108 protein-coding genes and 9 pseudogenes (1 of these 117 cut by a window edge) are annotated in these 111,850 nt (G+C 69.7%); 42 read left to right on the forward strand and 75 right to left on the reverse strand.

Translation table 11 applies throughout. The annotated features are described in order from the left end of the window. Positions 1-172: 172 nt before the first annotated feature. Positions 173-1,114, reverse strand: coding sequence for a LysR family transcriptional regulator (locus tag ACZ4AA_RS21345; RefSeq protein WP_467604402.1), 942 nt, complete (start codon positions 1,112-1,114; stop codon positions 173-175). 109 nt (positions 1,115-1,223) lie between these two features. On the opposite strand from ACZ4AA_RS21345, the gene ACZ4AA_RS21350 reads away from it, so the two are divergent. Both ACZ4AA_RS21350 and ACZ4AA_RS21355 read left to right on the forward strand, forming a co-directional pair. Next, positions 1,224-2,141: an NAD(P)H-binding protein gene (locus ACZ4AA_RS21350; protein ID WP_467604407.1), complete on the forward strand. Its 918-nt coding sequence runs from the start codon at positions 1,224-1,226 to the stop codon at positions 2,139-2,141. Further along, complete coding sequence (locus ACZ4AA_RS21355) at positions 2,131-2,496, forward strand: darcynin family protein (protein ID WP_467604411.1); 366 nt, start codon at positions 2,131-2,133, stop codon at positions 2,494-2,496. The genes ACZ4AA_RS21350 and ACZ4AA_RS21355 overlap by 11 nt, the downstream gene beginning before the upstream one ends. Positions 2,497-2,583: 87 nt before the next feature. On the opposite strand, the gene ACZ4AA_RS21360 is transcribed toward ACZ4AA_RS21355, so the two are convergent. The 5 genes from ACZ4AA_RS21360 to ACZ4AA_RS21380 all read right to left on the reverse strand — a co-directional run bounded on the left by ACZ4AA_RS21360 (position 2,584) and on the right by ACZ4AA_RS21380 (position 7,388). Beyond that, positions 2,584-2,715, reverse strand: coding sequence for a hypothetical protein (locus tag ACZ4AA_RS21360; RefSeq protein ID WP_467604415.1), 132 nt, complete (start codon positions 2,713-2,715; stop codon positions 2,584-2,586). Positions 2,716-2,719: 4 nt separating this feature from the next. Further along, positions 2,720-4,390, reverse strand: a complete 1,671-nt coding sequence (locus ACZ4AA_RS21365) for a hypothetical protein (RefSeq protein ID WP_467604420.1) — start codon at positions 4,388-4,390, stop codon at positions 2,720-2,722. A 270-nt stretch (positions 4,391-4,660) separates the two neighbouring features. Then, positions 4,661-5,059 carry a YunG family protein gene (locus ACZ4AA_RS21370; protein WP_467604424.1) on the reverse strand — a complete coding sequence of 133 codons (399 nt, stop codon included), beginning with the start codon at positions 5,057-5,059 and terminating at the stop codon, positions 4,661-4,663. A gap of 147 nt (positions 5,060-5,206) precedes the next feature. Further along, positions 5,207-6,325 carry a fatty acid desaturase family protein gene (locus tag ACZ4AA_RS21375; protein WP_467604427.1) on the reverse strand — a complete coding sequence of 373 codons (1,119 nt, stop codon included), beginning with the start codon at positions 6,323-6,325 and terminating at the stop codon, positions 5,207-5,209. 7 nt (positions 6,326-6,332) lie between these two features. Then, positions 6,333-7,388 (reverse strand): ferredoxin reductase, encoded by a 1,056-nt coding sequence (locus ACZ4AA_RS21380; RefSeq protein WP_467604432.1) that lies wholly within the window; start codon positions 7,386-7,388, stop codon positions 6,333-6,335. Positions 7,389-7,475: 87 nt separating this feature from the next. On the opposite strand from ACZ4AA_RS21380, the gene ACZ4AA_RS21385 reads away from it, so the two are divergent. Next, positions 7,476-8,615 (forward strand): PucR family transcriptional regulator, encoded by a 1,140-nt coding sequence (locus ACZ4AA_RS21385; RefSeq protein WP_467604436.1) that lies wholly within the window; start codon positions 7,476-7,478, stop codon positions 8,613-8,615. 168 nt (positions 8,616-8,783) lie between these two features. On the opposite strand, the gene ACZ4AA_RS21390 is transcribed toward ACZ4AA_RS21385, so the two are convergent. From ACZ4AA_RS21390 to ACZ4AA_RS21400, 3 genes are all read right to left on the reverse strand, one after another. Continuing rightward, a complete protein-coding gene (locus tag ACZ4AA_RS21390) occupies positions 8,784-9,074 on the reverse strand; it encodes a hypothetical protein (protein WP_467604439.1) in 291 nt (96 codons plus the stop codon). Between the two features lie 351 nt (positions 9,075-9,425). Continuing rightward, the gene (locus tag ACZ4AA_RS21395; RefSeq protein WP_467604443.1) at positions 9,426-9,842 is read right to left on the reverse strand and encodes a hypothetical protein; all 417 of its coding nucleotides are present in this window, start codon (positions 9,840-9,842) and stop codon (positions 9,426-9,428) included. A 186-nt stretch (positions 9,843-10,028) separates the two neighbouring features. Further along, the gene (locus ACZ4AA_RS21400; RefSeq protein ID WP_467604446.1) at positions 10,029-10,667 is read right to left on the reverse strand and encodes a TMEM175 family protein; all 639 of its coding nucleotides are present in this window, start codon (positions 10,665-10,667) and stop codon (positions 10,029-10,031) included. 159 nt (positions 10,668-10,826) lie between these two features. Here ACZ4AA_RS21400 and ACZ4AA_RS21405 point away from each other — a divergent pair, with 159 nt between their 5' ends. Then, entirely contained in the window at positions 10,827-12,254 is a 1,428-nt protein-coding gene (locus ACZ4AA_RS21405) for an alpha/beta hydrolase family protein (RefSeq protein WP_467604448.1), read from the forward strand. A gap of 186 nt (positions 12,255-12,440) precedes the next feature. Here ACZ4AA_RS21405 and ACZ4AA_RS21410 read toward each other — a convergent pair whose 3' ends face one another. Beyond that, positions 12,441-12,734: a DUF1330 domain-containing protein gene (locus tag ACZ4AA_RS21410; RefSeq protein ID WP_467604453.1), complete on the reverse strand. Its 294-nt coding sequence runs from the start codon at positions 12,732-12,734 to the stop codon at positions 12,441-12,443. A gap of 188 nt (positions 12,735-12,922) precedes the next feature. Between ACZ4AA_RS21410 and ACZ4AA_RS21415 the strand changes: the two genes are divergently transcribed. Continuing rightward, positions 12,923-13,825: a LysR family transcriptional regulator gene (locus tag ACZ4AA_RS21415; RefSeq protein ID WP_467604457.1), complete on the forward strand. Its 903-nt coding sequence runs from the start codon at positions 12,923-12,925 to the stop codon at positions 13,823-13,825. A 204-nt stretch (positions 13,826-14,029) separates the two neighbouring features. On the opposite strand, the gene ACZ4AA_RS21420 is transcribed toward ACZ4AA_RS21415, so the two are convergent. Beyond that, a complete protein-coding gene (locus tag ACZ4AA_RS21420) occupies positions 14,030-14,632 on the reverse strand; it encodes a DUF6000 family protein (protein WP_467604461.1) in 603 nt (200 codons plus the stop codon). A 435-nt stretch (positions 14,633-15,067) separates the two neighbouring features. Between ACZ4AA_RS21420 and ACZ4AA_RS21425 the strand changes: the two genes are divergently transcribed. Next, complete coding sequence (locus ACZ4AA_RS21425; protein WP_467604467.1) at positions 15,068-15,721, forward strand: uridine kinase family protein; 654 nt, start codon at positions 15,068-15,070, stop codon at positions 15,719-15,721. Between the two features lie 309 nt (positions 15,722-16,030). Here the strand turns inward: ACZ4AA_RS21425 and ACZ4AA_RS21430 are convergent, their stop codons facing one another. Further along, positions 16,031-16,156 (reverse strand): hypothetical protein, encoded by a 126-nt coding sequence (locus tag ACZ4AA_RS21430; protein WP_467604473.1) that lies wholly within the window; start codon positions 16,154-16,156, stop codon positions 16,031-16,033. Positions 16,157-16,162: 6 nt separating this feature from the next. On the opposite strand from ACZ4AA_RS21430, the gene ACZ4AA_RS21435 reads away from it, so the two are divergent. Beyond that, positions 16,163-16,636, forward strand: a complete 474-nt coding sequence (locus tag ACZ4AA_RS21435) for a VOC family protein (RefSeq protein ID WP_467604477.1) — start codon at positions 16,163-16,165, stop codon at positions 16,634-16,636. A 222-nt stretch (positions 16,637-16,858) separates the two neighbouring features. On the opposite strand, the gene ACZ4AA_RS21440 is transcribed toward ACZ4AA_RS21435, so the two are convergent. From ACZ4AA_RS21440 to ACZ4AA_RS21455, 4 genes are all read right to left on the reverse strand, one after another. Beyond that, positions 16,859-17,074: a DUF6243 family protein gene (locus tag ACZ4AA_RS21440; RefSeq protein WP_467604481.1), complete on the reverse strand. Its 216-nt coding sequence runs from the start codon at positions 17,072-17,074 to the stop codon at positions 16,859-16,861. A gap of 327 nt (positions 17,075-17,401) precedes the next feature. Further along, positions 17,402-17,809, reverse strand: coding sequence for a contact-dependent growth inhibition system immunity protein (locus tag ACZ4AA_RS21445; RefSeq protein WP_467604484.1), 408 nt, complete (start codon positions 17,807-17,809; stop codon positions 17,402-17,404). A 305-nt stretch (positions 17,810-18,114) separates the two neighbouring features. Next, complete coding sequence (locus ACZ4AA_RS21450; RefSeq protein ID WP_467604488.1) at positions 18,115-18,519, reverse strand: hypothetical protein; 405 nt, start codon at positions 18,517-18,519, stop codon at positions 18,115-18,117. A gap of 378 nt (positions 18,520-18,897) precedes the next feature. Continuing rightward, entirely contained in the window at positions 18,898-19,344 is a 447-nt protein-coding gene (locus ACZ4AA_RS21455) for a MarR family winged helix-turn-helix transcriptional regulator (RefSeq protein ID WP_467604492.1), read from the reverse strand. A 109-nt stretch (positions 19,345-19,453) separates the two neighbouring features. Between ACZ4AA_RS21455 and ACZ4AA_RS21460 the strand changes: the two genes are divergently transcribed. Continuing rightward, positions 19,454-20,383: an alpha/beta hydrolase gene (locus ACZ4AA_RS21460; RefSeq protein WP_467604495.1), complete on the forward strand. Its 930-nt coding sequence runs from the start codon at positions 19,454-19,456 to the stop codon at positions 20,381-20,383. Between the two features lie 172 nt (positions 20,384-20,555). On the opposite strand, the gene ACZ4AA_RS21465 is transcribed toward ACZ4AA_RS21460, so the two are convergent. After that, on the reverse strand, positions 20,556-21,365 hold the full coding sequence (locus ACZ4AA_RS21465) for a hypothetical protein (protein ID WP_467604500.1): 810 nt from the start codon (positions 21,363-21,365) through the stop codon (positions 20,556-20,558). Between the two features lie 322 nt (positions 21,366-21,687). Here ACZ4AA_RS21465 and ACZ4AA_RS21470 point away from each other — a divergent pair, with 322 nt between their 5' ends. Further along, positions 21,688-22,050: a hypothetical protein gene (locus ACZ4AA_RS21470; protein ID WP_467604504.1), complete on the forward strand. Its 363-nt coding sequence runs from the start codon at positions 21,688-21,690 to the stop codon at positions 22,048-22,050. Between the two features lie 133 nt (positions 22,051-22,183). Here ACZ4AA_RS21470 and ACZ4AA_RS21475 read toward each other — a convergent pair whose 3' ends face one another. The 7 genes and pseudogenes from ACZ4AA_RS21475 to ACZ4AA_RS21505 all read right to left on the reverse strand — a co-directional run bounded on the left by ACZ4AA_RS21475 (position 22,184) and on the right by ACZ4AA_RS21505 (position 29,340). Next, on the reverse strand, positions 22,184-22,966 hold the full coding sequence (locus ACZ4AA_RS21475; protein ID WP_467604508.1) for a hypothetical protein: 783 nt from the start codon (positions 22,964-22,966) through the stop codon (positions 22,184-22,186). Between the two features lie 252 nt (positions 22,967-23,218). Next, a complete protein-coding gene (locus ACZ4AA_RS21480; protein WP_467604511.1) occupies positions 23,219-23,743 on the reverse strand; it encodes a hypothetical protein in 525 nt (174 codons plus the stop codon). A gap of 1,143 nt (positions 23,744-24,886) precedes the next feature. Continuing rightward, positions 24,887-25,183, reverse strand: a complete 297-nt coding sequence (locus tag ACZ4AA_RS21485) for a hypothetical protein (RefSeq protein WP_467604513.1) — start codon at positions 25,181-25,183, stop codon at positions 24,887-24,889. A 255-nt stretch (positions 25,184-25,438) separates the two neighbouring features. Beyond that, positions 25,439-25,573 (reverse strand): annotated as a pseudogene (locus ACZ4AA_RS21490) (IS630 family transposase); the annotation flags it as partial. 4 nt (positions 25,574-25,577) lie between these two features. Continuing rightward, a complete protein-coding gene (locus ACZ4AA_RS21495) occupies positions 25,578-26,930 on the reverse strand; it encodes a tetratricopeptide repeat protein (protein ID WP_467605218.1) in 1,353 nt (450 codons plus the stop codon). A 2-nt stretch (positions 26,931-26,932) separates the two neighbouring features. Continuing rightward, positions 26,933-27,664, reverse strand: coding sequence for a class F sortase (locus ACZ4AA_RS21500; RefSeq protein ID WP_467604516.1), 732 nt, complete (start codon positions 27,662-27,664; stop codon positions 26,933-26,935). Then, entirely contained in the window at positions 27,661-29,340 is a 1,680-nt protein-coding gene (locus ACZ4AA_RS21505; RefSeq protein ID WP_467604518.1) for a DUF4331 domain-containing protein, read from the reverse strand. Before ACZ4AA_RS21505 ends, ACZ4AA_RS21500 begins: the two co-directional genes overlap by 4 nt. Positions 29,341-29,772: 432 nt before the next feature. On the opposite strand from ACZ4AA_RS21505, the gene ACZ4AA_RS21510 reads away from it, so the two are divergent. Beyond that, on the forward strand, positions 29,773-31,482 hold the full coding sequence (locus tag ACZ4AA_RS21510; RefSeq protein WP_467604521.1) for a nickel/cobalt transporter: 1,710 nt from the start codon (positions 29,773-29,775) through the stop codon (positions 31,480-31,482). Between the two features lie 15 nt (positions 31,483-31,497). Continuing rightward, entirely contained in the window at positions 31,498-31,821 is a 324-nt protein-coding gene (locus ACZ4AA_RS21515) for a hypothetical protein (protein ID WP_467604524.1), read from the forward strand. Positions 31,822-32,000: 179 nt separating this feature from the next. Here the strand turns inward: ACZ4AA_RS21515 and ACZ4AA_RS21520 are convergent, their stop codons facing one another. Beyond that, the gene (locus ACZ4AA_RS21520) at positions 32,001-33,038 is read right to left on the reverse strand and encodes an SPFH domain-containing protein (RefSeq protein WP_467604529.1); all 1,038 of its coding nucleotides are present in this window, start codon (positions 33,036-33,038) and stop codon (positions 32,001-32,003) included. A gap of 4 nt (positions 33,039-33,042) precedes the next feature. Beyond that, complete coding sequence (locus ACZ4AA_RS21525; protein WP_467604533.1) at positions 33,043-33,474, reverse strand: NfeD family protein; 432 nt, start codon at positions 33,472-33,474, stop codon at positions 33,043-33,045. A 1,425-nt stretch (positions 33,475-34,899) separates the two neighbouring features. Between ACZ4AA_RS21525 and ACZ4AA_RS21530 the strand changes: the two genes are divergently transcribed. Further along, positions 34,900-35,703, forward strand: coding sequence for a TspO/MBR family protein (locus ACZ4AA_RS21530; RefSeq protein ID WP_467604537.1), 804 nt, complete (start codon positions 34,900-34,902; stop codon positions 35,701-35,703). Here the strand turns inward: ACZ4AA_RS21530 and ACZ4AA_RS21535 are convergent. Next, a complete protein-coding gene (locus tag ACZ4AA_RS21535; protein WP_467605221.1) occupies positions 35,590-35,844 on the reverse strand; it encodes a hypothetical protein in 255 nt (84 codons plus the stop codon). The genes ACZ4AA_RS21530 and ACZ4AA_RS21535 overlap by 114 nt on opposite strands. Between ACZ4AA_RS21535 and ACZ4AA_RS21540 the strand changes: the two genes are divergently transcribed. Then, positions 35,785-35,970, forward strand: a complete 186-nt coding sequence (locus ACZ4AA_RS21540) for a hypothetical protein (RefSeq protein ID WP_467605256.1) — start codon at positions 35,785-35,787, stop codon at positions 35,968-35,970. The two genes, ACZ4AA_RS21535 and ACZ4AA_RS21540, sit on opposite strands and share 60 nt — an antisense overlap. Before the next feature lie 41 nt (positions 35,971-36,011). Here ACZ4AA_RS21540 and ACZ4AA_RS21545 read toward each other — a convergent pair whose 3' ends face one another. Further along, on the reverse strand, positions 36,012-36,857 hold the full coding sequence (locus ACZ4AA_RS21545; protein ID WP_467604540.1) for a SigB/SigF/SigG family RNA polymerase sigma factor: 846 nt from the start codon (positions 36,855-36,857) through the stop codon (positions 36,012-36,014). A gap of 617 nt (positions 36,858-37,474) precedes the next feature. Between ACZ4AA_RS21545 and ACZ4AA_RS21550 the strand changes: the two genes are divergently transcribed. Next, positions 37,475-39,103 (forward strand): phytoene desaturase family protein, encoded by a 1,629-nt coding sequence (locus tag ACZ4AA_RS21550; RefSeq protein ID WP_467604543.1) that lies wholly within the window; start codon positions 37,475-37,477, stop codon positions 39,101-39,103. A 40-nt stretch (positions 39,104-39,143) separates the two neighbouring features. On the opposite strand, the pseudogene ACZ4AA_RS21555 reads toward ACZ4AA_RS21550, so the two are convergent. The 21 genes and pseudogenes from ACZ4AA_RS21555 to ACZ4AA_RS21655 all read right to left on the reverse strand — a co-directional run. After that, a pseudogene (locus tag ACZ4AA_RS21555) lies at positions 39,144-39,388 on the reverse strand (glutathione-dependent formaldehyde dehydrogenase); the annotation flags it as partial. A gap of 752 nt (positions 39,389-40,140) precedes the next feature. Continuing rightward, positions 40,141-41,250 (reverse strand): annotated as a pseudogene (tal, locus tag ACZ4AA_RS21560) (transaldolase); the annotation flags it as partial. A gap of 118 nt (positions 41,251-41,368) precedes the next feature. Continuing rightward, complete coding sequence (locus tag ACZ4AA_RS21565; RefSeq protein ID WP_467604546.1) at positions 41,369-41,884, reverse strand: actin depolymerization factor/cofilin- and gelsolin-like domain-containing protein; 516 nt, start codon at positions 41,882-41,884, stop codon at positions 41,369-41,371. Between the two features lie 357 nt (positions 41,885-42,241). Further along, complete coding sequence (dps, locus tag ACZ4AA_RS21570) at positions 42,242-42,826, reverse strand: DNA starvation/stationary phase protection protein Dps (protein ID WP_467604549.1); 585 nt, start codon at positions 42,824-42,826, stop codon at positions 42,242-42,244. Positions 42,827-42,933: 107 nt separating this feature from the next. Continuing rightward, complete coding sequence (locus ACZ4AA_RS21575; protein ID WP_467604551.1) at positions 42,934-43,638, reverse strand: glycosyltransferase family 2 protein; 705 nt, start codon at positions 43,636-43,638, stop codon at positions 42,934-42,936. Further along, the gene (locus ACZ4AA_RS21580; RefSeq protein ID WP_467604554.1) at positions 43,638-44,252 is read right to left on the reverse strand and encodes an SAM-dependent methyltransferase; all 615 of its coding nucleotides are present in this window, start codon (positions 44,250-44,252) and stop codon (positions 43,638-43,640) included. Before ACZ4AA_RS21580 ends, ACZ4AA_RS21575 begins: the two co-directional genes overlap by 1 nt. Further along, a complete protein-coding gene (locus ACZ4AA_RS21585) occupies positions 44,249-45,019 on the reverse strand; it encodes a PIG-L deacetylase family protein (RefSeq protein ID WP_467604557.1) in 771 nt (256 codons plus the stop codon). The genes ACZ4AA_RS21580 and ACZ4AA_RS21585 overlap by 4 nt, the downstream gene beginning before the upstream one ends. Then, positions 45,016-46,017 carry an acyl-CoA dehydrogenase gene (locus ACZ4AA_RS21590; protein ID WP_467604560.1) on the reverse strand — a complete coding sequence of 334 codons (1,002 nt, stop codon included), beginning with the start codon at positions 46,015-46,017 and terminating at the stop codon, positions 45,016-45,018. The genes ACZ4AA_RS21585 and ACZ4AA_RS21590 overlap by 4 nt, the downstream gene beginning before the upstream one ends. A gap of 168 nt (positions 46,018-46,185) precedes the next feature. Then, complete coding sequence (locus tag ACZ4AA_RS21595; protein WP_467604563.1) at positions 46,186-46,440, reverse strand: DUF6479 family protein; 255 nt, start codon at positions 46,438-46,440, stop codon at positions 46,186-46,188. 191 nt (positions 46,441-46,631) lie between these two features. Then, entirely contained in the window at positions 46,632-47,240 is a 609-nt protein-coding gene (locus ACZ4AA_RS21600; RefSeq protein WP_467604566.1) for an alkaline shock response membrane anchor protein AmaP, read from the reverse strand. A gap of 35 nt (positions 47,241-47,275) precedes the next feature. Beyond that, on the reverse strand, positions 47,276-47,950 hold the full coding sequence (locus tag ACZ4AA_RS21605) for a DUF6286 domain-containing protein (protein ID WP_467604569.1): 675 nt from the start codon (positions 47,948-47,950) through the stop codon (positions 47,276-47,278). A gap of 56 nt (positions 47,951-48,006) precedes the next feature. Beyond that, entirely contained in the window at positions 48,007-48,408 is a 402-nt protein-coding gene (locus tag ACZ4AA_RS21610; protein ID WP_467604572.1) for an Asp23/Gls24 family envelope stress response protein, read from the reverse strand. Continuing rightward, positions 48,405-48,572: a hypothetical protein gene (locus ACZ4AA_RS21615; protein ID WP_467604574.1), complete on the reverse strand. Its 168-nt coding sequence runs from the start codon at positions 48,570-48,572 to the stop codon at positions 48,405-48,407. Before ACZ4AA_RS21615 ends, ACZ4AA_RS21610 begins: the two co-directional genes overlap by 4 nt. 81 nt (positions 48,573-48,653) lie before the next feature. Then, positions 48,654-49,142, reverse strand: a complete 489-nt coding sequence (locus ACZ4AA_RS21620; protein WP_467604578.1) for an Asp23/Gls24 family envelope stress response protein — start codon at positions 49,140-49,142, stop codon at positions 48,654-48,656. Between the two features lie 199 nt (positions 49,143-49,341). Next, positions 49,342-49,926 carry a PRC-barrel domain-containing protein gene (locus ACZ4AA_RS21625; protein WP_467604581.1) on the reverse strand — a complete coding sequence of 195 codons (585 nt, stop codon included), beginning with the start codon at positions 49,924-49,926 and terminating at the stop codon, positions 49,342-49,344. Positions 49,927-50,400: 474 nt separating this feature from the next. Further along, entirely contained in the window at positions 50,401-50,667 is a 267-nt protein-coding gene (locus ACZ4AA_RS21630) for a DUF4235 domain-containing protein (RefSeq protein WP_467604585.1), read from the reverse strand. Positions 50,668-50,671: 4 nt separating this feature from the next. After that, positions 50,672-51,115 carry a DUF3618 domain-containing protein gene (locus tag ACZ4AA_RS21635; protein WP_467604590.1) on the reverse strand — a complete coding sequence of 148 codons (444 nt, stop codon included), beginning with the start codon at positions 51,113-51,115 and terminating at the stop codon, positions 50,672-50,674. Next, positions 51,112-51,483 carry a phage holin family protein gene (locus ACZ4AA_RS21640; RefSeq protein WP_467605227.1) on the reverse strand — a complete coding sequence of 124 codons (372 nt, stop codon included), beginning with the start codon at positions 51,481-51,483 and terminating at the stop codon, positions 51,112-51,114. The genes ACZ4AA_RS21635 and ACZ4AA_RS21640 overlap by 4 nt, the downstream gene beginning before the upstream one ends. Positions 51,484-51,750: 267 nt before the next feature. Beyond that, positions 51,751-52,056 (reverse strand): annotated as a pseudogene (locus ACZ4AA_RS21645) (YihY/virulence factor BrkB family protein); the annotation flags it as partial. Between the two features lie 111 nt (positions 52,057-52,167). Then, positions 52,168-53,145 carry a threonine ammonia-lyase gene (locus ACZ4AA_RS21650; protein ID WP_467604594.1) on the reverse strand — a complete coding sequence of 326 codons (978 nt, stop codon included), beginning with the start codon at positions 53,143-53,145 and terminating at the stop codon, positions 52,168-52,170. 109 nt (positions 53,146-53,254) lie between these two features. Further along, the gene (locus ACZ4AA_RS21655) at positions 53,255-54,028 is read right to left on the reverse strand and encodes a response regulator (RefSeq protein ID WP_467604598.1); all 774 of its coding nucleotides are present in this window, start codon (positions 54,026-54,028) and stop codon (positions 53,255-53,257) included. 128 nt (positions 54,029-54,156) lie between these two features. Between ACZ4AA_RS21655 and ACZ4AA_RS21660 the strand changes: the two genes are divergently transcribed. Both ACZ4AA_RS21660 and ACZ4AA_RS21665 read left to right on the forward strand, forming a co-directional pair. Further along, complete coding sequence (locus tag ACZ4AA_RS21660; RefSeq protein WP_467604604.1) at positions 54,157-55,749, forward strand: sensor histidine kinase; 1,593 nt, start codon at positions 54,157-54,159, stop codon at positions 55,747-55,749. Then, entirely contained in the window at positions 55,746-56,939 is a 1,194-nt protein-coding gene (locus tag ACZ4AA_RS21665; RefSeq protein WP_467604608.1) for a PP2C family protein-serine/threonine phosphatase, read from the forward strand. The genes ACZ4AA_RS21660 and ACZ4AA_RS21665 overlap by 4 nt, the downstream gene beginning before the upstream one ends. 292 nt (positions 56,940-57,231) lie before the next feature. Here the strand turns inward: ACZ4AA_RS21665 and ACZ4AA_RS21670 are convergent, their stop codons facing one another. The 3 genes and pseudogenes from ACZ4AA_RS21670 to ACZ4AA_RS21680 all read right to left on the reverse strand — a co-directional run bounded on the left by ACZ4AA_RS21670 (position 57,232) and on the right by ACZ4AA_RS21680 (position 60,333). Continuing rightward, on the reverse strand, positions 57,232-57,909 hold the full coding sequence (locus tag ACZ4AA_RS21670; protein ID WP_467605232.1) for an alkyl sulfatase C-terminal domain-containing protein: 678 nt from the start codon (positions 57,907-57,909) through the stop codon (positions 57,232-57,234). Next, positions 57,878-59,207, reverse strand: a pseudogene (locus tag ACZ4AA_RS21675) (chloride channel protein); the annotation flags it as partial. The gene ACZ4AA_RS21670 and the pseudogene ACZ4AA_RS21675, both read right to left, overlap by 32 nt. A 175-nt stretch (positions 59,208-59,382) precedes the next feature. Beyond that, positions 59,383-60,333: a DUF389 domain-containing protein gene (locus tag ACZ4AA_RS21680; RefSeq protein WP_467604612.1), complete on the reverse strand. Its 951-nt coding sequence runs from the start codon at positions 60,331-60,333 to the stop codon at positions 59,383-59,385. 208 nt (positions 60,334-60,541) lie between these two features. Here ACZ4AA_RS21680 and ACZ4AA_RS21685 point away from each other — a divergent pair, with 208 nt between their 5' ends. From ACZ4AA_RS21685 to ACZ4AA_RS21695, 3 genes are read left to right on the forward strand one after another with little or no spacing between them, the layout of a single operon-like run. Then, positions 60,542-62,362: a glycoside hydrolase family 15 protein gene (locus ACZ4AA_RS21685; protein ID WP_467604614.1), complete on the forward strand. Its 1,821-nt coding sequence runs from the start codon at positions 60,542-60,544 to the stop codon at positions 62,360-62,362. Positions 62,363-62,382: 20 nt separating this feature from the next. Further along, positions 62,383-63,324: a cyclase family protein gene (locus ACZ4AA_RS21690; RefSeq protein WP_467604616.1), complete on the forward strand. Its 942-nt coding sequence runs from the start codon at positions 62,383-62,385 to the stop codon at positions 63,322-63,324. A 54-nt stretch (positions 63,325-63,378) separates the two neighbouring features. Then, positions 63,379-64,959 carry a GMC oxidoreductase gene (locus ACZ4AA_RS21695; protein WP_467604619.1) on the forward strand — a complete coding sequence of 527 codons (1,581 nt, stop codon included), beginning with the start codon at positions 63,379-63,381 and terminating at the stop codon, positions 64,957-64,959. Between the two features lie 110 nt (positions 64,960-65,069). On the opposite strand, the gene ACZ4AA_RS21700 is transcribed toward ACZ4AA_RS21695, so the two are convergent. The 7 genes from ACZ4AA_RS21700 to ACZ4AA_RS21730 form a co-directional block, all read right to left on the reverse strand. Continuing rightward, positions 65,070-66,836 carry a cation:proton antiporter gene (locus tag ACZ4AA_RS21700; RefSeq protein ID WP_467604621.1) on the reverse strand — a complete coding sequence of 589 codons (1,767 nt, stop codon included), beginning with the start codon at positions 66,834-66,836 and terminating at the stop codon, positions 65,070-65,072. A gap of 158 nt (positions 66,837-66,994) precedes the next feature. Beyond that, complete coding sequence (locus tag ACZ4AA_RS21705; protein ID WP_467605236.1) at positions 66,995-67,789, reverse strand: SDR family oxidoreductase; 795 nt, start codon at positions 67,787-67,789, stop codon at positions 66,995-66,997. A gap of 751 nt (positions 67,790-68,540) precedes the next feature. Continuing rightward, complete coding sequence (locus ACZ4AA_RS21710) at positions 68,541-68,966, reverse strand: hypothetical protein (RefSeq protein WP_467604624.1); 426 nt, start codon at positions 68,964-68,966, stop codon at positions 68,541-68,543. Positions 68,967-69,290: 324 nt separating this feature from the next. Further along, positions 69,291-69,461 carry a hypothetical protein gene (locus tag ACZ4AA_RS21715; protein ID WP_467604626.1) on the reverse strand — a complete coding sequence of 57 codons (171 nt, stop codon included), beginning with the start codon at positions 69,459-69,461 and terminating at the stop codon, positions 69,291-69,293. 320 nt (positions 69,462-69,781) lie between these two features. Next, positions 69,782-71,380 (reverse strand): TROVE domain-containing protein, encoded by a 1,599-nt coding sequence (locus ACZ4AA_RS21720; protein WP_467604629.1) that lies wholly within the window; start codon positions 71,378-71,380, stop codon positions 69,782-69,784. 323 nt (positions 71,381-71,703) lie between these two features. Continuing rightward, positions 71,704-72,105 carry a hypothetical protein gene (locus ACZ4AA_RS21725; protein WP_467604632.1) on the reverse strand — a complete coding sequence of 134 codons (402 nt, stop codon included), beginning with the start codon at positions 72,103-72,105 and terminating at the stop codon, positions 71,704-71,706. Positions 72,106-72,239: 134 nt separating this feature from the next. Next, positions 72,240-72,806 (reverse strand): thioredoxin family protein, encoded by a 567-nt coding sequence (locus tag ACZ4AA_RS21730; protein ID WP_467604635.1) that lies wholly within the window; start codon positions 72,804-72,806, stop codon positions 72,240-72,242. Between the two features lie 526 nt (positions 72,807-73,332). Between ACZ4AA_RS21730 and ACZ4AA_RS21735 the strand changes: the two genes are divergently transcribed. After that, positions 73,333-73,779 (forward strand): hypothetical protein, encoded by a 447-nt coding sequence (locus ACZ4AA_RS21735; RefSeq protein ID WP_467604638.1) that lies wholly within the window; start codon positions 73,333-73,335, stop codon positions 73,777-73,779. Between the two features lie 767 nt (positions 73,780-74,546). Further along, positions 74,547-74,764 (forward strand): annotated as a pseudogene (locus ACZ4AA_RS21740) (hypothetical protein); the annotation flags it as partial. On the opposite strand, the gene ACZ4AA_RS21745 reads toward ACZ4AA_RS21740, so the two are convergent. From ACZ4AA_RS21745 to ACZ4AA_RS21755, 3 genes and pseudogenes are all read right to left on the reverse strand, one after another. Beyond that, complete coding sequence (locus ACZ4AA_RS21745; RefSeq protein ID WP_467604640.1) at positions 74,756-75,238, reverse strand: hypothetical protein; 483 nt, start codon at positions 75,236-75,238, stop codon at positions 74,756-74,758. The pseudogene ACZ4AA_RS21740 and the gene ACZ4AA_RS21745 overlap by 9 nt on opposite strands. A gap of 54 nt (positions 75,239-75,292) precedes the next feature. Next, the gene (locus ACZ4AA_RS21750; RefSeq protein ID WP_467604644.1) at positions 75,293-75,958 is read right to left on the reverse strand and encodes a nitroreductase; all 666 of its coding nucleotides are present in this window, start codon (positions 75,956-75,958) and stop codon (positions 75,293-75,295) included. A gap of 18 nt (positions 75,959-75,976) precedes the next feature. Next, positions 75,977-76,712: pseudogene (locus tag ACZ4AA_RS21755) on the reverse strand (serine hydrolase domain-containing protein). Between the two features lie 374 nt (positions 76,713-77,086). On the opposite strand from ACZ4AA_RS21755, the gene ACZ4AA_RS21760 reads away from it, so the two are divergent. Together ACZ4AA_RS21760 and ACZ4AA_RS21765 are read left to right on the forward strand one after the other, a co-directional pair. Beyond that, positions 77,087-77,410: an ArsR/SmtB family transcription factor gene (locus ACZ4AA_RS21760; protein ID WP_467604646.1), complete on the forward strand. Its 324-nt coding sequence runs from the start codon at positions 77,087-77,089 to the stop codon at positions 77,408-77,410. Continuing rightward, positions 77,376-77,762 carry a VOC family protein gene (locus ACZ4AA_RS21765; RefSeq protein WP_467604649.1) on the forward strand — a complete coding sequence of 129 codons (387 nt, stop codon included), beginning with the start codon at positions 77,376-77,378 and terminating at the stop codon, positions 77,760-77,762. Before ACZ4AA_RS21760 ends, ACZ4AA_RS21765 begins: the two co-directional genes overlap by 35 nt. A gap of 208 nt (positions 77,763-77,970) precedes the next feature. Here ACZ4AA_RS21765 and ACZ4AA_RS21770 read toward each other — a convergent pair whose 3' ends face one another. Together ACZ4AA_RS21770 and lepB are read right to left on the reverse strand one after the other, a co-directional pair. Continuing rightward, positions 77,971-78,477 carry a hypothetical protein gene (locus ACZ4AA_RS21770; RefSeq protein ID WP_467604651.1) on the reverse strand — a complete coding sequence of 169 codons (507 nt, stop codon included), beginning with the start codon at positions 78,475-78,477 and terminating at the stop codon, positions 77,971-77,973. Between the two features lie 106 nt (positions 78,478-78,583). Then, a pseudogene (gene lepB, locus ACZ4AA_RS21775) lies at positions 78,584-79,285 on the reverse strand (signal peptidase I); the annotation flags it as partial. A 676-nt stretch (positions 79,286-79,961) separates the two neighbouring features. Between lepB and ACZ4AA_RS21780 the strand changes: the two are divergent. Next, positions 79,962-80,147, forward strand: coding sequence for a hypothetical protein (locus ACZ4AA_RS21780; RefSeq protein ID WP_467604654.1), 186 nt, complete (start codon positions 79,962-79,964; stop codon positions 80,145-80,147). 214 nt (positions 80,148-80,361) lie between these two features. Here ACZ4AA_RS21780 and ACZ4AA_RS21785 read toward each other — a convergent pair whose 3' ends face one another. The 3 genes from ACZ4AA_RS21785 to ACZ4AA_RS21795 all read right to left on the reverse strand — a co-directional run bounded on the left by ACZ4AA_RS21785 (position 80,362) and on the right by ACZ4AA_RS21795 (position 84,298). Further along, on the reverse strand, positions 80,362-81,630 hold the full coding sequence (locus tag ACZ4AA_RS21785; protein ID WP_467605239.1) for an MFS transporter: 1,269 nt from the start codon (positions 81,628-81,630) through the stop codon (positions 80,362-80,364). A gap of 17 nt (positions 81,631-81,647) precedes the next feature. Continuing rightward, positions 81,648-82,187: an ArsR/SmtB family transcription factor gene (locus ACZ4AA_RS21790; RefSeq protein ID WP_467604658.1), complete on the reverse strand. Its 540-nt coding sequence runs from the start codon at positions 82,185-82,187 to the stop codon at positions 81,648-81,650. Between the two features lie 1,466 nt (positions 82,188-83,653). Next, positions 83,654-84,298 (reverse strand): TetR/AcrR family transcriptional regulator, encoded by a 645-nt coding sequence (locus tag ACZ4AA_RS21795; protein WP_467604661.1) that lies wholly within the window; start codon positions 84,296-84,298, stop codon positions 83,654-83,656. A gap of 168 nt (positions 84,299-84,466) precedes the next feature. On the opposite strand from ACZ4AA_RS21795, the gene ACZ4AA_RS21800 reads away from it, so the two are divergent. From ACZ4AA_RS21800 to ACZ4AA_RS21810, 3 genes and pseudogenes are all read left to right on the forward strand, one after another. Continuing rightward, positions 84,467-85,429, forward strand: a complete 963-nt coding sequence (locus ACZ4AA_RS21800) for a zinc-dependent alcohol dehydrogenase family protein (protein ID WP_467604665.1) — start codon at positions 84,467-84,469, stop codon at positions 85,427-85,429. A 341-nt stretch (positions 85,430-85,770) separates the two neighbouring features. Beyond that, the gene (locus ACZ4AA_RS21805) at positions 85,771-86,223 is read left to right on the forward strand and encodes a hypothetical protein (protein WP_467604668.1); all 453 of its coding nucleotides are present in this window, start codon (positions 85,771-85,773) and stop codon (positions 86,221-86,223) included. Positions 86,224-86,292: 69 nt separating this feature from the next. Then, positions 86,293-87,541: pseudogene (locus ACZ4AA_RS21810) on the forward strand (IS701 family transposase); the annotation flags it as partial. A gap of 52 nt (positions 87,542-87,593) precedes the next feature. Here ACZ4AA_RS21810 and ACZ4AA_RS21815 read toward each other — a convergent pair. Next, a complete protein-coding gene (locus ACZ4AA_RS21815; RefSeq protein ID WP_467604671.1) occupies positions 87,594-88,010 on the reverse strand; it encodes a DUF6234 family protein in 417 nt (138 codons plus the stop codon). Positions 88,011-88,131: 121 nt separating this feature from the next. Here ACZ4AA_RS21815 and ACZ4AA_RS21820 point away from each other — a divergent pair, with 121 nt between their 5' ends. Next, the gene (locus ACZ4AA_RS21820; RefSeq protein ID WP_467604676.1) at positions 88,132-88,524 is read left to right on the forward strand and encodes a DUF6176 family protein; all 393 of its coding nucleotides are present in this window, start codon (positions 88,132-88,134) and stop codon (positions 88,522-88,524) included. A 281-nt stretch (positions 88,525-88,805) separates the two neighbouring features. On the opposite strand, the gene ACZ4AA_RS21825 is transcribed toward ACZ4AA_RS21820, so the two are convergent. Together ACZ4AA_RS21825 and ACZ4AA_RS21830 are read right to left on the reverse strand one after the other, a co-directional pair. Continuing rightward, the gene (locus tag ACZ4AA_RS21825) at positions 88,806-89,201 is read right to left on the reverse strand and encodes a hypothetical protein (protein ID WP_467604679.1); all 396 of its coding nucleotides are present in this window, start codon (positions 89,199-89,201) and stop codon (positions 88,806-88,808) included. A gap of 48 nt (positions 89,202-89,249) precedes the next feature. After that, on the reverse strand, positions 89,250-89,399 hold the full coding sequence (locus tag ACZ4AA_RS21830) for a hypothetical protein (protein WP_467604681.1): 150 nt from the start codon (positions 89,397-89,399) through the stop codon (positions 89,250-89,252). A gap of 256 nt (positions 89,400-89,655) precedes the next feature. Between ACZ4AA_RS21830 and ACZ4AA_RS21835 the strand changes: the two genes are divergently transcribed. Continuing rightward, the gene (locus ACZ4AA_RS21835) at positions 89,656-90,309 is read left to right on the forward strand and encodes a hypothetical protein (protein ID WP_467604684.1); all 654 of its coding nucleotides are present in this window, start codon (positions 89,656-89,658) and stop codon (positions 90,307-90,309) included. A 356-nt stretch (positions 90,310-90,665) separates the two neighbouring features. On the opposite strand, the gene ACZ4AA_RS21840 is transcribed toward ACZ4AA_RS21835, so the two are convergent. From ACZ4AA_RS21840 to ACZ4AA_RS21855, 4 genes are all read right to left on the reverse strand, one after another. Beyond that, the gene (locus ACZ4AA_RS21840; protein WP_467604690.1) at positions 90,666-91,319 is read right to left on the reverse strand and encodes a hypothetical protein; all 654 of its coding nucleotides are present in this window, start codon (positions 91,317-91,319) and stop codon (positions 90,666-90,668) included. Between the two features lie 396 nt (positions 91,320-91,715). Continuing rightward, positions 91,716-93,779: a S9 family peptidase gene (locus ACZ4AA_RS21845; protein ID WP_467604693.1), complete on the reverse strand. Its 2,064-nt coding sequence runs from the start codon at positions 93,777-93,779 to the stop codon at positions 91,716-91,718. Between the two features lie 449 nt (positions 93,780-94,228). Further along, a complete protein-coding gene (gene lysA, locus ACZ4AA_RS21850; RefSeq protein ID WP_467604696.1) occupies positions 94,229-95,617 on the reverse strand; it encodes a diaminopimelate decarboxylase in 1,389 nt (462 codons plus the stop codon). 4 nt (positions 95,618-95,621) lie between these two features. After that, positions 95,622-96,161 carry a helix-turn-helix domain-containing protein gene (locus tag ACZ4AA_RS21855; protein WP_467604699.1) on the reverse strand — a complete coding sequence of 180 codons (540 nt, stop codon included), beginning with the start codon at positions 96,159-96,161 and terminating at the stop codon, positions 95,622-95,624. Positions 96,162-96,640: 479 nt separating this feature from the next. Here ACZ4AA_RS21855 and ACZ4AA_RS21860 point away from each other — a divergent pair, with 479 nt between their 5' ends. The 12 genes from ACZ4AA_RS21860 to ACZ4AA_RS21915 all read left to right on the forward strand — a co-directional run bounded on the left by ACZ4AA_RS21860 (position 96,641) and on the right by ACZ4AA_RS21915 (position 110,444). Further along, on the forward strand, positions 96,641-97,657 hold the full coding sequence (locus tag ACZ4AA_RS21860; protein WP_467604703.1) for a MurR/RpiR family transcriptional regulator: 1,017 nt from the start codon (positions 96,641-96,643) through the stop codon (positions 97,655-97,657). A 122-nt stretch (positions 97,658-97,779) separates the two neighbouring features. Continuing rightward, complete coding sequence (locus ACZ4AA_RS21865; RefSeq protein ID WP_467604706.1) at positions 97,780-99,171, forward strand: M20/M25/M40 family metallo-hydrolase; 1,392 nt, start codon at positions 97,780-97,782, stop codon at positions 99,169-99,171. A 294-nt stretch (positions 99,172-99,465) separates the two neighbouring features. Then, positions 99,466-101,310, forward strand: coding sequence for an ABC transporter substrate-binding protein (locus tag ACZ4AA_RS21870; protein WP_467604710.1), 1,845 nt, complete (start codon positions 99,466-99,468; stop codon positions 101,308-101,310). A 3-nt stretch (positions 101,311-101,313) separates the two neighbouring features. Further along, positions 101,314-102,369: an ABC transporter permease gene (locus ACZ4AA_RS21875; RefSeq protein ID WP_467604713.1), complete on the forward strand. Its 1,056-nt coding sequence runs from the start codon at positions 101,314-101,316 to the stop codon at positions 102,367-102,369. Next, the gene (locus ACZ4AA_RS21880) at positions 102,366-103,319 is read left to right on the forward strand and encodes an ABC transporter permease (protein ID WP_467604718.1); all 954 of its coding nucleotides are present in this window, start codon (positions 102,366-102,368) and stop codon (positions 103,317-103,319) included. Before ACZ4AA_RS21875 ends, ACZ4AA_RS21880 begins: the two co-directional genes overlap by 4 nt. Before the next feature lie 5 nt (positions 103,320-103,324). After that, a complete protein-coding gene (locus ACZ4AA_RS21885; protein WP_467604723.1) occupies positions 103,325-104,365 on the forward strand; it encodes an ABC transporter ATP-binding protein in 1,041 nt (346 codons plus the stop codon). Then, positions 104,362-105,393, forward strand: a complete 1,032-nt coding sequence (locus tag ACZ4AA_RS21890) for an ABC transporter ATP-binding protein (RefSeq protein WP_467604727.1) — start codon at positions 104,362-104,364, stop codon at positions 105,391-105,393. Before ACZ4AA_RS21885 ends, ACZ4AA_RS21890 begins: the two co-directional genes overlap by 4 nt. Further along, entirely contained in the window at positions 105,390-106,244 is an 855-nt protein-coding gene (locus tag ACZ4AA_RS21895) for a hypothetical protein (RefSeq protein ID WP_467604731.1), read from the forward strand. The genes ACZ4AA_RS21890 and ACZ4AA_RS21895 overlap by 4 nt, the downstream gene beginning before the upstream one ends. A gap of 29 nt (positions 106,245-106,273) precedes the next feature. Further along, the gene (menC, locus tag ACZ4AA_RS21900; protein ID WP_467604735.1) at positions 106,274-107,428 is read left to right on the forward strand and encodes an o-succinylbenzoate synthase; all 1,155 of its coding nucleotides are present in this window, start codon (positions 106,274-106,276) and stop codon (positions 107,426-107,428) included. After that, a complete protein-coding gene (locus tag ACZ4AA_RS21905) occupies positions 107,425-108,264 on the forward strand; it encodes a M55 family metallopeptidase (protein ID WP_467604738.1) in 840 nt (279 codons plus the stop codon). The genes menC and ACZ4AA_RS21905 overlap by 4 nt, the downstream gene beginning before the upstream one ends. Further along, positions 108,257-109,423 (forward strand): M20/M25/M40 family metallo-hydrolase, encoded by a 1,167-nt coding sequence (locus tag ACZ4AA_RS21910; RefSeq protein WP_467604743.1) that lies wholly within the window; start codon positions 108,257-108,259, stop codon positions 109,421-109,423. The genes ACZ4AA_RS21905 and ACZ4AA_RS21910 overlap by 8 nt, the downstream gene beginning before the upstream one ends. A gap of 91 nt (positions 109,424-109,514) precedes the next feature. Continuing rightward, positions 109,515-110,444, forward strand: coding sequence for a S66 peptidase family protein (locus tag ACZ4AA_RS21915; RefSeq protein ID WP_467604748.1), 930 nt, complete (start codon positions 109,515-109,517; stop codon positions 110,442-110,444). A gap of 454 nt (positions 110,445-110,898) precedes the next feature. Here ACZ4AA_RS21915 and ACZ4AA_RS21920 read toward each other — a convergent pair whose 3' ends face one another. Continuing rightward, complete coding sequence (locus ACZ4AA_RS21920) at positions 110,899-111,081, reverse strand: hypothetical protein (protein WP_467605260.1); 183 nt, start codon at positions 111,079-111,081, stop codon at positions 110,899-110,901. A gap of 283 nt (positions 111,082-111,364) precedes the next feature. On the opposite strand from ACZ4AA_RS21920, the gene ACZ4AA_RS21925 reads away from it, so the two are divergent. Further along, positions 111,365-111,850 carry the 5' portion of a rod shape-determining protein gene (locus ACZ4AA_RS21925; protein ID WP_467604752.1) on the forward strand. It continues 531 nt past the right edge of the window, so only the first 486 of its 1,017 coding nucleotides appear in the window; it begins with the start codon at positions 111,365-111,367; its stop codon lies beyond the right edge, outside the window.

Below are 111,850 nucleotides of genomic sequence, written 5' to 3' on the forward strand. Positions count from 1 at the left end.
ACCCATCCACCGAACCCGCACCCGATGGAACATCACCCCACTACACTCAAAATCAGGCCCCTGACCAGCAGGAATAGCAAAACGCTGCTGGAGTATTAGGCTGCGACCCTAGCAGTCAATCTCGACAAGGGATCCGTTCCGCCCGGATGTGCACGGAACCTCGCCATGGCTACTACTGCCGGGCTGGGCGGAGCACCCGGCGCACGGCGCCACGCAGCCACTGGTGGGCCCCGTCGGCGGTGTGGCGCGGGTGCCAGGCCATGCCGATCGTCAATGGTGGCAACGGCAGCGGGATTTCCAGCAGGCGCAGTCCCAGCGCGTGTGCCGCGTCGCTGAGTGGTGATGGGGGCTCGCCCGGCAGCGCGGTCGGCACCATGCAGACCATGTCACCGACCGCGGCCAGAGTCATCGCTGCCAGATGTCCGGGCAGGACGGCACTCACCTGTCGGCTGAGCCCTCGCTCGGCCAAGGCCGCGTCCAGCGGGCCGGTGAAGCGTCCCCGGCGGCTGACCACCACGTGCTCGGCCGCGGCCAGCCGGGCAGCCGTCAAGGTTCCTTCGGCGAGCGGGTGCCCGGCCCTGACGGCGGCCGCCATCCGCAGCGTGACCAGCTCTTCGACCCGGGTCTCCGGGTCGACGTGGTCGATGGCTCCGATCTCCAGATCGATCCGGCCCTCGCGCAGTGCGGGGCCCGCCTCCCACTCCTCGGCCAGCACCCGCAGCGAGACACCCGGTGCCCGGCGCCGGGCCAGCCCGAGCAGTCCCGGCGCCAGTGCCGCGCCGACCAGGTCCGCGGCCTGGACGGTGAAGGTGCGCTTCAGCGCCGCGGGGTCGATCCCGCCGCTCGGGGTGAGCAAGGCCTCCAGCCGGCGCACCACCGCGGCGGCCTCGTCCCGCAGTTCCTCGGCGCGGGGTGTGGGCACCATCGCCTGTCCGGCCCGCACCAGCAGCGGATCCTGGAGCACTCGGCGCAGCCGGGCCAGAGTGCGGCTCATCGCCGCGGGGGAGGTCCGCAGCCGCGCGGCGGCACGGGTGACGCTCTGCTCGCTCAGCAGGGCGTCGAGGGCGACGGCAAGGTTGGCGTCGAGATTCGGGACTGGGCTGCTCACCGGCATTATTCCGTTTCGGGCAATGATTGGATGCTGAAGTTCCCATTGTGGCAATGCGGTTGGCGTCCGCACGATGAAGGGGCCGCACAGATCCGACACAGACACCGAGGTTTTCATGATCGTCATTACCGCACCCACCGGGAACATCGGCCGGCGGCTGCTGTCCCTGCTGGTCGAGGCCGCACCCGCACACGGAGAGGAACTGCGCGTCGTGGTCCGCGATCCTGCCCGGCTTCCCGAGGCCGTACGTGAGCGGGTCGAGGTGGTCACGGGCTCGCACGGCGACGCCGCGACCGTCGAGCGCGCCTTCACCGGGGCCGACGCCGTCTTCTGGCTGGTGCCGCCGGATGCCTCGGTCACGCCCGACGAGGCGTACAGCGGCTTCACCCGCCCGGCCGTGCGGGCGTTCGCCGCTCATGGCGTCGGCCATGTCGTCGGCGTCTCGGCGCTCGGCCGCGGCACCCCGCACGCCGCCCGGGCCGGGCTGGTCACCGCCTCCCTGGCCATGGACGATCTGATCGCCGACTCCGGCGTGGCCTACCGGGCCCTGGCCAACCCATCGTTCTTCGAGAACCTGCTGGAGGAGGCCGACTCGATCCGCGACGACGGCGTCTTCACCGACACGGTCGCTGCGGACCGTCCGGCCCCGCTGGTGGCCGTCGCCGACATCGCCGCGACGGCGGCCGGCCTGCTGCTGGACCGCTCCTGGAGCGGCGTCGACAGCGTTCCGGTACTCGGCCCACAGGACCTGTCGCCCGACGACCTGGCCCGCATCATGACCCAGGAGCTGGGCCGTCCGGTCCGCTACCGGCGCCAGCCGCTCGAGGAGCTGCGGTCCACCCTGCTCGGCTACGGCCTCAGCGAGGCGTTCGTCGAGGGCATGGTCGACATGAAGCGCGCCAAGGACCAGGGCCTGGACTCCGGCATCGACCGCTCGCCGCAGGCGAGCCCGGCCACCGGATTCGCGCAGTGGTGTGCGCAGACGCTCAAGCCCGCCGTTCTCGCCACACCGGAGGCAGCCGATGTCCGTTGACCGAACCGAGCCGCCGGTCACCGCGTTCATGCTGGTGAAGACCACGCCCGAGTGGCTGGCTATGACCGTGGCCGAACGCGTCCAGGCCTTCACCACCCAGGTCGTCCCGGTGATCGAGGCCCGCACCCGCGGTGTCCGCTCCCGCTTCTACGACACGGAGTTCTACTCGGCGCGGGTCACCGACGTCTGGGTCTGGGAGGCGGACGACCACGCCGCCTACCGGCTGCTGATCGACGCGCTGCGCGAAACCCCCTTCTGGGACCGCTACTTCGACGTCGTCGACCTGCTCGTGGGTACCGAGAACGGCTACGCCCACACCTACGGCCTGGACCCGGTGACCACCATCGCCACCTGACGCTCCTACACAAGTCCAGGGTCAGGCAGCGTGAGCAGGGGGCCGTTTCCCGCGGGAAGCGGCCCCCTTCGTCCGAGGCGGCGCTGGTCAGGTGAGGTTCAGCGGAGTGATGCCGGTACCCGCGTGCGGCTCGGATTCCAGCGACACGCCCGTGAGCGGCTCTGCCGCCTTCACCGCGTGCCAGGCGATCGCAGCGGCGCGGGCGACCGGCCAGTCCACGTTCTCAGTTTCTGCGGCGCCGTGCGACGACGGACACGGTGCCGCCCGTCATCAGGGCGACCGCGGCCGCCGCGGCCGCGTACCAGGGCAGCGCGCCGGTGCCCGTGTCGGCCATCGAGCCCTGCCCCGTACCGCCCGAAGCCGAGGTGCCGGAGCCGGCCGAGGCGGAGCCGGAGGTGCCGCCGGATCCGGAGCCGCTCCCAGAGGAGGAACCGGAGCCGGAGGAGGAGCCTGAGCCGTGGCCCTGGGAGCCCCCGGCGGTGACCGTGATCGCCGCGGTGTTGTCCTTGGTGTTGCTGTCCTGGTTCGGCAGCGTCACCTTGATGGAACCGGGTGCGAGGTCGGCCGGCTTGTCGATGCGGAGGTCGAACACGAACGGCGTGAGCTGTCCGGCGTCGAAGTACGAGTCGTCCGGGTCCTGGTAACAGGTGTAATGCCTGCCGCCAGGCTTGCCCCAGTGCCTGTCGTTGTCCGAGGGGTTCTGGTCGTCGTCCGAGCTGCAGAGGTGCGGGACCTTCACCGCCGTCGTGCCGGGTGGGATCGTCACGTGGGCCTCGGAGGAGGGGCCGTCCATGGGGCCTTCGCCGCGGTCGTACTGCTCGATGGAGGCGGGCCCGTTGTTCCGGACGCCCAGCTTCGCCTCGACCACCTGGCCGGCCGTGCCGTGGACGGTGGTCCCCAGCGCTTCGAGGTCGAAGGGGTTGTTCGTGTAGACCCAGCCGGTCCCGTAGTTCAGCTTGAACGGCTGGGGGCCGTCGGCCCGGGGAGTGACTTCCAACGCCCGCCCGGTGCCACGGTGGACGTCGGTCAGATTCAGGTTCTTGTAGTCGTATCCGTCGGTCGTGCCGTACACGGCCACGGACCACCATTCGACCCTCGCGGTGCTGCCGACCTTCGCCGAGAAGTCGTCGAGGTCGTAGGAGCCACCCGCTGTGACCGGGGTCTCGACGTAGCAGCGAGCCCCAACGCCGGCGCCGGCGTGCCCTATGCGGCCGTACTCGCAGTTGCTGAACTCCTTGCCGAACGACAGCCCCTGGCCGACGCGCATGGCGATGTAGACGCCGTTCAAGGGCCGGGAACTGAAGTTCGTGAAGCCGAGTTCGGGACGCACTGTCTCGCCGGTCTTCAGGCTGATGCCGCTGAGGGTGCTCCGGTCGAGGAGCGGGCCCATGTCCGGCACCTCCGCCTTGAGCGTCGTCCCGCCGAGCGTTGTGTCACCGGCTTCGGCGGAGATCCGGACGTCGCCCGTGAAACCGGGACGCGCGGTCGAGAGGGCCTGGAATCGCAGGGTAAGGCCATGCATGACGTCGCCTGGCTGAAGTGGTTTGCCGTAGTTCAGCTTCTCGCCGTCGCACACGTACAGGAACTGCTGCTTCTCGACGCAGTCGGCAGGGGGCTCCAGGCTCATCTGGCCTTTGACGGCCGTGGCGTCGACTGTCACCGTGAAGTCCGTCAACTGCTGCGACCCGGTGTTGCGAGCGTGCAGGTAGGCGATGGCGGTGTGACCTTGATACGGCTCCACCTGTAGCGGGTTGCCACCCTCGGAGACCGTGAACTCCAGTGTCTGCGCGGTCTCCGCGGCCTGGCCGAGGGAGGGCGTGCCCAGGGCCAGCAGGCCCGTCGCGAAGGCGGTGGCACTGGCCCGGAGGGCCTTACGGGGCAGAGGTCTCGGCACGGGTGCTCCTTCGGCGGACTTACATTGAGGCGGACCGGTAATCCGATCGCCCACTCAGATCGCCGAGCGCGGGCAAAGGTTGTATGAACTCGATGTGTCACGCGGTGCGTGCCCCGCCCTTCCTCTGCCTCAGGCAAATCACCGCGAAAGCGGAGCAAAGCGAATCGCTGTCAGGACAACAGCTGTAGCTGAGGCGACATCGTGGTGAACGACGGCCACCGTGCGGCCAGAGCGTGCTGCCGCTGAGCCGGCCGAGCTGATCGAGGCCGTTCAGATCGCCGGCTCCGGAAGACTCCCGAGGTGCGCGACGACGCGCTCGCGCAGCAGCAGGTACTCCTCCCAGCGGCGCAGCGGCCCCGGCGGGCGTTCCACGACACAGGCCGCGATGACGCGTTGGCCCCGCTGGAACTGCTCACGCGTCAGGTCGAGTTCCACGCCGGTGGACAGCCGGTTCCACCAGTGGAAGCCGCGCTGGTTCCCGTCGAGGTGCACCTCTCCGCGCATAAGGTCGCCACCGAAGACGTCATGGACGATCAGGGCAGTGATGTCGCAATGCCCCCAAGCCGGATTGCCCGACTGCCACTCGGGCTGATCGTCGGGCGAGCAGGTATCGGCGGCCCAGCTCGCTCGCAAGGCACGGTCCAGGTCGAGCAGGTTCCACGGGATCATGCTGCCAGCATCCCAGCCTCCACCGACATCACAGCCGGTGGAGGGTCACCGAGCCCGGTCGTGGCAAACCAGCACGAACATCGTCCGCGTCGGAGCCCACCGAGCCCGGCAGTGCCGCCTGTTGGAGCTCTGAACCCGTACCGGGAATCAGGCCGCGACGAGTTCCCGCTCGCGGTCCGGCGTCTTGACCTTGGGCTTGTTGTTCGGCAGCGAGAGCCGGAAGACCTTGTGCCACGCGGAGAACACCTGCTTGGGCAGCGGCCCGGTGACGTACTCCAGCTCGTACTTCTCGAAGAGCGCGCGCACCTTCACCGCGACCTCGGCGTACCGGTTGCTCGGCAGGTCCGGGAAGAGATGGTGCTCGATCTGGTGCGACAGGTTGCCGGTCATGAAGTGCATGGCCTTGCTGCCGCTGATGTTCGCCGAGCCCATCATCTGGCGCAGGTACCACTGGCCGCGCGTCTCACCCCTGATCGACCGGCGCTCGAAGACCTGCACGCCCTCGGGGAAGTGCCCGCACATGATCACCGAGTGGGTCCAGATGTTGCGGACCAGGTTCGCGGTGAACGTGGCGGCGAGCGTGGGGAGGAACGAGGGGCCCGACAGCAGCGGGTGGATCACGTAGTCCTTGAGCACCTGCTTGCGGATCTTGCGGCCCACGGCCCTGGCCCGCTCGCGGAACTCCGGGCTCTTGCGGCGGCGCTTGTGCAGGTTCTTGCCGAGCTCCAGGTCGTACGCCGCGATGCCGTACTCGAAGAAGCAGGCGTTGAGGAAGTTCCACAGTGGCTGGCCGAGGTGGAAGGGGTGCCACTTCTGGTCCTCGTCGACGCGCATGATGCCGTAGCCGAGGTCGTTGTCCTTGCCGATCACGTTGGTGTACGTGTGGTGCAGCTCGTTGTGCGAGTGCTTCCACTGCTCGGACGGCGAGACGTGATCCCACTCCCAGGTGGTGGAGTGGATCTTCGGGTCCCGCATCCAGTCCCACTGGCCGTGCAGGATGTTGTGGCCGATCTCCATGTTGTCCATGATCTTGGCCACGGACAGACCGGCGGTCCCGAGCACCCACGCAGGCGGGAAGAGCGAGAACAGCAGCACTCCCCTGCTGACCAGTTCGAGCTTGCGCTGCGCCGAGATGACCTTGCGGATGTAGGCGGCGTCCTTCTCGCCGCGGGCGGCGATCACCTCGTCGCGGATCGCGTCCAGTTCGCGGCCGAGCTCCTCGATCTGCTCCGCGGTCAGGTGGGCGGTGGGGTCGATGGCGGTCAAGGTGCTCCTACCGTTCGATGTCGCAGGGGCCCGCCGCGGCGGACACGCAGGTCTGGATGAGGACGCCCGGCTCGGCCTCGGTGATCTCGCCGGTGCGCAGGTCGCGGACGGCGCCCGCCTTGAGCGGGGTGACGCAGCCGAAGCAGATGCCCATGCGGCACCCGGAGGGCATGAGGACGCCGGCCGCCTCGCCGATGTCCAGCAACGGCGTGGCGCCGTCCGCGTCGACGCTCTTGCCGGTGACGCTGAACGTGACCTCGCCGCCGTCGCCGGCCACGACCATGCCGGGGCGGAAGCGTTCGGTGTGCAGGCGCTCGGGTACGCCGTGCTCGCTCCAGTGCTTCTCGGCGGCGTCGAGCAGGCCCGCGGGCCCGCAGGCCCAGGTCTCGCGCTCGGTCCAGTCGGGCACGAGTTCGCCGAGACGGGTGATGTCGAGCATGCCGTCGGTGTCGGTGTGCACCTCGGTGAGCCGCAGCTTCTTGTCCGCGGCCAGGCCGTGGAGTTCGTCGCGGAAGATGACGTCCTGCGGCCGCGGCGCACAGTGGACCATGACGACGTCATCCAGCTCGCTGTCGCGCAGCATGCCCATCACGGGCGTGATGCCGCTGCCGGCCGTCAGGTAGAGCACCTTGGCGGGCCTGGCCTGCGGCAGTACGAAGTCACCGGTCGGATGGTCGAGCTGGACCAGCGTGCCCGGTCTCGCCCCGCGGACCAGGTGGTTGCTGACCTTGCCGTCCGGGATCGCCTTCACGGTGATCGTGACGCGGCCGTCGTGACGGTTCGTCGGCGAGGTGATGGAGTAGGCACGCCACAGGCGCACGCCGTCGACGTCGACCCCGATCCGCACGTACTGACCGGCTGTGTGGCCGCGCCAGCCCCGTCCCGGCCTGATCACGATGGTCGCGGCGTCACCCGTCTCGGGGTGCACGGCCTCGATGCGCCCCCGCAGGTCGGCGCCCGCGCGCAGCGGGCTGACCAGGTCGAGGTAGTCCGACGGCAGCAGCGGCGTCGTGACCATCTCCAGCAGCTTCCACGCCCTGCTGCGGAGGGCTGTACTCGTCATGGCCCCAGCTTGCTGCGTCTCAGGGCGTAAAGTCCTGACCGTAGGACGTGAATCTGATCGACGGAATTGTTCGCAGGGAATAAGAACGTGAGCCATGTAACCCGGAGGGCCAGCGAGCTGGCCCTGGACGAGACGACGGTCACCGTACTTCGGGCCGCGCTGAAGACCACCGCCGACGAGGTCGTCCAGGCGATCATCGACGAGGTCCCTTCCTACGCCAACGCCCTTTCGGGCAGCATGGGCGGCACCATCCGCCGAGCCGTCCGCACCGCCCTCGGGCACTACCTGGACCTCGCGAGCGGGGAGGCGGCAGGCGGCGACGGGGGTGACGCGGCCTACGAGCTGGGCCGCGGCGAGGTGCGCGACGGCCGTTCGATGGACGCCCTGCTCAGCGCCTACCGTGTCGGCGCCCGCGTCGCCTGGCGATGCCTGGCGGCGGGTGCCGTACCTGCGGGTCTGCCCGCCGCCGAGGTCGCCAAGTTCGCCGAGCTGACCTTCGCCTACATCGACGAGCTCTCCGCCGCGAGCGCCGCGGGCCACGCCGACGAACTGGCCGCCCGGGGCAGGGATCACGAGCGGCACCTGGAACACCTGGCCCGCGACCTCCTCGCCGGCGCGAGCCCGGACGTGCTGCTGACCTCTGTCCAACGGGCCGGGTGGCAGCCTCCGGTTTCACTGACCGCGGTCCTGCTGCCCGCCGCCCAGGCCCGGCCCGCCTACCGCGCGCTCGACCCGAGCACCCTCGTCCTCGACGATCTGCCGGACGCCACCGGTGTGCTGCTCGTCCCCGATGCCGACCGGTCACATCTCCTGCGGCAGCTGACCGGCCGCACCGCCGTGGTAGGCCCGGCCCGGCCATGGACCCGTGCGTCCGCCTCGTACGCACGAGCCGTACGCGCGCGCTCCCTCTCCTCCGATATTCGCGACACCGAGGACCACCTGCCCGAGCTGGTGCTGAGCGCCGACGTGGACGCGTTCGCGGACCTGCGTGCCCGGGCCCTCGCACCGCTGCGGGCCTTGCCCGTCACGACCGCACGGCGGCTGGAGGAGACATTGCGGGAGTGGCTGCTGCACCAGGGCAGGCGGGACGAGGTGGCGGCGGCGTTGTTCGTCCATCCCCAGACGGTCCGGTACCGGATGACGCAGCTGCGCGAGCTGTTTCCGGATCTCGCATCGCCGCACCGGGTCCTCGAACTGACACTGGCGGTCGGTCTTCGCGGCAGCTGACGCGCAGGTCGACCTTCCAGTCCACGACTGCGTCCGCCGATATTGGCGCTGTACGTGCAGACCGGTGGGCCCGCGAGGTATGCGCTGGTCAGGGTTTCCACGTGCGGAGGTGGGACGCGATCCGGTCGGTGCTGCCAACGCGGCTGGACGACTCATGTCAAGCCGCGTTCACCGTCCCGCGGAAGCCACCACCTCGCCGGCCATGACCTGGGGAGGGTTGGGGAGCAGTGCCGCAAGGTTGTCCCGCACGAAATCCGCGGCCCTCGAGATCGATTCCTCGGCACCGGCCTGGTCCTGGAAGACGCTCGTCGAGACCATCACTCCATCCCCGGCATCGATCCAGTAGTAGGCCACGAAGCCGGAGACCTGGCGCATGAGTGCCACGAACCCCTCGTTCACGAGACGTGCCGCCTCGGCCGAATCGGTCACCCCTTCGTACCGCCGGACTGCTGCGTACATCGCCAAGCTCCTCACGGCGTTCCGGGTTCGTGCTCCGTCGAGACGTCGTACCCCTGCGACGGCTGCCTGGCTCATCAGGCGGCCGGCAGTCACCTGAACGGTCGCCTTGGATGATCCGAACGGCGGCCACCGGCCCCCACACACGGCCCTGCGCATGTCTGCCACGAGACGGCGTCGACGTGGAGTGGGCCAGCCTCGCGCGGTGACTGCCCGCAGTCCGGAAGTTCCGCATTCTGCGGTACGCCCACGACTCGCGGGGAAGGCCTCCCGGATCGTGTGCGTCGGACCTGGTCTCTCGACCACATCCGGGGCATCGGTGGCAGGCGCCGTCATGTCGCGTCGACGTGACGCTCAGGCCGTGTCGCGCTTCACGGCCGACGGCGAGGGGGGTTGTTCGTCGCGGCTCTCCGAGGTGAAGGCGTCGCGGCGAGCGAGGGTCACCGACAGGGGCAGACCAAGCCGCTCGGCCGCGTGTCGCCGGACACGCACCTGCGCTCGGCTCCGAGGCCGGAAGGAGGGGAGCCGCGAGCATCCGCAGCCAGGGCGGTGATCGTAGGTCAGCCCCTCCGCGAGCACGGTCGCAACGACGGACCATGCCTTCGTGTCGCGTCGCCGGGGCGCGGCGAAGTCGTAGCCGGCGAAGACGAGCTGTTCACGGCAGCCAGGACAGATACGCTTCCGGATCGGCCACGCGCTGCCCTTGAAGGCGAGCCGGCACGCGACGCACACGTAGTGCCGGAAGGCGCCGTTGAACGCGTGATAGCACATGGTCCGACAGGGTACGCATCGTCCGCGAGCGAACCAGACCCGTACGACGAACGCGCCGACGACGTCGTACGCGAACCCATCGGCACCGCCCCGCCGGAACTCCCGCACCGACCGCACGAGGCGAACCGACAGCCACGAACGCCATGCCCTGTCCGGCTGCCAAGCGCCAAGGTCGGCTGCTCCGGCTCAACGTCGGCCGGCCGCGCGCAGGCGCCTGCCGCGTCTCCCCGTCGCGACCTTGAGGGGGATCAGCACCATCCACCACCACTTCGCGCTCGTCGGGGACACGAAGGCAAGCGGCACCGCGATGGCGAAGACCACCACCGTCGACGCCAGATCGACCACATCGTTGCGGGCGACGGAGTCGGGCAGCGCCTCGCTGCTGAGCCACGGGCGTTTCCACAACACGACCGCCAGCGCGAGTTGAGAGGCTCCCACGGCCGCGACGGCGCCGGAGTAGGCGGCCACCGACTGCGGCCGATCCCCGTACCCGGCCAGCAGGGTGGTGGGGAACGGCATCAGGGCGACCAGCCCCAGGCTCAGCAGCCCGAGCCGGATGACCGTCCCGTCCACTTCCCGCGTGAGGCGGAACATCTCGTGGTGACCCCGCCAGAACGCCGCGATGACCAGAAAGCTGATGGCGTAAGCGAACAGATTGGGCGTCACATCCCCCAGCGCGAGCTCGAACCCGGCGGGGTCCAGCCCCGCAGGCAGCGTGATGTCCAGGGTCAGCAGCGTCATCGCGATCGCGAAAACACCGTCCGACAGCGCCAGGAGCCGCGCCGCGCTCCCCTCGTCGTCCCTCGCTCGCTGATGGCGGTCCACAACTCCCCACCCTAGGAGCAAGCATCCGGAAAAACCCAGATTGCCCCTCTTCTCCCTCGCGGCGCGGGAAGCCGTTCCGGCGCTCCCAGGGGTCCGTTCGAAGTACCGTCGGGAGCGGCGGCCCGGTCGGCGGCAAGACCTGCTCCTACGTTCGATCTCATGACGAACGCGTACACAGACCATGCGCAGACGCTCACCCGACGGGGCGCGCTCGCCGGGCTCGCGGCAGGGGCGGGCACCGTCGCGCTGTCCGCGGCGTCAGCCGCACCGGCGAGCTCGGCACCGGTGTCCACGACAGCGCGCGACGCCCATCGTCCGGCCCCGGCTCCCGCAGGCGACGCGTCGCCGACGCCCGGTGCCATGCAGCTGTTCGCGGACCCGGGGCTCAACTTCAACGCGCTGCTCGCGCTCGGGGGTGCCGGGTTCGGCGCGGCCGAGGTCGGGGAGGTGCTGACCGCCGTCAACGCCATCAACGCCGCCGGGCCGAGCGAGCAGACCTATACCGCGGAGTTCCGCCGCTGGGGCGACCGGCTGACGGCCACCGCCTCGCCCCACGAGCAGACACACCGCGCTCACTCGCTGCGCGCCGCCCAGTACTACGGGCAGGCGCTGTTCTTCGTGCTCGGCTCGAAGACCCCGGGCGACGAGAAGAAGGCCTATCTGGCGGGGCGCCGGTCCTGGGACACCTTCGCTCGGCTGTGCACGCCGGCGGCGATCACCGACCAGGTCCCGTACCAGGGCCGGACCTCGATTCCTGTCTGGTTCTTCCGCCCCGACGACTCGGGCAGGCCCCGGCCGACCGTCATCCTCACGAACGGGAGCGACGGCCCGAACGTCGACATGTGGACCTACGGGGTCTCCGCCGCGCTCGCCCGCGGCTGGAACGCGCTCGTCTACGACGGCCCGGGCCAGGGCCAGTTGCTCTTCGTCGACCAACTCGTCTTCAGCCCACGCTGGGAGCAGGTGGTCTCGCCGCTCGTGGACTGGCTGGAACGCCGCAGGGACGTCGACGCCCGCCGGATCGCGCTGACCGGCCTGTCCATGGGCGGTGACCTCGCACCACGCGCCGCGGCCTTCGAGCACCGGATCGCGGCTCTGGCCGCGCTGCCGGGCTGCCTCTCCCCGTGGCTGGGCTTCCCGGCGGAGCTCCGGGACATCGTGACGCCGGACAAGGCCGAGACCAATCGGATCTGGAACGAGGAGATCGCCCCCGGGCTGACGCCGTCCGAGCAGTTCGTCCTCAAGAAGCGCATCGAGCCCTTCTCGATCCCGGCGATGCTCGCCGCCCGGCAGGGCCGTCTCTTCACCGACTTCTGGACACCGGCCCAGCGGATCATGGCACTCGACATCACCCGGATCGTGGGCCGCATCAAGTGCCCCACCCTGGTCCTCGACTACGACGACGAGACCTTCTACCCGGGCCAACCGCACGCGTTCTTCGAACTGCTGCGTACCCGCAAGGAGTTCCGCCTGATGCGGGCGGCCACCGGCGCCCAACTGCACTGCTCGCCGATGGCGCCGCAACAGCACTGCGAGGTGGTCTTCGACTGGCTGGAGGACACCCTGGGCCGGGGCCACCGCGGCTAGCCGATCGAGTCAGGCCTCCCCCCGGAACGACCGCTGTGCAGGGTCAGCGATCGCATCGCGGGCCGCGCGGGGGCCTGACACCAACTATGCACCAACTGCCCGCTTCGGTCGGCCCATAGAGCGCTTCCGCACGGCGGCGCGCTTCGCCGCCAGGTGACGGACACTCAACGATGACCGGCCCGCCGGTCAGTCGGTGCCTTCGATGATGCGGAAGTCGCGCTCGACGCCGTCGGGGAGGGCCACCAGCGCCTTCTGGTATGCCTCGCTCTCGTATGCCGCGACGGCCCGTTCAAAGCTGTCGAACTCGATCAGAACGACGCGTTGCGTGATTCCGGCCTCGTGGGCGACGACTCGACCGCCACGGGACAGGAGGCGCCCGCCCCCAGCCTGGACAGCCGGACGGGCCAGCTTGTCGTAGGCGGTCAGCCTCTCAGGATCGGAAATGGCGGGGTAGACACTGACCCAGTAGCCCTTAGCCATGGAAACCTCCGGTGTTGGACCGGACACGTCCGACTTCGCATGGACACATCGATCGATCGATCCCGGCGACGGGTACTGCGGTCAGTTGAATCGTCATACGCGCAGATTAGAGCTGGATGCGCGATCGAGGGAAAGACCGATACGGGATAGTCTCAGAACGGATCGTTATCAATCCGCAGGGAGGGCCCGTGGCGCCGGATACGGTGAGCCTGCGGTACTTCCTGGTGCTGGCGCAGGAGTTGAACTTCACCCGCGCCGCCGCACGGATCGGTATCGCACAGCCCGCACTCAGCGCCCGGATACGCCGATTGGAAGCGGAACTCGGTACGGCCCTGCTGGTCCGCAACACGCGTAGCGTCGTATTGACCACGGCCGGTGCGGCTTTGGCGGAGTCCGCGCCGCCCGCGCTGGCGGCGCTGGACCGGGCGTGGGACACCGCCCGGAGCGCGGCCGCCGGTGAACTGGGCACGCTGCGCATCGGATACAGCCTCAGCGCCGGGGCCGAGACGGCACCGGCCCTGGTGGACCGGCTGATTCGCGACAACAGCGGACTTGAGGTCGGCGCGGTCCCGATGGCGACACCGGAGATCTCCCCCGCGGTCGCCGACGGCCGCATAGATGCCGGGATCACCCGCGGTGAACAACCGGGCCGTGACGTGCGCCGGTTCCTGCTGCGGCGTGCTCGCATCGGGGTCCAGCTGGCGCAGGCCCATCCGCTGGCCGAACACCGGGAGATCGAGATCGCCGACGCGGCCGCGTATCCGCTGCGACTCCCGGACCGTGCGGCCAACCCCGTGATCCACGATCAGCTGTCCGCACTGTTCCGAGACACCCGACCACACCCCCGATTCCACACGCCCGCAGTCTCTTTCGACATGTCTCAGGGCGACCTGCGCGACGGGGTCACCCTCGCCCCGGCCGGAGAAGCCGCGGCCACGGCACAACCGGCCGGTCTCACCTGGCGACCGCTGCGAGGTGCGCCCAGCCTGACGATCCACCTGGTCCTCCCCCGCGAGCAGTCGCCACTACACCGCCGCATCCGTGCCGTCGCCAAATCCCTGGCGCACGAGCTGCATTGGCTGCCGGACTGACGCGCAAGAGGTCAAGTGGGACGGACACCTGCGGTGGCGAGGCCGAAGACCTTGCGCCCGGCGGACTTCCAGGATGCTCAGGCGCCAGATGTTCGGGCGGGCAGGCGTCCAACTTCTCCGCGAGCGCGTCCTCCTGGCATACCGGAGGGTCACCGCGTCAAGGGCGACGAGCCAGAGTCCTCGGCGCGGACAAGACCAAGGGGGTCAGACGTCGGCGCATTCGTCGATGACGGCGCAGGCGAGGCGAATGCCGCCCAGGTAGGTGGAGACGCCGTCATCGCCGTGCGTGTGGGGCGCGTCCTGGAACCACCGCCGCCACAGGCCGCCCTCCTGGAGGAAGGGACCGGCCCGGTCGCTGTGCAGGACGGAGTCGGTGTACGCCAGGGCGCCCATGGCCGTCGGCTGGTCGTAGGCGAGATCGGGCCGACGCAGATAGCGATCCAGGTAAGCGGCGAGCAGGTCCGCGTCCCGAGCGGTGCCGAAACTCGCCAACGCCACGCAGTAGGCCCCACCCGCGCAGCAGACCTCGCTCTCCAGCAGCAGTGCTCCAAGACGCGCCCGGAAGTGGTCACGGCGCGAGACGGCGGCGAACCACGCCGCGGTGCGCCGCTCGCGCCAACTGCCCTCGAAGAGGACGGTGAGCTCGGCGTCGGTGACAGCCGCCGCATCACGCGCCAGAGCATGAACGAACGGCTCGTACTCCTCGCGCGACATGCGAAGTACCGCTCCGCCAAGCTTCAGGTAGCGGCGCTCCGGAAGGCAATAGCGGCGGTACAGAGCCTGTATCTCGGGGTCGTGGCGGATCACCACCCCATCCTCTCGCGACGAGCCCGCAGCTGAGGGCGTGGGGCGGAATTCGCCCGCAGTGTCCCCGAGACGGGTGGGACGCGTCCGAAGCCCCAGGGTCGGGTGACTAGGGTCTCGACAGCACGCAGCGTCACTGCTCCACAGAAGACGAGCCGGAGCCCGATCCTGGGCAGCAGCCGTCGCTTCAGGTGCATGACCACTCGTTTCCCCGGCGTCGACGTCCCGCCCGCGCCCAGGGGCCGTTACGTCACGCTGAAGGGCCGCGGCATCACCGAGACCGGTGCGCAGGTCGGCCGGAGATCGCGGCCCCGGGCTCCGCTGAACCGGACCTCGTTTCCCTGCTTGCCATGAGCGATCACCCCGCCGTACATTCCCTGCACCCGGCTTGTCCGGCCGCTTCGTATATCCCCTTTGAGCACCTGAGGAGCGCCCGGTATGACGGGTGTAATGGCGGTCGCAGGCGGCACCGCATCCGGCAAGTCCACCCTTGCCGAAGCCCTGTCGCTGGAGTACCCCGAGAGCGTGGCACTGGTCCACCTGGACGACTACTACGTGCCCGCCCACGACCCCCTGAGGGGTGCGTGGACGGTCAGCGCCGACGGGCACCCCGTCCTCGACTGGAACCATCCGGAGTCGATCGACGAGACAGCGGTGACGCACGCCATCGACGCGGCGCTGCTGCGCCCCGGCGTGCTGCTGGTGGTGGTCGAGGGCCTGTTCGCGCTGTCACTGCCGTCCGTGGTCCGACGGGCCGCGTGGCGGGTGTACGTCGACACCCCCGACGACATACGCCTGGCCCGCAAGATCCTCCGGAAGATCGAGATGCAGCGCCAGGACCCCCGACTGTCCCTGCGCAACTATCTACAGACCGGCAGGGACCGCCACACAGCCCACGTCGCGCCCTCCCGGGCAGCGGCCGATCTGGTCGTGGACGGGACCGCGAGCGAGGCGGAGATGCTGGCGGTCGTCATGCCGCTGATCGGGCCGACCCTCGCGCCACCGACCGTGGCGCCCTCGCGGGCACGAGGGGTCTTCGGTGTCACCCGTACCCCCTGGGTCCCGGCGTTGCCCCTGGCAAGACTTCCGTGAAGCCGGGATACGCCACCATGATCCTGTGACGCTCCGTGATGATATTCGCCGCGCTGGGAACGACGCGACGACCCGCACGAGGCCTTCCTCGGCCCCGCGGCCTGCCCCATCGCCGACCGATACGTTCCACGGCTTTGCTACGACCTCTTGGAGCGTGATCCCGGTGGTCGACCGGCACTACGCGGACGATCGGGCTGCGAGGATGGCGTCATGGAGCAGACGGTGAGCCGGAGGGAAGCCTCGGACGCGGTGAGCGACCTGGGATGGCGCTACCTGCTGGGCACGCTACGAACATCGGTCCCGGTCCGGTCACTGGCCGAGGGAGCCGAGATGGCCGCCGGCGCGGTGGCCGCGTGCGGCGACTCCGCAGATCAGCACCTTCGCGCTGATCTGCGACCCGGGCGGGTGGTACTCACGCTTCAGTCGCTGGGCCATGCCGCAGTGACCACTCACGACATCGCTCTGGCGCAACGGATCTCCGGTGTCGTGCGGGAGGCCGGGTCGCGGACGCAGCCCGAGATCAACGCGGAAGCACCACGGTCGGTCCAACTCCTGGAGATCGCGATCGACACCCTCGACGCTGTGGCGATCCGGCCGTTCTGGAAGGCGGTGCTGGGGTACGCCGACGAGGCGGGAGCCGACGGTCCCACGGATCCGCTGATCGACCCGGTCGGAGAAGGCCCGGCCATCTGGTTCCAGCAGATGGACCAGGCACGCCCGGAACGCAACCGCATCCACCTCGACATCTGCGTCCCCCACGACGAGGCACCCCGCCGCATCGACGCCGCGTTGGCCGCCGACGGCCGACTGGTGTCCGCCACCCGAGCACCAGCGTTCTGGGTACTGGCCGACGCCGACGGCAACGAAGCCTGCATCACCACCTGGCAAGGCAGAGACGAACAAAACCCGCTCTGAACACTCCGGCCACAGCCATACGTCGCTGTCGGCCGACCTGGGCGGTCAACGAAAACGCGGGCAGCCGGCCGAAAAAAGCGGAGCCGGACCGGCCAGAGCCGGACCGGCCAGAGCCGGACCGGCCAGGCACCGTACGACGGAAGAACCCCCTACGACACCAGGGCCCAGACCACGTCCCGCGGCCCGGACCCCGTCCCGTTCTCGCCCTACGACGGCGGTGCGTCAGCTCCGCGCGGTGTCGTCGCCCGCCTGCTCGGCGTCCTCAGGCGCGCCCACCTTCTCGCGCATCTTGCGCACCAGCTCCGCCTTCTGGTCGGCCGCACTCTGGCGGTCGAAGTTGCGGTGCGGACCGTGGTTCTGCCGTTCGGCGCGGGACAGCCTCTTGCGCTGGCCACCGCCCATGCCCACGGGGTTGTTGATGTTCTTGCTCACGGTCACGGGTTCTCCCGGTAATGATGTGAAGTGATCTACGGATTCATCGGTGAGGGTCATGCGGGCGACGTCGAAAGGCGTCAGCAGGGGCCATCACGCTCTCACTCGTAAATCGGCGCCTGGAAGAACATGACGACGACGTTACCCGGTTCCTTCGGCCCCCCACACCAACCTGTTCGCTGCCCCGGCGTCGGACGGGCTCTGGCGTGCGCCCGGTTCAGCCCTTTCCTTCCGGCAATCTCGGCACCGCCGGTGCCCCCTGGTGGTAGTCGCCCGCCACGGGCAGGCCCGGATGGGCGCTACCGGGCCGCCACGCCAGGCACCTGCAACGCGTCAGGAGTTCTGGACGGCACCTACGAACCGCTCGACCTCGCTGCGCAGATCTGGCGAGAGGTCCGAGAGGTCACTGACGATGAAGGTCAGTTGCCTTGCTAGGTCCGGATACGTACTCCAGACAGCCGAGGACCTGGTCAGAACTGCGCACAGCAGGTCCCCCTCGTACATGTCACCTTCTGCCAGCGAGCTGTCTCGAAGCACCTCCACCGCGAGCGGAAGAAGCACCGCCAGCCCGATGTCCTGCCGGATCAGCAGACGCAGGTCTTCAACGGTCAGAGTCCCGACCGGCCTGCTCCGCAGGGCATGCGCCGTCGCGATGAGACGGGTGGCGTCAGGGGCGGGCGCCGGCCAGCGATCACGTTCAAGCTCCTCAAGGGACCGACGACGGTCGATGGAGACAGTCACCAGACGATTCTCTCGTGGCCGCGAGATCTGACACACGCGGCCCCAGAGGTCACTTCACCCAAAATGCACCGCTGTCGACTGACTCGTGTCTCGCAAGGCCGGCCCGTGTTGGTCGGTCGGACGGTGCCACCCTCGGTCCACCCGGTGTCAGCCGTGATGGGGGACGCAGGGGTCCGGGCGGCCGTGGTGGGAGTGCCGGTCGACTCTGGTGGGGTCGGTTGCCGTGTGGCGAGTGGGGTCGCCGCCTCCGGTGACGAGGGCGACATTGGTGACTCGCGGGCGGGCGTTGCAGGAGACGTCGACCTTCAAGGTGATGGCCGGTAGCTGTGCCCCGCGGGCAGGACGTCGCTACGGGTGCAGGTGAGGGTCGTCCGGATGCAGCGCCACCCCCGGCCTTCGATCCTTTCGGCCCTGAGCCCCACAGGGAGGAGGTCATGGACGGTGACCTTCGTGCCGTCGATCGGGCCGGCCGCGGTGATGGTGGCCGTGGTGATGGTGTAGACGCCGTCCCCGCCCTGGGTGAAGGTGTCGCGGTGCCGCTTGGCAATGGCCAGGGAAGGGCGGGCAGGCGGGACGACCGTGAAGGTGAGGCCGGTGTCGCCGGCGGTGTCGGTCGCATCGAGCGTGCCGGTCGTCTCGGTCGCGTCGGGCGTGTTGGCATCCGCGCCTTCGGGTCTGGACAGGTCGGTTGTTGTGAAGGCACCGGCCACCGGAGCACTTCGGTGGCCGGCCCCGGTGATGTCGGCATGTTGAGCCGTCGCGGTCCACGCCGTGGCCAAGGCGATCGCCAGGACCCCCAGACCTGACGTCATGACCATCCCCGTCCCGCGGCGCGGTCGATCCATCCCGCCCTGGTTTCCCGTGTCGCGGCCCGCTCCAGACCGCCCTCTGTCATGCCCGAACCATCGTCACCGTGTGCGAACGGTCCGCGGGGGTGCCTGTCTGCGCCGAGCACCGGCCGTCGATGCGGCGCCACGGACTCGCGCGTGGCCACAGTGTCGTCCCGCGAGCCGGACGTGGGGCCTTGCGGGGCCAAGCGGTGTCACTCGACTCGGGGAGGCAGGCTGTCCTTCGCGGGGCGTCTCCCGTCATTCCGGTCGGCCGTGGGTGCCCGCCTCGAGGGTGGCGCGAAGGCCGGCCAGGGTTGCGCCGATGCGGGCCAGGTCGTCGGGGGGAACCGTCGCGGTCAGTGAGGTGAGCTCGCTCTCGACGATGGGGCGGGAAGCGGACAACCGCTCCTGACCCTCGGATGTGAGGCGCAGGACGGACGAGCGGCGGTCCTGGGGGTGTGCGACCCGCAGGCACCAGCCCGCGGCCACCAATCGGTCGACCGCCTTGCTGACCGCCCCCACGGTGATCGCCAGTTCGCCGACGATGTCCAGAACACGGCACCCGGGCACGCGGTCGATGATCTCCAGGAACTCGAACTGTCCCAGCCCCAGCCCTTGTTCGGCGCGCAGCCGGGCGCTCACCGCGTTGTAGAGCCGGGTCTCGACGCGGACCAGGTCGATGAAGATCGGGGTGATGTGGCTCACATTGGCCTTTCAGTAGATTCCAGGGAATCATCTTCCTTGGAATCCGGTTGAGGCGGGCAGGTGGATTCCCAGGAATCCATCCTCGCACCCCGACCCATGGAGGCCCCACATGTCCCGACAGCAGCGCGACGCCCTGGACGCCCTACTCCGTTCCGCCCCTCGCAGCGAGGAGCCGCCCACTCCCGAGGAGCAGCGCAGCGGTTTCGCGGCGGCCCTCACCCGCCCTGCGCCGGAGGACGTGGTCACCCGCAGGACCGTCCTGGGCGGGCGGCCTGCCTTGGAACTGGAGCCCGCCGGAGCCTCCGGCCGCGGCCGGCTGCTCTACCTGCACGGCGGGGGCTACGTCGTCGGCTCACCGGACACCCACGCGGGGCTGGTCGGTGAACTGGCCCGCCGCGCCGGGCTGCGCGCGACGTCGGTGGACTACCGACTGGCACCCGAGCACCAGTTCCCCGCCGCCCTCGACGACGGGCTCGCGGCCTACCGCGAGCTGCTGGAGTCGGGCACCGACCCACGGGACCTCGTCCTGGCCGGTGACTCCGCCGGAGGCGGCCTGAGCATCGCCACGCTGCTCGCCGCCCGGGAGGCCGGGCTGCCTCAACCGGCCGCCGTCGCCCTCTTCTCCCCCTGGGTCGACCTCACCCTGGCCGGGGAAAGCATCCGTTCCAAGGAGAGCGCTGATCCCATTTTCGACGCGGCCGACGTGCGCGCCTGCGCCGATCTCTACGTCGGTGCGGGCGACCGTGCGCAGTCCGGGGCCAGCCCGGTGTTCGCCGACCTCAGCGGACTGCCGCCGCTCCTCGTGCAGGTCGGGGCGAACGAGGTGCTCCTCGACGACGCAGTCCGACTGGCCGGCCGCGCGGGCGCCGACGACGTCGAGGTCACGCTCGAAGTCGGCCCCGGCCTCCCCCACGTCTTCCAGCACCACTACGGCCGCCTCGACGAGGCGGACGCCGCACTCGACCGCGCCGCCCTCTTCCTCACCGCCCACCTGAACGCCGCCCGCCCCGGCACCCACCACTTCGAACCGGCCCACTGACACCGACCCGACAGCCTCCCCGTGATGTCGGCGACGGTCACAAGAGCACCGCCGCCGACTTCGCGGGTTCAGCTTCAGCAGCTTCCCGACTCCTCCCCATACGGCCGGCGCAGCGCTGAGTCAGCTCTTGCCGTTCCCCGCAGCGGCGGAGCTCTTCTCCTGGCGTCCTGGGTCAGTGGATGGCAAGGACCCACAGGAAGGCGGCCAGCGCCCGCACCAGGTGTTCCGTCTCCTCCATCTGTTCCACCATGGCGACCGGTACGTGGGACAACTCCCAGGAGGCCCGGTCCGAGGACTCGTGCGGCTCCCTCGCCTCCCACAGGCGTCCGGTCTCCTCGGTGCTCGCCTCAAGTCGGGCGCACGCGTCGGCCGCAGAACCGAGGACCTTCACCAGGGGGCCCTCGTCCTGCCGCGCACCGTCCCCCCTCGCATCCTCCGGCCGGGCGCCGAGCAGTCTGCCCACCGCGCCGGACAACGCGGTGGTCACCACGGCCAGCCGCGACGCCCGCTCCAGCCAACTCGGTTCCGGGTGACCGGAAACGGCGGGCGTAGCGAGCGATCGTTCCAGGTCTTGCCCGAGGCGTCCGACGACGGACCGTTCCTGATCGGTGGGTCGCCAAGTCTCCGACTCCCGCATCTCGTCCGCCAGCCCCATGGCCTGGCGGACCTGCGCGAGAGCGGCCGGCCAGTCGCCGAGGTCCCAGTCCGGCGTCGCCCGCGACTCCCGCACGCGGTATCCGAGCGTCAGCCGCACCTCGGCGGGACGCGGCCGCGGGAGGTCCGCCTCGATATGGGACCGCAGTACGTGCCTGATCCCGGCCACCGATGCCGCGCTGCCGACGCCGATCCCGGTCCTACGGGCCGCATCGGGCACGGGCCCCGCGTCCAACGGCTCGGCTCCCTGGGCGCAGTAGCTCAGGGCGTCGGCCAGAACGACCTGGTCGACCAGAATCCCCGCGTCGTAGGCCGCCCTCCAGAACAACAGACCGAGCGTGTTGTGCCTGCTACTCCCCCAAGGCCACTTCACCCGCACGCCGGGGTCCGCTGGGAACCGCGGGGACACCCCGGGTCCCAGGCCGCCATCGCGCTCGTCGTACCAGGTGACCAGCAAGCGTGCCTGGTGACGGGCACGCTCCCACGCACCGCAACCGTAGGCGACCTGATGCTCCCGCTCCCACCCATTCCTGTCCACGGCGCGAACCGTACCGGTCGGGGCGGGGCGGGACTCCCGGAGGCTGCATCCACCCTCGCGCGCGGGCTTTGTCTGTCGTGGATGACGCCTGCGCGACCAAAATCTACGTGCCGTGGTCATGGTAGGTCGCAGCTACTCGGACATCCCCGTCGGTCAGCCCGCCGAGCGGATCGACAACCGAGTGTCTCGCGTGCTCTTCAACGACGCCGGCGTTCCGGCCTTCGGCGAACAGCCCGTCTCCGCCTGGTCCGACGACGGGGCGACGATGAGCGCATCGATCACCGAGAACGGAGGATTCTGGACGGTCACGCCCGCGGCCCGCTACAAGGGCCACGGTCTGACCGATCAGCAGATCGCACGGATGGTGGCCGGCTCTACGCCGCACTCAGGTGCCGCACCGACCGAACGCGCCACGCTGGAACGGCCGGCCGGACCACCGCCTGAACTGCCCTGTCGTACCGGTGGAGCCACGTAAAGCTGGTGCGCCGACGCCCGAAGAACCGCGCGAGGAAGCGCGTTGCCTGGCCAGGGTCACCAGGCGACGCGCTTCTGCGCGGCCGCGCACCGTCATGACGCTTCTCCGAGGGGAAGCGGCCCGGGCGCGTCGGCTACCGCACGGCGACGTAGTCCCCGGTCGACGACTTCGCGCCTGAGGTGGAGTTCCCGTAGTACGTCCAACGCCACGTTCCCGGACCGGTGGCCTTCACTGTGGTCTTGAGCGCCCCCGTGCTGCTCGCAGTCGCCTTCTTGACCGTCGTGTACGAGGAGGCGCCCGACGCTTTGAACTGGAGGCTCACTGTGCGGCCCGCGTACCCCTGGTACGTGTGGGTGTCCCAGTTCGCCCGTGTGACCCGCCCGGTCACAGTGATCGTCTTCCCTGCCGCGACCGGTTCAGGCGAGGCGTTGACCGTGACGCGTGTAGCCCGCTTGACCTGCAACGGCAGGTTCGTGTCGTCGGTGTCGTAGGCGTCACCGGCGAGAAAGACCCGCGCGGCGGTCTTCCAGGTGCCGGCGTCCTCGTTCCCGAAGTCGATGTGCCGCGGGTCGATGTACAGCCATTCCTTGAAGTCGCAGACTCCGTTCGCCTTGTCAACGACCTTGCAGTCGCTGGTGATGACGGAGCTGTACAGCCTGTCCCCCGTTTCGAGGTGCCCCCGGTAGGGAAGCACCGTCGGCCCGAAGTCGTATCTGAGCCTGGTCGTCATCCGGAAGGACGCCGGCACTTCGACCTCTTCGGTGACCCCGATGACGATCGGCTTCCCGCCGTTCACCGCGACCCGGGTGAAGGAGACCCCGCCCTCCGCCGCCCCGGCCGGCAGCGCCGCCACCCCTGTGAGCACGACCGCCGCTCCACAGGCCACCACCGCACTCCACATCGACTTCTGTCTCATCCTCGCCTTCCTCATCTACGAACCCGTCCTCTCCCACGCACCTCGAAAGGGCCCTGGGCCCACCGGCCAGCGGATCTTCCTCAGCGGCCAACTGTGGGACAGGGGAGGGCTGTACGCGGTTGTATCCGGTGGCGCAACGATTTGATCAACGCAGCGGCGCCCCCGTACTGGCCGAGGTTTCTCCGATCGACATTGCCTCGTCGGTCAGGTCCTCTGACCGGCAGGTTCAGCGGTCGGCAGAGCAGAGCAAACTCACCCCGGCGTCGCGATCCGCGGCGAGGAATAGAGGAACTGGCCCTTGCCCAGAGATTGTTTCTCGACCCTGCCGTACCAGAGGAGTACGCCGTGGCGCCGCTCCCAGAAGACCATGTACACGCCCTTGACGATCCGCTCCGGTACGAGGTAGAGCCCCCAGATAACGGCCCGGGGATCCCAGAACATGCCGAAAACCAGGGACCCCAGCGCGACGTAGACGACGAAGGGCGGGGCGAAACCGCGGCGCATGGACTCATGCGGGGTGGAGATTGTCGCGGCGGGGTCGGTCATGGGGAAGGCGCTCTCGAAATCGCGCCTCTCGCCGCCCAGCCAGTGCGACCGGACCGAAACCGCCGGCAGGCCGTTGAGCGCGCTGGCCCCCAAGATGCACACAAGAATCAGCGCCTCGCTGCTTTCTGCCTCCGGCAGCCCGCGCACGCCGAAGACCACAGGGGCAGTCACGGCTATGGCGACCGCCACCTCAACGATCGTCGCCAATTGATGGTGAACGTAGCGGACCACGGCTCTCCCCCTCCGCCCCGCCGGCCCGGGACGGACGCAGGACTCACTATGGACGACGTGAGCCCCTCGGGAAACCGCCCGCCCCCCTCGGCCCTGTACCGGCATGCATCATTGACCGCCCGTTCGCACGGCATTGGCGGAACCGTGACTTCAACTCCATACTCCTGGGCCGCGGATAACTTCCGGGCCTCAAGATGAACGCCAGCCCAGGCCAGGGCTGTTCACGACGAGGCCATGACCGCAGGGCACAGGCATCCCAACTGTGTTGATTGGGCGATGGACTGCATGCAGGGTCGTTCACCTGCGTTCATGGACGTCTTGGTCTCGTGCCGTTGTGCCAAAGGAAGGACCAGAAAGGAACACTCTTGGCGGGCGAGCTTGATGGAGGAAATGAGCAGAATCACGACCAGCCCAGCGAGAGCCGGAATGGCCGCTGCGCGGTGCCGATGGCAGGTTGTGCCATGCATGTCCGCAGTCGCTTTGCAGTACGTCTCGCGGCGGCGAGCGTCAGCAACGGCGAACACGGAAAGACGTCAGTGGTGCCAAAGCGGCCCAGAACGGCGATCAGGGGCATCTTGACCAACACAACCGTACCGATGGACAGCAGGTACGCGGGGCCCGGGCGCCCGACGGCCTGGAAGCATGCGGCGACCAGGGGCGCGACGCCCGCGACGGCCAGGCCGAGGGTAGTGGTAAGCAGCGCCCGTGCGGCGGTGGTTGTGGTCTCGGAGTCGCTCTGGAAAAGTCCGACCAGGGTCCGCGCCAGGAAGGCCAGGGCAACCGCGGTGACCAGCCCGTACCTCTCGATGCCGACGGTGTCATTCTCCTTCCGCTGGAAGAACCGGGCGTACTTGTCGAACTACGCAGCGGTCGGCCTCGATGACAGCAGCGGCACCCCGTCGCCGGGGGCGGTCCCCACAACGTCGGCGCGGGCACTGCCGATCGCAGGGTTCTTCCGAGTGCCCTTCACCGGGAGCGCGACCTCGGTGGCATAGAAAGTGAGGGTGCTGATCCCGTCCAGGGCGTCGACAGTGGCCCGCTCGGCGGCAACCCCTCCGGTCAGCTCATGGTGGAGGTCGTCGCCCTTGAACGGACACAGCTCTGACCTGCTGGTTGATGGGGGACGGTTCGTTAGGTGGTTCCTCAGCGGCTTCCGTCTCCGGGAGGTGAGTCGTCGGGGTGGACGCCGGTGTAGGCGGAGGCGTCCTTTTCACCGCTGGGGCGGCGGGACTGTCCGCGGCGCCCGGTGTCGTGCATACCTCTCGACTTGCCCTGGCCCTCGGCACGTGCGGTCAGGCTGTCTGTAGGCGTGCCCTCTCCGGATGCTTCTTTCTCCTTCTTGGTAGGCACCTTGCGGGGCCTGTCGGGCTCCGGGGCGTACTTGTCGGGGTGGAAGGAGCGGTGGGGGCTGGGATTCGACTGCTGTGACTCGTCGTTCACGGACGGGCCCCAGCGCAACTCGCGCTCTCCCTCGGATGCACGTGACTGCGGTCCCTGTGGGGGCTGCTTCGCTGACTTCGCCATGGCGGGACCTCTCGCTTCGGGGCTGTGTGTGGCTCGTCCGAGGGCGGCAAACACCACGGACACCACAAAGGGCCGAGTATCCCATCAAACATACGTAAAACATGACAACGAGTCCCCTCCCTTTGTCGGTATCGCGGCAGGCTTCATTTCTGCAGCCAGAACAGGTGGCGGGGAGATGCGGCGCTGGGAGCGTCCGCGCACCCGGATGACAGGTGTGTGTCCGCGCCTGGCCCGGGTTCGGGAGGTGGGCGGCGTCATCGAGAAACCGGCTTCGTCTTCGAAGCACAGCCGGGCCCCGAGCGCCGCACTTTCACCGCTGGTCGGACAGGGTGGCCAGAGCGCTTCGGGCCTTGGGGGCGAGGAGGGGGCTGAAGTGGGGGTTGATGGCCAGCGCCTTGGTGAAGTCGTCGCGAGCGGCGTTCTGGTCGCCGAGGGCTTGCTCGATGACTGCCCGGTGGTAGCGGAAGAGGGCGTTGCGCGTGCCCTGGGCGAGTGCTTGGTCGGATTCGGTGAGGGCCTCACGGTCATGCCCGTTGACGTGCAGTGCCCAGGCCAGGGCGTCGTGGGTGTCCATGAACGGCCGGGTTTTCAGGCCTTGCCGGGCAATGTCCAGTGCCCTTTCGGGGTCACCGTGGTCGGCTTCGAACAGGGCCGCGTCGGAGTCGGGGGCGACTCCGTTGACGGTGAAGAGCTTCTGCTCGGCGCGGAAGACCTGGTACTGCTGGGCGGCTTCCTGGTCTCGGCCGAGGGACTGGTAGAGCTCGCCGAGTTGCAGGACGTATTCGGGCTGGGGAAGCCGTTGTACGGCACGGGTGAGGTCGGCGAGTGCCGCATCGGTGTGTCCGAGGGCGGCTTCGGCCCGCGCCCTGGCCTGGAGCAGGGGGGTGTAGCCGTCGGCGGTGGCCAGGCCCGCTTCGGCTTCCCTCAGTTCGGTGGCCGGGTCGCCGTTGTTGAAGGCGAGTTCGCCGAGGTAATAGTGCGCGAAGGCCGCGTCGGCGGGGCCGGCGGCGTCATTGAGGGCCCGGCGCATTTCGGTTCGGGCGGTGGCGATGTGGCCGCTCAGTTCGGCGACGTAGGAGGCCCGGGAGAGGGACGGTGATCCGGGGCGGAGGTCGACCATCCGCTGGACGGCGTCGGCCGCCTCGGAGTAGCGGCCGAGCTGGGTGTAGGCGTCGGCGAGGGTTCCGTACAGGGAGGAGTTGTACGGGTTGACGGCGACGGCTTTGCGGGACCAGTCCAGGGCCTGGGTGAAGTGGTGGCGGGCGGCCTCCAGTGCGGCCATGCCGCCCATCGCGGTGAAGTTGTCGCCGGTGCCGAGGGCCAGCGAGCGCTTGAGGACCGCTTCGGCCTTGGGGTAGTACGCCGGGTCGGCGGTGCTCTTGGCCTGCTGGACGTAGTCGAGTCCGAGGGTGGCCAGCGCGACCTCATCCCGTGGTGTCGCTTTCACCTTGGCCTGGAGCCGGGTGATGTCCGCGGCGAGCGGGTCGCCTCCGGCTCGCAGGCTCCCCGCCTCGACGGGCGCGGCGGCGCTGGTGCCGGTGGGCGCCGCGGGCCAGGGAGACAGGCCCAGCCCTCCGGCGAGGAACATCGCCACACCGAGGACGCCGGCCACGGCGGCGGACAGCAGAAGACGTCGGCGCTTCGGGCGTCGGCGGAAGGCCATGGTCAATTCCCGCTCCGTGATGGGGTGTTCGGGGACGATGGGGACGGGTGCGGTCGGCCGGGGTGGGCCTGTGTGGCGTAGGCGACCACGTTGTCGCGGTAGCCGCCCGCCGCCGGGTCGTAGGTGCCGCCGCAGGTGATCAATCGCAGTTCGGGGGGACCGGTGGTCGCGTAGACCTCGCTGTCGGGGAAGTCGTCCTTCGCGTACTGCCGGAGTGCCCGGACGGTGAAGTCGGCGTGGGTGTGGTCGGCCCGGTCGATGGATATGGAGTCGCCCGGGCGCAGTGCCGCTATGCCGTAGAAGGCCGCCGGACCGGTCAGAGAATCGACGTGTCCGACCACGATCGCGGCGCCCGCGTCACCGGGGCGTGGGCCGTCGCTCCACCACCCGACCTGGCTGGGGTCTTCCGGGGCGGCGAGGTGGCCGTCCGACTGGACGTGGAGATCGGTCAGCGGGCGGTCCACGCCGATGCCGGGTATCCGGATCCGCACGGGTCGGGCTGCCTGCGTGGTCGGCTCGGCGGTGGGCCGGGTGCCGGGAGCTTCGGCCGCGGGCAGGGCCCCTATGTCTATGGGGGCCGGTGTGCGGGTGTGTTCGGTGATGAGCGCGGTGGCGCCGGCCGCGGTCAGGCTCAGGCCGACGACGACAGCGGCCGCGGTGAGTCGGCGGATGCCGCGAGGCCGCCCGCCCTCCGGTGCGGAGGGCGGGCGGCCGGGTGCGGTGGGGGCGGTCACGTCCGGTCTGTCCGCCGGCGGCGCAGGGCCAGGACTCCGGCCCCGGCCAGCAGGACGCCGCCGCCGACGGCGGTCGCCGCGACGACGGGGAAGTTGCCGCCGAAGGCCGTGCCGCCGAAGCCCGCTCCGACGCCGCCGTCGGGGCTGAGGGAGCCGGCCTGGTTGACCGCGGCGGTGCTGGGCAGTGCCACGTAGGGGAACGATGCGCCGGGCGTGCTGTACGGGGCGTTGACGCCGTCTCCGGCCGCGAGGGCCTGCACGATCTTGCCGCTCTGCGCGGCACCTTCCAGGGCCTGGAGCTCGATGTCGAGGACGTCGTCGGTGAGCCGGCGCCCGTTGGGGAACCCGGCCAGGTCCTGGCCGAGGACGCCGAGGCGGTTGGGCTTGGCCGTGGGCGCCACGGACATGTTCAGCCGCAGCTCCTCGCTCGGGGTGAACGCCTTCTTGTCGACGTCGGCGTTCAGGAGCTGGGAGTTGAGGTCCGCCTTGATCGGTCCGCAGGCCTTGCAGATCCCGGAGAGGAAGATCTCCACGAGGTCGTTCCGTGGGGTCGCGGGGGCCGGCACGCCGTAGATGCTCTGGACGACCTTGGGCAGGATCGGGTCCTTGACCGCGTCGACGACCGGGGTGACCGTGTGGTCCTGGTCGGGGCTGATCGTGTTGAAGGCGTCCTTGTACTTCAGCGGGACGACCACCTCGTTGACCAGTGGGTTGCCGAGGCGGGAGACCTGGTGCCATCCGGATCCGGCACCCGAACCGTCCCTGCCCGGCGCCTTCCCGTCGTTCACGGCGTCCGCGTTGCCGTTCGAGGAGGTGCCTTGCGCACCCTTGCTCCCCGACGAGCTGACCTCCGCTCCCTGGCGGTCGGTGGTGGACCATACGCCGATCACCGGGTTGCGGGTCGGGTTGCCGCCCAGCGCGAGGTCCTTCTTGGGCACCTGGATGGTGATGGTGTTGACGTTGTAGCCCGCGAGCGTGTTGTGCCCCGTCTCCGACAGGTTCCCCCCGTAGAGGAGGTCGAAGACCCTCAGGTCCGCGAAGAACGGGTCGGACGCCTGCCCGGCGTAGGTCTGCCCGCCGCCCGGGAGCTGCAAGGTGGCCTGCTTGCGCAGCGAGGCGTAGTTCGGCGTCGAGGCCTTGCCGACGTTGGAGGGCGCGGCCGGGGCGTCCTTGAGCAGGGTCCTGGTACCGCGGGCGTCGGTGACCGTCAGGTCGTAGGTCTGGCGGAAGTTCAGGGTCGGGTCGTCCAGTTTGTTGACGACGCCGGTGTTGTACAGGAACTGGTGGGCGGCATCACGGACGTGGTCGGTGAACGACCACGTATAGGTGGTGTCGGCCTTGCCGTCACCGTCACTGTCGATCTTGATGTTGTAGTGGGCGTCGTTGGCGAACGGGTAGAAGTTCGGGCCGCCGTTGGGTTCCTCGAACGGGATCCAGTTCGCCACCATCGTCACCGTGTCCGGTTTGTCCGGGCTGGTGAAGGCGTAGACGTCGGTGTTGTCCGCCTTCGGGTCACCGGCGATGAGCGGCGCCTCGCGGTGACTGGAGGCCGAACTGACGCCTGGCGTCAGACTCGTGAGGGCGGCGGCGGACACCAGGGCGAGAACGCCGGTGGTGGCGAGCGCACGTTCGGCCGAGCGGGCGGGGAACCTCCGGCGCGTGCGGGAGCAATCCATGGGCCATCCGTTTCGGGTGGGGCCCGCCCCTCCGGGGACGGGAGGGCGGGTTGACGGCGGTGAACACTCGAAGTCCCGGACGGACCCGCCGCGGCCCCGCCCGTCAGGGACGCGGGACTCACCGCAATGCATCCGCGATGCGACTTAAGTTACGAACAAGTCACCACGGGCATCTCGGGCCTGCAACGCCGGACCGCCGAACGGGCGCCCCCGTCCGCCGCACCCCGGAGGCGGGGCGCCGCACCGATCTCCGGACCCGGAAGTCCCTTGATGGGCCGTCTCGGTGGCGGCGGCGGGCCAGGCGGGTGAGCAGGCCGGCCGATCGACCTCCGCGCGACGCAGCGGGGTATCAGTGCGGTCACCAGGGCGGGCGACGCCTTCGGATGCCGTTAGGCGTCCCTCCTACAGCAACCGGCGCGGAGGCGTCCTCCCATGAGTCATGGCCACCTCGGTAGGCGCGCGGCAGCGGTGGCCGGCGTCGCGCTGTTCCTGTCCGGGGCGGCGGCGGCTCTCGCGCAGGCCCATCCCCTCGGCAACTTCTCCATCAATCACTACACCGGGTTCACGGTCCACCCCGGCCGGGTGGATGTGCTCGCAGTGACCGACAGCGCCGAGATTCCGACGCTGCAAGCGGCCCCCTCCGTCGACACCGACCACGACGGCGGTCAGAGCGCGTCCGAACGCGCCGCATGGGCCGCGGCACGCTGCGCCGACACGGCCATCCGACTGTCCGTCACCACGCCGCGGCGCCTGGCTTGGACGGTGGATTCAGCCGTCTTCGCCTACCGGCCGGGCCAGGCGGGGCTGCGCACCAGCCGTCTGGAGTGCCGCCTCCACGCAGCGCTGGACCTGGCGGGCGGGCCGGTGACACTGAAGGTGTCCAGTGGCGTGGACGCGTCCCGCGTCGGCTGGAACGAGATCACTGCCAAGGGCGTCGGCACCCACCTGAGGCAGTCCACCGCGGCGACCTCCTCGGTCACCGACGAGCTGCGCGACTACCCTCGTGACCTGCTGTCCACTCCGCGGGGGGACACCGTGGCCCGCTTCACCGCGGTCGCGGGCGAGGGCGCGTCCGGCGCCGCGGACCCGACGGCCGGACCGGGTTCCGGCGGCCTCACCGGCCGGTTCGAGGCACTGTCCCGGCAGCTGACCTCGCTGGCCGGCGCCGAGCGCCTCACGGTCACGGTCGGCTTGCTGGCCGTGCTGCTCTCGATCGTGCTGGGCGCCGGCCACGCGCTGCTGCCGGGCCATGGCAAAACCGTCATGGCCGCCTATCTGGCCGGGCGGCGCGGCAGGACCCGCGACGCCGTGACGGTCGGCACCACGGTGACCATCACGCACACGGCCGGGGTGCTCGTGATCGGGTTGTGCCTCACCACGTTCTCCTCGCTGGCCGGCGACGCCGTGCTCAACTGGCTCGGCGTCGTCAGCGGCGCGCTCGTGGCCGTGGTCGGAGGGGTCCTGCTGGCCGACGGCGTACGGCGCTCACGCCGAGGGCGCCAGTCAGCGGCCGACAGCGCAGGCGACCGCTCCTTGCCGTTGGCCCCGGCCCTGGTCGGCGCCGGAAGCCCCAGTTCTGGAAGCAACGAGCCCGGCGCCTCCGCGAGCCTGACCGCCCCGGAGCACGGACACGCCCACGACCACACCCACGGCGACCACCAGCCACACGAGCGCCACCATGACCACAGCCACACCCGCCATCACACCCACCCCCACGACCACGCCCACGCCCACGCCCACGGCAAGCCGCACCGCCACGGCCTGTTCGGGCATCACCACGCCCACCCGGCGGGCGACGGCGAAGCGCCACCCTTCTCCACCCGCGGCCTGATCGGTCTCGGCGTCGCCGGAGGCCTCGTCCCGAGCCCTTCCGCGCTCGTCGTCCTCCTCGGTGCGATCGCTCTGGGCCGGACCGTCTTCGGAATCGCCCTCGTACTGGCCTACGGCCTCGGCATGGCGGCCACGCTCACCGCCGTCGGACTGCTCCTGGTCCGCCTCGGCGACCGGGCCAGCCGCCTGACCGACCACCCGCTGCTCACCCGGGTACGCCGCATCGCCCCCTACACCGCGCTGTTCACCGCTGCTCTCGTTCTCGTCGTCGGCCTCGGCATGATGGCGCGCAGCCTGCAAACCGTCCTGTAACACCCGGGAGGTCCCATGGCTCGCCGACTGATCGCCCCTGTCACCGCCCTGCTCGGCGCCATCGCTCTCGGCGGATGCGGCGCCTCGGCCGAAGGCAGACTGGACACGCAGGCCAACGACCCCACCCCCGTATGCCGAGTTCACCAGAATCAGACGCCTGGCAGCAGATACACCGCAGGCACCAAGGCCGACACCCGAGCCGTCCTGCAGATGCTGCGCTACTACACGGTCAACGGAGCCAAAACCTTCTGCGACGGCAAGCCACCCACAAGCACGGACCGGAGCTGGACAGATCTCTACACCGCGCTCAGTGGCAGAACCAGCGCGGCGAAACGGTAGCGGTTCCAGCATGGGTCAGTAAGAACTCCAGGCCGTGCCGCCCATACGAGGCAAACGGCCGGCCCCGGCTCCGGCCTGGGCACCAACGCTGGGTCATGGACCCCCCAGATGATTGCCCACGGTCAGGCGATCGAAGGCTTTCGGTGCGCGAGATGCGCTGTCCGATACGCCGCCCGCCTTCAGTCAGGCGGGTGAGACAGGGGTGCATCGGGGTTGGCACCCTCAGCCTTGGCTGCGTCGGCAAGGGCCGCAGCGGCGGCTTCTTCCGCCTGAGCCTTGTCGTTGGCGGCCTGAGCGATCATGTCGTCCGAGGGCTTCTCGCGCGTGGCCGGCGACTGGGGCAGCACCTCACTGAAGGCGCGGGACACGCCCTGGAGTGCGGAGGTGATCTCGCTGGGGATCACCCAGAAATTGTTGCCCGAGCCCTGCGCGAGTTGGGGCAGCGTCTGAAGGTACTGGTAGGCGAGCAGCTTGGGGTCGGGATCGTTGCGATGCACGGCCTGGAACACCTCGTCGATGGCCCGCGACTGTCCCTCGGCCTGAAGGATCGCGGCGGTCCGGTTGCCTTCCGCACGCAGGACAGCAGCCTGCTTGTCGCCTTCGGCGGTGAGGATCTGCGATTGGCGCTGCCCCTCGGCCCCGAGAATCGCGGCCCGCTTGTCCCGCTCGGCTCGCATCTGCTTCTGCATGGCGTCCTTGATGGACTGCGGAGGGTCGATGGCCTTGATCTCCACCCGGTTGACCCTCAGCCCCCATTTTCCGGTGGCCTCGTCCAACACGCCACGAAGCTGGCTGTTGATGGTGTCCCGTGAGGTGAGCGTCTTCTCCAGGTCCATGGACCCGACGACATTGCGCAAGGTGGTGACGGTGAGCTGCTCGACCGCCTGAAGGAAATTCGCGATCTCGTAGAAAGCCGCTCGTGGGTCGGTGACCTGGAAATACAGAACGGTGTCGATCTCGACGACCAGATTGTCTTCGGTGATCACAGGCTGCGGCTTGAAGGAAACGACCTGTTCGCGCAGGTCGATCACCGGTCGAACACGGTCGATGTATGGAATGACCAGGCTGAGGCCGGGATTCAGGGTCCGGTGGTAGCGGCCGAGCCGCTCGACATTGCGAGCGCGCGCCTGGGGCACGATCCGGACCGCCCGCACCACCGTGAAAACCGCGATCAGCGCCACGATCAGGCCGCCGATCAACAACGCCGTTGTTTCCATGGTCTCAGTCCCGGGGGTAGACAATAGCGGTGGCGCCGCTGATCTCCATGACGTCGACCATCTTTCCTGGAGGAATCACCAACGTCTCGTCGTAGGCACGGGCCGTCCACTCCTCACCACCGATGCGGACCCTGCCACCCAGACCCGTCACCTCCGAGACGACCAGCGCACCCTTGCCGATCAGTGCGTCTACGCCGAACCTCTCCGCTTGGGGCTGGAGAACGTGGCGTAGCGCAATGGGGCGCACAAACAGCACGCTGACTGTAGCCACGACGGTGAACACCAAGAACTGCAACGGCAGCGGAAGTCCGACCGCTGCGGACCCCGCCGTGACCAAGGCGGCCACACTCAGCATTCCGAGCGCAGCAGTGACGGTGAAGATCTCGGCGGCAGCCAACATGGCCGCGATGATCAACCAGATCAGCCATGGATCCATTGCGTGCCTCTTTTGGCCGGTGCGGTGCGGAAGGGCCTGACTCCCACCCGCATCCCGATACGGGCCGGCCGGTCACTCCTGGAGAAGGAAACTCCGCCGAACCGTCGGAGGCGATATGCACCCCGAGCAAGCCACTTCTCCTCCTGTGTCAATTTTACCCGTTGGGGTAGACCTGCGAACTCCTCGGCGCGGGCGCAGGTGGGTGCGAAGATCCCAGACGCAGCCCCAGTACCGGCGCGGCCAGGGCCAGCGGGATCAGGGGGTGCACCGACGGCTGAGACCCAGCATCGGGTACCCGATCTTCACCATGTCGCTCTGCTCCTCGTGATCCCGGACGCCGCTCTGGGACGTGGGAAGGGCTCCATCCGGACGCCGTCTCGTCGCGGCCCGACAGGGTGGGAACCGCGGCCGAAAGCGGCGCTGGGCCGCGCGGACGACGGATTGCCGTCATCCGTCCAGGGCTGCCCTTCCAGCGTCACCCGCCGGAGCGCCTGCGGCAGGCGTTGCGTCAGCTGGGCGGTTCGTCGGGTACGGCGTGCTCCGGCAGTGTGCCGCCGGAGTGCGCGCTCGCGCGACCACGGCCCGCGTCGTCCGCGTCGGAATTCTCCGTACCCGGGATCTCCGGTTCAGGGTTTCCTGGATCGGAACCCTCGTCGCGCGCCGACTGACTTCGTACCGTGACCGCGTCCCAGGGGTCGGCGTCCGGCCTGCTGATCAGGCAGATCCCTCGGTATCGGCTTCTGCGCTCTGTAGTTTCCTGGGCCTTCGGGTAGGCGCTCGTTCACGGTGTTCTCGCTTCCTCGCACAGGGCGTGGTGTGACGCGCAAGTACCCCTGTGGCCGGCGTTGATGCCGGTGATCGCCGCACTTCCGCGGCCTCGGACGGCGATCGCCTTCGTCAGCCGGCGCGCAGCAGCCGAACGGCCGGTATACATCTTGGGGAGGGCGTCGAAGACCCTTGCCGATGATCATGCCTTTGCCGCCGTCCTCGTGCGCCACGACTTCATGACAGTCATCGACCTCGCCCCGTCACAGCCGGTGCCCCGTGATGACGAGCGTTGGTTTGCGTTACGAAGTGGCAGGTCTGGGAACCCCGAGACTCATGACAGATTCCGAAGAAGAAGAGAGCGCCGGGACACCCCACGCGCGTGGTTCTCAGCCGAGCACGCGGCCAGGTTCTCGCCAAGCGCAGACGATCATCGGACCGACGCCGCCCGTCGCTCAGACCACCGGCCCGCCGCGACCGAGCGATATTGCGGCTGATGATGACAATGCCCCGGAGCCACCCCGTGTTGCCGATGAGAAGACTTCCGAAGGCTGACAGCAACGAGTATCGGGGTGCGGTTGGGCGCCGGGCCCCGGCCTTGACGGATCGAGTGTCGAAGTCTCCGGGCCGAACTGGATGAGGGCGAGGACTCAGCAGGATATGAGGCTTCTGAGCGAGAAGCAGGCTCCCTCTCCCAGCCTGGTGCCTTACGTGGTCACTGCGACGGCGGTGTCCGTGGCCGCGGTGGCCGGAGCCGCAGCCGTGGACCCGGACAGCGCCTGGTACCGGCGGCTGGACAAGCCCGCCTTCCAGCCTCCCCCGTGGGCGTTCGGCGCTGTGTGGACGCCTTTGTACGCCTCGATCGCCTGGGCGGGCGGGCACGCTCTGCAACAGGCGACAGGCAGACGCCGCCGTGCGCTGGCGGCCGCCTTGGGGGCGAACCTGGTTCTCAACACCGCGTGGAACTGGCTGTTCTTCGGCGCTCAGAGCCCGAAGGCGGGTCTTGCCGGCACACTCTTGATCGACCTGAGCAACATCGTTCTCATCCGTCGTACGGCAGATGTCGACCGGGCAGGAGCCTGGGCTCTGCTTCCCTTCGCAGGCTGGTGCGGATTTGCCACCGCCCTGAATGCGGCCATCGTCAGACGCAACCCCGCCTCATTCCCGGCCAGAACCAACCGCCACCTGCGGTACGCGTCCGCCTCGATCAGTTCATCGGGCACCACGGTCCCAAGAACGATGACCACAGGCGCGGGATCGTGCACGTGGACCAGGTCGCCGATCAAGGCGGCCGGATTCTGCTCGCGTAAGCCGGGCGCGTCCTCCACCGTGAGGACCGGCACGCCGTTCTCAAGTCTGTGGGACAGTACAGCCCACTCCGTCCCGAAGCTCCGTTTCACGTGCGGGTGCAGACACTGGGCGTGCTCGGTGCTGGTGGTCCCGGATCGCCTCTTCCAGGGCTAGGCGAAGTCCCAGATTGAGTTCGCCGCTGGTCACCCAGGCGGTGAGCAGTTCGGCGACTCGGCCCAGCGTGATACCCGTGCGATGAGAGACCTCGGACAGGACAGTTCCAGCCTGATCGGCGTCGAACCGTCCCAGAGCCATGACCACGCCCGTCGCCTGCTCGACCACGGCCTGCCGCGCCCCATCACGCTGCGGCTGCGCCGCCTGCGGCATCCGCTCATTCTCCGTGCGGGCCGTGGGCTGCTCGCCGTGGCCGTGCGTCAGTAGCTGACTCATCGGCTCTCCCTCCTTCACTTCCGGGCCGACGGTCACCGCGCCAGGGCCCCTTGGCGTACGCGGGCGCAGCTGCTGGAGATGAGGCGGGAGACGTGCATCTGCGAGATGCCGAGCTTTTCGGCGATGCGGCCTTGCGTCATGTCCTCGAAGAAGCGCATGTAGAGGATGGTCCGCTCCCGTTCGGGGAGCCGGCGGAGCTCTTTGGCGGCCGCCTGTCGGTCGACGACGGTGTCGAAGGAGGAGTCGGTGCCGCCCAGGGTGTCGCCGAGGCTGTATCCGTCGTCGCCCGCGCCTACTTCCACATCGAGGGAGAGGGCGCTGAAGCCTTCCATGGCCTCCATCCCGGCACTCACCTCGTCCTCGGTGAGGCGGGCATGGCCGGCGATCTCAGCGATCGTCGGCTCGGCCGGGCCGGGCTGCTGGCGCAGTTCACGGCGGGCGACCCGCACACGGTTGCGTAGTTCCTGGACACGGCGCGGAACCCGCACGGCCCACATCCGGTCCCTGAAGTGGCGTTTCACCTCGCCGGTGATCGTCGGGACGGCGTAGCTCTCGAAGGCGCCGCGGGCCGGGTCGAACCGGTCGATGGCCTTGATGAGCCCGAGGGCAGCGACCTGGCGCAGGTCCTCGGTGGCTTCACCTCGGTCGCGGAAGCGGCCGGCGATCCGGTGCGCCATGGGCAGCCAGAGACTGACCAGCTCATCGCGCACCGCGTCCCGCTCGGGCCCGTCCTCCAGTTCCACCAGCCGGATGAACAGAGCGCCGGATTCGGGTGAGTCGTCAAAGCCTCGGTCCGCGCCAACGGTAGCGGCGTCGGCCGGCTGGGCCTCGGAGTTGGCGTCGGTGTGCGGACGGACTACGGAGTTCTCGGAAAGCACGCGGGATCCCTCCTGGACGGCGCGTCCGGGCGGTGCGCGAGGACAGCAACGCGGGGCCCGAACGCAGGTGATGGGACATGCCGTACAGAGAAGGGCTACGCAGACCGCAGAAGAAGCCGCGGCCGCGTGGATCAACTCCGCTTGGCTCGCGCCTCCGGTCCGAAGCACACACCCCCGTCTGCCCCGCGTCCACACCCGCAAACAGTCCCTTCGACGCCGCGTGTCCCCGGGTTGCCGCGACGCCTCGTTGAACAACGATCGGAATCTGCCCGCTTGGCGGCGTGGTGCCGGCCACCCTGTGCCGCCGTCGGCACGCCTCGGCAGCGCCTGGCTCATCCGGCGTGGCCCCGTCTCCTGCGGCATGGGCTGTAGCGACCACACTCCCGGCGACGCATACATCGGATCCCCCCGGATCCCAACGGCTCTCCCCCCGGTCGCTTGGCGATCCGGGAAGGGGGTACCGGGAAGCCGTCAACCGTTTCAGGATGATATGAGGAGTTTGTCGTGGTGATCCGGCACAGAGCCATCGACAGGTCATCAGCGGCGAACGGTGGCAGCAGACCGATGCGACGCCCGGACATCGGGCTCGTCCGGGACGCCTGCCGTAGGAGCTGAACATGCTGGACGCCGTCGTCATCGGATCAGGCCCGAACGGCCTCGTGGCCGCGAACCTCCTTGCCGACTCGGGCTGGAGTGTCGAGGTCCTGGAAGCACAGAGTGAACCCGGAGGCGCCGTTCGCAGCGACCGCGGAGTGCACCCGGACTACGTGAACGACATGTTCAGCGCCTTCTACCCCCTCGCCGCGGCGTCGCCGATCATGCAGAGCCTGGAGCTTCAGGCCGACGGTCTGCGCTGGTCCCACGCACCGTCCGTGCTCGCCCATCCCCTCCCCGACGGACGCTGTGCCGTCCTGGAGCGGTCGAAGGAAGCGACTTCGGAAGGGCTGGACGCCTTCGCCGCGGGGGACGGAGCCGCATGGTCGCGTATGTGCGGCACCTGGGATCGCATCAGCGGGGACATGCTCAACGCCTTGTTCACCCCCTTCCCCCCGCTCAAGGCGGCTGCCCGTCTGGCGCTGCGACTGCGCGGGCCGGTCGGGCTGCCGCTCGCCCGGTCCCTCCTGTTGCCCGCGCGACGGCTCGGCGAGGAGGAGTTCCGGGGCGACGCCGGGCGCCTGCTCCTCACGGGGAACGCACTGCACGCCGATCTCGCCCCTGAGGCCGCTGGCAGCGGCGGGTTCGGATGGCTGCTGTGCATGCTCGGGCAGCACTACGGATTCCCCGTCCCCGCCGGAGGCGCGGGAGGTCTCTCGGCCGCGCTCGTCCGGCGCCTCGAACGACACGGCGGCGTCGTCCGCTGCGGTGAACCCGTGCGGGAGGTCGTGGTCCGAGGAGGCCGCGCCGTAGGAGTGCGCACGGCGATGGGGGAAGCCATCCCGGTACGACACTGTGTGCTGGCCGATGTGTCGGCGCCGAATCTCTACGGCGGCTTGGTGGACGAGCGACATCTGCCCTCCGCGCTCGTGGAGAGCATGCACCGCTTCCAGTGGGACTTCGCCACCTTCAAGATCGACTGGGCACTGGGCGGACACATCCCCTGGAGCGTCGAAGCCGCTGCCGGCGCGGGCACCGTCCACCTGTCCGACAGCGTCGACGAGCTCACCCGCTTCGCGGCACAGCTGGCCTCCGGGAGGGTCCCCGACCGGCCCTTCACACTGCTCGGGCAGATGACGACCTCGGACGCCTCGCGCTCACCGCGGGGAACGGAGTCCGCCTGGGCCTACACCCACGTTCCGCAGACCATCGTCGGCGACGCCGGCCCGGACGGCATCAGCGGAGTTTGGGACGAGCGGGACCAAGAGGCCATGGCCGACCGCGTGGAACGGCACGTGGAGCACTATGCACCCGGCTTCCGCTCGCTGATCCGGGCCCGCAGAATCCTGGCACCTCCCCGTCTCCAGGCCCTGGACGCCAATCTGCACAACGGCGCGATCAACGGGGGCACGGCCAGCCTCCACCAGCAATTGCTCTTCCGGCCCGTACCGGGCACCGGGCGCCCCGAGACTCCCGTGCGAGCCCTCTATCTCGCGTCGGCTTCCGCGCATCCGGGCGGCGGAGTCCACGGTGCCTGCGGTGCCAACGCGGCTCGTGCGGCGCTTCGCAGCACCACTGGTGCGGCTCGCGCACTCACCTCTGCTCAGCGGCTGCTCTCCGGTCGGCTCGGCATCCAACAGCCCCGCCGCTGACAGAGATCGAGCCCATATGACTGTGGCCGGACCGTCAAGTTGAGTCGGGCCCGCGTCCGGCGGTGAGTTCACGGACGGCTTCCACGATCCCGTCTCCGTGCTCGTCGAGGTTCAGGGTGTGCACTCCGCGCGCCTTCACCCGATCCAGTCAGGTACCAGGTCGATCCCGATGACCGTCCCGGCGCCGCGATGGGCCGCGATGCGGGTGCACATGTCCCCGATCGGCCCCAGACCCAGCACCGCGACGCTGCCACCGGGAGGGACGGCCGCACAGTCGACGGTCTGCCCGTCCTGTAGCCGACGCGGGCCTCCGCGCTCCCATGAGCCCCCGGTCGGGGGTCAAGGCCGCGGGGAGGCACGCCCCACCGAGTATCCGACTCACGCAATCGACAGATATCGGATACAACGGTGTTGCGGGATGCCCGAGCCGAAGGCCCTGAGGTGGAACGGGAACGGGAACGGGGGGATCGTGGCCGTCACACGGAGGGCGGAGTGGAGCGCAGCACGGAGTCGACGGCAGCAAGGCGCAGTCGCTCCAATACGGCGGACTGGCGGTCGGCGCGCTCGATGAGGACGTCCAGGTGCTCGGTGAAGAGTCGCCCGTCCGTCTCCGCCAGGGCTCGCAAACTGCGCCAACAGGCCGCCTTGCCCTGCACACTCAGCAGCATGGATTCCAGCTCCAGGACATCGCTGAGCGGAGAGCGGGACAGGAGATGGCCATTGGGCTTTGCGCGGCCCGCCTTTTCGGCCAGCCAGCCGAGGGCGACCTTCGCGTAGGCGGTCGGCACCGCGAGATCGGCCATGATCTGCGTCAGCGAATCACGGTCCTGCTCCACCTCATGGGCCAGTTCCGCCAGCGTGGTGCCCTGTTCCCGGTATTGCTGGGTCTGTGTGGCCCGCCGGAAGAGTTCCAGGCCGGCGGTAGCGCCGGCGAGGTGGTCGTTCAGATAGATCGCCAGAAGGTCGGCACCGCCCCAGGGCTTGTTCGGGGACGCTTTCGAGGTTCCCGCCTCGCCGGCGGCGGGGGCGGTGGCGCGCATTTCCCGGTCCACCGAGGCGGTGAGTTCCGCCCAGCTGTCCTCGAACTTGGCGAGTCCTTGGCGTTCGAGGGTGTCGGTGACGTCCGTGAAGTCGACACCTACCCGCTTCAGCGCCTCGAAATGAGCTGTGGCGGCGGCGTAGGCATCGCCGGCCGGGCTGCGGGCAGGAAGAACGCCGTGGTCGGCGAACGCTTCCAAAGTGGCGCCGGGCATGGTGTTCACGGTGCCCGCGACGACGAGTTCGCTGACGTACATCGTGTCGGGGTAGGCCGCGTTCTTGACGCCGGTGGATGCCCACAGGGGCCGCTGCGGACGGGCCCCGGTCGCAGCGAGTGCCTGCCAGCGAGACCCCGCGGTCATCTGCTCGTGCGCCTGGTGGGCGAGCCGCGCGTTGGCGATCGCGGCCCTGCCCTTGAGCGACAGGGCCTCGGGGGTGCCGATGGCGTCGAGGCGCTGGTCGACCTCGGTGTCGACACGAGAGACGAAGAACGAGGCGACGGAGTGGATGTCCGCCAGGTCCCTTCCTGCGGCCTTGGCCTGCTCCAGTCCGGTCAAGTAGGCGTCCATGACCGCGCGATAGCGCTCCAGGGAGAAGATCAGGGTGACGTTGACGCTGATGCCCTGGGCGATGACACGGGAGATCGCGGTCAGCCCCTCGCTGGTGGCCGGGATCTTGACGAAGAGGTTCGGCCGGTCCACGGTCTCCCACAACGTCCGTGCCTGGTCGATCGTGGCGTCGGTGTCCCGCGCCAGCCGGGGGTCGACCTCGATGGAAACCCGTCCGTCGACCCCTCCGCTGCGCAGGTGGACCGAACCGAATGCCTGGCAGCCTGCCCGTACGTCGTCCGAGGTGAGGGTGAGGATGGCGTCGTCCACGCTCACGCCCTCGCGTTCCAGTCGCCGCAGTTGCTCGCTGTAGCGGTCCCCCTTGGACAGCGCGGACGCGAAGATCGTGGGATTCGTCGTGACCCCCACGACGTGCTTGTCCGCGATCAGCCTCTTCAGTTCGCCCCCGGCCAGCAACTCACGCGACAGGTCGTCCAGCCAGACCGCCACTCCGGCCGCGGACAGCTCGGCGAGCGGATCTGAGGTGATGGAAATAGTCATGCCAGATCTCCAGAAGGTGTGTGGCGCGGTCGCCTCGCCCGCCCGCCGCGGCAACCGGCGTAAGCGGTTGCGAGCGGGCGGGCGAAGGCTCGATCGAATCGTTGCTGCCGGGGACGACTCACGCGGATCGCCTCCATGACGCGGACCAAGTGCCATCGACGGAGGCACCGGTCTGTCCCACGGAGACAGATCCGCTCGCGTTGCCTGTCCTGCCTCGGCTCCGCGCTGCTGCCTGAGCCGCGGAAACCAGGCGACGGTAGTCCAGGCCCGCCGAGTCCGCGGCCGACAAGGACAGAAGACCCCCGTCGAGCCTTCGCAGCAAGGCTGCATGACCGTGGACATAGGCCGCCTCGCGCTGGGGAGTGATTCCCCGCGGCAGCCAGGAGATCATCAGAATCCTGTTGCGGCGCGCTCCGTCCACCGATGCGAAGGCCAGGTCATGGACGACGAGTCTGGGCTCGTGCGCGGTCAGCACCGACAGAAGCTCGTCCTGCGTGAAGTTGGCTTGGCGTTCGAGGACGCAGGTGTCCAAGGCGTCGCTCAGCCGGTAGACCACCGTGTTGACTTCACGCTTCCCCTTCAGCTCCCGAAATGCGCTGACGCAGCTGTCGTCCACGGATACGTGGTTGCGCATGGCACTCTCCCTCCGCCCCGGATGCGTGGGCCGATCACCGGTCCAGCGGCAGGAGCGTGTCGTGAGTAGCTCGTCGCGAGGCCGACCACGCGCCGGACGGGATGGGGAGTCGGGGGGCACCGCGTGCAGAGCCCCTCCCGGTCCGCGCAGCGGGTCCTCATGGACCAGCACCAACGTCTGTCCGCCCCAGGGACGCAACTCGATGGCGCTGCGCGCCGTGCCGAAACGGCAGCTGTCGGCTTCAAACTTCAGCCGGCGGGGGATCAACTTCGTCCACCGCCCCGCTGCGACCGCCGCCGTACTCGGCGTGGGGTGTGCTCGCGTCAGCTGTGACGCGAGCACACTGGCAGGGCCTGTTCACGCCGCGTCGGCCGGTGACGTCAACTGGTCGATCGACTGCATGGCGGCTTCCACTTCGGTGGTGGCACCGCCCGTGATGAGGGCGCCGCTCGCGGTCTCCAGGTGTGCTCGTACGAACCACTGGAACTGTTCCAGGTCTCGTAGTTGCTCGATCAGGAGGTCTTCGGTGGCCGGGTCGATGTCCCCCACTGTCTTGATCGCAGTGCGCAGGTCCTCGATCACTCCGGTGTAGACGAGGTTGAGCGCGCCGAGGTGGGCGATGGCGTCGGCGCGGCCCACGCTGTAGTCGTTCCAGGAGCGCTCTTCGACCAGGACGCCCGGCGTGCCGTGGGCGACGCCTCCCAGGGCAGCGAGACGCTCGGCGGCGTCATCAGCCATGTCCCGGACACGGTCTACCTGCGGATCGAGCATCTCGTGCACAGCGATGAAGTGCGGGCCCACTACATTCCAGTGGACATGCTTGAGCGTCAGGTGGAGATCGTTGAGGGCGTGCAGGCGCTGTTGCAGCACCTCGATGAGCGGGCCGGCGTCTTCCACCGTAAGACCCGGAACGGTGTGACGGGGGGTGGCCTGGGAAGCCATAGCCAGAACTCCTTATTTCGATTAATTGCGCTTATTTCATGTGGTTTCACTCTCCGGGTTCCCGGGATCGAAGAACGCAATCACCGCAGCCCCCGCCGCGCCGGCCGTCACCGGGCTGCGCGTCTCGCCAGGAGGTCCGCGAGGCCGCCGGGGGCCCTTCCGCGCAGGCGGGCGGCGGTCTGCACGGGGTGCTGGTCGGTCCGGGCGATGCGGTGGCCGGCCGCGGACAGCCGAATCGCAAGGTCGCGGTCCTCGCCGACCGGCAGGGAGGCGAAACCACCCACCCGCCGGTAGGCCGCTGCGGACACGCCCAGGTTCGCACCGTGAACGTGCGGGTGTTCCCACTCCCTCCATGTCGCGCCGGGCCGACGAGAGCGGAAGTAGTCGGCGTCGTGCCGGGCCACGAGGAGGGCGTCGGCCCCGGAGGGTGCGAGACGGACGGTGCCCAGGACGGCGTCGTACTCCCGTCGCGCCCAGACGGCCTGGTGGGCAAGCCAGGCCGGGGGCACGGTGGAGTCGGCATCCGTCATGGCGAACCACGCATCCGGGCCGGCATCCGCCAGCAGCTCCAGCGCGCGCTCGATGCCGGCAGCCCGCGCGGCTCCGACATTGCGGTTGCGGGTCGTCACCACGTGCGCTCCCCCACGGGTGGCCACCGTCGCCGTGGCGTCCGTGCAGGCATCCGCTGCCACCACGAGCACGACAGGTATCGGTGCCGCTCGTGCGGCGGCCACGTGCAGACTGTGCAGGCAGGCGGCGATGCGGTGCTCCTCGTCGTGGGCGGGGACGACGACCGCCGACGCCGAGAGCATCACGCGAGTCCTTCCACGCGTGCCGGGGAGAGCGCCGGGCCCGGCCCTGATGTGTGTTCGTGGACGGTGAGGGTGAAGTCGGGATCGTCGTAGCGAGCCACTCGGCTCAGGCCCGGCAGGGCGTCGAGGTCGTGGGCGATGTCGCGGCCCGTGCAGGTGTGTTCGGCCACCGGGTGGTTCCAGTGCACGGCGACCAGATGACCGGCCTCCTTCAGACTCTCCACGCTCCGGCGGAGCAGCCGTGCACGGGAGCCGGCGTCGAAGTAGTAGAGCAGTTCCGACAGCACCACCAGGTCGAAGGTGCCCTCGGGCCACTGGTCGGGCACCCTCATCCGTCGCACCATGACGTGGCCCATACCGGTGGTGCGCCGAGCCGCGGCCTCGACCGCCGAGGCGACACGGTCGGTGGAGAGCAGGTGGTCACAGCGGGCGGCGAGGAGTTCGGTCAGCACGCCGATCGAGCAGCCGGGCTCGAAGACCCGCCGATAGCGGCGACGGGGCAGAGCCGCAACGGTCAGGACGTACTTGCGTCGGTCGTACCAGCGCTCTCCCAGGTGCCACGGGTCGGCGGCGCGGGCGTACTGGTCGTCGAAGTAGCTTGCGGGGGTGTTCACCGGATCACCGTCTCGAAAGCGCGGGTGTGATGGGCGATCTCCTGCGACGGCAGCACCGGTGCCATGCCGCCGCGACGTGGCTGCAGTTGGCTGGCGAAGCGGGCCACGGCCGCCCTCTTCCGGTGGATCACGGCCTCGGCCAGCGGGAGAACAGACGCCCGGTGCCACGGCACGCGGGGGTCGTTCGGGCGAGCCCAGTGCCACATCCACACCGGGTAGGACCACACCGGCATGGAGCGGTCACGGCCGGCGCGCCGAGCGGCTCGACCGGCGGCTTCATGGTCGCTGTGGAGGTCGCCCTCCCACGGCGCCACGCACACGGCGGCCCCGACGACGTCCAGAACCTCGCCGATCACGGCTTGAGCACGGTCCTCGTGCTCGTCGAGGGCCGTATCGGGCAAACCGGCGTGCACGGGGGCAGGCAGATCGCCGAGCTCGCCCAACGCCGCGGCGAGTTCGCCGCGGCGCCGGGCAGCCAACCGCGCCCGGGCAGTTGGCGTCGCAGGGCCGTGGGACGCTTCCCCATCGCTCAAGCACACCGTGTGGACCGCCGCACCACCCTCGAGAAGGGCGGCGATGCCACCGCCGAATCCCAGGACCTCGTCGTCCGGGTGGGCAGCCACGACGACGACGGGTCCCGGCGGGAGGATCAGATGCGGCAGGCGGTCCGGCAGTCTCGCCTGCTGCCATTCGGCCTCGTCGGTGCCCCGCGCGTCGATCGCTGCGGCGGCGGCCTGTCTCGCGGCGCCGGCGGTGTGCGCGCTCACGGGGTGGCCTCCGCCGGGTCCGCGGTCACCAGGCCGCCGAGTTCGGCCAGATTCACCTCGGCGTGGTGTTGTCGCACGTAGACCGTCAAATCCGCCACGGCGCGGGCGTGTTGTCCGTCGCGGCACAAAGGCCCGGCACCCGTGGCGCGCCCGACGTGGTCCAAGACCTCGGTGCACACCTTTTCGGTGAGCGCCCGCACTCGCAGGCTGCGCACCCGCGCTCCCTCGTGTCGGTCGAGAGGGTCGGCGTCGATCTCCTCGCCCGCCTGGCGGAGCACGCTGTCGGCCGTGTGCAGCAGCATGTCGACCGTTCCGAGGTGGGCCGCCATGTGCTCGTTCGAACGCCCCGTCGCGGCTCGCTCGTACAGCGGCGCGGCGACGGCCCGGGCACCGCCGAACCAGCAGGCCGCCACGCCGATTCCACCGTGCTGGAAACCGGGCCGGGTCAGATAGCCGTCCACCCGACCGACGGCTCGCGCGGGCACGCCGGCGAAGGACATGTCCAGGCTGTCGCTGCCGGCCATACCGATGGCCGGCCACGTCCCTGGCACGGGCTGCACGCCCGGGTGGTCGAGCGCGACCGCGAACATGCGGTACCCGTCGTCCGCCTCTGCGGTCACCAAGGCGTGGGTGCAGGTGCGGGCGCCGGAGCAGTAGGGCTTGACTCCGCTGACCCTCCACTCCTGGCCCATGTGTGTCGCCTGCACGCCGGGTCCTGGTGGGCGTGCGGCCCAGACTCCCCACCGCTCGCCCTCAGCGGGCCCGGGGTGATGCAGTTCGTCCAGGATCGCCGCGGCGTCCAGGTGTCCCTCGGCGAGCCGTGCCAGGGACAGGTCCCGTCGCCCCAGAGCCGTGAGGACGGCGAAACGGCGCGGCGTCTCCCGACCTGGCAGCGGTACGCCGGACGCCTCGCGCTCGACGAAGTCGGCGAACAGCCGTGCCGAGCATCGCTCCGGGGCGCCCGGGCCGTCGGTCGACTCGGGGGTGGTAGTGATCACGCGGACCTCCTGAACACACAGCGTGGAGGGCGCCGGCCGAGTGGGACAGACCGGCTACGTGGGGATCGATGAGCCACGAGGGGCCACAGCCCGGGAAGTTCAGAAGGGCGGTGCCTTTCGTGCACCGCCTCCGTCGCCGGCCCAGGTGTGCTTCGCACCGGTCCGTGGTCAGCGATGGGGGTGACCCTGTTCGGGGTCGTCGCCAGGAGTGCTCCATCCGTCGCCGCGGCGTGCGGGGTCCGCCACGGCCCGGCGGGCCTCTGCCGTCCTCGGCGCCGGCGTGGAGACCTTGCGCCGGGTAACCCGTCGGCCCCCGACGACGAACGCCGCGATCAGAACGGCGACCACGGCGACACCCGCCACCGTCAGCCAGAGAGCGCCCATGGAAGAGAGGGCCAGTACGGTGTTCGCTTCGTTGATCATGAGCGCCGAGTACCCGGAATCTTCACAAACACCCTTTTTCGCAAGCTGTAGTGAGGGGAGACCCGGTTACAGATGGTTCTCGGCGGCTGTGTCGATCGGCGGGCCGGCGCCGGTACCGCAGCGCGGAGAAGTGGTCGGCTGAGCTGCGTACGACCAACCAGCACGCCGACTCACGGTGGTCGGTCGCCGCGCTATTCGACGCGGTGCGCTTTGTGGTGCGCGACCCGTAGGCGTACCTCGGTGGGCCCGGGAGGGGAGCCGGTGGAGCGACTCGCGGTGCGGAGCGGGCCGGCGTACAGGGCTTCGAGGACAGCACCGGGGTCACCCTGCGGGGTGAGGTCGATCGTCACACGGGTGCGTGGGTGGGCAGGCGCGCCAGTGATGCGGACGGAGGCCTCCTCCACCCCGGGCAGAGCGCCCGTATCGGCGCCGATCGCGGCGCTCAGTGCCTGGTCGCGCAGTTCGACGCCTTCCTGCGGTGGTGTGCCACCGACGGGCAGCACCCCTGGGTGGTGTCGGCGCAGTTGGGCGAGCAGCCACCACAGGGCCGGCAACACGACGAGGGCGAGGAGCGCGATGACCGCGGGCCACCACCACCATCCCTGACTGCTCCAGCGGGCCCGGTCGGCGGAGTTGAGAAGGACGTCGTGCGGGGTGGTCAGGGGCCAGCCCGCGGGCGGGACGAGATCGTGTCGCCGGTAGACGTCGAGCCCGGCGAAGAGAATCAGCGAACCGCCGCCGAGCAGTACCACTCCGGCAAGGGCCAGCAGACTGCGGTTGAGTGCGGGGCGCGGCGTCATGGTGGCCTCCGGTCCTGGGGTGTTGGGGTCGTCCGTCAGTCGGTGCGTCGCCGCACTCGTACGACGATGCGCGGAGGGCGGGCCAGGGCGAGCCCGTCGCGCTCCTCGCCGAGGACGGCGACGAGATCGTCCTTGACGTTCCGTGAGTCTCGGAAGCGGACGTCCGCACGGGCTTTGACGCGGTGCCGCCGCACCCGGACGCGGGCCTTGGTCACCCCTGGTACCCGCATGGCGGCATCGCGCAGGAGGGCGGCGGCACCGTCGCGGTCCAGAGAGGCGCGCAGCTCGGGCGCGGGAGAGCGCATGGGCAGCCAGTGACGCAGGCCGGGGGTGAGGGCCAGGACGATCAGCCAGACGCCGATGGCGGCCGCCGCGGCGGCTCCCGTGAGCATCCACACGTCGTCCACGGGGCGGGTGGCCAGTTCATCGGCCAGGTGATGTCGCCAGGCCGCCGCGGCACGTCCCGTCCGGACGGCGACGACGTCGACCAGCGCCGCACCCGCAGCCAGGAGAACGACCGAGGCGACCAGCACGGACGGAATACGACGTGCGGACCACGGGCGATGTGCCCGGCGCCCACCGCTCTCCTTGGCGACGGTCGGTGGTGGCGCGTCCTGTTCGGGCACGCCGGGCTCCTGGGGTTCCTTCGTCAGCGGTACGGCGGCGCGGTGCCCGGGGCCGGGGACGGGAGGGCTCGGGTCGGGTGTCATTCCGGCCTCCTTCGTACGTGGCGTGGCGTGCCCGGCAGGCCCGGGCCGCGCAGCGCCTATCGGACCCGTCCCCGGCTGTCTCCAACGGTGGTTACCAGCCGCCGGACGGTGAGGATGATCTCTCCCACCTCCAGACCGGTCAGTCGTGTCACCCGTTCGGCGACGTCGCGCTGAATCCGCTCGCAGACGTGGGGAATGTCGGTGGGGTAGGGCAGGTCCATGGCCAGGTGCAGACGCACCGATCCGGTACGGACGGCGGCGTCGGCGCTGGGCGCCGCCGCTCGGCTCCGGTCGGGCGGTAGGGCGGCGCGCCGGGCCTGGGCCGTACGTGCGGCCTGGGCGGCGATCCGGGCGACGACCTTGTCCGGGATGACGGTGGCTCCTCGCTCCGCCGGGGGCGGCAGGCCTGCGGCCCGTACGAGTGGGCCGGGCCCGTCGCCGCTGGATGGGGTACTCACCGCTGCCGCCGGCGCAGGTCGAGGTCGCCCTGTACCGCGAGGCCGCCGATCAGCCCCGCCGCACCCAGCACCAGAACCAGCAGGAATGCCCAGAAGCCGCCGAAATAGCCGGCGAAGCCGAGGGCCATGCCTGCCACGAGACCTGTCGTTGCTGCGTTCATCATGCACTCACCCGTCTTGCAAGCGTGATCGTCCGTATGGTCACCCGCCCATGCGCAGGCATGGCCGTGGGTCACGGCGGTCGGTCACCTCACGCGGCCCTCGTCCGCGTGGGCCTCGTCATCCTCTTCGTCGGGGAGATGAACGTCGTCGACGACGATGTTCACCTCGACGACCTCCAGTCCCGTCATCCGTTCCACGGCGCTGATCACGTTGGTGCGTACCTCGCCGGCGACGTCGACGATGGAGACGTCGTACTCGACGACGACGTCCAGGTCGACGGCGGCCTGGCTCTCACCGACCTCGACCTTCACCCCGCGCGTGGCCGCGCCTGAGCCTCCGCCAGGGACGCGTTCCCGCACGGCGCCGAAGGCGCGGGCCATCCCCGCTCCCAGGCTGTGGATGCCCGGTACCTCCCGCGCGGCCATGCCCGCGATCTTGGCCACCACGCCGTCCGCGATGGTGGTCTTCCCCCGTGTCTCGGCCGGAGCACCGACCCCGGTACGGCCCTTGAGCGGGCTGACGGCCGTGTCGGGCCGACTGCCTCCGCCGACGCTGGTGATGTTGTCTGCCATGGTGGTCGCCTCGATCGGTGTGGGACACCCGTGCGGTGTCCGTCGAAAGGTGAAATCTGGGCAGGGCTTGGGGCTTGGTTCGCACCTGGGGTGCTAAGACGTCCCTACCGCCGTACTTCGGAAGTCGTGTACAAACGCAGTCGCGGCCGCCCTGTTGCCCGGCCTTCCACGCCGGCGCGCTCACGCTCGTCGGAGTGCCTCATCGCGTCGTCCTCGGAGTGGGCTGGGTTGGCGCGGGGATGGTCGCTGCGGCGGGCTGTGCCGGATGCGGTGGTGTTGTGTAGCCGGGCTGCGGGGCGGTGACATCGGGAGTCTCCTGGCCTCCGCGGGCGATGCCCGACGCGGTGGTGTTGCCGTAGGGCAACGAGGCGCCGTCGCCGGTATCGCCGACGGTCCGTGAGCGACGGTGGGACCGTCGGCCCTGCTCAGGCCGGTCCGCGACCTGCTGCCAGCCCGGGTCTTCGTCCCACGCGATGTCGTAGTGCTCGTAGAGCCGGTGCTCCTCGTCCACCGTGAGGAAGCCCCCGGCGTCGACGTCGACATGAGGGGCGTCCTTGACGGTGCTCTTGGCGTAGGGAACCTCGAGATGGTCCTCCACCACCGTGGCCTCGCGCAGGGGCACGAAGGACTCACCGGTGCCGAAGAGTCCGGTCCTGACACTGACCCACTCGGGCTCGCCGGTGGCGTCGTCCTGGAAGAGATGCCTGATGTCGCCGATCTTGCTGCCGCCGGCGTCGTACACCGGGTGGTCGAGCACGTCGGCAATCTGCGCTTGGGTGATCATCCTGGCCTCCTGCCCTCGTGGTCTCCTTCCGCGTAACCCGCTCATCAGCATGAAAACGCTTTTATATGGACTAAATACGCCTTATCATCCCCTGCGTCCGAGTGCGGCCCGTTACGCGGTACGACTTCCAGGGAGGTGCGGGTCCGCGCTTCGGCAAGGGACCAGGCCCGGCGTGCATGCCTGTGGGAGATGACGCCAGGGCGGTTGTGGCTTCCGCCAACGATCCGGGCCCGGCCGGCACATCGCTTGATTGGCCAACGCCCATCCCATGGACCGCTCTTGACGGTGCTTGTGCCACACGAGGGCCGGCGGCCGGCCGGACATGCCGAAGGGCCCGATCCGGTCAGGATTCGGGCCCTTCGAGCCGCCCACCTGGGTCCCGGCGGTGGCGTACGAGACAGACCGAGTCGAGGGCAGGGGTGCCTCGCGGCGCACCCCTCACGTGCGGCAGCGGACCGGAATGTCGGCTGTTGGTCAGCCGGGCCAAGTTCCGGTCAGTTGGCGTGTGGTGGTGGCGCCGGCACGGTCGACGGCGGCTTTGACTGCGGCGAAGATGGCGCCCTGGACGGTGGCGGCCAGGAGGATTTCGCCCCAGTTGCGGTCCTCGTCGGTAGCGTCGGGTGCGCCTTTGTGGTGACCGAGCACCTTCCATGCCTGTTTGAAGGCGGCCCCGGCGATCATGCCGGTGATGGCTCCCAGGGCGAGTCCGACGGGCTTGTAGGCGATCTTCGAGGCTTTCATCGGTTCAGCCTTTCCTGCGGCGGCTTGCCAGCCACAGCACGGTGATGCCCGCGGCGGCGACCAGCAGTACGGTGCGGTGGTCCCGCGCCAGCTGCGCGGACCGGGCCGTCTTCTGCCGCAGGGGTTCGGGTGCCTTCTCCCCCCACATCCGTCCGGCCCGAGCCGTCGCCGAGCGGACCTGCTCCGCTGCCTGGGCGGCTGTGTCCTTGACCGAGTCGGGCAGCTTGTCCTGGACCTGGGAGGTGGCCTTCGCGGCCTGGGCCATGAGTTCGTCGGCCTTCAGGACGGCCTGTTCCTTCAGCTCGCCGGCCTTGTGCTGGGCGCGGGCCTTGACGTCGGGCTTGTCCGCGAGGGCCTGGACGGTCTGCCCGAGGTCATGGCGGGTCTGCTCGATCTGCTCGCGAAGCTGGTCGGGGCCGGGGGCGCTCGGCTGGTCGGCGTGGGTCATCGGTATGTGCTCCTCTTGATCTCGGCCACGTCGGCCTTGACGTTCTCGATCGTGCTCCGCGGCGTAGGCCCACCGGCCTTGCCGATCTGCTTTTTGCCGCCGAGCGCCAGGACAGCGGCGGTGACGCCGAGGGCGGCGGTGACGATGAGGGCCGCGGCCCATACCGGCAGCAGCAGGGCCAAGGCCGCGATGACGGTGGCCATCAGTGCCTGGAGCATCAGGAAGCCGGCCAGCGAGGCGCCGCCGAGCAGGCCGCCGCTCTTGCCGTAGCGCTTGCCCTTCGCCGTCATCTCGGACTGGGCCAGCTTCATCTCGCCGCGGACCAGTTCGGTCAGCTGCTTCGAGGCCTGCTGCACCAGGTCTCCCACCGGCTCGTGTCCCACGCCGTTCGCGAGGCGGCCCGAGCCCGGACCGTACGGTTGCGTACTCGACACGCGATCACCTCCTGCTCCGGTTCGTTCCCGTCGGCCGGACCGTGTCCAGAGGGGTCCCGGCCGTCCGCTGACTACGAGTACCCCGAACCGTCGAGTTCAGGAGAAACGATGTGCCGCGAGCCGGGATACCGCGTTGTCACCCTCGCGGGCTTCGTGCAGCCCCGGATGAGCCGTGGCGGTGAGCGCCAGGTGCCTGGGCTGTCACGCGTCGCCTTCGTCGAGGCGGCGCAGGTCGTCCTCGTCCCATTTCCGGGTGTCGCGGGGCTGGGTGTAGGGCTCGGTCTCGGGCGACATGCCGCCGGCGATGGCCCGCTGGCGTACCGCTTCAGCGTCGAATTCCAGACCTAGGAGGATGGCCAGGTTGCTGATCCACAGCCATACCAGGAAGACGACGACTCCGGCCATCGTGCCGTAGGTCTTGTCGCACGAGGCGAAGTTGGCGACGTAGAACGCGAATCCGGCGGAGGCGATCAACCAGATCGTCAGGGCCAGGAAACTGCCCGGAGTGGAAGCGGGTGCGGTCGGTGGTGAGCATGTCTGCGCGGAGCCGATGCCCCACACGCACATCCAGCGACCGGTGAACGCCGATCGCTTCGGGGCTCACTGCCAGAGCAACCGTCAAGACGTGTGGAGGGGAGCTCGGACCCAGCGGTGATATACGTCCATGTCGACGTTGCTGCCGCAGACGATGGTGGCTACGTGTCGGCCGGCGAAGCGGTCGCGGTCTTCGAGGATCGCCGCGACGCCGAGCGCGGCCGACGGTTCGACGACGAGGCCGGCGTGGTCGAGGAGCATCCGCATACCGGCGATGATCGACGCCTCCTGGACCAGGACGGCGTCGTCGGCGACCACGAGGAGGTCGTCCAGGACGGCCGGGATGGGAAATCGGCCGGCGACGCCGTCGGCGATGGTGTGGGTCGAGTCGGTGGTGACGACGCGCCGTTGGCGCCAGGAGTGTGTCAGCGCCGGAGCGCCGAGCGGCTGGACGCAGATCACCTCGACCTCGGGCGCCAGGGCCTTCACCACATGGCCCACACCGGTGGCCAGCGCCCCGCCGCCGAGAGCGATCAAGACAGCGTCGAACGACGGCGCGGCGTCCACCAGTTCCAAGCCGATGGTCGCCGCGCCCTCGCAGGTCTCGATGTCCAGGCTGTCCTCGACCAGCCGGATGCTCTCGCGGTGCGCGATGGCCGCGGCCCGCTCACGCGCCATCTCGTGGTCGCCGTCGACCAGTTCCAGCCGGGCGCCCAGTGCGCGGATGCGATCGAGCTTGGTCCGCGTCGCGAAGCGGGACGCCACGACGGTGACGTCGAGCTGCCGGCCGCGACCGGACCAGGCGAGCGCTTGGCCTAGGTTGCCGGCACTCGCGCACACCACGGCTCGCGAGCCGTCATCGACGAGTCGGCTCGCGACCACCTCGGTGCCACGGGCCTTGAAGCTGCGGACCGGGTTCGCTGTTTCGAGCTTGATGCTCACCGCGCATCCGACATGGGGCTCCAGCGCCTCGCAGCGGTACAGCGGAGTGTCGCGGAACATCGGGTCGATCACCCGGCGAGCCGCTCGGATCCGAGCGGTGTCGAGGCGCGTCTCCTGCACGACACAGCAGCCTAGCGCCGGTGGCTGACGCTTCAGGAGTAGTCGTCAAAGTCTGCTTCGCCACAGACTTGCTCGGTGGGCCCGGTCAGCGGGCTGCGGGCATCGGCCGTCAGGTGCGCGGCGGGCGGGTGGCGGTGTCGAGGTAGAAGGCGTCGATGCTCTGGACGGCCTGCTCGAACTCCTCCAGGTTGACCGGCTTGGTCACGTAGGCGTTCGCGTGGCTGCTGTAGGCGTCGGCGACGTCGTCGGGCGCCGTGGACGTGGTGAGCACGACGACGGGGATGGTCTGGAGGCTTTCGTCCTTCTTGAGGATGCGAAGGAGGTCGCGTCCGTTCATCCGGGGCATGTTCAGGTCCAGGACGATCAGGTCGGGGCGCACGGTGGCAGGCGCGCGCAGGTGCTCGAGTGCGGCGACTCCGTCGGTGACCTGGACCAGGTTGCGGGCCCCGCGCTCGGAGAGGGCTTCCTCGATGAGCAGGGCGTCGGCCATGTCGTCCTCGACGAGAAGGACGTCGAAGGGCCGAGCGGGGGTGGTCATCATCGGATGCTCCATGGGTGCTTCGTCGGTGTGGTTGAAGAGCCCGGGCCAGCGACGGCGGGCACCCTGGCGGCTCATGCCGCATGCAGCACCGATCTGCGGGTATCCGGCACCCGCACGGGCGGCGGTCGCAGCGGCGCCCCGCTGGAGGCGCTCGGCCGCCTGCTGGAGCTGGTCCAGCAGGTAGAGCAGGGCCAGCGCCCGCGCCGAGTCCCCCTCCGTCGCGGACGGCACTTCTTCGAGCAGCTGTACGGCAAGGCGCCTCGCGAGCTGACCGACGGCCGCGTCCGCGACAACGGCCGTCTCCTCGGGAGTGGTTCGCAAAACGAAATTCTTGCCAGGCATATGCAGCACCTTAGGTCTCGAACCAACCCCGCGACAACCGTTGTTGTCGAACACCCTTTAGAGTGGCCGCTGCCCCGGATGTCGCAGGCGGCCAGCACAGTAGAGGGGTACACGGCATGAGCGGGAACATGACAACGCGCGCACGGGAGACATCCACCTGGACGACCCGGCGGTGGCTGCGCGTCGGGGCGGCCGTCGCGCTGACGGTCCTGGCCCTCCTCGCAGTTTCGGGAGCGTGGGTTCTTCAGCAGACGGAGTCGATCAGCGACAACCTGGTGAACGTGAAGTCTCCCGCCTTGAGCACATCGTTTCGTCTGGAGTCGGCGCTGCTGAACCAGGAGACCGGAATTCGCGGATACGGCCTCACCGGCGTCCCCGACTTCCTCGCTCCCTACCGGCAGGGACTCACCGACGAGGCAACCTACACGACCCGCCTGACGGAGTTGCTCCACGGTGACGCGGCCGCCCTGAAGGACCTGAGGACCGTGCGGAACACCGCGGATGTCTGGCAGAAGGCGATCGCCCGTCCGATCGCCGCCGCACCCGCCGGAACGCCCTCTCCGCTGACTGCCGAACGGGCCGCGGCGGGCAAGAAGGACTTCGACGCGCTCCGCAGAGCCCTGAGCGGTCAGCAGGAGCGGCTGCGGACCGAGCGGGCGCGGGCGGTGGACGAGCTCAACGCCACGATGGTGCTTCGGAACTGGCTGTTCACCGCGATCGCGATCGTCATCGCCACGCTCACGGTGCTGATCTTCGAGGGACTGCGGCGCGGCATCACCGGACCCCTGGCCCGGCTCGGCGCGGACGCCCGCTCCGTCGCCGACGGCGACTTCGACCACCCGATCGCTCTCGTCGGGCCGGCGGACCTGCGCCTGCTGAGCGGTGAGATCGACTTCATGCGCCGCCGCCTCGTGCGCGAGCTGGCGTTCACCGAGGAGGCACGCCTGCGCCTAGATGCTCAGGCCGCCGACCTACAACGTTCCAACGCCGAACTGGAGCAGTTCGCCTACGTGGCCTCCCACGACCTCCAGGAACCGCTCCGCAAGGTCTCCAGCTTCACGCAGCTCCTGCAACGCCGCTACGGTGGCCAGTTGGACGCCCGGGCCGACCAGTACATCGACTACGCGGTCGATGGCGCGAACCGTATGCAGACCCTCATCAACGACCTCCTCGACTTCTCCCGCGTCGGCCGCGTGCATCACGAGCTCCAGAGCGTCGCCCTCGATGCGGTGCTGGAACGAACCCTGTCCTCCCTCAGCGTGAGCATCGAGGAGACGGGTGCCGCGATCACTCACGACCCGCTGCCGCCTCTGGTCGCCGACCCCACCCAGATGGGGATGCTCTGGCAGAACCTGATCGGGAACGCCATCAAGTTCCACCGCCCGGACCACGCTCCCGAGATCCACATCTCTGCTGTACGGGAAGACGCGCTCTGGCGGTTCACGGTCACCGACAACGGCATCGGCATCGCCCCCGAATACGCCGAGAAGGTCTTCGTGATCTTCCAGCGGCTCCACACCAAGGACGCGTACAAGGGCAGCGGCATCGGCCTGGCCATGTGCAAGAAGATCGTCGAATTCCACGGCGGCACCATCTTCATCGACCCCGACTTCCGAGACGGCGCCCGCATCAGCTTCACCCTCGCCGGCGAACCCCCCAAAGCCATGGGCCCCTCCACCATGCCGCAGGCGACCCGCACCGAGACCGTGCCCGCGCCATGACCGCGATCGCCACCGACACCCCTGGCAGACCCTCGCCGGAACCGGCGTACCGCATCCTGCTCATCGAGGACGATCCGGCGGATGCCCTGCTGGTCGAGGAACTCCTTAAGGACACGGGGCTGCGTTACGAGCTCACCACGAGGACCACCCTCGCCGAAGCCCGCACGGAACTCGACCCCCGCGCGATCGACTGCATCCTCCTCGACCTCCACCTCCCCGACATGTCGGGGACCGAGACCATCGCCGTCGTCCGCGAACTGGCCCCGCACACCGCCGTGATCGTCTTCACCGGCCTGTCCGAGACGCAGGCGGGGGCCGAGGCGATGGCCGCCGGCGCCCAGGACTACCTCGTCAAGGGCAAGGTCGAAGCCGACCTGCTGCACCGGACCGTCCGCTACGCCGTCTACCGCAGCCAGACCGAACGCACCTCGGCCGAGGCGCAGAAGGCCCGCCTGCACGCCGAGGAGAACAGCCGTCTGCAACGGGGCCTGCTGCCTCAGCCCATCATCGGCACCTCCGCGGTCACGGTCACGACCCGCTATCTGCCCGGCGCCGAGAAGGCTCTGCTCGGAGGGGACTTCCTCGACGTCGTGGAGAGCGACGACGGGCTCCTGCACGCCGTGGTCGGCGACGTCAGCGGACACGGCTCGGACGCCGCCGCACTCGGCGTCTGTCTCCGCATCTCCTGGCGCTCCCTCGTCCTCGGCGGGCATCACGGTCCCGACCTCCTGCGCCTCATGGAACGCATCCTGATCGCCGAACGTGGCCCTCAACTCCTGTTCGCCACCTGCACCCTCCTCACCTTCGACCAGAGCGCGGCCACCGCCACCCTCTACCTGGCCGGTCACCACGAGCCCCTCCTCACCACCACCGGAGGCACCCGGGAGCTGGTGGCAGCGCATGGAACGGCCCTGGGGATCGCCCCCATCCCCGGGACCTGGCCCGCCACGGTGGTCCCGCTCCCGGCCGTCGGCGCGCTGACCCTCTACACCGACGGTCTCACCGAGGGGCACAACGGCGCGAACGCCGAGCGGCTCGGCGTGGAGGGACTCCTCGATCTGATCCGCGACCTGCCACCGGCAGACCCGGCCGCCCATGTCGACCGCCTCATCGACCAGACCCAGGCGTTGAACGCCGGGCGTCACACCGACGACCTCGCCGTACTTCGCCTCGACTGGGACAACCGATGACTTCCTCACCGGCCTTCGCCGGCGCCAGGGGTGGCGCCACCGGGGCGTCGGACTCCAGACGGGTTGCGCATCGGGAAGCGCTCCCGGGGTTACCGGGGAAGGGGGCCGCCGCGGCACACCCTGATGCCGCGGTGCCGGACGCACCCGGCACCAGGGATGCGCCGGCACGGCATGCACCGCCACCGTCAGCCCGACGAGTTCACGCGCGCCGGCGCGAAATGTCCGGGGCCGCCCTCCCTGGCCGCGCACGGCTGCGGGCTCGGACGCTCGACACGCGCGGTGGCCCGCTCGGTCAGACGTTGGAGTTGGTGAGGGCGAAGTAGGGCGAGAAGTCGTCGAGCAGGCCGGTCAGGGTCGCGAAGACGGCGAGGTCGCCGTCCGCTGTGATCTGGCCGGCTTCGACGGCGGCCGCGAGGGCTCCCGGCTTGAGCAGGGCGCCGGCGAGCTGCGCCTTGCCCAGGCGCAGAGTCAGGTCCGCGTTGTCGGTGTGGCGGGGGCGGTGGTGCAGGACGCCGTTGGCGAGCCGAAGGCTGTGCGGGCCGGGTTGGTCGCCGTCGGTGAGGTCGAGGTTGACGGTCAGGGCGGTGTCGGCCGCCTTCGGTCCGTTCAGGCGCACCGCGATGAAGTCGAGGAACAGGTCGAGCGGCATCGCCATGACCGTCTCGATGCTGCCGGTGCTCTGGACGCCGGTGGTGGGGACGCCGTTGCGCAGTTCCTGCGCCGCGGTGAGGTAGAGGTTGCGCCACTGCGGGCCTTCGGACTGGTAGCCGAGCTGCTCGTAGGCGTCGGCCTGGATTCCGCGGGCGATGTGGTTGCCGGGTTCGGCGAACACGGCCTGCCCGGCGAGCTCCACGACCCAGCGGTAGTCGCCCGCCTCGAAGGCTTCGCGGGCCAGCTCGACGACCCTTTCGGTACCGCCGATGGCCTCGACGTAGCGCTGGGCGTTCTCGGCCGGCGGCAGGGGGTGCAGGGGTCAGGCGCTGCGACAGGACGTAGGAGACCACGACCGCGACGATCACGAGGGGCATGACGGTCAGGCCCTGCGTCCCCAGGAGCAGAGTGGCCAGCAGGACCGCGGTCATCGGCAGTCTCAGCATCGCCACGCACATGGCACCGACGCCCATTGCAAAGCCGGATGTCACGTCCAGCCCCGGGAGGTGGCTCACGGCCAGCCCGACGGCCGCTCCTACGAACATCGACGGAAAGACCGGGCCACCACGGAAGCTGCTGAGAGACAGGCTGTAGGCGATCGCCTTGCAAACCACAAGGACAACCAGGGCGGCCGCCGTGTATCCGGCCTGACCGGCCAGCAGAGGGCCGAGTGCGCTCTGCCCCGAGTACATCACGTCGGACGCTGCCTTCCCCGTTCCTTCGGCATTCACCAGCGCGGCCACTCCCACAAGGGCACCGGCCGACGCGGTGGCCGCCACCCGCCGCCGCTCGACCCGTGGCTGCAGGAACAGTGCCGCCCGGCGGATGGCCGTCCCGAGAAGGGCAGCGGCCACCCCGACCGCAAGCGCCCAACCAAACCCAGCGATGTCCGGGCGGTCGGCATGCGGCACTTGATGAAGCACCAGGGAGTACGTACCCAGACCGGTCCACGACCCGAGTCCGGTGAAGATGAGTGCGCCGATACCGGCAGCCAGCAGGCCCGGCACCAGGACGACGCCCATCATCACGCCTCCGAGGCCCGCCGCCTCCATGAGGAGGAACGCACCGAGCAGAGGTGAGCCGAGCAACGTACTGACGGCCGCGAAACTCCCCGCGGCCCCAGCACTGCGCTCGCGTTCGGCTGGATGTCACGCTTCACCGACCTGGCGGCGTACACCGCCGGCCGCCGCCGAGCGCGATGAGCGGCGCCTCGGGCCCGAGCACCACGCCTGCGCCCAACGACGCCACCGCGGCGAGTGCGATCCCGGGAAGTTCGGCCGCGGTCGGCGCTCCCTTGGCGACCAGGCCCTCGGCCGGCTTGTGTCCCCCCTCCCCCGGCAGATAGCGGATGCTCAGCGCCACCAGCAGTCCGGCCGCGGCGAGCAGCGGGATCGGCCACCACGAGGGCGTTCCGTCGAAGCCCAGGCCGCGGGGCAGGTCGGTGTAGGTCAGCGATTGAAGTTCGGAGACGAGCGCGAGGAACCCGAAGGCCACCGCGGAGATCGGGATGCCGAGAAGGGCCGTCATGATGAGCAGGACCGCGTACTTGCGGGTGCGGACCAAGGCGAACGGATCGGGCGGTGTCGCGGCAGGCGACCCGACGGGGGTGGCCGACATACTCATCGTCTCCTCAGCGTCGGAAGCCGTCCCGTCACATCGGTCGGTAGGGCCTCACGCTGTTCCTACCACCGCACCACGGCGTAGCGAGTACGTCCTGCCGTGGCCGCCCGGCGATTCACCTGATGTCGTTCCGACGGCCCAGTCCATCTCGTGGGGGATGCGGCGGTGGACGTCACGGCTTGCTCGTGTGTGCGCGGCGAAGGGCGACCCGTCGCCAGACCGCCCGCTGGCAGCGGAGCGTGACAGTACCGACCACGATCAGCACGAGGATGTTGACCACCAACTGCACGAACGAGCCCCAGGCCTCGCTCCCGCTGCCGAAGGCGGCGGAGACCGCGATGTCGGCAGCCGCCGGAATGGTCGTGACGGAGATGAACACGCCGAGCAGTGCACTTGTCTTCGCCTCGGTGAGCGAGACGATGCCCACGATTCCGGCCAGGCCGGCGACGGCGAACGAGAAGAAGCCGGGTGTATCGATCAGTTCGGAGACAGGCCTCACGCCCAGGCTGAAGGCTTTTGACTCGAAGTCACACACGCGGATCAGTAGAGCGAAGAGGAAAGTCGTGACGATGGCCAGCAGAAAGCCCAGCAGCAGGGCGCGCAGCCCCTGGCGGATCCGTGGCCCTTTGTGCCGGTCGAAGCCGAGCGCGATGCTGACGATCGCCCCGTACTCGGGACCGACCACCATGGCCGCGACGATCAGGATCTGCGAGTTGGTGACGATTCCGACCGCACCGAGGAGACCGGCGATGACGAGGTACAGGTAGAAGCTCGGCGCGTACGTCCCCTGGGCCCTGATCCGTGCCTCGACCTGATCCCAGACGGGCGCGTGGGTAAGTGTCCCGAGCTCCTGGGCAGCCGCAGCGCCTCCACCGACGAAGGCCATGTCCACCGGCTCGATGACGATGGAGCCCCGGCTGTCCAGGCGCAGGGCGCGCAGGGAGCGCAGGACGTCGTTCGCGGCACCGGTCAGCACGTCGCAGACGATGGCGTCGCCGTCCGGGGTGCGCGCCGCGCCGCGTTGCACGATCAGATTCAGGACCGAGGGGTCGCCGGAAAGGAAATCGACGACCTGGTCGGTGAGGTCCGGCGGGCTCACCGCGCGGACATGGATCAAGTCCAATCCTGAACCTCCACGAGCTCCGGTGCCACGGCGCGCTGCCGGCCTGTGCAGGATCCCTCACACGGACCGGTCCTCCACGGCAACGCCGCGCGCGGGTTGCCGACCGTCCGCGCTCGCCGATGGGAGAACGGCCGGCCGTCCACAACAGGCGCGTCCCGTGCTCCTGGCCGATAGTGAATCCAAAGGACCGCTCTGACCTGGGGACATCATGGACCGCTATGCGCCCATCGCCGAACACGGCCTGATCGGCGACTTGCAGACCGCCGCGCTGGTGACCTCGCGGGGCGTCGTCGACTGGTTCGCAGCGCCCCGCTTCGACTCTCCCAGCATCTTCGCCGCGCTGCTCGACCATGACCGCGGAGGCTACTTCCGGATCGCCTCGGCGGATCCGGAGGCCAGTTGCAAGCAGTTGTACTACCCGGACACCGCCGTCCTCGTCACCCGCTTCATGTCCCCCGACGGCGTGGGCGAGGTGATCGACTGGATGCCGCCGAACACCAGCCGCGCCCCGACCGACCGGCATACCTTGATCCGAGCTGTGCGCACGGTGCGCGGCACCGTGCGCTTCGACATGGAGTGCCGCCCGCGCTTCGACTACGGCCGGGCCACGCACGACCTCGACGTGCGCCCCGAGGGCGCGGTCTTCCGGGCGCCGGGCATCTGCGCGTACCTCCAGAGCACCTTCCCGGTCGAACGCGACGGCGACGATCTGCGCGGGTCCGTGACGCTGAACGTCGGTGAGACGGCGGCAGCCGTCCTGACCGTCTGCGACGCCGACGGACAGGCCCCGCCGCCTCCCACCGTCGACGGGATCACCCAAGGGCTGTGGGATGCCGCCGAGTTCTGGCAGCGGTGGGTGCACGGCTCCAACTACCGCGGCCGCTGGCCGGACATGGTCAACCGCTCCGCGATCACCCTCAAACTGCTCACCTACGCCCCCACCGGCGCGCCCGTCGCCGCGGCCACCATGGGCCTGCCCGAACAGGTCGGTGGCGAACGGAACTGGGACTACCGCTACACCTGGGTCCGGGACGGTTCGCTGTCCGTACGTGCCCTGCTCGACCTGGGTTTCGTCGAGGAGGCCACCGACTTCACCCACTGGCTGGGGGACCGGCTGCGGGAGTCCGCGGGCAAGGACGGTGAGCCCCTGCAGATCATGTACCGAGTCGACGGACAACCCATTTTGAGTGAAGAGATCCTCGGTCATCTGGAAGGGTACCGAGGGTCCGCACCCGTACGCCTGGGGAACGCGGCCGCCGACCAACTGCAGCTCGACATCTACGGCGAGGCCCTCTACGCGCTGTCAGAGGGCCGCGCGATCGCCCGCCAGGCCGGCTACCGCGGCTGGAAGGTGCTTTCCCGGACGCTGGACTGGCTGGCCGACTCCTGGGACCGTCCCGACGAGGGCATCTGGGAGACCCGCGGGGGCCGCCAGGACTTCACCTACAGCCGGGTCATGTGCTGGGCCGCGTTCGACCGCGGCCTCCAGCTGGCTGCCGAGTTCAGACGGCCGGCCGACACCGAGCGCTGGACGAAGGCCCGCGACGCCATCCTGCTTCAGGTCATGGAACAGGGCTGGAGCGAGAAGGCTCAGGCGTACGTCCAGCACTACGGTGGTGACGCCGTCCTGGACGCCTCGCTGCTGCTGATGCCCCGGGTCGGATTCGTCGCCGCGCAGGATCCGTCCTGGCTGTCCACCCTGGACGCGATGGACCGCACCCTGGTGTCCGACAGCCTCGTCTACCGGTATGACCCGGCCGCCTCGCCCGACGGACTGCGCGGCTCCGAGGGCACCTTCAGCCTCTGCACCTTCCTCTACGTCGACGCACTCGCCCGGGCCGGCCGGCTGCGGCCCGCCCGGTACACGTTCGAGAAGATGCACACCTACGCCAACCACGTCGGCCTCTTCGCCGAGGAGGTCGGCCCCAGCGGTGAGCAACTCGGCAACTTCCCGCAGGCGTTCACCCACCTGTCGCTCATCATGGCCGCGAGCACTCTGGACGAGGCCCTCGACCAGCAGCGTGGCTGACCGCCCCAGGAGCGATGTTCATGCCCACACACCACCAGCGGCATCCTCGACCACGCCAGAGCCAGGACGATTTCAAGGAGCTCTACGGGCGCCTTGCGCACCTGGGGACGGGCGACGCCCGGGGCGCACTGGCCACCATCACCCCGGAGCGCGTTGTCGCCGCGGCGCGCGAGGTCCGCCTCGGCCGGACGGTGACGATGGCGGCGCCCGTCGAAACCCGAACCGCCCCCGACAACCCGCACCCCGCCGGCCACAGGCTGACCGGGCCGCCCGAGGACGAGGCGCATGCCCACGGGCTGCACTTCGCCACCGATCACTTCGGCATGAACGTGCACGGCGACGCCGACAGCCATCTCGACGCGCTCTGTCATGTGGTCTACGACGGCACCCTGCACGGGGGTGTCCCGGCGTCCACCGTCACTCCGGACGGCGCCACGGCACTGTCCGTCGACCTGGTCCGCGACGGGATCGTCGGCCGGGGTGTCCTGCTGGACGTCCCGCGGCTGCGGGGTGTCCCCTGGCTCGAACCCGGCGACCACGTCACCGCCGACGACCTGCGGGCCTGCGAGCGGGACCAGGACGTCCGGGCCGGTGAGGGCGACCTGCTGTTCGTCCGGGTCGGCCATCGCCGCCGGCGGACGGAGACCGGACCCTGGGACGCCGCGCGCACCCGCGCCGGACTGCACCCGACCGCGATGGAGTTCCTCGCCGAGCGCCGGGTGGCCGCCCTCGGCGGCGACGGCAACAACGACACCGCCCCGAGCCTCACCGACGGCGTGGACTTCCCCGTCCACGTGCTGGGCGTCCACGCGCTCGGGCTCCACCTCCTCGACTACCTCCAGTTCGAGGACCTGGTGCCGTTGTGCGAGCAGGAGGGCCGCTGGTCGTTCCTGTGCGTCATCGCGCCCCTGCGCCTGCCCCAGGCCACCGGTTCCCCCGTGAACCCCATCGCGGTCCTCTGACCCCGATCCACCAACCGGCAGCGACCTTGCCCCGACGACACCGAGGTGGCCGACATGGCCGACGACCAGCACTACGACGTCATCATCATCGGCACCGGAGCAGGCGGCGGCACCCTCGCCCACCGCCTCGCTCCCACCGGCAAACGCGTCCTCATCCTGGAGCGCGGCGGTTACCTTCCCCGCGAGCGCGACAACTGGGAGTCGACCGCCGTCTTCGTCAAGGGCAAGTACCGAGCCCCCGAGTTCTGGTACGACAAACACGGTGAGCAGTTCCCGCCCGAGGTCAACTACTACGTCGGCGGCAACACCAAGTTCTACGGCGCCGCGCTGTTCCGTCTGCGCCCCGAGGACTTCGGCGAGTTGCGCCACCACGGCGGCATCTCCCCGGCCTGGCCGCTCCGTTACGAGGATCTGGAGCCGTACTACACGCAGGCCGAGCACCTCTATCTCGTGCACGGGCACCACGGCGAGGATCCGGGCGAGGGGCCGGTCAGCGCCCAGTACGCCTATCCGCCCGTCCAGCACGAGCCGCGGATCCAGCAGCTCAGCGATGACCTGGAGAAGCACGGCCTGCACCCCTTCCACCTGCCCATCGGCGTCAACCTGACCCAGGACGACCAAGGCGGCGCCACCCACGGCAGTGTGTGCATCCGCTGCAACCGGGTCGACGGATTCCCTTGTCTCGTCCGCGGCAAGGCCGACGCCCAGGTCATCTGCGTCGAGCCCGCGTTGGAGCACGACAACGTCCGAATGGTCACCGGCGCCAACGTCCGCAAGCTGGAGACCGACGACGCAGGACGCACGGTCACCGGCGTGGTCGCCGAGCTGGAGGACGGCTCCGAGACACGCTTTCACGGCGACATCGTCGTGGTCGCCTGTGGAGCGGTGAACTCCGCCGCGCTGCTGCTGCGTTCGGCCAACGATCGGCACCCGAACGGCCTGGCCAACAGCTCCGACACGGTCGGCCGCCACTACATGCGGCACAACAACCTCGCCCTGATGGCGGTTTCGAAGGAGCCGAACGACACGCAGTTCCAGAAGACCCTCGCCCTGAACGACTGGTACCTGGGCGCGGACGACTGGGAGTTCCCGCTCGGCGGCATCCAGATGCTGGGCAAGTCGGACACCGACCAGATCAAGGGCGAGGCACCGCGCTGGGCCGGACTCTCCTCACCGGACATGCCCTTCGAGGTGCTCGCCCACCACGCCGTGGACTTCTGGCTGTGCGGCGAGGACCTCCCCCAGCCGGACAACCGCGTCACCCTGAACGGCAACGGCGACATCCATCTCGCCCTGGACGAGAAGAACAACATCGAAGGGCTGAACCGGCTCCAGCACAAGCTGCGGGGCATGCTCGGCAGACTCGGCATGCACCCGCACCACCTGCTGCCGCACAGCCTCTACCTGCACAAGGGCATGCCGATCGGTGCCACGGCGCACCAGGCCGGCACGGTCCGGTTCGGCACCGACCCGCAGACTTCCGCGCTCGACGTGAACTGCAAGACCCACGAACTGGACAACCTCTACGTCGTGGACACCAGCTTCTTCCCGAGCATCGGCGCCGTGAACCCGTCCCTCACCGCCATCGCCAACGCCCTGCGTGTCGGCGACCACATCACCGAGCGGATCCGCTGAGCCACATTCCTGGATCCGCACCGACCTTGGCGGCCCACGCGGCACGCACAGCGGCCGGATGCACCTGGGTGACCCGCGGGCATCCGGCCGAAATGCCGTGAACGGGATCCCTACGTCGGCGGATCTGCCGTCGGCGTCAGCAGGATGGCGATGTCGCCGCCCCCGGCCGTCGGCACACTGGTCTCGGTGGCCGCGAAGATCTGCCCGTCCGGGCGCACCACGAACAGCACGTCGTGTCCGGCCGGGACGCCCCCGTCGGCCCGGTGGGTGACGATGCGCGCGCCGTTCGCGTACCGGCGCGCCAGCGCGGGCCGGTTGAGTCCCTCCCCGAACAATGCCTCGCTGCCCGTGTAGGGGGCGACGACCCCGTGACTGCGGGTGGGCGGTGCCAGGCGATGGACGGGACCTTCCACCGTCTCCTTGAGGGTCATGAACGCCAGAGCGTTGAAGTCGTCCTCGTCGGTGAGCAGCAGCACGTCCGTGATGCCCTCCAGTTCGGCACCGGCACCACTGGCGGCGGCGAGCAGCTGGCCCGGGGCCAGGTCGAGGCCGGCGTCCGTGATGCTTCGGCGCTCGCGGTCGAGTCCCGCCCACATCAGCACGTCCAGGCCCGCCGAGCGCAGGGCCAGCCCCAGCTGGACCACCCAGGGATCGCCGCCGACCAGGAGCGGGCGTGACCGGGCCGAACGGCGGACGCCGAGCCACCGGGCCACAGGGAGCGCCGTCAGGCCGTACACCATGACGGTGGCGACGATCACCACGAAGGTGGCGGGGAGGATCTTCTGCGCGCCGCCGATGCCCGCCTGAACGAGGGACACGGAGAAGGTGGAGGCGGTGGCAGCGGCGACGATGCCGCGTGGGGCCATCCAGCCGATGAACCACCGCTCCCGGAACGGCACATCGGTGCGGAAGGTGGACAGCAGCGCCACCAGGGGTCTGACCACCAGCACGAGGGCGGCGACGAGGCCGAGGGTCGGCAAGGCCACGTGGCGCAGGGACTGCGGGGTGACGGTGGCCGAGATCGAGATGAACAGCAGACCGATGATGAGCGAGACCATCGTCTCGAAGAAGGGTCGGCGAGCGGGCATGTCCAGTCCGGGCAGGTTGGCCAGGGCCATTCCCATGACGACGGCGGCGATGAGTCCGGTGTCGTCCCGGAAGGCGTCGCAGACCGCTGCCACCAAGACCACTGAGGCAAGTTGCAGCGTCGTGGAGAGGACCTCGTCGAGGGTGAGGTGACGCAGCAGAAGCCAGAGGAGAGCCACCCCGATGGCTCCGCCGGCCAAGCCGACCGCGATGCTGGCGCTGAACTTTCCGAGCTGGCTGCCGGGACCGTGCTGTTGGCCGGCCAGGACGCCGTGGAAGACGAACGCCCCGAGGATGCCGCCGATCGGATCGATCAGAGAGCCCTCCCAGATAAGCACGCGTTGCAGTCTTTCCGTCGGCCGCACGTAGTTGAGCACCGGCCCGACGACGGTCGGGCCGCTGACGACGAGAATGGCGCCCAGCATCACGGCCGCGCCCCTGGACATGCCGACGACGGGGATCGCGAGCAGGGCGGCCGCCAGCCAGGTGATGAGCGCCCCGAGCCAGATCAGCCGGACCACGACCTTGCGGGTGTGGCCCTTGAGGCGTCGCAGGTTCAGCCCGAGTCCGGCGTCGTAGAGGATCACCGCCACGGCCAGCGAGACCAGGGGTGAGAACGCGGGACCCAGCAGCTTCTGGGGGTTGACGTCCTCGGTCAGCGCGCCGGCGGCGAAGCCGGCCGGCAGCAGGAGAAGGATCGCCGGGACCCGCAGCAGGCTCGCCACCAGCTGGCAACCGACGGCGAGGGCCACGATCACCCCGATGCCGAGCAGAACCTCACTCGATGTCACTGCTTCCCCTCCTGACGTGTCGGCCTGCCCGACGAGCCGGACCACGGGCACAGTGGTCGACCAGGGGCACGGCGACCGGGGCGCTGCGCAGGGCCCGCACGGCGAAGCCGCCGCCGAGGATTGCCACCGGAGGGGTCAGGTGGTCTTCCACGGTGTGGTCAGCCTCCGGTGGCGAAGCCGGGGAAGAGGGTCATCCCGCCGTCGACGAACAGGGTCGTGCCGACCACGTAGTCCATGAGGTCGGAGGCCAGGACCGTCACCGCGTCGGCGATGTCCTCGGGGTCACCGACCCTGCGGTACGGGATCAGCCGCAGGAGATCCTGCTCTGCCTCGGGTGTCTCCCAGGCACTGCGGTTGATCGGGGTCTTGATGGCGCCCGGGCCGACCGCGTTGACGCGGATTCCGTGCGGGCCCAGTTCCTGGGCCAGCGTCTGCATGAGCATCAGGACACCGCCCTTGGACGCGGCGTAGTTCACGTGACCGGACCACGGAATGAGCTGGTGCACGGAACTCATGCAGACGATCTTCCCGGCGGAACGCGAGACCTCCGGCACGACACCGCGCCGCAGGAACTCCTTGGCCGCCTCCCGGGCACACAGGAACTGACCGGTGAGGTTCACGTCGATGACCTTGTGCCACTGCGCGAGGGTCATCTCCGTCACCGCCGCGTCCCGTTGCAGACCCGCGTTGGCCACCAGAATGTCGATCGTGCCGAACTCCTCCAGCATCCGGGCGAACATCCCGACGACCTGACCCTCGTCGGACACGTCCGCCTCGTGCGCGAAGGCCCGCACGCCGAATCCCCGGATCTGGCGGACCACGTCCTCGGCGGCCTCCTGCCCGACGACGTAGTTGACGACCACGTCGGCGCCCGCCCGGCCCAGCGCGACGGCCGTCGCCAGGCCGATGCCGGAGTTCGCCCCGGTCACCAGGGCCTTCTGGCCCCGCAGCAACGGCAGCGCCGCGAGCTGCCCCTTGACGTCCGCATCTGAGGCCACTGCCGTCTCCCGTCGCCCGCCGAACTTCGACACCAAGGGACAACACTGCTGGGCCGTGAAGCCGCGCGCGGGCCACCAGCCACCCCACTCCTCCATCCGGGCGGAGATGCCCATCCAACGGCCCAACCAGGGCTTGACCGGCCCCGTCGGACCTTCTCCGTGGCTGGATCCACATGGCCCGACCGCCCAGGCGAACACCACAGCCGTCGAGTGGGAGAGCGAACGCCCCAGTTCTGGGCGAGTTCCGCGCAGACGGACAGGCCGCGCCCGCCCTCGTCGCTGGTCTGGGTAGGGCGAAGGTGTGGTGGGACGGGGCTGGAGTCGCTGACGCCGTCGGAGTCCTGCCCACGGCGGCGTCTGCCAGGCGCCGTCGTACGTGTTCACCCTCCGCCTGATCAACAGCGGCCGTACGCTCAGCCGCAATCGCAGCAGTTCGCCCGCGGATTCCTCCACGGTCAAGACGCCATTGTCGCCGGCCACTCATCTACCTGGAGCTCAGGACGAGTCGAAGGCCAAGTCACCCGAGTCAAGCCGATCAAGCGAGCGGGACACGGCCGAGCCGCACTCGACCTTCTCCGAACCCGAATCTTGCTCAGAACCTGACCACAGCACCCGTCACAAGATCAGCGACAGAGTCCGTTCACCTGCGCGTGCCTGAGCACACTCACCCATACGCCGACACGGGCACCCGCATCGCGGGCTCTGCTCAGTGGCCGCCGCTCGGGGGTTCACAGTTACTGCCGTCGGGGTAGCCGCCGAAAGCATCCGCCTCGGTGGATCCACTGCTCATCGTGCCCTCCACACACCAGGGAGAGACGCCGATGTCGATCAGGAAGCCGATCCCTGTGGGCCCGTTCTGGTACGCCCGCACCTTGTCGGCGGAGTAGCCGAGACCGGTGAGCGCGTCGCGGACGCTGTCCGGGGTGAAGTCGCCATGCCGGCGCAGCGGTTCGAGTGCATCCTTGACGCGTCCGACGACCCTCAGTCCGGCGCAGCGGTTCTGGCCGTGGAGCGCGATGGGAACCCTGAAGCCGTGGTTCTCGGCGTAGTGGTCGGCCGGCGACTCGGTGGAGACGGGGGCGGCCGTGGACTCCGTCGGCTCGGCGCTCTCGCCTGGACAGATGAAGTCCACTGGTGTGCTCGGCGTAACCGTACCGGTCGGCGTTGGATGCGCACCCCGGTCTCCGCCGGCGACATCCCCTGCCCGCTGCGTTCCGCACCCTGTCGCCGACAGGACCAGCAGCGCTAACGTCAGCATCCCGAGTCGGGCCCTCATCTTCCTTGGCGTCGTCATTCCCTGATCCTTTCCTGCAACTCGGGGGGCGTCATGAGTACTTCTACTCATGACGGTGCAGTGGACGCTGTGCGCCGAAGAGGTCCGGCCCGAGGACGGCCCGGCCCACCGCGATCCCTTGCAGGCGCGCCGCGGCAAGTGAGACCTCCTCGGGATCCGGCTTCACTGCCGGCCGCCCGCGACCGCGTCGACGAAGCGATCGAACGGGTCCGGGCCGACCCCGAGGGCGGCACGTCGTACGCGGCGCCGCACCGTGCCAAGCTGCCGGCCGGCGTCGGACGCACCGAGGAGGCTGTCGCGGTCCTGCGACCTCACGCCTGCGAGAGCAGTCACGAGCTGGCTCGGTGCCTCATCGACCTCGGCCGGGTCGAAGGGGCCGCGGTAGCCGTCCTGGCTCAGGACAAGCTCTCTCCCTCACCGTCCTTGGCCACCGCCTGGAGAGCAGGGCCCCCGTTCTGGAGTGTGCCTGGCAGGAACCGAGGGCTGATCGGGCCACCGATGTGTCCGGGCTGCCCATGAACCGTGTACGGGAGGCGGGTGCCGTCGAAGGGACATGGATGCCCCCCGGGGGACCGCCGAGCTGATGCGGGCGCTTTCCAGGGCAGGGGCCCGGTGCCGCACCTGGTCCTCCGGCTGCGGGGTGACCATACGAATCAGGTCGGTTCTGCGGTCCACGGCCACGCGGCCTCGCGGCCGGCCTCGATGAGGCGGACCATCCGGAACGCGGCGTCCGTGAGGCCGCCGAAGGTGTGCCGGTGGGGGCCCGTTGGGCCGTGGGCGGGTTGGTATCCGGCAAGGTTCCAGGTGTAGACCGGGATGCCGGGCGGGACAGGTTCTGCCGGTCCGCCGCATTCGCAGGGGGCTGCCTGCTCGTCGGTGACGATCAGGACCCGGTCGTGCCCCTGGTAGTGGGTCCGCACCGCCTTCGTGGTGTGGGTGCCTCCTAGACTGTGGAACCGTTTCAGCACCTCGAACACCGACTCTCCCGCCGCGAACGGCACCGGCGCGCTGCTCCAGCCGAACTCCACCAGGTCCGCCTGCTCGGCGCGCAGGGCCAGTGCGGTGCCGAACACGGCTGCCGCGTCCGACCGGGTCAGCTTGGACCGCTCGGAGACCGTGTCCCAGAACATGGAGTCGGACCGGTCCACGAGGATCAGGGTCCGGCCGGGCAGCGGCGGTACGTTGGCCAGGGAGTGGTTCAGTGCCTGTTCCAGCGCAGCGGCCCAGCGCTGCGACGGCGCGTGCTGGTGGGCTGCCAGGTAGCGGAAGGGGAACTGCCGGGACCGGGCAACCTCGGAGACGTCCGAGAGACGGGCGGCGACCTGGGCCGCGACGTCGTCCGAGACGCCCGCCTCGTCGAAATTCCGAAGGTTCCGCAGGAGCGCCATCGGCGCCATCGCGGGGATCACGGCTTCCCACACAGCGGCGTCCAACGGTCCGTGAAGCCAACCCGCGAGGACCTCCCACGTCATGCCTGCCGCGGCCAGCCGCTCGGAGCCGCCGGGCCCGGTCGCCAAGGCACGCCGCTCGTCCGCAGGCGCCTCCATCAGCGCCCGGTGAGCGGTCAACAGACGGTCGGACGAAGGCGGAACTGCCTGTTCCGGGTGGTGACGGCGGTCCAGGGCGTGCCGGAAGAGGGCACCCTGCCAGGGCTTGTCCGGGTCGGGAGAGGCATGCACCAGGTTCAGCACGTCGCCGAAGCGCAGATCCTTCGAGGCGGTGTCGTACTTGAGCAGGGACCGAGACGTGTACAGACGGCGTACGCCGTCGGCGATGCCCCTCTTCACCGGCTGCGGTACGTTCCGCCCGTAGGTCGAGATCCAGTGGGCGAGCAGTTCGCCGGGCTCGTCGGCGCGCTGGAGGACCGAGTCGATCACGGACCGGTTGGACGGGCCCCCGCGCTCCCCCGCCTCGATCCGGGCCCGCACGTACGCGGCGGCGCCCACCAGGGACGCCGTGCGCATGTTGCCCTCGCCGCGCAGCCAGCGCAGCAGGCCGGCCGTCCAATCGGGATCCTGGAGAGCGAGTTTACCGACGAGGCGGGCATACCGATCGTCCCGCTCCGCACCGCTCTCGTAGAAGGTGCGCTGGGAGACGAAGTTGCCGACCGCGAGCAGGAAGAGTTCCTCTCGGGGTTCGCGGACGAAGGCTTGACCGCCCTCGTAGGTGCGGGGGTCCGGTGCGCACTCGTGAGCGAGCTGTGGTGGGGACAAGGAGCGGGCGGCGGCCGAGACGTGCGGGGCCACGAGCATCTCGGACCAGATCTTGGAGACGCGCGGGGTGTGACGAGGCAGCGAATCCCCCTGGATTCAAAGGACTGGACGGCCCTGGGCCGACAGGCCGACAGGGCTAAGGCGCCCCGAAGGGGCGAACACGCCCGCGCCTGCCGAGATCAAAGGTGGCGGCGGCGTCACTTGGTTTCGGAAGGAAGTAGCCGCAGCCGAGCGCATCGGAGGCGCGGTCGCGATCACAATGTACAAGCGCCACCTCGTCGCAGACCAGCGATTTATTTCTCCCGCCGCGATTCGCCATCTGGCCTGGTCAGAGACGTTGCCGGAAGGGGTGTGACGAGTTCTCAGCCCGCCGAGCCCAAAGGCAAGGTCACCTCGTGGTCGCGCACGGGCGGCAGGCAGCCGGCGGTCTCGCTGCACGCCCCGTACGTGAGGAACACCCTTGCGCTGTCGCTGCCTTCAAGTCGCCGGACGGGGAGTTCGAGGGTGACCAGCCCGTCCTCGTACACCGGCAGCGCGACGTCGAGGCCGGCTGGGCGTAGCACTCGCGGCTTCGCGTCGGTGGTCGCCGGACCGGTGGCCCTCAAGCCGCCGTCGGCACGGATCCGGGTCGGGATGCCGATCCCGTCAATGCCGTCGTTCGGAAGGGTGAGGCTGTAGAGGTGAAAACCCGGCTGTTCCGGCCGCAGTTCCGCGAGGATCCGCACGTGGCCGTCGCGGGATTCCGTCCGAACTCGTACGGCCACGCCGCCGATTGTGAAAGGGGCCGCCTTCGCCGTGGTCCCGGTCTGGCCCGGGCCTGCGCACCCGGCGAGTTGGGCAGCGGCGACCGTCAGGAGCGCGCAGCCGACCATCGAACGGCGGGCCCGGAGCCGGGCCTCTACTGCCATCGCTTCAGGAACTTCTCGACCTGCGCGGCAGACATGGTGCGTGCGTTGGCGAACTCGCCCCGGTTCGTGGCCACTTCGACCCGGCCGGACGCGGAGTCCAGGACGGTCAGGGCAGGTATGCCACTCGTATGCAGGTCGACGTAGCGCTTGGCCACGTTGAGGTTGTGGTCGAACTCGCCGACGTCCACCTTCACTACGTGGTACTTGGCCAGCAGCGCGGATGGCCCGGACTCTTTGAAACGGGCGCTCAGTACACGGCAGTCCATGCACCAGTCGGCGCCGAAGTCGACGAGCACCGGACGGCCGTCATGCTTCGCCAGCTTGAGAGCGGCCGCTATCTCGGCAGCCGCGTTCGCCTTCGGGTCGTACTCGAACGCGCCCGCCGCCGCGGAAGGTGTTTGCGAAGTTCCTTCTGGTGAAGCCGACTTCGCGGCGGGTGCTGCCGAGACGCCGCGAGCGGTCCCGTGGGAGGCTGTGGCCTCGCCGTTACAGGCGCTGAGTACCGGCAGGGCGAAGGCGGCCAGTACCAGTGCTGCGGGAAACAGGGGACGTCTCACGTGACTCCTTGAAATTCTCTTGTCAGACCCCGTCGCGTACGCGGGCGCCGCTGATGTTCTGCGTGGGCTGCGTGCTCTGCACGCGCTGCGTGTCCTGCCGGAAAGCTGCAGGTGCGCGCGCTAGTTTCGCACAGGGGCATGCGAGTGTGCTCGGGCGTTTTCCGCTCGGGCGCAGGTCACGTCGACGGGTTCGCAAGGGTGCCGTTCAGAAGTCGGGGCGTTCGGTCCGTCCCCGTGTCCGGTCGCTTCCCGACGAGTTCGTACAGCACTGCGGACGGAACGCATCCGACGCGGCAACTTGAGCACTGGCGGCCGCAGTCGTGGGCGTCGACGCCTCGCCACGTGAGGGTCTCACTCAAATCGCCGCCTCGCGTCACGGACAACACGTAACCGAGATCGCCGCGGAGTCTCAAGGGCGAGAGCCAAGCAGCGTCCGTGACGCCAAGGGGCTGCTGACAGGACCGAATCCGACGAACACCTGCTTGAGCCGCTCAGGCTGTCAGCGGTGGGTGCCAGAATCCTCGGCATGCCACTGTGCGAATACTTCTCCGCCGCTGACGACCAAGCTGCTGTCGCCGTCCTCCAGACTCCCGGAGGGCCGGGTCAGGCGGAACTCGACGTGGTCGCTCTCAAGAACATCGACCCGGTCGTCGCGATCGCCCACCTCGAAGCGATCATGACGGGCTGCACCTATGAGGAGGCCAGGGGGCGTCCGCGGTCCGGACAACTGCTGTCCGACCCGGAGGAAGGAGGGGCGTTCGTGGTCAGCTTGACGGACACCTTGACGGCTGCCCTCGCCTTCGCATCGCAGGACGACCTCGTCCGCGTTGCTGAACGGTGGTCGAAGACGGACGAGCTCCGGCAGATCGGTATCAGCGTCGAGACCACGTCCGGAGTCCTGAAAACCCTGGCCGACCTGGCTCAACGCGCCCACACCTCAGGCCAGCGGCTGTATTGCTGGTGGGCTCTGTAGCCCACCAGCGACCAGTTGCCTTCAGCGGCGTGCTTCTCTCCTCCGCTCCGCAGACCGACGACGACCCGATAGCCGGAGGGTTGGGTTTCCGGGTTGTCGGCGCACCGATGCTGGTCTTCACATTCCTTACTCGTCGCGGGAGGTGGAAGGTGATGACGACAAACGGCTTCTCCCGGACGTCCACCATCCGTGGCGCGTAATTTGGCTTTTGAGCGGTGCTCAGCGCCGGCCGCCTGCAATCTAGAATTGACCCGACCGAGCTGCCTATGGTCGGAGGGTTAAGGGAGTGCGCTTCAGCTATCGCGTTGACGCACCGCCTCCGACGCAGCCGATGAATGGAGCATGGGTGGAGAACGGGCGGCGTCGCCCTGATTCGGCCGACCTCGTCGCGGCCGGATGCGGATGGCTCGTGATCGTGACCGTCGTTGCCCTCCCTGGCCTTGCCCTGAACGATGGGCCGCTGACGGTGTACTTGGTGATTCTGGGAAGCGTGATCGGGTTGCTGTGGACCCGTAGGAGGTTGCGCCGCTGAGCAGTTCACCGCGAGCGCACGCACCGGTCGGCTAGTAGTGCTTCGTTAAGTTCTGGTTCTGGTGCAACGTAGGGACGCGTCCCCTGCTGCAATGGAAACCGCTCGGCCGGTGTACACCGGTCAGGGTTCCCCTCTCCAATCCGCGGAGCACGGTGGCCAGGATGGCGATTCCCCGCCAACCATAGTCCGACGGGCTCGGTACAGCGATGGAGCGCGGCCGGGGCTGCATAGAGGCCGGAGCATCCGCCACCGCATCGCCCGCAAAGGGATCGGATCCTCGCAGCGGCTCGGATGCCACCGACGGGTTGTCGAGAGAACAGTGTCCTGGCTCGTCGTCTCCACCGACGCTACGAGCGCAAGGCCGAACAATTCCTTGCCTTCGCCGGCATAGCCGCGGCCCTCATCTGTGACCGCCGACTCATCCGCTTGGACGGGCATCACCCGTCAGTGTGAGGTTCCGACACTGCTGACCCAGACAACGAAGGGCCTGATCTCTGGCGCGGTCGCGGTCTGCTCCGAGAGGTTCTGTGGGTCGTCCAGGTCCGACCAGGCGATGAGGCCTGGATCGCCGTCGGCCAGAAATCCCTCGACGACCGGACCGAGGTCGTCGGAAGCCACATAGGTACCGCTGAAGGGCAACACATCCCGGGGCACAGAACCTGTCGAGCCCCGGAGTTGTCCTGCCTGCCTGTCGTGCCACACGTAGAACGTCGCCACCCCGGAGAAGCCCAGATCTCGAATGCGTTCCTGGATGGCAGCAGCAGTCCGCTCGAAAGCAGTCACCACCTCGGCAACGGACAACGAACTCCTGTCCTCGTCAGTCGCACCCAGCGACCAGGAGTTGGACTCCCACTCCATCCGCCGGTCAGCCGGCTCCAGCACCACCGGCTCGTCCGCCACCTCAGCGATCCACGTCAACAGCACCACAGCAGTATCCCTGCACATAAGGGGCTGGTCCTGTCGATCTCGTCCGTCCAACGATCACACTCCGATGAAACTCACCGTTTCCGTCATGTCCGCCCGCCCGGTACGCAGCCTCGGCACGCCGTCCTTCTCAAATCCCACTGAGATGCCGCAGAACAGCACGAGCTTGTCTTCGGCTCCGACTGCTCGGCTGACGGTGGTGCGGTACATGGTCCACATCACCTGGGGGCAGCTGTGCAACCCTTCCGCCCTCAGCAACAACATGACCGTCTGCAAGTACATCCCCGCGTCACCCCACTGTCCGGGCCCCATCGTCCGGTCGAGGTAGCAGAACAAGACGACCGGTGCTCCGAAAGCCTCCGAGTTCAAGGCAGCGATCTTCTGGGGCCGGTCGGGGTCGTCGCGCTCAATCCCCAGCGCTTGGTACCGCTGAGCCGCCGCGGCGGAGAAGCGGTCCAGATACGGCGACGTCAGTTCGTCCGGGTACATCGGATACTCCCGCTCATCACCCGGGTCTCCCGTTAGTGCCCTGGCGGTCGCCTGCCTCTTCAGGTCAGCCAAGGGTTCGCCAGTCACGACATACATGTGCCACGGCTGGAGGTTCCCACTGGACGGAGCCCGCGTCGCTGCGGTCAGTACTCGTTCGAGCACCCGCTTGGGCACGGTCTCATCACTGAATGCCCGCACGGCCCGGCGACTGTCCACGGCCTCATACACATCCATGTCTTTGCGTCCTCTCATTCAACCGGGCCCCTCCACCGTATTCATCTCAACTCTGAGCATCCGCGGTCTGGACGACGTCCCGACGAACAGTCCAGTCGTCGATAGGACCATGGGAGACGGAGATGACTTGACGAATGCGCAGTGGGAGCGACTGGAGCCGCTCCCAGCGGTGAGCAACAGGCTTTGCGGGTACCAGAGGTCGCCGGTTCCCGGCATGGCGGCGAACTCCGGGACGTCCACCCGCTGGCCCTCTCGGTAGCCGCGGGCGGCCAGTTCGAGCGGGACCTCACCGACAGGCGTCGACGTCATGCCCAGGGGCCGTAGCACTCGCTCGCTGAGAAAGTCGGCGTACCGCTGCCTGGCGACGCGCTCGACGACCAGCGCCGCCAGGAGGTAGCCGGGCGAGCTGTAGTGCCACGTACTGCCAGGTGTGCTGCGAAGCGGCACCTTCGAGAATCGCTCGAGGAACGCGCGGGCATCGCCGGGATGGTTGACGTCGAAGCCGGGAAGTTCCCGCCAGTGCCCCAGCCCCGAAGTGTGAGAGCAGTTGATGCAGGGTCAGCGTCTGCCAGTCCTGGGGGCAGTCGGTCAGCCAACGGCCGATGGGGTCGTGGAGACCGGTCCTCTCTTCTTCTGCCAGGAGCATCACCGACGCGGCGGTGAACTGCTTGCTCACCGAGGCGATCTGAAACCGGGTGTCGCTCGTGCACATCCTGCCGGTCTCAGTGTCCGCCAGACCGACGGAAGCCTGCATGACGGTCGCTCCGGCGCGCGTGACACGGATGGCACCGGAAAATCCGTCGATCGTCTCCACGCCGCAACGATAGGCCCTTGTTCAAGCCTTCCGTAGCCTTCCGTCAGGCCTCACGCTCGCTCACGCGTCTGCGCGCCTCATCCGCTGCCTCGGTCCGCTTCCTGTCGATGTCCTCCGGCCGGTAATAACCGCACCCGATGACGCTTCCCGCGGCATCGGTCACCTTGGCACAGTCTCAGGCACAGACGTATGCGGTCCGTGCAACCAGCACGCCCGTAGGCGATGGGCCGGTCGTCGACAGCGCCGCGGCGGTGTCCGTCCGATCGGGTGACGCCACTTGATAGGCAAGTGATTACTTGCCTATGGTGATGACTGTGGCAGAGGATGTCTTCAAGGCGCTGGCCGACCCGACGCGTCGGCGGATCCTTGACGAGCTGGTGGAGCGGGACGGGCAGACCCTGTTCGAGATATGCACACGGCTGGTGACCAAGCACGGCCTCGGGCTGTCGCGGCAGGCCATCAGCCAGCATCTGGCCGTACTGGAATCCGCGGGCCTGGTCGCTTCGCGACGCCAGGGCAGGTACAAATTCCACGACCTCAATACCGAACCCCTTGAGCGCATCGCGAACCGATGGCTCAGACCGGACACAGCGGAGAGCTCGAATGAGGATTCATCTGTCCAGCGTCTTCGTCGATGACCAGGAGACGGCCCTGCGCTTCTATACCGAGGTGCTGGGATTCGTGAAGAAGCATGACGTCCCCCTGGGCGAGCACCGGTGGCTGACCGTGGTCTCGCCGGAAGATCCCGACGGGACCGAACTTCTGCTGGAGCCCTCCGGTCATCCCGCGGTGCAGCCGTACAAGACGGCTCTGGTCCAGGACGGCATCCCGGCCACCGCGTTCGCCGTGGAGGACGTGCAGGAGGAGTTCAACCGGCTGCGCGATCTCGGGGTGACCTTCACCCAGGAACCTCTGGAGATGGGGCCGGTGACCACCGCGGTGCTGGACGACACCTGCGGCAACCTGATCCAGATCGTGCACAGGAAGTAGGGCCCGGCTCATGCGCCGACCCTGATTCCCGGCCCGAGTGTGGGCCGGTTCGACCGTGGGGTTCCGGGGCGGACCCATGTCACCCGGCCTTCGTCGGAGTGGTCCCGTACGGGTCCTCGGCCGCTACTACCCTCTCGACCGGGCACGGCGGGGACACCTGACCTGTGAGCCGTACTTTGGTGCGAGCAGTCCCTCGCCAGGCCCACCCCTACTGCCTCGTCCACCGCCGCAGCTTCCCGATGGCGTGCGTCTTGTGAAGTCGACTGACCGAGATTTCGTTCGTTTCCGTGAGGAACGCCGTGATGGGGGTCCATCGCTTGCGTCCCCCGGGCGTCGTCCATCTGACCGCGGGGTAGTCCGTAATCCCCGTGATACTCTCCCGGGCGATCACTCGCGTGCGTAGGTATCCACGGACCACCAGCGTCTTGTGCTCGCACCTCACGCCGAGACGGTAGCCCCTGACGGCGATCACCGCGAAAACGATCAGGGATAGGCAGGCCACCAGCCGAGGAAGGGTGCTGCCGGCCTGCGCCAAGTACGCGATGGCCACGACCGCTGGGATGACCCCAGGAGCGCTGTTCACGAGACGGTTCGCCCTCCACGGAAAAAGGTCCATGACGCTCCTCATCTGCACCAACGGCGGGTCGGCGAGCCTACAGGCAGCGAGCTGTGCCGGGACAACCTCGATGTCGACCGTTGCCGGCGAGATCCTCACATGCTCACTCTTGGAGGTCTCGCCGCGGTCCTCCTGCGCTCCGGGGGTCGGGCACGAAGGGGCACGAGGCCCCTGACTCGATGGACGACGTGGCTCGCTAGCGCGATACCGGCAGCGAGGCCCACCGGTTGACCGGCCATACGACGACGAAGGCCCGGCCGATGACTTGGTCCTCGTCGATGGTGCCATCGCCGGGCTGGTCCTGGTGATACCGGGAGTCCTGAGAGTCCTGGCGGTGGTCACCCATCACCCAGAGCCTCCCTTTCGGCACCTTGATCGGACCGAACGGGTTGTCCCCACAGGGGGTGTCGCCCGGGTAGATGAACGGTTCGTCCATCGCCTTCCCGTTGACCTTCACCGGACCGTTCCCCGAACATTCCACGGTGTCGCCGCCCACCGCGATCACTCGCTTGATCAGGTCCTTCTCGTTCGCCGACGGCATCAGGCCGACGAAGCTGAGCGCCTTCTGCGCCGCGTTCGGCTTCTCGGCCTTCTCGGGGAGCCAGCCCCCGGGGTCGTGGAAGACCACGACCTCTCCCCGCTCTGGCTTGGATCCGAACCACGGAGTCAGCTTGTCCACCAGCACGCGATCGCCGGGCTGTAACGTGTTCTGCATCGAGTCGGACGGGATCGAGAACGCCTGCACGAAGAACGTCTTGATGACCAGCGCGAGCAGCAACGCGATGCCGACAAGAATCGGCAACTCCTTCCAGAAGGAGCGCTTCTTCTGCGGGCTCTCTCCCGTTGATCCGTCGTCGGTGTCGTCGTCCCCGGAACTCGATCGTGCGCCAGCAACAAGATCTTCCATAGCCGTCTCCCACCCCCCGCGCCCCGCTGGGGGGCGCACCGTGTCCGTAGCGGTCCCTCGTGTGCACACCACCAGGTCCACCACAGTCACAACGAGCGGGAGTTCCCGAATGCCGGAGCTCTCAGCCTGGCTCTGGCTGGATATGACCCTCCTTTCCTCCCCCGCCCGCCGCGCCTTCCGGGGCGTCCCAGCAAGCTGCGCGGCAGGCGAAGTCTGGAACCCGACTGTGGGTCCTGGCTGCGGGCTCAGCCAGAGGGGCGCAGCGGCAGGAACGTCACCGCCTGCGGGCCGCGGGCCACCTGGAAAGAACTACAGGACCTGGCCGACCCGTGGCGGGCGGCCGACAGCCCCAGCCGCTACCGCCACGTCTTCCCTTTCGGCCTGAGTGCTGGCGTCGGGGGCGCTCTGTCGGCATGCGGGGAGGCAGGTGTGTACTGGGAGCTTGCCGCATCGAGGGGGAAATATGCCGGGAACGCCAGATCCGGAAACGCCCGAGTCAGCGAACGAGGAGGAGCCCTGGCTGAACAGTCGCGACGTCGCCGCGCTGTGGCCGGTGCGTGCCGATTGGCTGCCGGGCGCCGCCCATCGTGCGGATGTCCGCGTCCGGCGGCACGGAGGGGAGAGCCGGGGTACCTACGGAGCGGCGCCGACCTTTTACTCCTATCACCCCGGGGATGTGAGGCGGGCCGCGACGGCTATCGCCGAAGGCCGCGTCGACATCCCGTCGGTCTGGCGCACCGACACTCCCGACGGTCAGCGGGCGGAGTACTGGAGCCGGTTCCGATTCCGTCTCACCTGCACGGTCGTCCTCGCCCTGGCTCTCCTGGTGCTGGGGGTGGCGGTCTACGCCTTGGTGACCTGAACCGACCTGGCCCCTGAGCCGACCCACGGCGGACCAGGGTCAACGAGGGGTGACCACCGTGCGCGGTGTCCGGGAACCCCCGCTCGACGACCAACTGGGGCGATGGGACACCGGCCTCCTGAGGCCATAAGGACTTGAAAGCCAAACGCCCGACGCTCCGAGCCGAGGCAAGGAACGCCGAGCGAGACTCAGCACTGGCGAGCTCGCGGCCGCCCTAGCGGGCACCCTCCTCAACAGGGCCGCGGGACTCCGGGTGATCCGACTCGTCGGCCGGGGCGGCGGCAACGCGCAGTGCCGCCTCGACCTGGCGGTTGCTGGTCATGGTCGCGGTGACGGCGGTCATGGTGAGGAGGAGGCCGGCGGCGGTGTAGAGCGGGGTGCGTACGTCATAGGTGGTTGCCAGCCAGCCGCCGAGGAACGCGCCGAACGGGGCGGCGCACATGGCGAGCATGCGGGAGGTGGAGGCGACCCGGCCCATCAGGTGGGCGGGGACGACCGCCTGCCGCAGGGAGGGACCGAGCACCATGGTGGCACCCATGCCGGCTCCGCAGACGGCGAGCGCGAGGCCGGCGACGTACGGGTTCGGGGCGGCGGCAAGTCCCAGGATGGCGAGGCCTTCGAGGGCGGCCGTGCACGTGAGCGCGGTGCCCGTGCCCAGCCGTCGGCCGAGGAAGGAGGCGATGCCCGCGCCGAGCAGACCGCCGGTGGCCTCTACCGTGAGGAGCAGACCGAAGCCGAAGTTGCCGATGCCGAGACGGTCATGCGCGAAGAGGGCGAGCACGGTCTCCACGGCGAGGAAGGCGATGTTCCCGACCGCCGGTCGCAGTGCGAGCCCGAGCAGCAGCCGATCCTTGAACACGTACGAGGCTCCGGCCCGCGCCTGCCGCAGCAGGGACTCACGGGCCTGCGGTACGGGCCGGGGTGCGGCGGGCAGCGACCGTACCAGAGCCGCGGAGAGCGCGAACGAGACCGCGTCGGCGAGCAGCGGGACAGCCCGTCCGAGTGCGAGCAGGGCGCTGCCCGCGGGCGGCCCGGCGAAGCCCGACGCGGCGGTCTGAGCGCCCCGCAGGCGGGAGTTGGCGCGCTCCAGGACCGCAGGGTCGCGGCCGAGCAGATCGGGCAGGTAGGCCGTGGCGGCCGTGTCGAAGAAGAGTCCGCCGAGGCCGAGTAGGAAGGCGACGGCCGCGAGGAGGGGAATGCTCAGCAGGTCGAACGCGGCCGCTGCCGCCGGTATCGCGAGCACCACCGCACGCGCCGCGTCCGTGACCCACATCGTGCGCCGGCGGTCCCAGCGGTCGACCAGCGCACCGCCGAGCACCCCGAAGAGCAGCCACGGCAGGGTTCCGGCGGCCGTGACGACGGCGAGCGCCATCGGGTCCCGCGTCAACGTCAGCGCGAGCAGCGGCAGTGCGGCATGCGTCACCCCGTCACCGAGCGAGGACACCGTCTGCGCGGTCCACAGACGTCCGAACTCGGTCGGCAACTTCTGAACGTCTGTGGTCACTTGGTGTCCCCTTCGGCCTGGTCGCGTGATGCGGGGTGGAACAGTGCGAAGACGAACGACGTATCCGGCAGCGACGGGTCGGACAGCTTCCGGTACTCCTCCGCGAGTGCCTGAAGTCGCGCCCCCAACTCCGTGAACTGCTCGTCGGTGAGCCGCAGATGGGCCATCCCGACGTGCCGCTCGGCGTCCGCCGGCGCCGCCTCCAGGTCCGCCACCGCATGCCGCATCAGCACATCCGGGCCGCCCTCGCCCGGATCCGGCAGCTCGATCGTCCGCGCCGCCATCGCGTAGTACCGCTCGGTGACCCCTCGGACCTTCCGCGTTCGCACCACCTTCACCAGGCCGGCTCGTTCGAGCAGACGTACGTGGTAGCTGGAACTCCCCTTCGCAAGACCCACCCGTTCGGCGATCTGCGTGATCGTCGCGGGCTCGAAGCGGAGCACGGCCATGATCCGGTGCCGCGTGAGATTGGAAACGGCGCGTAGCTGGTCGTCAGTGGTGACGCGGAACGTCTCGGGGAGATCGTCGGTAGGCATGCGAGTAATGGTCAACGATTCTTGACCATTGCGCAAGAGGGTTGCCCGCGGAGTTCCAGAATCGGATGTCCGGTGCGCGAGACCTCTGCCAACGCCTCCCGCCCGCTGCCGATCCGGGGAGCCGGCAACAAGGCCTCGCCCTCCGAAGATCGCCGGGCAGGGACGGCTCGACCGCCACTCACACACGCGACCGGATCAGACGCCTCACCGTCGCCACCGCGGAAGGCATCAGTCTCGGCAGCGTTTCCGCACCTCGACGTCTCACGCCCGGGTCAACCTCGTCGTGGACACCCGCCTCACCCTTGCGGCGGTGGATCCTCCAGGTCCGAGTGTCGACGGACGCCGCTTTCAGGCAGTCACCCGAGCGCGCGTGAAGCGTCGGCGACAGAGCAGTGGAGGTGTTCACGCGTGCGGGTGATAAGCGGCTTGGCGGAGGGGTGCAGATCTGTCCCCGCCGACGAGTGACCCTTCCCTGCGCAGAAGGGACGTACGGACGTCAGATGTGAATCGCGTCCAGGAAATCGCCGAGGCTGCCGACGTACACGGTCCCGTCAGGCACCACGGACGGCGTGTGGACTGCCCCGGCGGTTTGCAGACGTCATGGTTCGTCACCCATCAGGACGTCCACCGTCAACAGGCAATACTCACTGCTGCCCAGGTACACGGTCCCGTCGGCGAGCACGGGGTGGAACGCGTCGGCTTGTCGAGCGGCCGTTCCCAGGGCTTGTCGCCGGCGATATCCAGCGCGATCAGGCCACGGTCACCTCCGACGTAGAGGGTGCCGTCGGCCACCACCGGCGCCTGACCGAGACCAGCATCCCATCGGCGCGATCACCGACCCACATGGCACACCAGGGCGAACGTCGCCTGACGGGGTACTAGTCAGTCGTCACACACAGCTAGTGCGGAAGCTCCGGGACTCGCCGCTGCACGTCGTAGGGGGCCTCGCGATGCCAGACCCGTCCCCACTCCCGGGCGAGAAGTGCGCCGACCACGAGGAACACGACCAAACCGGGCCAAATGATGTGGGGCACCGCTACGAATGCGGAGATCGGAGCAGCCAACCAACCGCAAGACGCCACGGCAAGCACAACAATCCGCCCTGCTCGCCCAGGGAACCTGGCCACATCCGCCATACCGTCGCCCTCCAAGTTCGCTCCTCGACTGCGAGCGGCAGTGTACGCAGGGTCGACGAGGGTGCTCTTGGCGGTCGGCCCGAGGGTGAGGGTGATGACCTGGGTCGGCGACCATTCGCTGTTCATGGTGATCGCGAAGGTGGTGGTGCAGGCGACTCGTCGGGCAGTCTGCCTGGCCCTCCTGCCGGCCTTGGAGCGGTTCGGGGGGCGGGATGAGGTGCTGACGGACAAGGGAAGGCAATACGCGACCCGGGCCAGTGAGCCACCTGGCTGCGGTTGGGAACCGACCGGGCCTGCGGTTGCAAGGATGACGACCTCGTGGTGACGGGGCTACTTCGTCTCAGGCGAGTACGCGAGCCGCAGGCGTGGTGCCGGCGGCAGCGGTGCAGGCGCTCCCGTCTCTGGTGCGGCGCGGAATGCCTCGATCACGTAGGCGGCGAAGCGGCGAGAGGATGTGAGCCGGGCGGCACGCGGCGCGTCTTGGAGGCCCCGGTGGGCCATGAGCATGAGGATCAGGTCGTCGACGACGAAGCCGGGGTGGAGCTGGCCGGTGTCCTGGGCGCGGCGGGCCAGTTCGGCAATCCCGCGCGAAGTCCGCTCTCGGTCGGCGGCGAAGTCGATGGCCTCGGGGAAGGCTGCCATGAAGGCGTCGGCGAATCCCCGGCTGTGTGCGTGGAGTTCGCAGATGCGCTCGACCAGGCTCCGGAATCCGTGCCACGAGTCCGGGTCCGCGAGGGCGTCGCGGACGGCGGCGTGACAGGCTCGCCGCTGCTCGGCGAAGGTCTCCACGATCAGTTCCTGCTTGGTCGGGAAGTGCCGGTACAGCGTGGCGGGGCCGACGCCTGCCTGCCGGGCGATCTCGCGCATGGGCGCGTTCAGACCCTCCTCGCTGAACACCGCGCGGGCCGCGTCCAGGATGCGGGCCCGGTTGTCGCGGGCGTCGGAGCGCGCACTGTGAGGCAAACGGTCGGTCATGACCTCTCACTTTAGCCAATGGGACGGGGGCGTCCGTTACGTTCCGATGGCGGTGACACCGCCCCGTCCCGGCACCCTGCTGATGGGTGCCTCGGGCTGTGCAACCGGGCTCGCCGCTCACGGTCGCAACAGCCGTGGCCCGCTTGTTCATTGGTCCAAGGAGCAGAGATGAAAGCCGTCGTGATCAGGAAGTTCGGAAACCCTGACGGTCTGGAGGTCGTCGACTTGCCCATGCCCGTCCCTGCCCCGGGGCAGGTGCGGATCACCACCGAGGCGATCGGGGTGGGCGGCGTGGACGCGGTGATCCGTCGGGGAACGCTAGCCGCATACGGCTTCCGGGAGGGGCATCTCCTCGGCAGCGAAGTAGCGGGTAGCGTCACCGCGTTGGGAGAGGGCGTGGACGCTTCGTGGCTTGGGCGGCGGGTCTGGGCGTTCACCGGCCTGTCCGGTGGGTACGCCGAGCAGGCTGTGGCCTCGGTCGAGAACGTCCTTTTGCTGCCTGACGGCCTGACCGGCGCCGACGCCGTGACTCTTGGCGGTTCCGGTGTGGTCGCCCACTTCGCTCTGGACCGCGCTCGTTTCGCGCCCGGCGAGACGGTGCTCGTGCGCGGTGCGGCGGGCAGCATCGGGATCACGGCGGTCCAGCTCGCGGCCAAGGGCGGTGCGGGCGTGGTGGCGGTCACCACCTCGTCGGCGGAGCGTGGCACCCGCCTGCGGGACCTGGGCGCGACCCATGTCCTCGACCGCTCCGGCGAGGGTGGCTCGGACGCACCGTCGGGTTTCGACGTGGTGATTGATGTCGTCGGAGGGTCTCAGCTTCCCCTGTTCCTGGACCGGTTGAACTCGAACGGGCGGTACGTTGCTGTCGGCGTGGTCGGCGGCCAGCCGCCGGCGGACTTCGGAACGCGGCTGATGGATGCCTTTCGCAGGTCGCTGTCGTTCGCCACCTTCAGTTCCGACACCGTGCTCGGCTCCGACAGGCAGGCGGTGCGGTCGTCCCAGTTCGATGACGCCGCGCACGGGGAACTGCGCACGGTCGTGCACGAGGTGCTGCCGCTGGACCAGGCGGCGCTGGCTCACCGCGAGATGGACGCGGGCAGGGTGTTCGGCAGGGTCGTGCTGGCGCCCTGAGCCGGGCAGGAACGGCGTTCGCGACCCGGTGGACTGCGGAGACGGGTTGATCTTGGTTGACGGCCCTCCTACGAGAAGCTTCACCTCATCCTCAACACTGCTGCCACGCCAACTCGCCTCCTGATCGGCCAGGTTGGGATCGGCTCGGTCTATCGGAGCCACCCGCCTCCACAATGAGGCTCGATTTGACGACTTTCGTCGATGTTCGGTGATGCGCTGAGAAATGGCGGCACCGCGCCTGACCTCAACGGGGGTAAAACAGGCGTTCTCGCATCGGCCTGGTACTCCAGCCGTAGATCGTGATCATGGATACCAAAGCTGCTCGTCGGTAGCCTGCGCGTGTGGCTGAGACCTGGGACGAAGTGCAGCTGATCGCAGACGGCTTCGAGCGCGTGTACGTCGAGTTGGAGTGGTACAGCGGGCCGCGTGCCGGCCTCGGCGATGTCGACGGCAAGCCGCACTACTTCCAGGGCTACGACTGGGATGACGCCGACGAGGCCGACGAGTACCGCGTCTGGCCCGCGAGCGACGCGGTGGTGGAGCTGGAGCGCGAGCAGTGGGCGATCTTCGCCAGGTGGAACGAATGCTGTGAGGCCGGGACGGTGGAGCCGGAGACCCACCCGGGCCGGGGCGGGATCGACGCCCGTTACGACGAGCTGGCCCTGTTGCTGGCCGCGTACCGTCAGGCGCCGGACGACGCGAGGCTGCTGGTGGGCGAGATGCGCTTCGACGCTGGGGCCCGCTACCGGGTCGAGGGTCTGGACTACTGGTTCCGGTGGCGTCCAACCAAGTGAGGCTGCCGTTGATCATCAGGTGTTGTGCGGACGACCAATGATCACGCGGCGACCTCGGGCGCCAGCGTAGTGCCTGCTCACTGGCAGGAAGCGTTCGAGAGCCTGATGAGCCGGATCGCGGGCCGGATCGCCAGAGTTTGAACCCCGTCGCCGGGTGCGGCAGTTGGTCTCCGGGCTGCTGTCGGACCTGCCGCGCAAGAACCGCTGGACCCGGGCCGAGCACGTCGGCGACGCCACTCCGGACGGGATGCAGCAGCTGCTCCACCGCGCGAAATGGGACGCCGACGCGATCCGGAACGACATACGCGCCTACGTGGTCGAGCACCTGAATGACACACAGGCCGTGGTCGTGGTCGACGAGGCGGGCGATCTGAGGAAGGGCACGGCGACCGTCGGCGTCCAGCGCCAGTACACCGGCACGGCCGGCCGCATCGAGAACGCCCAGGTCGCCCTCTATCTCGTGTATTCCGCCGGCCGTGGACACGCTGACATCGACCGCGCTCTGTACGTACCGCGCCCATGGACGGAGGACCCGGACCGCTGCCGGAGCGCAGGCATCCCCGACGGCCTGGCCTTCGCCACCAAGCCACAGCTCGGGGCCCGCATGGTCGAGCGGGCCCTGGACGCGGGGACACCGGCCCGGTGGGTCGCGGGAGACGAGGTCTACGTCGACAACCCGCACTTGCGGACCGCCCTGGAACACCGGCGGACCGGATACCTTCTGGCCGTCTCCAGCACTCACACCGTCATCACGCACGCCGGGAAGTTCCAGGCCAAGACGCTGGCCGCACGGATCCCGAAGCGGGCCTGGCAGCGGTTGTCGGCTGAAGCGGGCGCGAAGGGCGAGCGGTACTACGACTGGGCACAGATCGAGGTTCACGGCCCGGCCAGTCGGTTCGGCCAGTGGTGCCTGTTGGTCCGCCGCGATCGCCGCACCGGCGAGCTCGCTTTCTACCGCTGCCTCTCACCCCGCCCGGTGCCGATGTTCGAGCTGGTGCAGGTCGCCGGACAGCGTTGGACGGTCAAGGAGACGTTCCAAGCCGGCAAGGGCTTGACCGGCCTGGAGGAGCACAGGTCCGTCGGGGACCTCCCGGCATCGCTGGGTCACCCTCGCGATGCTCGCCCACGCCTTCCTCGCCGTCACCGCAGCCGCCGAACGCCACGACCGACCCGTTCCTGACGGTCTGATCCCCCTGACCGGCAACGAGATCCAGCATCTGTTCGCAGCATTGACCCGCCCAATCCACGACCTCGCCCACCTTATGCGCTGGTCCCACTGGCAACGTCGGCATCAAGCCCGTGCACGCCAATGTCATTACCGCAGGCAGGCCACCGCCCGGCCGTGAAGATCAAGATCTACGGCTGGAGTACTAGCCACTGGCCTTGCAGCCAACCGCTGTCGGCGCGTCGCGGCACGACTGATCCCGGTGAGACTGAGCCTCACCGCCGCCCAAGAAGATCATGAAGATCAAGACGGCCATGAGGGCTTGGGTGACCACCGTCACGACGGCGTCGACCCATGCGGCTGTCACGGCCGCTGCAATGGCAAGGACTCCGACTCCGCATGCGGCGACCAGATAGCCCCACAAGGGATCGGTCGTGACGGTCTTCTCTGGGTCGAGATCGAAACCGGACAGGAACCAGAGTCCGAAGATCACCGCCAAGGCGATCAGCTCCAGGAGCACGAGACCGCACCCGGCCGCGATGTCGGCCCCCCTGTCCACACGGCGCCGCTGCCTGGAGCCGGTGGTGGCATCGAACGCCGGAGGGGCCACGGGTAAGTTCATGCTCGCCACCCTGCCCACGCCCGTAAGGCTGCGCATGAGTACGGGTACTCAGTTCCGATTCTGACGGACCGCCCATGGCGTCCCAGTACCTGGGAAGAGCGTTCTGACAAACTGCCTGCTCATGAGTGAAGATCGTCCTGCGAGCATCCCTTCCGGTCTGGTCGTTGAACTGTCGCGCGCCAAGGTCAAACCCGGCGCTGAGGCTGAGGCCGACAGCTGGATGCGCATGCTCAATGACCGACTCGACGAATGCGTAGCCACACTGGACCGCGAACGGATGGCGATCGAGATCGTGTTCCGGCTACGGGAGAACGGCGAGGACCATCTGTTCTGGGTCACCGTGAGAGGTGAGGACGGGGCAGGTCTTGACCACGCTCTTCCCATCGATCGCGATCACATCGAGCATGCCGAACGGACGAAGGAACCGGGCTGGGTGGAGGCTGAACCGCAGGTACTCATGCTTCCGGAACCCGTGCGACAGGCGGTGCTGAGGTGGGCACTGCGAGAGCGGTAGCTGCTCGGTCAGTCACACCAGGCAGACCGGTCCTCGCATCGCCCCTCCCCCGGCCTATTCACCGCCGTGGACATCGCCTTCGCGGTACGCGGCTGTACGAGAGCTCAGAGCCCCCGGATCGATCCATCTCTTGGGCTCTGAGCTGCGGTTCGGGGGCCTGTGGTGACGTCACGGGTGCGCAGAGATGCCGTCTGGAAGCAGGTCGGAAGGTCCATCCCTGTGAGCCGGACGATTCTCGACGCGTACATACAACAGGGCTGACAGAACGCGGTCTGAAAGCGCTACTCGCCGTCGCCGTGGCGCAAGTAGGAACGGATGTCGTCAAGTCCGTCGAGGGCTCGTCCGTCAACGTCCGACGGGTCGAGCTCCGCCCTGGTCGCCAGAGCCTCTGCCAACGCAATCGCAGGGGGACTGAGTTGCCCGAACCTGCGAGCCGTGTGGCCCAGGCACAGGCCGGCCAGCCCGAGCAGTTGGCTCCCAGCCGCCGCCCTGGTTCCCAGCTCGATACAGCAGCGCTCGACGAACGCTCGATCGTCGTCGTTCAAAGCGATGCCGACCAGCGCGTCTGCTGCCGAGGCTTCCAAGGCGCTGTCGTGGAGTGCCGCTTCCACCGCGTCGACGACGACATCATGGGGCAGCGCGGGGGGATTCTCGAACGTGCGGTGGGAGTGCGTCACGCGAGGAGGCTATGCGCCGCTCAGCGGCTTCCTGACACCCGTCCGTCCTCAGGCGAGATACACGTACTGGTCGATGTGCAACGACGCTCCGGCCCGGGTCAGCCAGGCCAGCAGGGCTGCCCGCAGGAAGATGCCCTTTTGCTTGCGGGTCCTCCGGGTCGGTGATCTCCTGGACGACCACGAGGGAGACCTCCGCATCCTTCGAGTCGGCCAGGCGGCCCAGCGCCGCGGCGAACTCCGGCCCCCAGCCCAGGACTACCGGTTCGAGATCCTCCGGTCGTCCGGACCCGCCCGGGGCCTCCACCTTCCGGATCCAGGAAACGGCGGTCCAACAGCCAAGCGGACGCACCCGATCCCCAGCCCCACCCATCATGGGCACAATTTCAACACGAAGTCTCCAGATCGGCTTCACAAGGGAGATGATCACTACTCGCCAACGATCCCTGGGGGGACCATGAGTCACGACGTCACGCCGCCGCCCATACCGCCATTCGCGCCGCAGTCACCTCCGCAACCATCAAAGAAGACCGACACGGTCATAGTCGCGTGCGCTGCCGCCGCGGTCGCCGCGGTCCTCGCTTCTGCCATCACCGTCGGCGTCACCGGAACAAGCGAAGCCAAACCCACCCCCACCGTCACGGTCACCGAAACCGAGGCCGCAAGCAGCAGTGACGACACCGAGGACGCTGCGGCGGACCCCACCGACGAGGAAACCGGCAGCGACTCGTACAGCCTCAATGACACGGTGTCCTACGAAAATGACGTCGAGGTCAGCCTCTCGGGCTTCGGTCGCGGAGTCTCCAACGACTACGCGGCACCCGAGAACACCCCCTACGCCAGGTTCACCATAAAGATCAGCAACAAGTCGGGCAGCAAGATCGACGCCAGCCAGATGAGCGTCAGCTGCGCCTACGGCGACGAAGGCAAGGAAGGCGAAGCCATCTACGACGATGACTTCGACGGCCTCCCCGACACCCGCATACTCGACGGCCGCTCCCTGTCTGTCCCCTGGGCGTGTGAACTCCCCAAAAATGAGAAGTTCTTGCAGGTCGAGGTCTCACCCGACTACGACTCCGAAGCCGCGATCTTCACCGGCACGGTGAAATGACGCAGAGCGGATCGCAAAAGGGATCCGCTCCCGCAGCTTCTCTCGCTCAGAGATGAGTGTGCCGCTTCGGAACGATGGTGCCCGGCCGCGATCCTCGCTTCAGCGGCCGGGTACGAGGCGAAGCTTCGCCATCGGCCTGTTCCTCCAAGTCGATGGCGCGCCGGCACGGGCAACCCGACTCTCCCACGGTCAGCTCGGTGGCGTCCGGAACGCCACCTCGTCGCTCCGGGGCGGCCGTGCGACCGGCGCGGAACGCAGCCGTAGGCGCCCTTGACCGACCAGCCGCACGCTCAGCCGTCAGGCGGCCCGTACCAGCCTCATTTGAACAGGGGTTGCGGAAAGATGCCCCTGGGGGGTCATCGTGAGGCCGCAGCCTCGTATCGCTCGACCTGCTTGCGGAGCAGGAGTGCCGTCGTGTCGGCATCGACGTCGGCCATTCCTCCGGTGCCGACGTTGATGAGAGTGGGGCCGTCGAGCGTGAACTGCTGGAGGAGGGTGTAGCCGTCGCTTTCGATGCGTACCCCGAGGGAACGGTCGCCGAGCTTTTCGACGCTCATGGCCGAGTAGTTGAGGACGGAACCCTCATATGTCTCCTTGTGGCAGGTTTTCAGGGCCTGTTCGAGCGCAGCGTACGCGTCGGCGGCGTCATCGACGCTCGCGTACTGACGCAAGCCCGCCGAGGCGATCGAGCCGGCCGCGCCTGCCCCCTTCTGAAAGTTGCCGGACACCGAGACCTTCGCCTGGTGGGGCTGCTTGTAGTCGCAGAAGGTCTTGTTCGTGCTGGAGTCGTCGCTGGTCTCAGCGGACCAGCCAGCGGGCATCTCCGACAGGGACAACAGTGCCGAGGACAGTTCCTTCTTCCTCAGGAGCTGCGGCTCAGGACTGGGGGAGGCGGCGGCAGAAGCGCCGGCGGCACTGGAGCCGGCAGGGCTGTGCGTGGCCGGGGGCGCGCCTTCGGGCGAAGATGAGGAATTGCTGCACGCGGTAAGAGCGGCCGCGAACAAGAGCATTCCAAGGGCATGGGCGTGCTTGCGGTGAGACACCGGATTCCTAGCTTGTGGTGATGGGAGGGGCGAGCGCCGTTGCCGCCAAGGCTTCCCCGGTCTCGCCAGGATGGCCTGGTACTCCGGGTCGCTCTCAAAGTCCTTCGGCAGGAAGTACGAAGTGGCTTCCCAAGCAACCCCCTCGAAGCCGCGACCGGCAACGACACCGTGCGTGAAGAGTCGGGCGGCACAAATTAACCCCGAATCCTTCACTGGGTCCACACCTATGCCTCAACCGTGATCTTGCCCGTCTCTCGCTGCGCTGGCCGTGCTGAGAGAGCGGTCCGACCGGCCCGTCGAAGACACCTCGCAAAGCCACTTGTACGGCCGGGCACGCGCAGGGCGTCGCCCGGCCGTACGGGATCACAGGGCGTCGGCGTCCAGGGGGACGTCGGGGGCGATGTGGGTGCCGAGGACCTCGCGGTAGAGGGCTACCTCGGCCAGCAGGGAGCGGCGGACGCTGTCGGCGCGGCGGAAGCCGTGTCCCTCGCCCTCGAAGAGCAGGAAGCGGTGCCACACTCCGCGTTCGGCCAGGTCGTCCACGATGCAAGTGGCCTGGTCGGGGCGGCAGATGAAGTCGTCCGCGCCCTGGAGCATCACGAGCGGCGCGGTGATCCGGTCGGCGTTCGCGGCGGGTGAGATCTTGTCGAACAGGGCCTGGTCCTGCGGGAGGACGCCGACGAGGGTGTCAACGTAGCGGGACTCGAAGTCGTGGGTCTGATCGGCCTTCCATCGTGCCGGGTCGCTGATCGGGTAGAGGACCGTGCCCGCGCAGAAGACGTCCGTGTGCACCAGACAGGCAAGGGTGGTCCAGCCTCCGGCCGAGCCGCCCCGCACGGCCGTACGGGCGGGATCCGCCAGGCCCTCGGCGGCCAGGGCGCGGGCGACGGTGACGCAGTCGTCGACGTCCACCGTTCCCCACTGGCCGCGCAGTCGGTCGCGGTAGGCCCTGCCGTACCCGGTGGAGCCGCCGTAGTCGACGTCCGCGACCGTGAAGCCGCGGCTCGTGAAGAAGGAGTACTCCAGGTCGGCGGTGACGCCGGTGGTACTCGTCGGGCCTCCGTGGACCTGCACCAACAGAGGCGGCAGTTCGCCCTCGGGTGCGGTGGCGGTGGGGTGGGTGGGCCGGTGCAGCACGAAGTGGACGGGTTGGCCCTGCGCGTCGAGGACGGTGCGGCGTTCCGGCCGGGGCTGCCAAGAGGCCAGCGGGTCCTCGGACTTGGGCCTGGCGCGTCGGGCCGGACCGGAGCCGGGGGCCAGGGGCACCGACAACAGGGCTGAGCCGAGGCTCGGGTCGGCGGCGCGGACCAGGATTCGTTCGCCGTCGGACCAGAGGTCGCCCTGGAAGCTGCTCCAACCGTCGGCGAGTTCGGTCAGCTCGCCGTTCTCCGGCTCCCAACGGGACAGCTTTTGCGCGCCGTCGCCGTGCGGCAGCACCACCCCGTACGGCGTCACGGCGAACCAGCTCGCGCCGACGCGCCAGATGGGTCCGGCGCAATCCTCCTGGAGAGGAAGGACGTTGGCGATCGCGGTGGGTGTCGGACTTTCGGTGGCCAGGTCGACTCGGTGCAGGTTCCACCAGCCTTCCGGGTCCGCCATGGCGTAGAGGGTGTCGGGGCCCGCCCATGCGGCCTGGGAGACGGAGACCTCGGTGCCGTCGTGGATGCCGCCGAGCAGCCGGACGGGTTCGCCCGCGACGCCGTCGTGTAGCTCCGCGACCATCAACTCCGAGCTGTCCCACGGCATATGGGGGTGGTCCCAGCCGATCCAGGCGAGCCGCCCGCCATCCGGGGAGAGCCGGTGCCCGCAGAGGAAGTGGTGCGAGCGGGCCACCACGCGCAGCGCGCCGGGGTCCTCGGCGGCGGCACCGGACAGCGGTACGGCGACGATCTCGCGCACGGTGCGGAGTGCCGGGTCGGCGTCGTGCGGTCCGGTGGCGGTGCGGGTGGTCTCCCGTACGCACCACACCTCGGTCCCGTCCGGGCCGGTCACCGGGTCGGCCCAGCAGGTCTCCCGGTCGGGCGGGTCGGCGGGGGTGAGCGGCACGGGCACCGGGAACGCGTCGTCCTCGGCGGCCCCGAGGCGGGGCACCTCGACGCGGTACAGGCGCTGGTCGCCGTGGTCGGTGAAGACCAGCAGGTGGCTGCCTGCGGCCGGGTCCGCGGCGCGTACCCAGTACGGCTTGCCGCCGTAGCCGAGGGAGCGGTTGCGCACGGAGAGGCCGGGGGCGAGCACCGGGACGGGCTTCTCGTGGCCGGGGGCGTTGCGCAGCAGCCGTACGGTCGCGGTGGCCGGGTCGTTCGAGCACCACCAGTTCTCTTCGCCGGCCCCGGAGGGCCAGGAGGTGGATCCGGAGGCGTCGGCCACCGCTTGGGCGGTGATCGGGGACGGCCAGGTGCCGTAGGGCTGGTGGGGTGCGGTGGACATGGGTGACTCCGAGTACGGGAGGGGGAGTTGGATGGCGATGCGGGCGGCAGACCGCCGTGCGCTGTCGTGGACGGGGGCTGTGGGTGCGGGGTCACAGGCCCCCGGAGAAGGGCCCTTGGGGAGGGGATGACGGTCCCCGGGGGACTTTCCTCGGAGGCAGGCCCTTGAACGGAAGGCCCCGGGGCCGGTCTGCCGACTCGGCGGCGCCCGCGGGAGCCCGCGCGCGCATGCCGCATGAGCGACAGGCGTGCCCGGACCGGCAGCAGGGGACGGCCGGGACCAGAGGAACCGGAGCCCCGCCGGGTCACCGGGCGGTCAGCCGCACCGGCTCGCCGTGAGCGTCACGGCGATGCCCGCGCGACGCCGCGCACGCACGCCGTCTGACCGACAGGCGTGCCCGGACCACGCGGGAGCGCGGCCGAGACCACACGGACAAGGGCCCCGCCGGGTCACCCGGCGGTCAGCCGCACCGGCTCGCCGTGGGCGTCGCGGCGGCGCAGGTCCTCCGGGGTCTCCCTGCGGACCATGAGGCGGGCGCGGCCGTCGTGTACGGCGACGACGGCGGGCCGGGGCTGGGCGTTGTAGTTGCTGGCCATGGCGTGGTGGTAGGCGCCGGTGGCGGGGACCGCGAGGAGGTCCCCGGCGGCGATGTCCTCCGGCAGGGCGATGTCGGGCACGACCACGTCCCCGCTCTCGCAGTGGCGGCCGACGACCACGGCGTGCACCGGCTCGCCCTCGGCGGGGCGGTTGGCGGTCCACGCGGTGTAGCGGGCGAGGTAGAGGGAGGAGCGCAGGGCGTCGCTCATACCGCCGTCGACGGAGACGAACCGGCGGCGCAGCCCGTCCTTGACGGCGCCGACGCGGTAGAGCGTCACCCCTGCGGTGCCGATCATCGACCGGCCGGGCTCGACGGCGAGCCGTATCGGTGAGCCGGGGAGTACCCGGTCCAGACCCGCACGCAGGGCGGCCGTGAACGCGGCGGGGTCCAGGCGGGGTTCGCCCGGCAGGTAGGGGATGCCCGCGCCGCCGCCGAGGTCGATCTCCTCGACCGTGATGCCGTGCCGCTCGGCGAGCAGGGCGACGAAGGCGGCGACCCGTTCGGCGGCGAGGGTCAGCCCCTCGGTGACGGTGATCTGCGAGCCGATGTGGGAGTGCACCCCCGCGAGCCGCAGCGAGGGGCGCGCCACGACGGCGAGCACGGCCCGCTCGGCGTGGCCGCCGCGCACCGGGAAGCCGAACTTGACGTCGTCGCCGCCGGTGGCCATGTAGTCGTGGGTCTCGGCGGCGACTCCGGGGGCGATCCGGACGTAGACGTCCTGGACCCGGCCGGCCGTCGCGGCGGCGCGCGCGAGCCGGTCGATCTCCTCCAGGCAGTCGACGACCACCACGCCGACACCGTGGGCGACGGCGGCCTCCAGTTCGGGTACGGACTTGTTGTTGCCGTGGAAGACGATCCGGGCGGCGTCGAAGCCGGTGTCCACGGCGAGCCGGAGTTCGCCGCCGCTGCACACGTCCAGGTGCAGCCCCTCGGAGTCGACCCAGCGGACCATCTCCGCGCACAGGAACGCCTTGGAGGCGTAGTGCACCCGGTCGGCGCCGGACTCGCGCCACAGCCGGGCGCGGTGGCGGAAGTCGGCCTCGTCCACCACGTACAGCGCGGTGCCGCAGGCCTCGGCCAGGTCGTCGAGGGCGACGCCGCCCACGTACAGCCGGCCCTCGACGGTACGGGCGGTCAGCGGCCACACCTCGGGGGCCGTCTCGGGTGAGGCGGCCGCGGCCAGTCCGTCGGGCAGCGGGGTCCCCGCGCATGGTGCGGGCAGGGAGGGAGCGGTGGACACGGGGCTACTCCTCGGTGAGGACGACCAGCATCAGCAGGTCGTCGCTGGGGTCGGTGAAGTGGTGTTCGTCGGTGGCGGTGAAGTGGCAGCTGTCGGCGCGGCGCAGCAGCCGTACGACACCGCCCACGGACACCCGGCAGGAGCCGGCGAGGACGAGCGCGAACTCCTCGCCCGGGTGGGCTGTCGGGTGGTCGTGGTCGCCGAGGTCGGCGTGGAGCAGCCGGGCTCCGATCCGGCTCGCGCCGGGGGCCGTGAGGTCCCAGATGCCGTGGTGCCCGTCCGCCTGGGCGAGCAGCGGTGCCGGGGCGAAGCGCGGCGGGAAGGCCGGTGCGGGTGTGGCGGTGACCGGCCCGGTGCCGCCGAGGAGTTCGGCGGGGGTGGCGCCGAGGGCGTCGGCGATCTGGCAGAGGGTGCGGACCGTGGGGTTGGCGGCGCCCGACTCCATCTGCGAGACGTAGGCAGGTGAGACGCCGGCCCGGGTGGCCACCGCGCTGAGGGTGAGCCCGGCGGCGCGGCGGACACGGGCGACGGATGCGGCGAGCACGTCGCCGGTGTCCGCCCGTTCGGGAGGCGCGCTGCGACCCGTGTCCGTGGGGGCGGGCGGCGCGCCCCGCCCCGTGCCCGCGCCGTCGGCCGGGCCGCCTCGGCTCGTGTCCGCACTGCCGGCCGGGACACCTCCGCCCGTGTCCGCACTACCGGCCCGGACACCTCGGCTCGTGTCCGCGCTGTCGGGCCGTGTGCCTCGACCGGTGACTGTGGAGTCGGTCTTTCCCGCCCTGCTGCCCGATTCGTCGTCGGGATGTGCGGAACCGTCCGTGGCGCGGCGCGAGTTCTGCCGCGAGGCGGGGGGATCGGCCGAAGAGTTTTCCGCGCCGGTGGCTCTTGACGAGGTCATGCGGCGACAGTAAGACTCACGCATCGCTTAGATCAAGCAATCTGACGCCGACGTTTAACTGTCAGCAGAGATGCAGTTCACCACCTGGATTCCCGGGTGTGGACTGTCCTGAGTGGGAGGGGTGAGCAGTGACCGGTCCTCTGGCGCCTACGCCGACCCTCGAACTGCTGCGTGCCGCGGCCGAGCTGTGCGGTCCCGCCGCGCAGCGCCTGTTCGAAGTGCTGGCGGAGGACTACCCGGCCTCGCTGGAGCGCCGTCCCGGTCAACTGCTGCGGGCCGCCGACGCGAGCGCCGCGGACCTCGACGGACTGCTGGCGGCGGCCGGAGTCGCCTCCACCGACGACCTGCGTCTGCTGGCGGCCCGGGAGAGCGGCCTGCGCCTGGCCGAGCCGGATCTGCGGTTCACCAGCCGCGATCCGGAGTCCGAGCCGCGGGAGCGGTCGGCGCTGCGCCGGATGATCACCGCGGAGGAGGGCAACCTCCGTCGCACGCTGGCCGATCTCCAGGCCAACGGCGCCCTGGAGTTGGCGGCCGCGGCCCTGTTGCGGGCGCGGCGGCGGTGGGTGCTCGGCGACCTGAAGTCGGCCGGGTACGCGTCGCTGCTGACCAGCGACCTCACCAGCAGCATGCGGGACGTGTTCCTGGTGCAGCCGGCGACGGGCGCGGCGGTCAACGCGATCAGCGACGCGCACGCGGACGACGTCCTGGTCGTGTTCAGCTTCCGCAACTACAGCGGTCTGACGGTGGACGTGGCCCGGGAGTTCCGCGCGCTGGGCGCCTCGGTGATCGCGTTGACCGACAGTTACACCAGCCCCGTGTGCTCCTTCGCCACCCACGTCCTGGCGGTGGACACCCGCAGCGAGTCGCCGCACCACTCGCCGACGGCGGTGGCGGCGGCGGCCCATGTGCTGGCGGCGCTGGCCGCCGCGGGCGCCAAGGGGGCGGCCCGGCGCAACCGGCGCCGGGCGGAACTCTTCCGCTCCCTGGGCAGCTACGGACTTGGCCAGGCGCCGTCCGTCGCCGCCGAGGGCGGGGCGGAGGGCGCGCCGGATCTCCCGGGGCCGGCCGCCGGGCTTCCCGGCCCCCGCGCCACGGACCCGGCCGGCTTACCCGCCGTGTCCGAGGACGAGTCGCCCGCGCGGTGACCGCCCCTCCCTTTCCCTCGTCCCGCCTGTTCCCCGTTTCCGCGAGTCCGTCTCGCTGAGCCATCGACGGCAGAGGCCCTGTCCTCGCGCCCTGCCGCCGGGAAAGCAAGTGGTTCCTCCTCATGAACGACCCCTCCCTCTGTATGGACGGCGGCGCCCTGTCGCCCGCCGAGGACGCCGCACTGATCTCCGAAGTCACCGAGCTGTGCGCCCGGTTGATCCGTTTCGACACCAGCAACTACGGCGGTGGCGACTCCCGTGGTGAGCGGGAGGCGGCCGAGTGGACCGCCGGGCTGCTCGCCGAGTCCGGCTACGAGCCGGTCGTGCTGGAGTCCGCGCCGGGCCGGGCCAGCACCGTCGTCCGTATCCCCGGCGAGGACCGCGACGCCCCGGCGCTGCTGGTCCACGGCCACCTCGACGTGGTTCCGGCCGAACCCGCCGACTGGAGCTTCGACCCGTTCTGCGGGGAGATACGCGACGGCGTGATCCTCGGTCGCGGGGCGCTGGACATGAAGGACATGGACGCGATGATGCTCGCGGCCGCCCGCTCCTGGGCGCGTCGCGGGGTGAAGCCGGCACGCGACATCGTGATGGCGTTCGTCGCGGACGAGGAGGACACCGGCGAGCTGGGCGCGGGCTTCCTCGTCGACCGGCACGCGGACCTCTTCGAGGGCGTCACCACCGCGATCGGCGAGTCCGGCGGCTACTCGGTCCATCTGCCGGACGCCTCCCGGCTCTACCCGATCGCCGTCGGCGAGCGCGGCAGCGCCTGGATGGACCTGACGGCGCGCGGCGCGGCGGGCCACGGCTCCCGGCCCGGCACGGACAACGCCGTCGCCACCCTGGCGGCCACCCTGGCCGCGCTGGCCGCGCACCGCTGGCCGGTGCGGACCGTGCCGGCGGTGGCCGCGCTGATCGAGGGGCTCTCCGCCCGTCTGGGCGTCACGGTCGACCCGGCGGACCCCGCGTCCCTCGCGCAGCTGGGCGAGGCGGCCAAGCTGGTCGAGGCCACCGTCGCCAACACGCTCAACCCGACCATGCTGAAGGCGGGTTACAAGCACAACGTCATTCCGAGCGAGGCGACGGCCGGTGTGGACGGCCGGATCCTGCCGGGCGCGGAGGAGGGCTTCTTCGCGACCGTGGACGCCCTGCTCGGCGAGAAGGTCTCGCGGTCCTTCCACAGTTTCGCGGCGCCGGTCTTCGCGGACCACACCTCGGCCGCGTTCGAGGAGATGGCGGCGGCGCTGCGCCGCGCCGATCCCGAGGCGCTGGTGCTGCCGTTCATCATGTCGGGCGGCACCGACGCGAAGGCGTTCGCCCGACTGGGCATCCAGTGCTACGGGTTCGGCCCCGGCCTGACCCCGCCCGGCTTCGACGCGTGGCGGTATGTGCACGGCGTCGACGAGCAGGTCCTCGTCAGCAGCCTGGAGTTCGGCGTTCGGGTGATGGAGGACTTCCTGCGCACCGGCACCGGCACGAACACCGGCACCGGGCCTCGGAGCGCGGTGCGGTGACCGCCCCGTACCGCCGCTGAACCCGGGCGGGCCGACGACGGCGCCGCGGACCGGCTCCTGTCTCCCCCGCCCACCAGAGCCCCACTGCCTCACCCTCCCCCCGCATGCACACGCATATTCATGCATGCACCAATGCATGAACCAATGCACACACCAATAGATGCACCGTACAGTCACCGTCGCGCCGCACGGCCCGTCCCCGGGTCCGCGGCCCGGCGACCCCGTCCCATCTCCCGTCCCATCTCCCGTCCCCTCGCGGCCCCGTGCCGCCGGCACCTCCAGGAGAAGTTCACGATGACCACGCCCGCCCCTGCGCACAGAATCGGCCGCAAGGCCGCCGCGCTCGCCACGTCACTGCTGCTCGGCACCGCCGCGGGCCTCACCCTCGCGCCGGCCGCCGTGGCCGACGACGGCGGCAGCACGCTCCGGATGCCGATCACCGGCATCGGCATCGACTCCCTGAACCCGTTCCTGGCCTACTTCGCGGGCAGCCTGGACGTGTTCTCCGGCATCTACCCGGCGCTGGACCGAGTGGAGCAGGACGGCAGCGTCAAGCCGTATCTGGCGGACTCCTGGACGACCTCCAGCGACAAGCTCACCTGGACCTTCAAGATCCACAAGGGTCTGAAGTGGAGCGACGGCAAGCCGATCACGGCCGAGGACGCCGCCTGGACGTTCAACCTGATCATGAGCAACTCCACGGCGGCCACCGCCAACGGCTCCCTGGTGAGCAACTTCGCCTCGGTCACCGCGCAGGACGACACCACGCTGGTCGTGAAGACCAAGAAGCCGCAGGCCACCATGCTGTCGGTCAGCATCCCGGTGTCGGGCATCCCGATCGTGCCGAAGCACATCTGGGAATCCCACGTCAAGGACCTGAAGAACTACAAGAACGACAGCTTCCCGATCGTCGGTTACGGCCCGTGGACGCTGACGGACTACAAGTCCGAGCAGTACGCCAAGTTCGACGCGAACAAGGACTTCCTGCTCGGCGCGCCCAAGTACGACCACATGATCGAGCAGTCGTTCAAGAACACGGACGCCGCGGTGGCGGCCCTGCGCTCGGGGCAGTTGGACTACGTCAGCGGTCTCAACCCCACCCAGTACCAGGCCCTCAAGGGCCAGTCCGGCATCAAGGCCTACGAGCAGGTCGGCAACCGCTGGAGCGGCATCGAGGTCAACGGCGGCGCCCGTACCCGCGACGGCAAGAAGATCGGCACCGGTCACCCGGCGCTCGGCGACGTCAAGGTGCGTGAGGCGCTGGCACGCGCCATCGACCGGGCGACCATCGTGAAGAAGGTCCGCAACGGCCTGGCGGAGGTCGGTGGCAGCTATCTGCCGCAGTCGCTGCCGCAGTACGCGTGGCAGCCCTCCGACTCCGAGAAGTTCGGCTTCGACCCCGCCAAGGCCAACTCCGTTCTGGACGAGGCGGGTTACAAGAAGGGCTCGGACGGCATACGGGTCGACCCGAAGTCGAAGCGCAAGCTGGACTTCCGCCTGGGCATCCACTCCGACGACGACGGCGACGCCAAGGTGTCCACGTACCTCGCGGGCTGGTTCAAGGAGATCGGCGTCAAGGTCGACATCCAGTCGATGAGTTCCGCCAAGCTCAACGCCGACCTGGCCAAGGGCGACTGGGACATCCTGATGGACTCCTGGTCGACCGGTCCCGACCCGACGTACCTGCTGGGCATCCAGACCTGCTCGGCGCTGCCCGACGCCAAGGGCGAGGGCGGCAGCACGGACTCGTTCTTCTGCGACAAGAACTACGACAACCTGTTCCTGCGTCAGCAGAGCGCCTTCGACGACAAGGAGCGGGCGGATCTGCTGCGGCAGATGCAGGCCATCCTGTACAAGGCCAACGAGAACATCATGATCTACAACGCCAGTGGTCTCGCCGCGTACCGCACCGACCGCGTGAGCGGCATCGTGGACGGCAAGGCGAACTCCGCCGGCGCCTACCCCGCGCAGGACTCCTTCCACCAGTACCTGAACGCGACGCCCGCCAAGGCCTCGTCCTCCTCCTCCGGCGGCAACTCCGGCACGCTGATCGGCGCTTCGGCCGCCGTGGTGGTCGTCCTGGCCGCGGGCGGAGTGTTCATGGCACGCCGCCGCTCCTCCTCCGACGACCGCGAGTAGACCGTGTCCGACACCATCGACGCCACCGGCGCCGTGACGGCCGCACCCGCCGCTTCGAGCGGCGGGCGCCGGCCCGGCTCCGGATTCGCCCGCTACCTGGTCACGAAGCTGGTGGCCGCGGCCGTCAGCTTCCTGGCCACCCTCGTCATCGGCTTCGTCCTGTTCAGCCTGATGCCGGCCGACCCGGTCCAGTCCATCACCCGCGGCCGACCCACCAGCGACGCGCAGATGGCGCAGCTGCGCCAGCAGCTCGGCCTGGACCAGTCGGTGCCCGAACGCTTCTTCCACTTCGTCACCGACACCCTGACCGGTCACCTGGGAGACTCCTGGGAGTTCCAGCAGCCGGTCAGCTCCCTCATCGGCGACCGGCTGTGGCCGACCCTGCTGCTGATGGGCACGGCCACCGCCATCTCGGTGGTACTCGGTCTCTGGCTCGGCGTCAGGTCCGGCTGGCGGCAAGGGAGTTGGCTGGACCGCATCGCCACCGGCGCCTCGCTGACGCTGTGGTCGGTGCCGACCTTCTGGCTCGGCATGATCCTGCTGATCACCTTCAGCGTCGGCATCGGCCCGTTCCCCGGCATCCTGCCGGCGGGCGGGATGAGCGACCCGGCGATCACCGGCGGCCTCGACCACGTCCTCGACGTGGCCAAGCACCTGGTCCTGCCCTGTCTCACCATGGTCCTGGTGGTCTTCGCCCAGTACGTCGCCGTCATGCGGTCGTCGATCATCGACGAACTGGGCAGCCCGTACCTGCTCACCGCGCGGGCCAAGGGCCTGCGGGACGACGACGTGCGCCGCAGGCACGCGCTGCCCAACGCGCTGCTGCCCTCGGTCACCATGATCTTCATGCACCTGGGCACCGTGCTCGGCGGTGCCATCACCGTGGAGACCGTCTACTCCTGGCCCGGCCTCGGCCAACTCAGCTACCAGGCCCTGAAGGTGCCCGATCTGCCGCTGCTCCAGGGCACGTTCATCGTCTTCAGCGCGTCGGTGATCCTCATGAACCTGCTCGCCGACGTGATCTACCGCTTCCTCGACCCCCGGGTGCGTGCCCAGTGACCGACCACGAACCCCTCACCATGGCCGTCTCCCCGCCGCAGGCCGGGGCCGACCCCGCGCCGCCGGTCCCACCGGCCGCGGCGACCCCGCGTCGCGCCGGATTCAGCAACTTCGTACGGTCCTTCGTGCGCATCCGCTCCGGCGTGGCCGGCCTCGGCATCCTGGTCGTGTTCGGCCTGCTGGCCGTCTGCGCGCCGCTGTTCATCTCGGACAACGACCTCGACGTCATCAAGGTCGACGGGCCCTCGCTGCACTCCCCGACCGGCGGTTACCCGCTCGGCACGGACCAGGAGGGACGCTCCATCCTCCTGCTGGTCATCTGGGGAGCCCGTTCCTCGCTGTCCATCGGTCTGATGGCGACCGTGCTGACAGTGGTGCTCGGCAGCACCGTCGGCCTGGTCGCCGGGCACTACGGCGGCTGGATCGGCAAGGCGTTGATGCACCTCACCGACTGGTTCATCGCGCTGCCGAGCCTGCCGCTGGCCATCTCGCTGTCGGCGGTGATCGGACAGGGCACCGCGTCCATCACCATCGCCATCGCGGTCACCAGCTGGTCGTCGACGGCACGGCTGGTGCGGGCGCAGACCCTCGCGGTGGAGGCCAAACCGTTCATCGAACGGGCCAGGGCGCTGGGCGCGGGCGGACCGCAGGTGATGCTGCGGCACGTCCTGCCGAACGTCACCCCGCTGATCCTGGTCTCCTCCACGCTGACGGTGGCCTCGGCGATCCTGTCCGAGGCGACCCTGACCTTCCTGGGTCTGGGCGACCCGACCGGCATCTCCTGGGGCGCCATGCTCAACTCGGCGCTGAGCGGCGGAGCCGTCACCGCCGGCGCCTGGTGGTACCTGTACCCGCCGGGCATCGCCATCCTGATCGTCGTCCTCGGCTTCACCCTGACCGGCCGCGCCGTGGAGACCATTCTCAACCCGAGGTCGGTGAAGACACGTTGAACGCGATGCTGGAGGTCAAGGACCTCAAGGTCACGTATCGCAGCGGCGGGCGCACGGTGCCCGCCGTGCGCGGGGTGGATCTCACGCTGGACGCCGGGCAGACGCTCGGCCTGGCCGGCGAGTCCGGCTCGGGCAAGTCCACCCTGGCGATGAGCCTGCTGCGGCTGCTTCCGGCCGCCGCCGAGGTCACCGGCCAGGTGCTCTACCAGGGCGAGGACCTGCTCACCGCGAACTGGAGCCGGATGCGCGCGGTGCGCTGGGCGGAGGCCTCCGTGGTCTTCCAGGGCGCGATGACCGCCCTCAACCCGGTGCACACCGTCGGCGACCAGATCGTCGAGCCGATCCTGCTGCACGGCCGCAGGGCCGGCGAGGAGGGCGGACGGATCACCGACAAGCAGGCCCGCGCCCGCGCGGCCGAGCTGCTGGAGTCGGTGGGCGTCCCGGCGCGGCGGATGCGCAGCTATCCGCACGAGTTCTCCGGCGGTCAGCGTCAGCGCATCATGATCGCGATGGCACTGGCCTGCCGCCCGAACCTGATCATCGCGGACGAGCCCACGACCGCGCTGGACGTGATGGTGCAGGCGCAGATCCTGGACCTGCTGTCGGACCTGGTACGCGACGAGGGCATCGGCGTGATCATGATCAGCCACGACCTGTCCGTGCTCGGCCAGATGTGCGACCGGCTGGCCGTGATGTACGCCGGTGAACTGGTCGAGTCCGGCCCGTCCCGGCAACTCCTCGACGACCCGAAGCACCCCTACACCCAGGCGCTGTCCCGTGCCTTCCCCACCATCGGCGACCCCGCCTCCCGCCGGGCACCGGCCGGCCTGCCGGGCGACCCGCCCGACCCGGCCGCGCTGGGCGCGGGCTGCCCCTTCGCGGCCCGCTGCCCCGACGTGCACGAGCTCTGCGACAGCACCCCCGTCGAGCTGTGGCCGGCCGGTCCCGGACGGCAGTCGGCGTGCCTGCGGGTCCTGCCCGGATTCCCGAACCTCTCCACGGCCTCGCCCGTGCCCGAACCGTCCCCGGAAGGAGCCCGCTCATGACCGTCACCACCACGGGCACGGTCACCGGATCCGACGCGGCCACGGCGCCCGCGCTGGAGGTCCGCGACCTGCACATCACCTACCCGCCCCGGGCAGGCCGCGGGCCCGCCCGCGCGGTGGACGGCGTCGACCTCCAGCTGGGCCGCGGCGAGATCCTCGCCCTGATCGGCGAGTCCGGCTGCGGCAAGTCCACCCTGGCGCGCGCCCTGACCGGGCTGGTCAAGCCCACGTCGGGCGAGGTGCTGTGCGACGGCGTGCCGCTGCGCTACACGAGCGCCGCGCTCAAGGCGCACCGCCGCCAGGTCCAGTTCGTCCTCCAGGACCCCGGCGGCGCCCTGAACCCACGGCAGAACGTGTTCGACGCGGTCGCCGAGGGTCCCCGGCTGCACCGGATGAAGGACGGCCTCGAACAGCGCGTGCACTCCGCCCTGTCCAAGGCCGGGCTGCGCCCTCCGGGGCAGTTCCTGTCGCGCTTCCCGCACGAGATGTCCGGCGGGCAGCAGCAGCGCGTGGTGATCGCGGGCGCGCTGGCGCTCGAACCCTCGGTGATCGTGGCCGACGAACCGGTGGCCTCTCTGGACGCCTCCGTGCGCGGCGAGATCCTCAAGCTCGTCCTCGACCTGCGCCGCGACCTCGGTCTGTCCTCCCTGGTGGTCAGTCACGACCTGGGCCTGGCCTGGAACATCGCCGACCGGGTGGCGGTGATGTACCTGGGCCGGATCGTCGAGGTGGGCACCGTGGAGGAGGTCCTGCTCGCGCCGAAACACCCGTACACCAAGGCCCTGCTGTCGGTGGTGTCCGCGGAGGGCGGGCGCGGCGAGCGACGGCCCCAGCTGCTCCAGGGCGAGCCGCCGGACCCCACGGACGTGCCCGCGGGCTGCCGGTTCCATCCGCGCTGCCCGGTGTGGGCCGGCCTCGACACGGCGGGCCGCGCGGAAGCGGGCTGCGACCGGCGGACACTGCCGGTCCTGCCGGCGCAGGCGCCCGCGGGCGGCCGGGCCGCGTGTCACCTCGCGAGCATGTCGTGAACGCGACGGCGACCCCGAGGTGCGCGGCCGGTGCCCGGCAGGCTCCTCCGCTGGTCGTCCGTGACGTGGACGGCCCCCTGGAAATGGCCGACTGCATCGCGCTGTACGACCGGGTCATGGGCCTGCGCCCCGGCGACGGCAGCCTCAACCCACGTCTGCTGACCGCCCTTCAGGACAACAGCGGCCTGGTCGTCGGCGCCTATCTCGGCGAGGCACTGGTGGGATTCACCTACAGCTTCCTCGCCCGCGAACGCGGCACCGACGGGCAGGGCCCACGCCTGTACCAGTACTCACAGCTGGCCGTGGTGGCGCACGAACGCCAGGGCCTCGGCATCGGACGGCTGCTCAAGCTCGGCCAGCGCGACCGCTGCCTCGCCGAGGGGACGACGCTGATCCGCTGGGCGTACGACCCGATGCAGACCCGTAACGCCCACTTCAACCTGGACGTGCTCGGCACGGTGGTGGACGCGTTCAAGCCCGCGATGTACGGCGCCTCGGGCTTCGGCGCCGCCACCGGCGAGTCCACCGACCGCTTCATCGTCTCCTGGCACCTGGACGCCCCGGCACGGCCCGCCGCGCCTGCTCCCGGTCCGCCGCCGGGCGGCTGGAACGTCGGCCAGGTGTACGACGACGGCGACGACCGGATCGTGATCCTGCCCGACGACTGGCACCGGCTGCGCGCCGAGGCCGGCCCGGAGCACGCCGCCCGGCTGCGCGGCCGCCTCACGCCCACCTTCGCCCGGCTGCTCGACGACCGCACGGCCGTCTCCTGCCTGCGGCTGCCGGGCGGGCTCGCCGCGTACCGCTTCATCCCCCGTGCCGCCGCACCCGGCACGGCCCCTCGCCCCTGACCGGGCCCCGCACGGTAGGACGACCCCACATGACCGTCACCCTTGCCGAGATCGAGCTGGCGCTGGTCCGGCTCGATCTGGTCCACTCCTTCGAGACCAGTTCGCACCGCAAGTCGTACCTGGAGCACATCGTCGTCCGCGCGACCGCCGAGGACGGCAGCGTCGGCTGGGGCGAGTGCGCCTCGCCGACCGACCCGTACTACTGCGACGAGTCCACCTGGAGCTGCTGGCAGGTGCTGGGCGAGTACCTCGCCCCGATGCTGCTCGGCCGGCCCTGGGAGCACCCCGAGGACGCGGCCCGGCTCACCGCCAAGGTGAGCGGCAACCACTTCGCCCGCGCCGGCCTCGACATGGCCTGCTGGGACCTGTACGGACAGCGGCGGGGCGAGCCGCTCGCGGACGTGCTCGGCGCCGGCGCCGACTCCGTGGCCGCCGGGGTCAGCCTCGGCATCGAGCCGACGATCGACGCGCTGCTCGCACAGGTCTCCCGCCACGTCGCCGACGGCTACCGCCGCATCAAGCTGAAGATCCGCCCCGGCTGGGACCTCGAACCCGTTCGCGCCGTCCAGGCCGCCTTCCCCGGCGTCCCCCTCCAGGTGGACGCCAACACCGCCTACCGGCCCGAACAGGAGCACGTGCTCGCCGAGTTGGACGGCCGCGGCCTGCTGATGATCGAGCAGCCGTACGCCGCCTCCGACCTGCTCTCCCACGCCCGGCTCGCCGCCCGGCTGGACACCCCGGTGTGCCTGGACGAGTCGGTCACCACCCCGGACGTCCTGCGCACCGCGCTGCACCTGGGCGCGGCCGACGTCGTCAACATCAAGGTGTCCCGGCTAGGCGGGCTCGGCCCCTCGAAGACGGTGCACGACCTGTGCCTGGACGCCGGGGTGCCGGTGTGGTGCGGCGGGATGCACGAGTTCGGCATCGGCCGGGCCGCCAACCTGGCCCTGGCCGGGCTGCCCGGCTTCACCCTGCCCTCGGACGTCTCCGGCTCCGACAAGTACTACCGGCGGGACATCGTCACGCCGCCGATCCGCGCCGTGGACGGCATGGTCGCCGTGCCCCGCTCCCGGCCCGGCATCGGCCTCGACGTGGACCTCGACCAACTGGGCCGCCACACCATGCGCACCTGGACCATCCGTCCGCGCGCCCAACTCACCACCCCTGAGGGGAAAGCAGCATGAAGGTCCTGATCTCCGCCGACATGGAGGGCGTCACCGGCGTCACCTTCCCCGACGACTGCGAACCCGGCCACGCCCGCTGGGAGTACAACCGGCAGTTCCTCACCGCCGACGTCAACGCCGCGATCGCCGGATTCGCCGCGGCCGGCGCCACCGAGATCCTCGTCAACGAGGCCCACGCCGACCAGCGCAACCTGCTCCTCGACCGGCTCGACACACGGGCCACGCTGCTGATCGGCACGCACAAGCCGCTCGGCATGATGGAGGGCATCGACCGCTCCCCCGACGCGGTCGCCTTCGTCGGCTACCACACCGGCGCCGGCCAGCCGGGCGTGCTCGCCCACACCTATCTGCCCAACACCATCACCGCGGTACGGATCAACGGCGAGCCGGCCTCAGAGGGCCGGATGAACGCGCTGCTCGCCGACGAGTACGGCGTCCCGGTGGTCCTGGTCACCGGCGACGACCTGTGCTGCGAGGACGCCCGTGACTGGGCGCCGCACGCCGCCCACGCCGTGGTCAAGACCTGCGTGGACCGCTACGCCGCGATCTGCCTGCCGCCCGAGATCAGCGCCGCCCGGATCACCGAGGCCGCCCGCGAAGGCCTCACCGCCCTGCCCGCCCCCACCGGCCCGCTCGCCCCGCCCTCCGAGGGCTACACCTACGAGGTGTGCTTCGACGCCGCCCACCTGGCGCCCGCCGCCAGCTACATCCCCGGCGTCGTCCAGACCGACCCGCTGACCGTTCGGTTCACGCTGCCGACGATGTACGAGGCGATCCGCTGCTTCCGCGCACTGACCCGGGTGGTCACCTCGGCCGTGGAGAACTGCTATGGCTGAGCCCACCGATCTCCTTTCCCTGGCCCGCACGTTTGGCGACCCGGTGCTGGAACGCTGGGAACACCTGGTCTCGTTGGAGACCCCGTCGAACGACGCGGACCGCGCGGCCGTGTTCGGCAAGGAACTTGCCGCGGGCCTCGCCGCCACGGCGGACCGCATCGAGCACCCGCCGGGACCGGGCGGCGACCACCTGGTGGCGTACTGGAACGGGCGCGCAACGGCGTCCGAGGACGACGGTTCGCGCAACGGGCACACGCTCCTGGTGGCCCACAGCGACACCGTCTTCCCGGCCGGGACGATCGCCCGACGCCCCTTCACGCTCGCCGAGGACGGCGACACGGTCACCGGCCCCGGGGTCTTCGACATGAAGGGCTCCCTGGTGGCAGTCGAACTGGCCATGGACCTGCTGTCCCGTACGGGCGGCACGCCCAGGCGTCCGGTACGCCTCCTGGTCGTCAACGACGAGGAGATCGGCAGCCCCGACGGCAGCCGCCTCGTGGCCCGGCACGCCGAGGGCGCCCACGCGGTGCTCGGTCTCGAACCACCCCTGCCCGGCGGCGCCTTGAAGATCGGCCGACGAGGGGTGGCCCGGGTACGGCTGAGCGTGCGCGGGGTCAGCGCCCACGCCGGCCTCGACGCCGCGCTCGGCGTCTCCGCGATCGACGAACTCGTCGACCAGCTGGCGGAGTTGCGATCGACGGCCGCCGCCTTCCCCGATGCCGCACTGAACGTCGGCACGATCACCGGCGGTACCCGCGCCAACGTGGTCGCCGACCACGCCGAGGCGGAGATCGGCCTGCGCTATGCCACCGCCGAGACCGAACGGGCCCTGCTGAGCGCCCTGTTGGAACCGACCCCGGTGCGGCCGCGAGCGACCCTGTCCGCCGAGACGCTGTCCCACCGCCCGGCCTGGGCGATGGACCCGGCCAACCCCCTGGCGGCCGAACTCACCACGCTCGCCGCCTCTCTGGGCCTGGACCTGCCCCTCGGCTCCTCCGGCGGCGCGGGCGACACCAACCTCACCGGCGCGCTCGGCATCCCGACGGTCGACGGCCTCGGCCCGGCGGGCGCCGGCGCCCACGGCGAGGACGAACACGCCTCGCTGTCCTCCCTGTTGGAGAGAGCGGCACTCATCGCCACGTTCCTGCGAACGCACTGACCCTCGCATCAGCCCACGCACCGACGACTCCCTCACTCCCTCACTCCCTCACTCCCTCACTCCCTCACTCCCTCACTCTCCAAGGATCCCCATGCCTGCCCTGCCCTCCGAGGGGCTCATCCGCCCCGCCGCGCCCAAGCCCGGTGACCGCGTCGCCGTCATCGCCGCCAGCGGACCGACCAACCAGGAGAATCTGGAGATCGGCCTCGAGTCGCTGCGCGGGCTCGGCCTCCACCCCGAGGTCTTCGCCTCCGCGCGGGCGAGCGGCGAATACCTCGCCGGAGACGACGCGCTGCGCGCCCGCGACCTGACCGCCGCCCTCACCGACCCGGCGTTCACGGCCGTCTTCTGCGCGAACGGCGGCTACGGCGCCCAGCGCACCCTGGAACTCGTCGACTGGGACGCCATCGGCACGCCCACCCCGCGCACCGTCATCGGATTCTCCGACGTCACGGCGCTGCTGGAGGCGGTGGCGGTGAAGCTGGGCTGGACGGGCCTGTTCGGACCGATGCCCGCCATCCGCGGCTTCCACCCCGGCCGCGCCGACTTCGACGGACTCGCCGCGCTGCTCACCGACCCGGCGTCCGTCAAGGAGCTGCGCTTCCCCGACTCCCGGCCCCTGGTCGGCGGGACCGCGGAGGGCGTCACCCTGGGCGGCACGGTCACCCTGCTCGCCTGCTCCTTGGGCACCGACACCTCGCTGTCCGCGCGCGGCGGCATCGTCCTGCTGGAGGACGTGGACGAGGAGACGTTCCGGCTCGACCGGTTCCTCACCCAGCTGCGCCGCGCGGGATACTTCGACGGCGCGGCCGGCATCGTCTGCGGCACCTTCACCGACTGCGGCACACGCGAGCGCGTCGAGGAACTCCTGCACGACCGCCTCGGCGACCTCGGCATCCCGGTCCTCGTCGGCGCGGACATCGGCCACGGCGTGCCGCTTCAGACGTTCCCCATCGGCACCCGGGCCCGGCTGGACGCCGACGCGGGCGTCCTCACGTTCCTGAATCCCGTACTCACCTGAGTCGGGCGGGAGAAGCACTTCGGCGGGAACACCGCGGGCCTGAGCGCAGACGACATCGGCCGCGTCCAGGCATCCCGTCCCCTGTCCTGCGGACGATGCCGGACCGCGCTCAGGCGGGGGCCGCGGGCGAGAAACGCTCGCGCACGGTCGGCAGGTGGGCTCACGGCTCACGGCTCACGGCTGACGGCTGACGGCTGACGTCCCCCGCCCGGCGGGTGTCCGCCGCGCAACCATCACGTCCGGGCGGCGCACGGCTGTCCTGACTGTCAGGCTTTGAGCCGACATCCCGACATCACCCTCGTCATCGACCCGGCCAACGCGGAGTTCTTCCGCGACGGCGTCTACGACTGCACCGGTGAGGGCATCCGCCGTCAATCAGACCGGCACACTCACCGAGACCCTGGCCACCTCTACGCAAAGAGGGCTGCTGCGAACGTACTTGGCGGCACGGCGATCAGCCGAAGGTCAGGACGTACGCCTGGATGCCGGGGTCGAGCCGGACGTCGAGGTGCGGGCTCTGCGGGGCACCCGGCGCGGGGCCACCGGCGAGAAACACGACGGGCAGAACGGGCAGGATGCACGGCGAGACCGCGGTGATCAGCCCTCCCAGCAGCCCGATGAGAACCAAGATGACCACGCGACGCCGCCTCTGCTGTCGGCACCCGACCTGTCCAGCTGCTCGACAGTGATCCGAAGCCAGAGCTCCAAGGGATTGGGGAATCGCCGCTGTCACTTGGCAGAAGCGGCAGGATTCGGCATCAGCGGTCGCGGATGCGAGCTCTCCGGCTACCGGCGAACATGTCCGCCCGCCGGTCAACTCACGCGAACCAGAACGCCGTTCGAAGCCGCACCGATCGCATGAGCGGATAGAGAACGCCCGTTAAGATCCCTGCTCGGGACAACGGTGCGGGGGGGGCGACGTGCTCTGGTGGACTCTGGAAGAGATACGACTACAGGTGACGGGACGCAGGGCCCGGTACTCGCAGGTGCTGTTGGAGCTGGCCTGGAATCCGGGCCCGGGGGCGGACTCCTCGCTCGCTGCTCACATGCTGGCCGTCGGTATGACGAACAGCGCGCAGTTGTGGGCGCCGATCGGGTCGGTCGTTCTCGTGGCGCCCGGAGCCGGCACGCACCCGGGGGTGGAACAGGCCGTGGACACGGTTCGGGAACGGTGGCCGGCGGCGGCGGTCACGGTGGTGGACGAGACGGTGGCCGCCCTCGTGGGGGCCGGCCTGGAGCCGGAACCGGCCGCGTGTGTCGTGGTGCACCAGGACGCGGTACGCACCTCGGTCGCTGTCGTCGCCGGACGCGAGGTGGTCGCCGAGCGGATCACGACCGGCGGCACGCGAGGTCTGGCCGACGCGATGGTCGAGCACCTGCGGGAGGTGCACCGGCTCGACGTCGGC

The organism is Streptomyces sp. NPDC024698, assembly GCF_055559015.1.

Excerpts from the sequence above, each read along its gene's own strand:
- ACZ4AA_RS21870 (WP_467604710.1), top strand. The coding sequence starts at position 99,466 with ATGACCACGCCCGCCCCTGCGCACAGAATCGGCCGCAAGGCCGCCGCG.
- ACZ4AA_RS21845 (WP_467604693.1), bottom strand. The coding sequence starts at position 93,779 with ATGTCCACCGCACCCCACCAGCCCTACGGCACCTGGCCGTCCCCGATC.
- ACZ4AA_RS21475 (WP_467604508.1), bottom strand. The coding sequence starts at position 22,966 with ATGAGACAGAAGTCGATGTGGAGTGCGGTGGTGGCCTGTGGAGCGGCG.
- ACZ4AA_RS21655 (WP_467604598.1), bottom strand. The coding sequence starts at position 54,028 with ATGCCTGGCAAGAATTTCGTTTTGCGAACCACTCCCGAGGAGACGGCC.
- ACZ4AA_RS21840 (WP_467604690.1), bottom strand. The coding sequence starts at position 91,319 with ATGCTCTTGTTCGCGGCCGCTCTTACCGCGTGCAGCAATTCCTCATCT.
- ACZ4AA_RS21635 (WP_467604590.1), bottom strand. The coding sequence starts at position 51,115 with ATGACCCACGCCGACCAGCCGAGCGCCCCCGGCCCCGACCAGCTTCGC.
- ACZ4AA_RS21540 (WP_467605256.1), top strand. The coding sequence starts at position 35,785 with ATGAGAGACCTCGGACAGGACAGTTCCAGCCTGATCGGCGTCGAACCG.
- ACZ4AA_RS21615 (WP_467604574.1), bottom strand. The coding sequence starts at position 48,572 with ATGATGAACGCAGCAACGACAGGTCTCGTGGCAGGCATGGCCCTCGGC.
- ACZ4AA_RS21355 (WP_467604411.1), top strand. The coding sequence starts at position 2,131 with ATGTCCGTTGACCGAACCGAGCCGCCGGTCACCGCGTTCATGCTGGTG.
- ACZ4AA_RS21795 (WP_467604661.1), bottom strand. The coding sequence starts at position 84,298 with ATGACCGACCGTTTGCCTCACAGTGCGCGCTCCGACGCCCGCGACAAC.
- ACZ4AA_RS21790 (WP_467604658.1), bottom strand. The coding sequence starts at position 82,187 with ATGCCTACCGACGATCTCCCCGAGACGTTCCGCGTCACCACTGACGAC.
- ACZ4AA_RS21915 (WP_467604748.1), top strand. The coding sequence starts at position 109,515 with ATGCCTGCCCTGCCCTCCGAGGGGCTCATCCGCCCCGCCGCGCCCAAG.
- ACZ4AA_RS21625 (WP_467604581.1), bottom strand. The coding sequence starts at position 49,926 with ATGATCACCCAAGCGCAGATTGCCGACGTGCTCGACCACCCGGTGTAC.
- ACZ4AA_RS21905 (WP_467604738.1), top strand. The coding sequence starts at position 107,425 with ATGAAGGTCCTGATCTCCGCCGACATGGAGGGCGTCACCGGCGTCACC.
- ACZ4AA_RS21690 (WP_467604616.1), top strand. The coding sequence starts at position 62,383 with ATGCCCACACACCACCAGCGGCATCCTCGACCACGCCAGAGCCAGGAC.
- ACZ4AA_RS21575 (WP_467604551.1), bottom strand. The coding sequence starts at position 43,638 with ATGCTCTCGGCGTCGGCGGTCGTCGTCCCCGCCCACGACGAGGAGCAC.
- ACZ4AA_RS21750 (WP_467604644.1), bottom strand. The coding sequence starts at position 75,958 with ATGGATGTGTATGAGGCCGTGGACAGTCGCCGGGCCGTGCGGGCATTC.
- ACZ4AA_RS21345 (WP_467604402.1), bottom strand. The coding sequence starts at position 1,114 with ATGCCGGTGAGCAGCCCAGTCCCGAATCTCGACGCCAACCTTGCCGTC.
- ACZ4AA_RS21800 (WP_467604665.1), top strand. The coding sequence starts at position 84,467 with ATGAAAGCCGTCGTGATCAGGAAGTTCGGAAACCCTGACGGTCTGGAG.
- ACZ4AA_RS21550 (WP_467604543.1), top strand. The coding sequence starts at position 37,475 with ATGCTGGACGCCGTCGTCATCGGATCAGGCCCGAACGGCCTCGTGGCC.
- ACZ4AA_RS21865 (WP_467604706.1), top strand. The coding sequence starts at position 97,780 with ATGAACGACCCCTCCCTCTGTATGGACGGCGGCGCCCTGTCGCCCGCC.
- ACZ4AA_RS21630 (WP_467604585.1), bottom strand. The coding sequence starts at position 50,667 with ATGAAAGCCTCGAAGATCGCCTACAAGCCCGTCGGACTCGCCCTGGGA.
- ACZ4AA_RS21765 (WP_467604649.1), top strand. The coding sequence starts at position 77,376 with ATGAGGATTCATCTGTCCAGCGTCTTCGTCGATGACCAGGAGACGGCC.
- ACZ4AA_RS21430 (WP_467604473.1), bottom strand. The coding sequence starts at position 16,156 with ATGGCCCAGCGACTGAAGCGTGAGTACCACCCGCCCGGGTCGCAGATC.
- ACZ4AA_RS21515 (WP_467604524.1), top strand. The coding sequence starts at position 31,498 with ATGGCTCGCCGACTGATCGCCCCTGTCACCGCCCTGCTCGGCGCCATC.
- ACZ4AA_RS21565 (WP_467604546.1), bottom strand. The coding sequence starts at position 41,884 with ATGCGCAACCACGTATCCGTGGACGACAGCTGCGTCAGCGCATTTCGG.
- ACZ4AA_RS21425 (WP_467604467.1), top strand. The coding sequence starts at position 15,068 with ATGACGGGTGTAATGGCGGTCGCAGGCGGCACCGCATCCGGCAAGTCC.
- ACZ4AA_RS21370 (WP_467604424.1), bottom strand. The coding sequence starts at position 5,059 with ATGATCCCGTGGAACCTGCTCGACCTGGACCGTGCCTTGCGAGCGAGC.
- ACZ4AA_RS21390 (WP_467604439.1), bottom strand. The coding sequence starts at position 9,074 with ATGTACGCAGCAGTCCGGCGGTACGAAGGGGTGACCGATTCGGCCGAG.
- ACZ4AA_RS21660 (WP_467604604.1), top strand. The coding sequence starts at position 54,157 with ATGACAACGCGCGCACGGGAGACATCCACCTGGACGACCCGGCGGTGG.
- ACZ4AA_RS21350 (WP_467604407.1), top strand. The coding sequence starts at position 1,224 with ATGATCGTCATTACCGCACCCACCGGGAACATCGGCCGGCGGCTGCTG.
- ACZ4AA_RS21405 (WP_467604448.1), top strand. The coding sequence starts at position 10,827 with ATGACGAACGCGTACACAGACCATGCGCAGACGCTCACCCGACGGGGC.
- ACZ4AA_RS21495 (WP_467605218.1), bottom strand. The coding sequence starts at position 26,930 with ATGGCCTTCCGCCGACGCCCGAAGCGCCGACGTCTTCTGCTGTCCGCC.
- ACZ4AA_RS21600 (WP_467604566.1), bottom strand. The coding sequence starts at position 47,240 with ATGACGCCGCGCCCCGCACTCAACCGCAGTCTGCTGGCCCTTGCCGGA.
- ACZ4AA_RS21665 (WP_467604608.1), top strand. The coding sequence starts at position 55,746 with ATGACCGCGATCGCCACCGACACCCCTGGCAGACCCTCGCCGGAACCG.
- ACZ4AA_RS21380 (WP_467604432.1), bottom strand. The coding sequence starts at position 7,388 with ATGACGAGTACAGCCCTCCGCAGCAGGGCGTGGAAGCTGCTGGAGATG.
- ACZ4AA_RS21530 (WP_467604537.1), top strand. The coding sequence starts at position 34,900 with ATGAGGCTTCTGAGCGAGAAGCAGGCTCCCTCTCCCAGCCTGGTGCCT.
- ACZ4AA_RS21535 (WP_467605221.1), bottom strand. The coding sequence starts at position 35,844 with ATGGCTCTGGGACGGTTCGACGCCGATCAGGCTGGAACTGTCCTGTCC.
- ACZ4AA_RS21720 (WP_467604629.1), bottom strand. The coding sequence starts at position 71,380 with ATGCTCGTGGCCCCGCACGTCTCGGCCGCCGCCCGCTCCTTGTCCCCA.
- ACZ4AA_RS21735 (WP_467604638.1), top strand. The coding sequence starts at position 73,333 with ATGCCACTGTGCGAATACTTCTCCGCCGCTGACGACCAAGCTGCTGTC.
- dps (WP_467604549.1), bottom strand. The coding sequence starts at position 42,826 with ATGGCTTCCCAGGCCACCCCCCGTCACACCGTTCCGGGTCTTACGGTG.
- ACZ4AA_RS21605 (WP_467604569.1), bottom strand. The coding sequence starts at position 47,950 with ATGACACCCGACCCGAGCCCTCCCGTCCCCGGCCCCGGGCACCGCGCC.
- ACZ4AA_RS21525 (WP_467604533.1), bottom strand. The coding sequence starts at position 33,474 with ATGGATCCATGGCTGATCTGGTTGATCATCGCGGCCATGTTGGCTGCC.
- ACZ4AA_RS21830 (WP_467604681.1), bottom strand. The coding sequence starts at position 89,399 with ATGCGGAGGTCTCCCTCGTGGTCGTCCAGGAGATCACCGACCCGGAGG.
- ACZ4AA_RS21520 (WP_467604529.1), bottom strand. The coding sequence starts at position 33,038 with ATGGAAACAACGGCGTTGTTGATCGGCGGCCTGATCGTGGCGCTGATC.
- ACZ4AA_RS21820 (WP_467604676.1), top strand. The coding sequence starts at position 88,132 with ATGAGTGAAGATCGTCCTGCGAGCATCCCTTCCGGTCTGGTCGTTGAA.
- ACZ4AA_RS21885 (WP_467604723.1), top strand. The coding sequence starts at position 103,325 with ATGCTGGAGGTCAAGGACCTCAAGGTCACGTATCGCAGCGGCGGGCGC.
- ACZ4AA_RS21620 (WP_467604578.1), bottom strand. The coding sequence starts at position 49,142 with ATGGCAGACAACATCACCAGCGTCGGCGGAGGCAGTCGGCCCGACACG.
- ACZ4AA_RS21595 (WP_467604563.1), bottom strand. The coding sequence starts at position 46,440 with ATGATCAACGAAGCGAACACCGTACTGGCCCTCTCTTCCATGGGCGCT.
- ACZ4AA_RS21815 (WP_467604671.1), bottom strand. The coding sequence starts at position 88,010 with ATGAACTTACCCGTGGCCCCTCCGGCGTTCGATGCCACCACCGGCTCC.
- ACZ4AA_RS21835 (WP_467604684.1), top strand. The coding sequence starts at position 89,656 with ATGAGTCACGACGTCACGCCGCCGCCCATACCGCCATTCGCGCCGCAG.
- ACZ4AA_RS21890 (WP_467604727.1), top strand. The coding sequence starts at position 104,362 with ATGACCGTCACCACCACGGGCACGGTCACCGGATCCGACGCGGCCACG.
- ACZ4AA_RS21510 (WP_467604521.1), top strand. The coding sequence starts at position 29,773 with ATGAGTCATGGCCACCTCGGTAGGCGCGCGGCAGCGGTGGCCGGCGTC.
- ACZ4AA_RS21505 (WP_467604518.1), bottom strand. The coding sequence starts at position 29,340 with ATGGATTGCTCCCGCACGCGCCGGAGGTTCCCCGCCCGCTCGGCCGAA.
- ACZ4AA_RS21685 (WP_467604614.1), top strand. The coding sequence starts at position 60,542 with ATGGACCGCTATGCGCCCATCGCCGAACACGGCCTGATCGGCGACTTG.
- ACZ4AA_RS21695 (WP_467604619.1), top strand. The coding sequence starts at position 63,379 with ATGGCCGACGACCAGCACTACGACGTCATCATCATCGGCACCGGAGCA.
- ACZ4AA_RS21910 (WP_467604743.1), top strand. The coding sequence starts at position 108,257 with ATGGCTGAGCCCACCGATCTCCTTTCCCTGGCCCGCACGTTTGGCGAC.
- ACZ4AA_RS21395 (WP_467604443.1), bottom strand. The coding sequence starts at position 9,842 with ATGTGCTATCACGCGTTCAACGGCGCCTTCCGGCACTACGTGTGCGTC.
- ACZ4AA_RS21410 (WP_467604453.1), bottom strand. The coding sequence starts at position 12,734 with ATGGCTAAGGGCTACTGGGTCAGTGTCTACCCCGCCATTTCCGATCCT.
- menC (WP_467604735.1), top strand. The coding sequence starts at position 106,274 with ATGACCGTCACCCTTGCCGAGATCGAGCTGGCGCTGGTCCGGCTCGAT.
- ACZ4AA_RS21460 (WP_467604495.1), top strand. The coding sequence starts at position 19,454 with ATGTCCCGACAGCAGCGCGACGCCCTGGACGCCCTACTCCGTTCCGCC.